The sequence below is a fragment of the Brevundimonas sp. T2-11 genome (assembly GCF_055397675.1).
On record NZ_AP027920.1, the window covers coordinates 772,080 to 882,212 of the forward strand.

The window sequence follows — 110,133 nt, forward strand, 5'->3', positions numbered from 1 at the left end:
CGCTGCGGTGACGACGGCCAGAGGCCAGAGCTTCATCCGATCAACGCCCTTCGACGGGGGCGATGTCGACGGTGAGGACGCCCTCTGCGCTCGGCAGATCCAGGTTGATGGGCAGGCGACGGGTCGCGCCCGACGGGATCAGGCCCAGTCCCATGCGGCGCTGGATCTCATCCGGCTCGAACGACTCGCGGAAGATGACGGCGCCGGCGGCGTCGCGCTGGGTGACGGTCAGGCGGCCGCGGCCCACATAGCCATAGGTGTCGCCGAGGTTGCTGACATGGATCACGGGGAAGGCGCGCCCGTCCTTGTCGGTCTCGATCGCGGCGGAGGCGACGCTGAGCGCCGAGCGGGCCCCGCTGGCGCCGACGCTGACCAGAACCTTGAAATTATAGAGGACCTGCACCGCATTTTCGTTCTCGGGCAGTTGCACGGGGAGCTGGGCCACCGAGACGTAGTAGTGGCGGCTGGCGGTTGGCGCGGGATCGCCGACCCACTGCACGCGGAAGGCCTGGGACTGGCCAGGTTCCACCGTGGCGGAGGCGGGGAAGACCATCAGATCTTCGCTCTCTTCATCCGTTTCACGGAACTCGCCATCGACCAGTTCGACAGGACGGGCCACCAGTTCGACGGGCACCGTCGTGGTGAAGGTGTTCTGCAGGGTGACGACGGCGGAGCTGCGTCGTCCCGATGACAGCAGGTCCAGAACCACCGGCTGCACGTTCAGCGCGGCGGCGGGAATGCCCGAGGCGAGAAGCGCGACACCGGCCAGACACAGGGCTTTTGCAGACCGCAACGCACGACCGAACATGGCATTCCTAATCATACTGAAGGCTAAAGAAGACGCCGGACCGACCAAGCCTGGCCGGTCCGGCGATATCCCGGTCATGTGAAACCGGGATTAACGGGCCTGGATCAGGCGCCCGGCGTCACGATCACTTCGACCGAGCCGGTGTAGGCGCCGGCGGCCAGACGACGGTCGGTCAGCGAGGACCAGTTCGTGGCGGTCGGGGTCGAGCCGTTCGACGAGGCGACCGGGGCGCCGTTGCTGGCGGCCTGGGCGAAGCGGACGTGCGTGTTGCTGTCCGACAGGCTGATGTGGCCGCCGAAGCGCGAAGCGACGGTCGAGGCGCCTTCGGTGCTGGTCGAGTCCAAGGCCACGCCGTTCAGCGAGGCGTCCAGGTTGTAGCGGATGAACTGGGCGAAGCCGCCGTCGGCCAGGCCGCTGCCGGTGGCGCCCGTGCGGGCCAGGACGGCGCGCTTCACTTCGACGCTGTTGTTCACGCCGTTGCAGAAGGCGACGATGCGGGCGCCGTTCAGGGCGTTGGCGATTTCGGTGGTGACGCCGCTGCGGACCTTGGCGTCAGCGTCGGTCAGGTCGGCGGCCAGGGTGACCGTGGTCTGCTGGGCCGAGACGCCGCACTTCGGAGCGACCGAAGCGTTGATGGCGACCGATTGCGAGTCCTGGGCCGAAGCGGCGCCGGCGACGAGGAGAGCGGCAGTCGAAGCTGCGACAAGAGCGATACGGTTCATAAGATCAGGTCCTGAACATGAAGGCCGGCCTTGACCGGCGGGATACTCGAACCAGGCGAAATGCCTGCCTCGAAGGGTTCGACTGGCGCCGCGGCGTCAGCACGAATGGGGAGGTCGCGTCGCCGTCATGAGCGCGCCGCGATGGTGATGGTGATGGTGTCGCTGTAGTCGCCGGCGGCCAGGCGTCGTCCCAGCGTGGTCTGGGACGGCCAGTCGACCGTCAGCGTGGCGTCGCGGCCGATGGCGACGCCGCCGCCCGAGGTCAGTCCGCCCGGGCGCGCCAGAACGCAGTCCCCGCCCTCGACCAGGGTGGTGGACAGGCAGCGGCCGCTGAGAATTCGTCCGACATCGGTGTCAAGGTTGAGGCTGAAGCCATAGACCTTGTCGAAGGCGTAGCCGGATTGGTCATCGGAAGCCGAGCGGTTCGTCAGACGCCCCGCTTCGGAGCGGGCGGACAGGGCGAAGGGCGTGTTGCAGTCCACGCTCAGCGCCAGGCTCTGGCTGTGCGCGTCTTCCAGATCGCCGGCCGCGTTGAGCACCGGCGCCGGTCCTGGCGCGAAGCCGCAACGCTCGGCGACCTGGGCGGTCACCTTGATCTCGACGCCGTCCGACGACTGGGCGTGGGCGGTCCCGGCGCAGGCAGGCATCGCGACGGCGATGCAGATCGTCGCCATTTTGTACAAGCGTGCGCGCAAGCTCGTGTCCCCCGGGATCTCTCGAACGCCCCCACGGCGATCATCTCGGAAGGCGACGCTTCAAAAGCTGGGCCATTCCAATTTGGGACATCTTTGTTCAGTTTAATCGTTAACAATCAAGTGAAATTAATATTTTATTAACCAATTCCACCAGCCGGGACGGTTGAGTCCGTGGGAGGGGGCAGGAGGCGTGTGTGCTGAAGCCGGAGCCTGGCTTTCGTTGTCAGACGGAATGTCCCGTTTTGGGGCAGGTCGCCCTGCTTCGCTGCAAAGACGTGCCTGCAAGCGGCCGTTGAGGAGTGTCTCAGAACGGCGGCGTCCGAACCGACCAGGCGACAGGCGGTTCCAGGGGGGCGGGCATGTGGGACGGGTGGCGGACAGAGAGTCCGCCATATGCCGTTTCAGGAGGTTTCAGCCTGTTTCAGGCGGTTTCACATTGCCAATATAATTAGTGAGTTAGTCATTTTTGGCTGTTCAGGGCGTTTCAGGCGGTTTCATTCAAGCGCAAACTTTTTGGTGGGTGCGATGGCGGGTGTGAATTCTCCAATCCCGATGAATGCGAACCGTCCGCCTAACTGAGCGCCGATCTGAAGAACCGCTCCTCGAGATGGTGGGTGTGTTGGCGGGTCCGATTTTTTGGCATTGAAAAGATTGATCAAAAATCATTCGGAAAGTGGAATTCGAACTCATCCCCGGTGAGGCGTCTTGGGCTTGGCCGGTCGGGGATTCGCGTTCGGCGGCTTTTGTGCGACCCTTCAGGGCATGATTTGCTGAAGCGGCGGAGGGCGTCGTGCCCAGGCTACCTGAGCCCTTGGGGCCTTTGGCGGTGTCGAGACTGAGCAAGCCGGGCCTGCATGCGGTCGGCGGCGTGCCGGGTCTTGCGCTTCAGGTGCTGCCCAGCGGCGGTCGGACCTGGATCCTTCGCATCGTCATCGGCCATCGTCGGCGTGAGATGGGTCTGGGCGGTTATCCCGGCGTGACCCTGGCCAACGCGAGGGAAGCGGCTCGCGTGGCGCGGGAACTCGTACGCCAGGGGATTGATCCCATCAAGGCGGCGAAGGAGGCGAGGGAAGCGCTCAAGGTCGAGCCTGAGGTGGCCTTCACCTTTCAGGCGGCGGCTGAGGCCTACATCGCCGCCCACGAGGCGAGCTGGAAAAACCCGAAGCATCGGGACCAGTGGACGACGACTCTCAAGAACTACGCCTATCCCGTCATGGGGAAGCTGGACGTCGCTGCCATCGACCTGCCGCATGTCATGCGCATCCTGGAGCCGATCTGGACCCGAAAGACCGAGACCGCCAAACGCCTGCGCGGGCGGATCGAGATGGTCCTGGACTGGGCCGCTGCGCGGAGCTTTCGATCCGGACCCAACCCTGCACGGTGGCGGGGGCATCTCGACAAGCTGCTAGCCAAGCCGTCCAAGGTGCATCGGGTGGTGCATCACCGGGCGCTGCCGCTCGACGACATCGCCGCCTTCATGGTGAGGTTACGCGCCGCCGAAGGCGTCGGCGCGAGGGCGCTCGAGTTCGCCATCCTGACGGCAGCCCGTTCAGGCGAGGTGCGGGGCGCGACCTGGCGAGAGATCGACCTTGAGGCCCGCGTGTGGATCATCAGCGCCGAGCGAATGAAGGCTGCGCGCGAGCATCGGGCTCCGCTTTCGGAGGCGGCGGTCGCCGTGCTGAAGTCGATGCCTTCAGGACGACCGGACGCCTATGTCTTTCCGGCTGGTCATGGCGGGCGACTGTCGGACATGACGATATCGGCCGTGCTTCGGCGACTGGAGGTGGATGCGGTGCCGCACGGCTTCCGGTCAACCTTCAGGGACTGGGCGGCCGAACGTACGTCCTATCCCAATGAGGTCGCGGAAATGGCGCTGGCGCATGCCGTAGGAAACAAGGTCGAGGCCGCCTATCGGCGAGGCGACCTGTTCGAGAAGCGTCTGGCCATGATGAACGACTGGGGTCGGTTCTGCTCGAAGAGCGACTAGACACAAGTCTTCAGGACCCGTGGCCAGCTTGCTGGACGTCCGGGGATGAGACATGGCGGTTCTGGCGGCCGCGACGACCGATTGCGACTGGCCAGGCCGACGCGCTGGCACCGGGGAAATCGTTACAGTATTCGAGCATGAGCCCGCCTTCCCCGCGCTCTGCTGCTGGCTCACGGCTGTTCAGCTTTTCTGGAACCCTTCCGCTTCAAGAGTGCCCAGGACGTTCATGAGCCTGATGCTCTGCTTTTCCGTCGGGAAGGAGCCTGGTCGAGATGCAACCCGGAAGAGCGAATGATCCGCCGGCGTCAGCAGTTTCCTGCCTGCTGCAAATTGTGCCGCCGCCGCCCAATGATCCGGACCAAGCTGCACCACGCGTGATTGTGCTTCGATGCCGTTGTCCATCTTCTGGGTCTTTCGGGCGTCGCTGACGGCGGCCTTTCGGCTCTGCGGGTCAAGCAGCATGGTTTCCATGGTCTCTGGGAGATCGAAGGCGACATCCTGCACTCGAGCCCAGCAGGCCTGCTTCTTCGCCCACTCGGTGACGTTTGCGACGCTGGACCCGGGTTGGGTGACAGCCGGACGAATGGTCTGGGCGATATCCAGGAGAACGGAAGCCAGGGAGGAGGGAATGGTCTGTGCTTTCCAGACATGGTCGAAATCGAGGGCCAGGCCGCGGGCTCTGATGAGCTGGTCCAGCTTGGCGATCGTGTAGGCGACGAGCTGGGCGCGATAGCCCCCTTCGTCCTTGTACCACTGCTGCTCGCTTATCCGTTTCTCCAGACCCCGGAAGATGATGGCCTTGGCCACGGCGCTTCGGAAGTAGAGCTCGCTGACGGTGTCGCTGTCCTTCTCCCAACGACGTCCGACCAGTCGCGCATATTCAGCGAAGGTGTGCTGAGCGCCCTTGCTGACGAGGAAGGGGCACGCCTCCCATGCCATCTCGAACTTCGCGAGGTCGGTCTTGGCGAAGCTCTGGGACTTGGGAAATTCCTCGTCGAACCGCTTCTTCTGTGTGGGAGTAAGGTAGGCGCGAGCATCGGCGTAGGAGCCTCGAGCCCGCTCATAGAACCATTTGGTCTGCCGAAAGGATCCGTCAGAGGCAGGCGCCCAGATCCGACGGGAGAATTCCTCGATCCGGATGTGGAAGGGATGGTTGGCGAAGAAGTCCGCAGCGTTCACGCGGTTCTGGCTGTTCGCATATTCGGAAATCTTCGGCACGACTTCTGTCGCGCGATCGGGGTCGACGACTGACAGCTTCATCTGGACGAAGATGCGCGAGAGGTCCGCCTTGTCCTTCTTGCGTGACGAGAAGATGGAGGCTGTCGTCTGCCCTCCGTTGACGATCTGCAGGTTTCTCAGGCGGCTTATGTAGGTCGTGCCGCTCTCGACGACCGTCTCCACTTCCTCGGCCGTGGCGGTGACCCCGTTGTTGTATGCAAAGAACATCGCGGGATCATTGAGGATGGTGTGGCGAATGCCCTTGTTGACGCCGCCTCTCGCCTGAAGGAAGGCGCGGACATTCTGCTCGAGGAGTCTGGCGCCCCACTGCTCGTAGATGCGTGACAGCAGATCGCCTGGCACGACCGAGAGGTAGGCTTCATAGCCATCGCCGCCGACATGCGCCGGCAGGCATGGCAGCAGTTCGCCGAACTGCTCGTCGAAGTCGATCTCGATGTCTTCCTTGCCGCGACCAGATGAAACAAGCCTATGCAGCCGGCTGATGTCCCAGACATTGTAGGAAATGGGAAGTTCGCCCAGCGTGCCGGCCTCCTGGCCGTCGTATCGGTCATTCAGCCGACGGTTGGTCAGCAGGAACAGGCGAGCTCTTCCGATCTGCGAACGCCGGGCATGGATGAGTTCGGCGAGCCCGTACCCGGGCGAGCTTTCCTCCAGTCGGTCCCTGAAATCTCCGGACAAGGCCATTTCGAGGAAGTTCTCGAGTCGCCTGAAGTGGGCAGGCACTGCAGATGCGCCCAGGGAGGCTATCGTGAGGTCCGGAGAGAAATCGACGACCACCAGCGAGAGCACGCCATCGGTTTCTGATGGATCTCCGCCGTACCCGTCGACGCGCATGCCTCGGGCGGCGCGATAGGGCGTCACGTCCAGGGTCTCCAGCTCGCCCGAATTCACCAGCCAGTCCCCGAACTGTTCGAGGAAGCTTGTTTCCATGAACCGGCCGGCGGCATCAGCCTGGGCGCGGACCTCGTTGAAGAAGTCCTCGTGAAACTGCTCGAGGGTCTCGGCCATCAGTCCTGGTCCATTTCCAGAAGCGCCGCTTCCGGCGTCTCGAACGCCGCACAGGCATCCAGTGCGATCCAGTAGCTCACGCTGGCAACACCGCTTGCAAGGCCGGCCGCTTCGATGCGGGGAAAGTCATCGCGAACTTCGAAGGCGGACGAAGATGTCCATGCCCACCAGCGGTCCCCATAGTCATGCTCGGTCGAATAGCCCGCAGCGAGGAGTCGCGCCTCGAAGCCCTCCTCGCTGGAGGGATCGCTCGCCACGAGGGTGTCCCTGACCCGCGTGACAAGCGTGTCTAGGGTGAAGGCCTGTCCGGCGTCCGCAGAAGTCGGGGTCAGTGCGTGAACAAGGAGGAACAGCTGCTGATCGACGACCGGCTGCAGCTGGTGTTCCGACGAGATCTTGATGGCGGCCTTGCCAGCGTGGCGGGCCTTTACCTCCACAGCACGAGTCCCGAACACGAAGTCCTTCGGTTCATCCAGCGGGCCCCGCCAGGCCTCCAGCGCAGGCTTTGGCAAGATCGTGCCCGCCAGCCTTTCCAGGAAGAGCAGCTCGCCGATCAGACCCTGCTGCTCCTCCGGTCCCAGCCTGCTGCGCCCGGCGCCCCGCAGCAGGCTGTGCCATTTCCAGGCTCGCCTGATGGCGGCTGCAAGAAACGCCCGATCGCCGTCGAGATGTCGACTGGCTTCGACAATGTCTTCGCAGAGGCGATGGAAGAGCTCGACATCCTCCTCCCGCCGGAGCGTCAGGATGAAGGCGTGCTGATCGTCCGTCTGCACCATCTCGACGATATCTATGCCGTTCAGGCGGGGACGGGACTCGTCGACCGTCGCATTGCCCGCAACCTGCAGCACCAGCGCGCATCGTCCATGGGCGTCACGCGCCCAGAAGAAATTCGCCGGATGCAGGGGATCGATCCGCCGAAGGGTCAGACCTTCCGACGGACGCCCGATCTGTTCCCAGGGATGTTCGGTCATTCTCCGTCAAGCTCCTCGTCGGACGTATCCTCGCCCATGTACTGCTGCCACCAGAGGCGGGCGACTGCGTACTCGACAGTGGGAGGGTTCCCCTCTGCAGGGGGGAAGCTGACGCCCCAGGTCACCAGAGGTTTCTCGGTCAGCGAGGCGTTGTCGTCGCCCTCTTTGGTCAGGTGGATCGGCTGAATGACGAGCAGCGGCCGTTTCCTCACCCTGCGATAGGCTCGATCAGGAATGTTCTGGGTTGAAGAGTCCGACGCCTTGCGTCCGGCGGTGAACTCGTCTTTGGCGATCTTGAGCTCTTCCTCGGAGAGTCCTATGGCCTCCACCCCGCGCGAGGAGACGCGGCTCTTCGTGCCGACAAGGATGAGGTCCTTGTGCTCCTTTTCGACGACGCCTGTGCGGCGCTGGCAATGCACATCCAGATCAGGATCACGGGGACTGCCGCTATCGGAGACGCCGACGATGGCCACATCCCATCGATCCTGTCCCTGCTTCGCCACTTCCCGGATGAAGGCGGCCACGGGTTCGGACTGGGTGGCGAGGCTGCGATCATTGTTGCGGAAAGACCTGATGAACTGCTCGACCAGGACGTGATCGACGTCCTGCCACACACGGTGGCGCCCGGACCATTGCCCTGATGAACCGTCGTGGCCCTTCGCCGTCCGGACCGCATCCACGAAATCGACGGCCGCCTTGCGGTTCGCTTCGGTTCTGACGGTGTCGGACCACAGGGCGTAGGTCTCGACGAAGCGATTGGACAGACCAATCACCATGGGGACCGATTGTGCTGTCCGCATCTTGTTGCGGGCGGTGACAATCAGGGTGTCCGGGTGAGCGCGGACGCGCAGGCCGAACTGCTCGGGCGTAAGCTTGAGTCGTTCCATCCTCCGAAGCTCGTCGCGCAGTTCCTCGATGGACTCGCTGATGTGCTCGTACCAGCCTCGGGTTTCTGGCGGCATCCAGATCCGGCAGAGATCCTCGTAACCCGGACGATAGCCGAACCACCGGCCCATCTGCAGGAGGGTGTCGTACATCATCGAGTTGCGAAGGAAGTAGCTGACGGTCAGGCCTTCGAGCGTAAGGCCGCGAGAAAGGCTGAAGCCGCCGACGGCTATCACCTGAAGGCCCGTCTCCTCATGAGCGTCATAGGCGAGGGTTCCCGCCGACCCGCTGTTCACCTCCACGACGCCAATCGGAGCGGCGCCTTCGAGCAGGGCCTCCTGCACGTCGGCCCAGGCATGTCCGAGGTGCTGATACTCCTTCACCCAGGTGTCATGCAGCGCTCTCAGGTGCTCGTTCGAAAGTGCATCGACTGCGGGGCGGGACGCCTCGTGTCGCACGGCGCGCACCAGTCGATTGAGATAGTCGTGGATGAGGTTCCGAAGCTGCTTCTGGACAGCGGTGAAACGCGATGCGTTCACAAGCATGCTCGTGTGGCGAGCGCCCTGTCCGCGCAGGACGCGCAGCGTGCGTGCGATCACGAAGGCCCGGACCGCCTCCTCGAGCGAGTCGGGCAAGCCGGTGACCACATGAGGCTGCTTGTGGCTCATCGGCAGGTGGGTTGCGTTGTCGGTGATGGGCCGGATGAACTCGCCGCCCGTCTCCTCCTGGAATATCCGCGACGCGCCGAAGTAATTCGACGGGGCATCAAGGGTGACGATGAAGTTGCGCGGGAAGAGGTCCGCCTTGAGCATCTCGTCGTTGGTGTCGGGGTCGATGAATATGTTGGCGAACGGCGTGGCCGTGTAGCCCACGTAGCACTTGCGATTGAAGAGGTTGAGAAGCTCCCGGATCTTCTGGTTGATCTTCGTGGCCTCGTCTGGGTTTGCCGAGGTGTTGATGGAGGCATTGTCGGCCTCGTCGTCGATCAGGAGCATGGGGTAGTCGACGAGCGATTTCGTCCAGCCGGTATTGTGAGCACGGAGCCACTCGGTCAGATTCCGCAGGGTATGCATGTTCTTCTTGATGACGAGCACCAGAGGAACGTTCAGCGATCCTATGTCCATGCCGGCGGCGTCGGCGATGCGCGAGTTGAAGTCGCTCGTGGCGTTGGTCAGGGTGATGGGGGTCCGGGTCGACGAGAATTTCGACACCCCGATGTAGGGCTTCTTCGCCTTGCCGCTGTCTCGACCCACGAACCCTTCGTCGATCCGCTGCTGCGTCTGGTTGCGGAGGTTGTTGTGGATGCCGGCGATGACCACGATGAGCTTGTAGCCGGCGTCTGCGGCCTTGCAGATGAGACCGGTGTAGTTCGCCGTCTTGCCTGACTGGACATGCCCGACCACCATTCCGCGCCTGTCCCATTCGCCCGGCTTGGCGGGATCCTCGAGCAGGCCGGCGATCCGGTCCGTCACGCCGTCCATGGTAGCGAGGACCTGCGGCGCGAAGTTCCTTTCCTCCATGAGCATGCGGTAGCGATCCCAGTAGTAGGGTTCGATCCGGGCCTTCGCGGCGGGGTACCATTCCGTGAAGCCTTCATCCTGGACCACGCCGCCGATGGTCATGTGGATGTCGAACTGGCTCTCGATCTCGCGGGCAAGCTGTTCGGCCTGGTCGTCGGAGACGCTGAAGCTGTCCAGCACACGGAACTGGCCGATCGCCGCGCGTATGGCCTCCGGCGTGGGGGCCCCCGCCCTGGCGATGAGCGGGCGGACCACGGTCCGGAGAAGATCGTAGGCGGTGTCAGACATTCTTCTTGTCCATGTCCTGGAAGGATTTGCGGATGAGGGGTTCGGCCGCCGCCCAGCTCGAACGGTAGGGCTCCAGACGGGCGAGATCGGCGAGTACGGCGTCGAGCGTGATGCCCATCTCCTTCAGGGCCGCGGTCGTTAGCCGGATCACGGCCTCGAGGTCCTCGGAGGGCAGGCTGGGAGATGAGACCGATTTCGGATCGGAGGCGGCGTCAGAGAAGATGGCGTCGATGGGGAAGGCCCGTTCGACGCTCTTCAGGAAGGCTTCCAGCTCACTGGCGTGACCGTCGGACAAGGCCTCGGTGATGTGGGCCAGCATCGGGTGGTCCCGATTGATCTCGTAGGACACCTGACCCTTGTTTGCTCTGCGGTGCCAGAGCGTGGCAGGGCTGCTCGTCGCCGATACATGGCCCTTTGACGTGTACACTCGCCGTGACGGGCCCGCGATTTCGTTGATCAGAGCCCGCAGCCTTTCCCTCACCACATAGGGCGGCTGGGCCGACGCCTTTCGCACGTCGATCTTCCAGAAGGCGTCGAGGCCGTTCGGCATGTCGATCCTGACGCGGGCCAGCTTGGTGAGCTCGCTCTGTCTCGCAAGGCGGAACCAGGTGCCGTGGATGATCAGGCGGCCGCCGCGATAGACGTAGAAACCCTGATTCTTGAGATATCCGCCTTCGCCTGCGTAGTGTTCCCAGTCCCTGGCGCTGACCTTGTTGTGATGGGGAAGGATGAAGCCCTCGATGTCCACCTTCTGTCCCGCAACCTGGATGGATTCCGCAGGGAGGCGCTGGGTGGCTGGCGATTTCAGGTGGAACGGATCGAAGGGCCGCAGGTCACGTCCGTTCATGCGGATGCGGATCTTTCGAAGGCCAGGCTCGCCCTGGAGGAAGCGGTGGAAGACCAGCTCGAGGTGACGGCGCGCGCTGTCCAGACGGTCCAGCAGGTGATCGGTCAGTGACGCGCCGCTGGTGGCGTCGGCCAGACGGTCGAGCTTTTGCCATATGACGGCCGTGCCGCTTGCGCCCAGGTCGGCCGCGCCGGGTGTCGTTTCAGGTTCGAAGGAAGGAGGAAGCTGAAGGACCCAGTCATCGCGCTCGACCACGAAGTCCAGATCCCAGCGCGCGGCCGAGGTTGCGCCTGCAGACCGGGTGATGACCGTCAGGCTTCGCGCCTGCGAGAAGGAAGCTGTCTTCAGGCCGAGACCGAAGCGACCGAGATCATTTCCATCACGCGAATCCGTGGGGCTTCGGCTGCCCGGGCGAAGGGCAGCGAGAAGGTCGCTGCGACTCATCCCGGCGCCGTCGTCGATCACGGCGAGCCAGGGCTCGCTGGCGCTCGTGTCGTAGCTGATCGAGACCGTGGAGGCTCCGGCGCTGATCGCGTTGTCGATGATGTCCGCCAATGCGGTCTCGAGCGTGTAGCCGATGTCGCGCATCGCCTCGATCAGCGATGCCGCGCTCGGGGGCGCGCGGTGTTCGCTCGCGCCCTCGTTGATGTCTTGCAAGTTGCAGCTCCTCCCCACACCCAACGCTTAGGTTGCGAAACCTACCTTCGTCTTAACCGGCGTTATCCCGAATGCCCTGGAGGTCGCCTGCGACGAAATCGGTCGCAGGCGCGTCAGGGCGATGTGAACGGTGTGCCGAACTCTGCGCCGGGTGCGCCGGACCGTATCCAGGCCGCGAGAGCGTCAAGGGTTTGCGCAGGCTCCCGACGCAGGGCGCATTCCCACACCGTGGCGACCCGCCATCCTTCTTCCTCGAGGGCGACCCGAACGGCAGCGTCTCGCTCCAGGTTGCGCTCGAACTTCTCTCTCCAGAAATCCGGACGAGTCGCTGGCGTGGTGGCGTATCGGCATCCCGGATGACGATGCCAGAAGCAGCCATGGACGAAGACGGCGGCCTTCCAGCGAGGCAGGACGAGATCGGGGCGGCCCCTCAGCGCTCGGGCGTGGAGCCTGAACCTGAATCCTGCCGCATGCAGATGTCGCCGGACCAGCAGCTCCGGACGCGTGTCGGCGCCGCGGATGCCTGACATCATCCTGGAACGGGTTGCAGGATCGACAATGTCTGCCATGCGTGACTTTGACGGTGGTGGTGAGGGCCGGTCCTGGTAGATAGGGGCTCGAATCGGTCGAGGACAGGGTGAGGCGCATGCCGCAGGCATTTCAGGTTGTGGACCTCTTTGCGGGCCCCGGTGGCCTGGCCGAAGGGTTTTCTGGCTTTGCGGATGAGAGTGGCCATCGTCCGTTCGACGTGACGGTGTCTGTCGAGAAGGAGAAGTCGGCTCACCGGACACTGCAGCTCCGGGCCTTCCTGCGGCAGTTCGATGAATTCCCGGACGAATATTATGCGGCTCTGAATGCCGGTGCGGGCATGCCCGACTGGTCGCAATCTCACGCCGGCGAGTGGGAGACGGCGCTCGGGGAAGCTCTCCGTCTGGAGCTGGGCACGGATCAGGCCAGAAGGGTTCTCGACCAGCGCATCGACGAACTTCTGCGGCTTGATGTGCCCACAGTCGTGATCGGAGGGCCTCCTTGTCAGGCCTACTCCCTGGTCGGTCGTTCCCGAAACATGGGCAAGGCTGACTATGTGCCCGCCGAGGATCACCGGCACTTTCTCTATCGCGAGTACATAAGGATCCTGAACCGCCTCCGGCCGGCCGCCTTCGTGATGGAAAACGTCAAGGGCATGCTGTCGTCGTCGATCGACGGTCAGAGGATCTTCGATCAGGTTCTCCTGGACCTGCGTGGTGCAGCCGGTGAAGGCTCCTATGTCCTGTTCGCCATCGGTCACGGACTATCGGGGGGGATGATTCTTCGCACGCCCGGGGAAGCAGCCGACTTCATCGTTCGCGCGGAGAGCTTCGGCGTGCCGCAGGCACGACACAGGGTTATCGTGATCGGTGTCAGGAGCGACCTGGCCGCTGGACTGCGCCCTTCGGGCGCAGTCGTCGGCGCGCCCGCTGCCGCCACGGTTCGCAGCGTTCTTGAAGGCATGCCCGCTCTCAGGAGCGGTCTCAGCCGCGCAGATGATCCCGCAGCATGGCGAGCAACGGCGCTCACGCAGATTTCCAGGGTGGCAGACGCCTTGTCCGATTGCACGGCGACTTCTCCTGACCTGCTGGAGAGCGCTCGTCGGCATCTTGCTGTATTCGAGGGACGCAACAGCACCCTGCCGCGCAGCAGCAGGGAGCGGCCGGCGGCGATGTCCGACGACCATCGGGCGCTTGCGGACTGGATCGAGGATGACCGCCTCGAGGTGCTGCTCAACCACGCCACGCGCGGTCACATGGACGAGGACCTGGCGCGGTACTTCTTCAGTGCTGTCTTCACGGGTGTCATGGGGCGTGCGCCCAAGGCGGCGGAGTTTCCTGTCGCGCTCGCGCCGGATCACGCCAACTGGTCGACGGGGAAGTTCGCGGACCGGTTCAGGACGCAGGCCTGGGATCGGGTGTCGACGACGGTCACAAGTCACATCTCCAAGGACGGCCACTACTTCATCCATCCTGATCCGGCGCAGTGCCGCTCGCTGACCGTAAGGGAGGCGGCAAGACTCCAGACCTTCCCGGACAACTATCTGTTCCTGGGAAACCGTACCGAGCAGTATGTTCAGGTCGGCAACGCCGTACCTCCCTTCCTTGCCCGTCAGATCGCGCAGGTTCTCTGGGGCGCTCTTGAAAGCTAGCCGCAATGCCATGTGGATGCCTCGCGAAGGGGGCGTTCCGGCTGTTGCCAGAGGAGTTCTCTGCCACCATACCGCTTCCCGTTCGCCTGCTGGGGATTCCATTCCGCTTCGCAATCGGACAAGGTGGAACATCCGGCGAACGACCTGTGCACGCCAAGGGGCCACGAAGGATCGAGATGACGTTCGAAGCCGACAGCGATGATCGCCTTTACATGCGGCGGGGCGTCAACGCGCCCTGGTACCGCGCGCGCGAGCTCAGCGCCGAGGAACGCGAGCGCTTCCGCCAGATCAGCGAGGCGTCGCGAACGGCGAAGGCGCTCGCCGTCTCAGGCGCCACGACGTCGGTCCATCCCATCCCGAAGGCCCGCCTCGATCCGTCCGAACTAATGCCCGTCATGCCGTCCAACGGTCTGAACGCGCTGAGTCTCTTTGCTGGCGGGGGAGGGCTCGACATCGGGTTCGAACGCGCCGGGTACGCTCACGTCGCTTCCTACGACATCCTCGAGATGGCGGGCGAGGTATTGCGGGCCGCGAGGCCGCATTGGGTGGTCCACTCCGGACTGGCGGGGGATGTCACCAAGGTCGACTGGAGCACCTATCGTGGAAAGGTCGACGTGCTTCACGGAGGCCCGCCCTGCCAGCCCTTCAGTCATGCCGGCCGACAGAAAGGTGCGGACGACGTTCGTGACATGGTGCCGGAGATGGTTCGTGCGGTGCTCGGCGTCAGACCGCGTGCGTTCGTTCTGGAGAACGTCGCCGGTCTGAGGTCAGCGAAGTTCTCCGACTACGTCGAAAACACGATCCTCCTGCCGCTTCGCAAGTTCTACACCGTGACCAGCTTCGTCCTCGAGGCGGCCGATTTCGGGGTGCCGCAGCGACGCAAGCGGGTCTTCTTTGTCGGTTTCGCCAGGGGAGACGAAGCGGCTCGTTTCCAGCAACCCGCCGCTACCCATGCCCTTCTCGGGGGAGAGAATCTGGGCAAGACACATGGCGCTCGTGCAGCATTGGGGCTTCCTGACACTGGCGTGGACGGTCTTGCTCCGACCCTGCGCAGCGGGCTGACGGGTCCCAGGCACACGACGAGCGTGGTGAACAGTGCGACTGCAGCGCGGCACTGGGCAGAGCTCGGGATCTGGCCCAATGGCGTTGCGAAGGACCGGGTCGCCGCCGCTCAGTTTCCGGCGCGTGACAATGCGTTCCGGCTTTCGGTGGCCGACTGCATGATCCTTCAGGGCTTCCCGGCTGACTGGCCGCTTGTGGGCGGGGCCGTTTACAAGTCTCTGGGCCTGATCGGAAATTCGGTCGCACCGCCCATGGGCTATGCCGTGGCGAACGCCGTGGCCGATGCGCTTACGTCGGATTGACCGCAATCCATGACCTGACGAGCTTTCGCAGTTCTTCCGCGTAGTTGGACGTGATGGTTGGCCATTGCGCCAGGTATGCCGGAGGAACGTGCGGATTGTTCAGTGTGGAGCCTCGCTCAACGACGTAGCGCAGGCGAGCCTTGAAGATCACCAGCATCCTCTCCGGAGAGAAGTGCGGCTCGCCGCCCAGCGCCTCGTCATATTGCGCCCTGGTGTACTGTTTCTTGTGAAGCTTCTGGGCGTCTGCCAGCGAGTAGGCGTCCTTCCTGCCTATCACCGCGTACATGTCTTCAAGCGTGAGGCGCTCCGACGCCAGCTTGGAGAGCTCGAAATCGGGCCGTATGTACTCCCACTTTTCGTCGATCCAGGGCTTCATGGCTTCCGGCGAGCCGTAGCGGCACAAGGTAAGCTCGCTTCCGGAGTGGAAACTGACGATCCAGTGCTTGCTCCGCCACTTCTCGATATGGTCGCGGCCGAAATCCCGAACAGTTGTAAGGCCGCCCTTGCCGGTTGTGACCGACTTGAGCTCGAATTCCAGTTCATGGCCGTCAATCTTCAGGATCGCATCGACACCATGACGGGTGCGATTTTCCGGCCTCTCCAGATTGAAGAGATCGATGAGCCGGTTTTCTCTAACGTCGTCCTGAGCCGCCAATTCTCGTCCCTCCAGTTACGCCTCTCCTAGCGTGGCGGTTGCCGGGGAGTCATTTGGAAAGTGCGGTCTGGCAGTGCGCGTCGTGAAAGCAGCCGGCCCTTGGTGCGGAGCTGGTCCGGACAGGGTCTCGCGCTGCGCGAGATCCGGGGGAACAGGATCCATCACGAGTAAACAGCAGGCCCGGTGACTGATTAAGAGGGCAAGATAAAAGAGGGTGTGTTCGCTTCGCTTTGTCCTTTGGTTTCCACTCTCTAGCGAGCGCGCCGACCGGTTCTGCGACTTGTGACGACTTGCGGCGGTCGACGACGTTCGTGCACTCCCTGGGAGGGGTCGTCATGACCGTCCGCAGCGCCATCGAAGACCGCATGTCCGCCCTGTCCGGCGCGGAGGGGGAGGGCCTTCATGTTCGACTGGCGATGAACCCGAAGCGGGACGGCTCGGTGCGCGCCTCCCTGCTGAAGCGGCTCTCGTCGTCGATGCGCTTCAGCTACGGCGGCAAGACAGGGGCGCTGAAGACGGCCGCCAGGCGATCTGGCAGCGCCTTCCGTGTGGACGTACGCCAGCGGGTCATCGTCAAGGCCCTGGTGTCGCGCCACATGGGCAAGGGGGCGGCGCGAGGCGCGGCGCTCGCCGCCCATGTCCGTTATCTCTGTCGTGAGGGCGCCGGCCACGAGGGGGAGGCGGGGACCTTCTTCGACCGGCAGGTCGATGTCGTGGACGGGGCGGAACGTACGAGAGGCTGGGCGGAGCATCGCCACCACTTCCGCTTCATCGTCTCGCCGGAACATGGCGACCGTATCGCTGACCTGCAGGATTATGTGCGCGACGTCATGGGGCGGGTATGCGCCGACCTCGGCGAGCCGGAGCTGCCGTGGATGGCGGTCTGTCACTTCGACACGGACCAGCCCCACGCCCATGTCCTGATGCCGGGCAGGCGCGCGGATGGGCGCGACCTGGTCATTCCCCGCGACTACGTTGCCTACGGCTTTCGGGCGCGGGCCCAGGAGACGGCGCAGGAGCGGCTGGGCGACCTGTCACGTATCGACGCCGAGCGCCGCGTCTGGCGCGAAACCCAGAGGGACGGCTTCACCGGCTTCGACCGGCGACTGCTGGTCTCAATGGACGGGGAGGGGATGGTCGGCGACGCCGTGGGCGGCCGGAACGCCTGGGCGGCGCTGACACGCGGCCGGCTGGCGCATCTGGAGGCCTTAAGCCTGGTCGAGCGTCAGGGGCGACGTTTCAAACTCGATGAAGACCTGGAGGGAAAGCTGCGGCGGCTGCAGATCTCGAAGGACATCATCCGCACCCTCAATGAGCGTCGGCTGGAGACCGGCCAGACCGCTGGGGTCCTCAGGGAGGGCAGGGTCAGCGGGCAGGTGATGAAGGCGGGCTTCCACGATGAGCTCGGCGTCTCGCCCTTCGTCGTGGTGATGGATGCACAGGGCCTGGAGCGCTACGCGCGCATGGCGGTCGGAGCGGCCCTGCCGTCGGTCGGCGCCCGGGCGACGCTGGGCATGGACGCGCGCGGCTTGGCGCAGGTCATCCCGGGCATGGGAAGAAGCGGAAGCGGCCTAGGGCTGTAGCTCGAACTCACGCCGCTCAGAGGCGGGCGTCATCTCTATGGCGCGGCGCTCCAGTCGCCGGCGCGCCGGGGCTGGCTTGAGGATGATCGCAGGGCGGACAACTGGCTGCGGGCCCAGTCATGGAGCTTCTGGCGCGGATAGTAGGGTGTGCGGCCCAGATGCATGCAGGGCGGGCCGTCGGATCGGGTGCTGAAAATCTTGGCCAGGGTGGCCGGAGAGCGACGGATGCCCATGCGCAGCAGTTCGGTGGACGCCTCCTTGCGGGTCAGCAGAAGGTCTTCAGTCTCTTCAAGGTAAAGGCCGGTCATTGCGGGCGCTCCTTTGTGAGGCGCTATCCGGCGATCATGATTCACGGGACGTCAATGACGCCTTTCGGCGCTGATCACGGAGCGGGCCCGTTTCAGGAATGTGCATGGAGCTTCAGCGCGTTTCACCTGCTCCGACGTCATCACGGCGACTCTCGCGAACGTGACCCCTGATCGGGGGCGAGAGGGAGGGAAGGCGAGGGCGATGAAGGCGAGCAGGGTGACGATCGGAGGTCAACTTCACCCGGCAATCAGGCTGCGCCCTTGTATGGCGTGGCCGTATCGGGGAGACTCTCGCCATGGCCAAGGCGCTCAAATCACTACCGGAAGCGAAACGCAGGGAGCTCGACCGCGCGGTCGAGATTCTGACGACCTCGTTTGCCGAGGCCGTCTCGACGCGCAAGGCCGACCGTCTGAAGAACGGCCGTATCCTCAAGATCATCCTGTTCGGCAGCTATGCGCGCGGCGACTGGGTTGAAGATCCGGTTGGACGTTACTTCTCCGACTTCGACCTTCTGGTCGTGGTCGATCATGAGGATCTGACGGACAGCGACTTCTGGCGTCAGGCCGAGCAGCGGCTGCTGTCGGCGACCGTGTCGGGCCAGAACCTGCGCACGCCGGTCAGCGTCATCGTTCACAGCCTGGACGACGTGAACCATCAGTTGGAGCGCGGGCGGTACTTCTTCATCGACATCGTGCGCGACGGTGTGGTGCTGCTGGACACGCCGGGCGTCGAGTTCGTGGAGCCGACGCCGCTGGCGCCGGAGACGGCGTTGGAGGAGGCGAGGACGCAATACGACGATTGGTTTCCGAGTGCTGAGCGGGCTTTGAAAGGCGCGCGCTTCTATATCGATGAAGGGGAGGGCGACTATAATGATGCAGCCTTCTTGCTCCATCAGGCGGCAGAACGACTCTACCACTGCGTCCTGATCGTTCTGACGCTCTACTCGCCTAAATCGCATAAGATCATCGCCTTGCGGCGACTGGCTGAGCCGCTTGTGCCGCAGTTGGCGGACGTGTGGCCAGGCGCGACCAAGTTCGAGCGGCGGGCCTTCGAGCTCCTGCGCGCCGCCTATGTGAAGGCGCGCTATTCGCGGCACTACAAGATTACGCGTGAAGAGCTGGATTGGCTGGCAGTGCGGATCGAGTTCCTGAAGGGCGTCGTGCGCGAGACGTGCGAGGCGCATCTCGCCAGTACGGCTGAGGCGGCCAAAACCTAGCTTAGTCTTGGTAAGGTCTGGGTGGCGCCAACAGCGGACGTTGACCCGCGGCCGAGAAGCGGACGTTCAGGGTCGGTTGAATTGAGGGTCGGCTCCCGACCCGTTGCGGACATTGCCAGCCTCAGTGAGACTGCCCCGATGAAACGTCTCATCATCACGGCAGCGGCCGTGCTATCGGGCTGTTCACCAGCGACGCATACCTACATTGTTCAAACCCAAAACGCTGACAGTCCGATTGTGTTTGCTGCGGTTTCAGTGTGCCGACAACCGACCTGGCTTCTGGAGCAATCAGGAACCCGCTTCACCGGGGCTAACCGCCACCCTTGTGAGGGAGTGGGGTTCATCCGGCTGACTCATCAGGACGGAACGATGACTGACTGCCAAGTGGGACACGTGACCATAACTGATCAAACCTTCGCTTATAAAATCAGCGGTCGGTCGTGCGAACCGCAACTCTGAAGGTCCGCTTCCCACCTTTAGCGGTCCTTCCGAGAGTCGGTCTCGGGACGAACTGCCCATTGGAATGGCCAGATGTCGTCTTTTCGCCGACCACATCCTACGCATGTTCTTGGTGTCGGAAGCCAAGCTGGTCGAGAAGGGCAAGGATCTCGCCCGCGAACACGCGGTCACCCTCCCGGTCAGCGCGGTCGCCGGCGGCGCCAAACACATCCCGAACTGCTCGGCGCCCTGATCGATGTCCTGCTCAAATGGCTGCAGCTGGCTGTGGGCCGCTTCTAACCGCTTGAAGGTTTTCGCATGATCCGCATCGGCGCCGCGCCGCCCCCAAAAATCCTGTCATCCCCCTTCGTGCGGCGACGCCGCAGGGAGATGCTGGAGTTTCTCCGCAGGCCCAGCACCGAGCGGCGCCAGCGACGACCTCCGGTCGCCGAGGAGCTCTTCTTCAAGGGCGAGCTTCACGACGCCGTCGCGGATCGGTGTCGCCACAAATGCGTCTTCTGTGAAACCGACGAAATCCAGCCCCATGTAGAGCACTTCAGGCCCGTTCGGGTCCGCGACCCCTTCGATAGGTCGGACGCCGCCCATGACCACTATGCCTGGCTGGCCTATGAGTGGGACAACCTCATCTATGTCTGCGACTACTGCCAGCGGGCGCGAGCTGATCGTCTGCCCCTGACGACTGAACGTGCGCCCTATATGGCGAGGCTCGCTGAGGTCCGTCGGGTCGAGAAAACCATCCTGATCGATCCTTATCGCGAGACGCCCGAGCGCCACTTTGAGTTTCTGTTCGACGGCCGATGCCAGCCTCTGACGGCAAGGGCGAACGAGACGATAACCCTGCTCGAGCTCGACAGCGCGCGCCTGGTCCATCTCAGAAGCGAAAGCCTGGCCGCCATGGCCGTCGATGTAAAACATTGGGCTGACACGGGCATGGCCAGTCACCTCTTCGACGCCTTCAGGCCCGAGACGCCCTTCCTCGGGGCCCGACTGAACGTCTTGAAGCGTGCGCTCCATGAACTGCCGATCGTCGCCCCCCTGCTTGAGAAGCCGCTGAGGACCCTCCCTGGCCGGATGATCGGCTATTTCGCCGGGCGTGGCGTCAGCCCGAGCGATCTGGTCCGCGAGTTCGGCAACCTCCGGAGCGAGGACGAATCCCGGACCATCGAGCGCGACCGCTGGCCCTCGCGAACACCTACCCAAGTGGCTCAGGCGGCACGTCGCCGCCAAGACAGGCCCTCGCCGCGATACATCGAGCAGATCACGCTCGACAATCTCAAGGGGGTCAGACACCTGAATATCAAACTGGGTCCGGCGAAACGAACTCGCCGCAGCGCACCCTGCCTGATGCTGCTGGGAGAGAACGCGACCGGAAAGTCGACGCTCCTCCAAGGCGTGGCCCTCGCCCTACTCGGTTCAGAACAGAGCCGCCGACTTCGGCTGGACTTCAGCGAATTCCTTCCGGACGACGCCTTGAGCCTCGATGGGTCAGGCGGGTCGCCCAGCGCGTTCGCGCGTGTTCGCTTCAGGTACGGCGACGGGGAGGCCGCCTTCGCCGTGGATGGCGGCACGGCCACCCTGTTCGGCGACATCTCCCCATCCGCTCTCGTGCTCGGCTACGGGCCCCGTCGGTTCTTCGATCGCAACAAGTCCGAGACCAGCCTTCACCCCTTCGCCGCCGTCAGGACGCTGTTCGATCCGCTCGCGACCCTTCCCTATCCCGGCGGCTGGCTGAACGGTTTGGAAGCCGAACGCTTCAATGCGATGGCGCGAGGCCTTCGCCCCATCCTTGCCCTCGCCGAGACCGATCAGCTGGTCAGAGACAGCGGCCTCGTCTCCGTGACCGTCGAAGATCGCGCAGTTCCCGTCGAGCAGCTCAGTGACGGCTACCGGTCGATGTTCGCCTTGGCGGCCGACATCTTCCGCCACCTGCTGGATCATTTCGACGATCTCGAAAGCGCGCACGCGATCGTGTTGATCGACGAGATCGAGACCCATCTTCACCCTCGCTGGAAGATGCAGGTGATGCGGGCCTTCCGACGCGCCCTACCCAATGTCCAGTTTATCGTCACCACCCACGATCCGTTGTGCCTGAGAGGCATGGAGGATGGGGAAGTTTTCGTGTTCCAACGCGACGAGCGAGGAGAAATCTCGGTGCTCGACGACCTGCCCAGCCTGAAGGGCATGCGCGCCGAACAGCTGCTGACGTCCGACTATTTCGGCCTCTCGAGCACCATCGACCCCGAGACGGAACTGGATATGGCGCGTCTTGCCGGTGCAGTGGCGGATCGGCCGGAAGACCCCGAAGTCGATGACATGGTCGCCAGGCTGACGCTTGGTGACAGCGCAGCGGAACAGGTCATTCACGAGGCCCTCAGGCGCTTTCTCGACACCCGCGAAAAGGCGTCTGGTCCCCTGAGAACAGACATCCGCAGGTCGACCGTTGAACAGATCTACCAAGCCCTTTCCCAACCGCTTCCGTTGGAACAGGACGACGACAGCGAGCCCGGGACGGCGCCGGCATGATCTACGCCAAACGTCCCAAAACAGCGCCGGCCTCCCTCAGCGCCGCTGCCGCCACCGACGAGATGAAGAAGGCGACGACCTACTATAAGGGGTGGAAAAAGGGCGCGACGGCCTACACATTCAAACAGTATCGCGCCTGGGACGTCTCGGATGCGCTGCGAAAGCTTTTCCACGGTAAGTGCGCCTATTGCGAACGGCGCATCGAGAAAGGCACCCGCGAGGTCGAGCACTACCGTCCCAAAGGCGGCAACGAGGATCCGAACCATCCCGGCTACTGGTGGCTGGCGCACAGCTGGACCAATCTGCTGCCGACCTGCGCCCCGTGCAACAAAGGCCTTCACCAGCATGTCGTGACGCTGAACATGACCGTGGCGGACGTCGAGGCCTTGCAGGCGATCAAGCCGTCGAAGCTCTGGGGCAAGGCCAACAGCTTCCCGGTCGGCGCCGCGCGACTTCAGGCGAGCTCGGAAGACCACGAACGCGAACAACCGCACCTCATTGACCCGACGCGGACGAAGCCTGACGCCCACCTCACATGGAATCACCATACCGACTACAGCATCGTGACCCCCAGATCGGAGGGCGGCCAGCCGTCGATCGAGGGTGCCGAAACCATTCGATGCCTGGCTCTGAACCGGGTCGGCTTGGTCGAAGGACGCACCGCCGCCCTTGATATCCTGAAAGGGCAACGCAAGCGTATAAGGGACAGTTTGAACGAAACCGTCGGCATGAGCGCTCGTGAACAAGCGCTCGCCGTCAAGTTCATCCTGGCCGGCCTGGAAGATATGCGTCTGCATTGCAGTGCGGACAAAGAATACGCCGCCATGGCGACGGCGTTCTTGATCGAGTTCCGGGAAGAGGTGAGCCAGTGGCTGGCCGTTCACCGAACGCCCGATCCTCGCTGAAACTTCGCCGCTCCAACAACTGCTGCCTGCCGTGAACCGTGGCGTTTCTGCTGTTCCGCCCTTGCCTGCCTTTGGGCCGGACCGGCAAGCCGGACGAGATCGGCGGCCTGGTCTCCTGGCTCGCCGGTCCCGACGCCGGCTACATGACAGGCGCCAGCCTGACGATCGACGGTGGCTGGACGGCCTAGGGATGAGCGCGCGATCGTCGATTCAAACTGGTCGACGATCGCGCCGCCCCTGGCCGTAGCGGATAGGCGAGGACTGTTCCGCGCCAGCAGCGGACATAGACTCGCATCCTGAAAGCGGACGCTAGCTCGGCGCTGCGAGCTGCTGTCCGAAGTCGTCTAGGAATGGCCATCGCGACAGCCTAGATTGCGCAACCTTGGGGGCCGGGGGCGACCGAAGCGACGGGCCGGTTTGAGAGAAGAATAGACCGCATGACGGACACGACTGAGCCTGGCTATGACGACGTTGAGGGCGTAGACGCATTCGATGGCGGGTGGGGTGACTATCCGCTCGATGCAGTGTTCGTTCGCACGGAACCCCGCAACGTCGGGGATGTGGTGGAGCGAATCGATCGTAAGCGGTTCATCCTCGATCCGGATTTTCAGCGTGATTTCGTTTGGCCAGTGCCGAAGCAGTCCAAGCTGATCGAGAGCGCAATCATGAGGATTCCGCTCCCGGTCTTCTACGTGGCCGAAGCACCTGATGGGCGTATCATTGTGGTCGACGGCCTGCAGCGTCTGACGACATTTTACCGCTTCATGCGCAATCAGTTTCGGCTCAGTGGCCTCGGCCAGCCTGGGAAGGAGCACCCCCTCGACGGAAAGCTGTTTAAGGATCTGTCCGTCGCCCTCCAGGAGCGGGTCGCTGACACCCCCCTGACAATGTATATCTTGGACGCTAAGGCTCCGGAGCGCGCCAAGCTCGACATCTTTGAACGCGTCAACAGCGGCGAACCGCTGACCCGACAGCAAATGAGGAACGCGCTCTACAACGGCGCGGCCACCACGTGGCTCAAGGATGCGGTGAACGGCCCCGAGTTTCGCAGGGCGACCGGCATGTCGCTGAATCCCAAGACGATGCGTGATCGCGAAGCGGTTAATCGATACGTCGCATTTCGGCTTCTGGGCGTCTCGCAATACCGGGGGGATATGGATGCCTTCTTAGCCATGGGGCTCTCAGCTCTCTCTGATGCGACGGAAGCGGAGCGACACTTACTCCGTACAGAATTCGATCGCGCGATGTCGCTGTGCTCGGACCTTTTCGGAGAGCACGCATTCCGCAAGTCTCTCACCAACGGACCTCACGCCACGCGAAGCGTCATTAACATCTCGCTGTTCGAGGTCTGCGCGGCGACGATGGCCGAGCTCGGCATCCTCGCCCAGAATCAGGAACAATACCTGCTCGAGACCATCACTGGGCTGATCGGAGATCTGAAGTTCTCCAATGCGATCACCTACTCCACCAACAGCACGAGCCAAGTCCGAACCCGGTTTGGCATCATGAACGAGGTCATCGAGGATATGCCGGAGGCTGAATGGTGAGCTCGCGTACACTCCAGTCCATTGGGGTCCAAGGCTTCAAATGCTTCGACGACCTACGCCTTGACCTAGGCGACCTGACTTTGATGACCGGCTTCAATGGAAGCGGCAAGTCTACCGCGCTGCAGAGCTTGCTGCTTATCGCACAAGCGTTGCGGGACGGGCGGGGAACCGCGCTGCCGCTTAACGGTCCCCTAGTCCGGCTGGGCACGGCCGGCGATGTCGTCCCGGCGATCTCCAGACGCCCAATGGCGTTCGAGGCGATCGGCCCCAACGGCGCAATCAGTCTGAGTCCATCAATCGTGGCTGGTGAACGCAATTTGCCGCTGGCGATCGAAGGCGCTCTGGCGGTGGATGGCGTGCTCGGAACTCTGCTAGCCCAGCTCACCTATCTAGCAGCGGTGCGGGTCGGCGCCGCGGACGCCTATCCGATACCGGAACAGACCGATTGGCCAGACATTGGCCACGACGGCCGGTTTGCGCCTTACTGGTTCGAGCGACGGGCCGACGAGGATGTCGATCCTCGCCGATGCTTCCCCGGTCTTGAAGGAAATTTCCGTAAGCAGGTGGACGCTTGGCTCAGCTATCTGTTCCCGGGAGCGGAGGCCAATGTCCAGAATGTCGCCGCCTTGTCCCAGATGAGCCTACAGTTCCGTCTCGAGTCTCTCGGATCGTGGAGGCGCCCCTCCAACATTGGATACGGCCTGTCCTACGCCTTTCCGTTGATCGTAGCCTTGCTGACGGTGCCGCACGGGGGGGTGGTGGTGATCGACAGTCCCGAAGCGCACCTCCATCCCTTTGGTCAGTCCCAGATGGGGCGGCTGCTGGCGAGGTTTGCGGCCGCCGGAGTACAGGTTATCGTCGAGACGCACAGCGATCACCTGCTGAACGGTGCCCGTCTCGCCGTGCGGGAATCTGTTCTTTCGTCAGAGGCGCTTCGGATTCACTTCTTCAACGGCGCGACCGAAGAGGGGCATGGCGTAAGCCAGCCGGCCGTTGGCGCAGGCGGGGAAATCTACGAATGGCCCAATGGGTTCTTCGACCAAGGTGAAAAGGACTTGTCGCGCCTAGCGGGTTGGGCGTGAGGGATGCGCTTTTACCTGAATGAGGCGTCCGTGAACGGTCAGTTCCGGAACGAGGACCACTTCAAGGAAGAGCTCGAGAACGTCATGAAGGCCCGCGCCCGGTCGCCCTCACTGGGGGCGATGCGGACTACGCCACGCCTCGCCGACCGGCTCGTGCTTGAAGGGCGCACCTTTCGCGAGGTGCTCCAGAGCTGGAAAGGGCAAGATCTGGCGCGCTCCGTGCTGGCTTGGGTCGGACGCAATGGCCCCTTTCTCGAAAGCGACCGTTTGGCCGAGGATCAAGACCTATTCCAGTGCCTCGGAGTCGAAGTGACGGATGGTGGTCTTGGAGAGGCGGCGCGTCGGCAGAAAGCTGCGGAAGCGGTGGCCTCGCTGAGCTTCGCCCGGGGCGAGCCTGAGTTCGCTGTTTCGCCCCTCTTCGTCGTGCACGGATTTGAAGATGAACCGCTCGCGGTTTATCCGATCGCGAACTTTTGGGACCCCGACAAAGCGGTGGCCGCCACCGTCGCCAGGGCTGCGCCGGCGACAAACTGGCGGGAGATGGTTGAGACGGCCCGCATAGCTTTTCCGGCGCTGCAGTTCCCGGACGCACTGCTCACGGACCGCCGCCTCGCGAGGGAGCCTTTCGACCCGATTGTTCGCGATCGTTTTTACGCCCTGATGCAGATCCTCGAAGCCTACATGCGCAGCCGCGATACGAAGGGCATTGAGACACCGGCGTCCCAAGCTCTGCTGGCGGAACATTTCCAGGGTGGACGGGCGCCGTTCTCGCCGGAATCTGGATCGAACCAGATTGCCTATCGTACCGACATGACGTTCGCCGATCCGGACGGGGAAGGCACGATCTTCGCGCACTGGCATGGAAAGATCAGCCACCGGTTCTACAGGGTTCACTTCCAATGGCCCGTGACGGCGGACACGAAGCACCTGAAGGTCCTCTACGTTGGGCCGAAGATCACTAAGTGACAGATTGAAAGTCGGCCCCTACCTGGATGATCTTACTCTCTTTTGGTCCGGCCTGCGCCATGAGAGGACTTTGGCTGCCTCCAGGATTTGGACTTTCAAACTCGGCCGCGTACTTCATCCAGCAGGGTTCAATATCCGGTAGGCTCAGCCTGCCCCAAAGGGAGTAAGACTACTAAGTGTCGGCCTTGGCAGAGCCCTTGGGCCGAGGCTGCAACTCGGCGTCCAGGCGGTTCCACGCAGGGACTTTCCGCAGGATTGCGAGCCAATAGCGCTTCTCCGTGCGGGTGTTTCCCCATCGGAGATATCCGCACTTTATATCAACAGTCTTCCGCGGCGTGTTGAGTAAGACAGCTTCGGCCAACATCCGCGCTGTCACAGCGTTGGGATCGTCAAACATCCATTTCATTATCGTCATGAGTTGGCGGCTGATTGTCGGCGGCTCCTTGCCCTTCATTGCATCGAGAATGTCGCCTTCGCGCCAAACGACAAGGACACCGTGATCAAGACGGCAACCTGACGTGAACTTAGGAAGCTTGGACTTAGCTGGCCGCGCGGCGTTGAGAAAGTCTCCGTCTATGTCTCGGATACGCAACGCGTCTTTGCCAATGCCGCCGGCCATAGTCTTGGCCATCTTCTTGAACTTCACCTCAAGAACCGCCCAATCTCCGGTTTTTGGATTGGCGAAAACAAAATCGATCCGCTTGGAATCCCCGCGCTGGCTTGGCCTTCGCGGAAACGGAAACTCTCGCTCTACGTGGTAACCGTTGGCTTCAGCAATCTCGCGGATCGGCTCGTAAAGGGTGCTTTCCTCATGATGCCGGACCTTGCGGCGCATGTCTTCATATGTGAGCCATCCAGCGAGGCCGGATGCTATAGTTGGAAGGATTTTCATGACGCCCGCTAACTGTGGCCATTAGTAGCGAAACTTAGCGTTGCGGAGCTTCGCTCACTACCCATTCCCCGACGGTCAATAGCGGCCGGCACCCACGCGCCACGAGTGGACATTCCATCAGGCTTGAAACACGACATTAAGCATGCCGCTCGAATCGCCCCGACCGCAACCGAGGTCAGGTTCGCAAGATCGTACCGGTCAGCATAGCGACGTTGCTCTGACGGACACCGTTGCTCGAAAGCTCAGAGACGAAATTAGTGTGCTGAATGCTGGCGCTCCGTAACATTTGGCACCTCATTCAAAGCACTCTGCGGAGCGCCGCTCCCGGGAGGTGAGCGAGGCATCGTTTGATCTCGCGTCACTCGGCGGCGATTTGGATCGACGCATGGTCCGATTTCGGTGCCAAGAACTCATGCGACTTGAGCCGATCGATAAACTTTTGCTCCCAACGAGGCGGAGGCGCCGCGGTGTCAAGAAACGCGTTTCCCACCGCCAGCAGGTAGTCTTCTTCGGGGATATTGAGCTGGGGGGAGGTTCGATACTGCTCGAACGGCGTGACAGGGCTCGAGGAGAGCTCCAGCAGCATGTCCAGGCTGCAGGCCCGTCCCTTCTTGCGCCATGGATCGAGCTCGTTTTCCGATTGGATGATTGTGAAGGCGACCGGGTGGAACCCCGCTGATTTGAGCGCCGCAAACAGATTGATCCAGGCGGCGGGCTCTCGATTGGCATAGCTGAACACCAGACGGCCATCGGCGGACAGCACACGTCGCAACTCGGAGAAGATGGACGTGAGGACCCGACGATAGCGCCGATGCTTAGCGATCGTCGACGCATGGGGAATGGCCACGGCAGAGCCGCCGAACCGGGCGGCGATCAGACGAGACCAGGCGCGGAAGGGAAGCGATAAATCCGAATACTGGACGTCGTCGTGATATGGCGGGTCCGTCAGGATGAGGTCCACCTCGCCATCGCCGAGGGCGAGTTTGTCCGAACTCCCGCAGACGACGGCGGCCCGTTGAGACGTGTCCGACATTCCCGCTGCGGCCAGCCAGCGCGCCGCCCGTTCGAAAGACGCCAGCCGTTGCAGGGTCGTGCCGCGGCCCACCCGCCCAACTCCGAGGACATGAGGCTCCACGGTGAGCGTCGTGAAGTTGAAACGATGTGACGCCATCGCCTCGAAGGCCTTGAGATAGAATCGGTCCCAACGCGACAGATGACCCGCCATCTCAACGGACCCGATAACGGCCATGACCACGGATTCACGGATGGATTTGTCGTTGAAGAGAGAGGAGCAGAGGGCCAGCAGCTTCTCAATGACCACTTGTTGGCGACGCGGGTAGAGATCGTTCCAGGTCTGGAAGCCGTGCCGGGTCAACACGCGGGTTTCAGGGCCGTTCGGGATGGCGCTCAACCGGCGGCGGGGCCGCCAGCGGTCATGGTCGGCTTGGGCCACCTCGGCGGCCGTCGGCTCATCCAACTCCCGGCGCAGGCCATCGCTCCGCTCGACCAAGACGACCTCCCAGCGATGGGGCTTGCCTTCGCAGCGGTCGGCCAGGGCCTCCACCGTGCCGCATTCTGGGCAGACAACCTCGCGCCCGACGAGATAGGCGTCGGTCGGATTGACCGTCTCTGCGCAAACGGGGCAGGCTTGGACACCCTCCGACGTCCCGGAGAAAAGGTGTCCGTTGCGGCAAGCTAGTCGCGCGGTTGCCCCGCCCCGATCCCGGCGCCGGTCAAGAGTCACCAGTGCAAAAGGAAAGAGGCGGTGATCGTGACCGCAATGGCCGCAACGGCTTCGCATGACCCGGATCGTTTGGCTGATCTGGGCCGGCTCTCCAGAGCTGAAGCAGGTCTGGTAAGCTTGGCGGCAAATATCCTTGGCCGCAGTAGCGAGCGCCGTCTTCGCCTCGGCCAAGGTGTTCGCCGGAGGCAGGTTCAGCATCGCCCCCAGGCCGCGGGCCGCCCACGGATCAAGATCCTGCGCGTAGATCCGGTGCCCGCGCTTGAGGACGCTTAGCGGGATCACGCCGCCGCCCGCGAAAGGGTCAAGCACGAGGAGCGGTCGCTCGCGGCGGAGCACCTTGGCCGCACTTTCGACGATCGCGCCATTTATCGCGTCGGTACGCCTCGCCCACCATCGGTAAATGCTCACCGGGGGTAGGACAGCTTCACGCTTGCGGGTCTCAGCGCGTGAGAGGCAGCCGATCTTCTCACGATCCAGCGATGCTAGAATACTAGGCTGGGCCATTTTCAAGGTCGGGAAAATCAGAGACCAGATCGTGGTCGTCGAGAAATACACGAGCGGTCGTCCACTCGCTTCTGCCCCCGAGATCGTCCGGGAGATGCGCCCTCAGCAGAGATCCATCGCACCAGCCGACGATTTGATTCTGGTTATTGACGTCCAGTTGGCAAACGATGGCCCCCCATCCCGATTTTCCGATCCCGATCCCGATATCGGTGCGTGTGATGTTCATTGCCAATCGCGACAGGCCTCGATGTCCAGCCAGCACCCGCAGGCGCCAGCATTCTCCCCGGATTGTCGGGCAGACGATATCGTAACCGAGTTGTTCCTCGCTGGCGACGCGAAGAATGCGGTCTCCGAGATCTGGACGTCCGAAGGTGATTAGACGCCGCCGACATTCTTCCAGAACAGAGGCCACTGCCGCTTCCACGACATCGATCCCGAAGTTTCCCATGAGCCGGCGGCCTACGCAGAGTATCATGGCCTCGCGTCTGTGGGGGTCGGCGATCGCGTCGCAGAGCGACTTCCAGTCGGCGTCCGGGATGACATCGACGTTTAAGGCGGCGCCGACGGTGGCGCCGGCGACCCATATAGGCGGCGCGCGGGAGAGAAGGAGAAAGGCCAGCGAGGCGATCCCCTCGTTGTTCGAGAGGGCGCCGACGCCTTTTAAGACTTCGACGGCTTGCCAGCGATCATCCTTGCGAGTCAGCAGGCCCCCGATCGTCAGAAGCTTGGTCGCTGCAGTGAGATGATCCACGCGCACAAGGCCTCCGCTGGCCATGTGCTCAAACGACACGATCAGGTCCTGATCATCGACGCCGTCAGCGCTCACGAGCCTCGCCACTTCCAGTGCTACGCTGAGTTCGAAGCGGCTCGGCATGCGTTCTAACGAACGGGCCGTCACCGCGCCTCGTCCCCGGCGTTCCTTAGATGCTCCAAGAGCGCGGCGATGTCGCCCTGATTGTCGAACGGCGAACCGTAGTCCTCTTCGTCTGGCAGCGCCATTTCCTCGACAGCCGGATCGTCGAGGATTTGTCCTAGTCGGGACGCCTTCTCCTTGATCCTGCGGTTCACCACCTCATCAACTGTGCCGACGGTCTCAAGGAAAGTCACAGTGGGCGATTGGTGGGGCTCTAGGCCGAGGCGGTGAATTCGATCAAGGCTCTGAAGGTACTGGCCAGCGTTGAACGTCCGATCCACATAAACCGCGTCCTGGCATTCGCGGTGTAGGCTGATGCCCTCGCTCATGGCGGCAGGGTTGGCGAGCAAGACCATGCAGCCGGACGCCCGGTCCCGGAACCGGGCGATCTCATCCTCACGGAGACGCCCGGCGTTCGGCGACGTCACCCGCGACGGCACGCCGCCGTGAACCGTCGCGGGCTTATAGCGCGAGAGCATCTTCTCGAGCGTCGAGATGTTCTTGACGAAGTTCGTCCAGACAAGGGTCTTGCGGCCTTGGTCGGCGTTGGCTCGAACGATGTTAGCGAGCGCGAGGAATTTCGGCGGCGTTTCATAGAGCGCGTAGCGGCTCACAAGTTCCCGGAGCCGGCTGTCAGCCTGAACCTCGATCGGCGGGTGTCGGAACTCCGGCGGATCGAATTCGGAGGAGCCGGCCGCAAGCAATTGGGGGTTGGACGCGGCCTCGAGAAGGTACATCACTACCTGGCCCATGCGGGCGAAGTCCATCTCTTCTCGTCTGGTGAGGTTCAACTCGCCTGCGTAGTCGTGGCAAAGCGCAGAGTAGATCTCCTTCTGGACCCCTGTCAGCGGTATCGGCTGAACTGAGAAGGTTACCTTAGGAAGGTTCAGATCGTGCTTGGTGGTGCGCACAAAAAGGGGCGCAATGGCGGCCGCGACCTTGTCGCCCGCCAGATCGGATTGGCCGCGAAGAAAGAGGTCATCCGGCAGGATCGTGCGCGCCTGACTGGGCCATGCGAAATCGAACAAGGCTTCGAGATCCTTGAACCCCTGAGGTGCCGGCGTGCCGGTGAGCACGTCCCGGCGCGCCGCTAGATAGGATAGGCTCAGGCAAGCGCGCCCCCACTCGCCGGACCAGCCGCGCTTGGCCCGGTGCGCCTCATCCAGGACAATGTGAGTCGGCTTGGACGTCACCCACTTGGCCAGCGCACTGTAACTCTCCGGACTGGCGAGCCGATGGTAGTTGGTCAGGACAATCTCGATCGCCGGCGAGATCGCGCCTCCGCTGTAGGCCTGGATGACGGGAGGCTCATCCTCGAAACACAGGGCGGCCTCGGTCGTCCACGCTTCGAATGCGGAGAGCGGCGCCACCACTAGCAGGCGTTGGACGCGTCCCGCATGCCTCTCAGCCTCATAGAGCGCGAGCGTGACCGTAGTCTTGCCGGCTCCAGGGACCGAAAAGTTGGCGGCGTTCGGCAGAGCCAGCAGCCGTGACAGATCGCGGCGCTGGAAATCACGGAGTTCGCGCGTGAAGCGCGTTCCCGACAGCCGGGCGGACACGTCTTCTCGCCGTTCCGGTTCGGCGGAGGCTTGGCCCAATGCGGCGCGTTCGCTGCCGCTCCGGGTTACTAGATCCCGGGTCACCTCATCGAGATCCAGGCCCACATGGTGCTGTATGCAGGCGCCGTGCACCCAGCTCAATCGCGACAGAAACCGGTCGACCGAGACCGTTACCTGCTCGCCTGAGCGCTGACCGGATGACCCCCATTCCACGAGCAGCCTGTCCCAGAAAACCTGCGGGACATTGCGTCTGCGCCGCACATTGACGGCCGAAAGATCGCGCCCCGTCCTGAGCTGAATTTCTCCAGGCTCCGTCATTCTCCGCTGGGGTCCATCGTCTGTTCCAGGGCCGCCATGGCACCCGCCAGTTCGATGCGGGCCAGATCGAACTGGTCCTGTTTGAACTCGCTGTGGTGCCGGACGTCCTGATAGGCTTCCGTCGCCCGTCGAATGTATTTGGCCGCCTGCTCGAGCAGCCGCCTAGGTCGGTCCTGGGCGGTTCCGTTCTGACGATCGACCCGAGCGTCTCCCGCCGCGACGCTGACCGCGTCCAGAAGTTCGGCGACGATAGGCCCCCGTTCCGCGACGACGTCGGCTCCGTCCGTCGCCTTCCATTGGATCGTATCCTGCGTGTGCGACTCGGCGAGCTTCACCATGAGCGGCTCCAGATCCAGCGCATGCGCCGGCGGAGTCGCCGCCACAGCCGCGAAGGCGTCGAGCCCCTTCAATTCGGGCGCGGGAGCGACGTCGGCCTGAAGCAATTGTTCCAGTCGGCCGGCGAAGTTGGGCTTCTCCTCGAGATAGGGCAGCAGGTATTTACGCGCGAAGGTCTGATCGACCTCTCGGAGATCCCGGTAGAATGCACCGACCAGCATGCCCAGAATGCGACTGTGTTTAAGGAGGTCGGCTGACGCGTCGTCCTTCTTGTTCAGTTTTTCTAGCTCCACGTCGAGATCGATCATGGACTGACGCTTGTCGTCGACCCATGTCAGCGGAAGCCGACTTGCGCTGACATCCTGCAACTGGCGAATGATCGCCAGGATTCGCACGTGGCGCTGGACGGTCTTCACCCCTTCCTTGAGCGAGCTGGCGTCACTGCTTGACGCCCAGTTCATGTCGAGCGCGACCCGCTCGTCGCTATGCCCGTATGTGCCCAAAAGTTCGGATATGAAGAGGAGTTGGTTGGAGAACGAATACGGCTGGCGGAAGTCTTCCTGCAGCTGAAGGCGAAGCTCAAGGGCATCGATTTCCTTCTGCTGGGCGTCTGAGGGCAGGATCGCAACGCGAATGTAGTCCATGCCGTTGTCGCGCAGGGCCACGCATCGCGTGTTGGCGTTCACCAGCAGACCGCGATGAGTCGCGATTCCGTATTCTCGTTGTTGAACCTCTTTCAGGTTTTCGCGAAGCACATCGAAGCCTTCAGTCGCTCGGAGAAGGTTCGCGATGATCGCCTGCGCCTCCTCTCCGTAGGGTTCGGCGAAGACAAGCTCGCGCTTGGCGTGAGACTCCAACTGAGAGCGGATGCGGTGGCTTCGCGGATTGAGCAGAACAGATTCCACAGGCAACTCCACCACTGGGGACGTGTGAAATCCAGTTTTCCAGGCAAAACGGGCTTGCTCGTTGCCCGGCTTGTCCGCAGCGGCAAGGTGCTGCGCGATCAGTTCCGCGCGCTCGTTATTGTCGGGCTGCGCCATGTCCGTCCCCAATGCGACGCCACGATTCGCTGGCGTCTCAACCCACCTTTACAAGACAGCAGGCTTAAGTTGAAATTACGGTGCGGCTTCCGCGACTCCGCGGCGCAGGCGATGAGGTAATGCAGTGGCGTCAGCCGGTTCAGACAGGTGGCTCGTCTTCATCGACACCAATATCTTTCTCGATTTTTATCGCCAGGGAGGCGAATCCGCAGCTCGGCAGCTAGCCGCGCTCGATCGACACAGTACGGCCCTCATCACCAACGCTCAGGTGAAGATGGAATTTCTGAAGAACCGGCAGAAGGTCATTGTCGATAGTCTGGGCAAGATGCAGAAGCCCAGCAAAATGTCGGTACCCCCTATTCTCGCCGACTTCGCGCCTTCTCGGAACCTTCAAGACAATCTGGACGCCGCCGGGAAAGCCTATGCCGAGGTTCGCGACAAGATCGAGGCCATCCTGAATGATCCTGAGCATCACGACCCTGTTTTCAAGGACCTCAGTCGCCTGTTCGACTCCGCAAGCCCGCTAAACCTCACCGCCGACCATGAGCGCAGCGGCGAAATACACAAACTGGCGCGCGACCGCTTCGCCCTCGGTCAACCGCCTCGAAAGTCATCGGACACTTCGTATGGCGACGGCGTTAACTGGGAATGGATCGTCGCTTGCGCCAAGCAGAACGCCGAGCGACCCGTGCTTATCGTCTCCCGCGACGGAGATTACGGCACCGCCACGAGCGATACATGGACACTCAACGACTATCTAAAGTTCGAGTTTGCGAGACGCGTCGGTCCGAAGCGCCAGATTGAGCTGTCTGCGCGGCTTACGACGGCGCTTAAGCGGCTGGACGAGCATGTCACCGCCGAAGATGAATATGAGGAAAACAGGCTCTTGGCTGAATCTCCGCGCTTTGGGCTGGATCGTGCCGGCCTGGAAACTCTACGCGCCGCCGCGCGAGATGGGAGCAACATTCCCAACTGGTTCAGCGATCTCGTTACAGAGGTGAACCACCTCCAGAGCGCCGGGGCAGTGAAAGATTGAAATGGAAACTCGCCGACCGTGAGACCCGACGGTCTAGTACGGACACTCGACCCCGGGGCGAGGCACCCCTTCCATCTCCACAAGCCCCTCGGCAGCTTCGCTGCCCCGGTTCGTCAATTTGACGACGATGAGAGTGTCGTGTCGGGTGAGAACGACGCCGCCTGCTCTTTCCAGGTGCTCAAGGTCGTCTCTCAGACTATCGCGCCCACTGTATAAGGCCACGTTGCGGAGCATGAGCGTGAATACCTGATCGTTGGCGGCATAACCGGGGCTCGCTGAAAGCCAGCGCAAAATCGCGAGCCGGCGCTGGCCCGTAACGATATCTTTTACGAAGGCGACTTCGTTGCCCATGCCGTTTAGTTCCGCAGAGATGTATTTACCGGTTGACCCAATAGCCTCACCGGAGATGGGTCATGCATCGGATCACCGAGCATCTTCTGTGCGTGCCCGTACATATTGCAAGCAATGTCCCACGGACCGGGGAAGCTACAGGTCCGGACTTGGCAGCACCCACTAAGAGCCGACAAGTAGGCCTTACCAACCGCCGCTTTGAGTCATTTTCAGTCATTCGCGTCATGGTGAGGCACCATGACCGTTTCTGACTCAAAGCTGACCTTCCGCAGGTCCGCTCGGCGCACGTTGAAGTGCTTACGGCATTTAGTCATTGACGTTCTCGGTGCAGTCGATGCGACCTTGACTCAAGGAGGCCCTGAGACCGGAGGCGAGCTTCGGCTTTAGTCCCGCATCATGTCCTGTCGGGCGCGCAGGTCGGAATCCTCGGCGTTGCTATCCCATCGCCTAGCGATGTTCTCGAGCAATGTGCTCGTCCGGGGCCAGGCCGCCGCCAGATCCTTCCACTCACGGTAGGTAGCGGCGAGATCACGCTCCTGGCCTCCGCCCTCGAACAGCGATTTCATGAAGACGCCGCGCATGTTGAAGCGCTCGGTCGCGATCCCGCGCTCGATGTCGGGGGGCACCAACTGTTCCAGGATGTCCCGAAGCGCGGTGTGGGGCCAGCCACCGTCTGGGTCCATGGGCGCGTGAGCGAGCGCTTGACCGATGAAGACGTCGTAGAGCGAGTTGCGGTCCGGATCGGTATTGGCTGCTCGCACCGCGGTAATCCAAGCCAAGGCCCTGTCCTTGTCCATGCCCCCGTTGTCGTCGGTTACCCCCGGCGCCGTCTTGAAGTCGTGAAGCAGGCGGAACCCGACTTCGGCACGTTTCTGTCGCGCCGGTTTCGCGGCTTCGTCGGCGATGTCGTCGGTCTTCGGCGGATAGACCTGCGCCAGGATCATGGCGAAGAAGGCACCCTCTTCAGCCATGAGCGCGTGCAGGGCCAGTGGGCGCTGGCCGTGGTAGAGAAGCGGGAAGATCTTCATTTCCCTGAGGGCGATGTCGGCCCGTGAGAAGGTGCCGCTCGCGTCGAGGAATTTGAAGAGCTGCTCCAGCCGGTAGCGACCCATGGTGTCGTCGACGCCTTTCCCGCCCGTCGCCAGGATTTCCTCGATATGGGCGTCGAGCAGTTCCATGACGCGAGGTGCGCCCAGTTCCTCCAGTCGGTCCGAGGCGGCGTCAAGCGCTGCCCCCGGTCGGCCGGCCTGGACGTAACTGTCGATGGTGCGACCGAGATCGGCATCCCCGGCCTTTAGCCTGTAGGCCCGTTTGGTCGACCAGAACCGGGTCTCGATCTCGGCACCCAAGGACGCCACGAAGTCCCACGTCGCATCGGTTTCAGGCCAAGGATAGATCAGATGGGCGGCCTGGTCCGGCGTGAGCTCGGCTTCCGCGATCAGCTTCGCCACGCGGGCCGTCCAGGCGTCGCCAAAGCGTTTATGGGCGCTGGCCGAGACCGACCCTGCGAACTCAACGCGCGCTGGCGCCGGGTCGACGAATGCGAGAGCGATCAGGCTTGCCAGTTCGTCGAAATCATCGATTTCGAAGGTTGCCGCCTGCCCGACAGACCAGGGCAGCTTGGACTGCAAGGCGAGGGTGATCAGCGCTTCTGGCGCATCGGACCGGCTGAGCATTTCCCTCAAGGCGGCGCGACGCGCGTTGAGGATTGTTTCCTCATCCGGGTTGGGGGTGTCCTTGATCGTGGGGAACCAGTCATCAAACAGGTCGCCGAACCGGGCCAGGGCATCAACCGGGGCGTAGCTGTCGACCAAGGTCTCGACCTGCCGCAGATAACCTTCTGAAATAGCCCATTCAGCTGCTGCGAAGCGACGATGTCGGTCCCGCAGCCGGACCAGGGCGTCCCAGACAGGACGCCGATCGGGACTGGTCGACGATTGCATGAACTGATCGACCAGGCCGATCGCCTGCTCCCAAGATGTCCCCCCGAAACGTTCGAGCAGGGGGATCAGGTCGGTAATCCTGTTTCCGTTTCCTCTCGCCAGATCGAACACTCGTCCGGCCAGCGCGATGTAGAATTCCGCAAGGCTTTCGTTGGTCGGCGCAACCGCCTCGTCCTGGCCAGCTTCCCGGAAGCGGGGCTTCACGGTCACCGTGCTGAAATCGTGGTCCCTGGGAAGGAGCGACAGGCACAGCCGCCAGCCGATATCAGGGTCGCGGCGCTCGACCGCCTCCAGCGCGATCAGGCGTAGGCTGTCCGGTGCATGGGTGTTCGGACTCCAGGGCAGCAGGATTTCGCGCAGGCTGTTGATGGGGCGGTTGGTCAGGCGTCCGCCTGGATCGATCATGGCCAGGCGGGCGAGGATGTCGCAGACCCGGACGAGATACGCCGGGTCCCAGGCGAGCATCTCGAGCGCCCACAGCACGCCTGTATGGCGGCTGTACGGACTCAAAGGTCCCTCAATCTCATCGAAGAGCGGCGCGATCAGGTTCCCCTCGAGCAACCGCTCGAGGGCCGCCAACAAAGGGCGGGGGGCCGCCTCCATGAGATAGGTCAACTGGCCGCGAAGGCTGGCGAACAGGCGATGGTCCTTGTCGAGCGGCAGATCATCGACGAGGGCGTCGACCCAGTCCTGCGAGGACGCGCCGTTCAGGTTCAGGCCCGCGGGGCGGGCAAGCATTGCGATCTGCAGGATCGTTGTGCAGACGCCGTTGCGCAGCCATTCGCTGAACTGCTCCTGCTTTTGCGCCGACGTTAGGATGAAGTCGTCGGGCTTCGGGTCGGGCTCGATCTCCGAAAGCACCTGAAGGGCGGCTGCCCGGAAGCGCTCAAGATCGTCCGGGCCGAGGCGGTGTGCGAGATGAACGAAGGCATCGACCGGCGCCTTCAGGCGCCAGACCGATCCCGTCTGCTCCAGCGGCGGATCTTCTGAACGCAGGAAAGGACGGAGGTCACGCTCAATGTCGCCGTAGTGCCCGGCACCGAGGGCTGCGACAACCGCGCAGTCCTTCTGGTGATGCGCATCCCAGCCGGTGGCAAGGAGCGGGGCGAGAAGTTTGTCCCCCTGGTCCCGCCAGCGCGGCGGATCGACCAAACCTGCCCCCGGGAAGGTGCGCTCCAGAACCGTAATCGACCGACCACAATCCCTGGCCGTTTTGGCGGCCTTGTCACCCTCCAGGCCCATGGCCTCGAAGGCTTTCGTCAGATCCTGGTAGGAGGGTTTGTCGAGGACCTCGGCCCCCTGGTCCGGACGATCATAACTCCCCGCCCTGAGTGTCGGGCCTCTTGAAGCCAGCATGGGAATGGTCGAGACGGCCTGTGCGCGGGGCAGGAAGACCGTCTGGCTTTCGCTTAGGAGGGCTTTGCCTGCCGTGTCTGTGTCCACGATCAGGGTCCGGGCCTCCAGAAACTCGCGCACCGACGGTTCGGCCTTGCGGATGGCGGCGACTGCAAACGCAACGACTTCCTCAGGAGAATCGGCGACGAAGGGAACGGCGCCGTTCGAGCCCAGCAGACCCTCGATCAGCCGGGCCGCACTCTTTTCGCGACCGCAAAGAACCACGTCCTCGCTCAGGGGCGTCTCGAACCTGTAGCCATACTCTTCCCAGTATTGGTCGGTTGATCGGACGTCTGCGGGCTTGGCACCGATCAAACGGGCCCAGCGCGCTGCAACACCAGTGCGCTGGCTGAGCCAGTCGATGATCTGGACGCCATCCAGAAGCCTGACATCCTTCCAGTCTTTGGCCGCCTTCTTTCCGTCGACCCAGTCGACAATCTTGAGTTGCGGGTCGTCCCAGGTGAAAGGCGTGACCAGGACGAGTGTCCGGTCCGCGCGGTCGGCTGCCGGCACCTCACTTGTGCGCTTGTCATAGTCCGCCGTCAGCTTAGTGTTCGTCGCCCCCGAGACCCCGAACTCCCAGATGGATTTGCCATCGGGGACATAGGGGGGGACACCCACGGCCTCAAGCCAGCCGTCGAAGCCGCGAACCTGTCCCTTGCTGCCGCTGGGGAAGCGAATATCCTTGATTGTCGAGGCCGAGGCGCGGATCAGATCCGCAACCAGCTCCGGCAATTCCGTGCGCGCCTGCAGGGTTCTGGCCCAGATATCCAGCTGGTCAATCGTGATCCATTTCATGCCGCTCGGTGTAGCGGACCTTGCCAAGCCTGACCATTGGAGATCAGCCGAGATTCCCTTCTGGGTTTAGTTGCGGAGTAGAAGCTCGATTACCGCGAATGTCAGAACCTCGTCAGCATGACAATGTCCGCTTCCGGCGCAAACCGGCTTCATCGCTTCCAAGATGAAATCAGGTGAAACCGATTGAAGCGCGCTGAACTGCCAAAACTAAGCGCAAACGCTCTGGCGGGTTAGATGGTGGGTGAGGGTGACGATTTTCTAAAAAATCGTTTTAAAACAAAGCGGGTGGCGGACAGAGAGGGATTCGAACCCTCGGTAGGCTTTCACCTACACACGCTTTCCAAGCGTGCGCGATCGACCACTCCGCCACCTGTCCGTTTCCACGACGTCGCCGTGCAGCCACTGGACGGTCGTTCCAGCGGAGGCGAGGCTGATAGAACAGCATGACCCCCTCGGCAAGCGCCCTGTGAGGCCCCATATGGGGGAAAGTCGATTTTGCCGCTGATTTCTGCGAGATTTTTCCGATGCTGTTCCAAAAGACCGCCGAACTGCCGACCGTTGAGACGGCCCTGCCGGGGCGCGAGGCGCCGCTGGCGACCGACGAGACCCATTTCGTCCTGGGTCATGCGCTGAAGGGACCGCATCCGGAGGGATTCGAGACGGCCGTTTTCGGCATGGGCTGTTTCTGGGGCGTGGAGCGGGTCTTCTGGCAACTGCCGGGCGTCTGGGTAACCTCGGCCGGCTATGCGGGCGGGATCACGCCCAACCCGACCTATGAGGAGGTCTGCTCGGGTCGGACCGGCCACACCGAGGTGGTGCAGGTGGTGTTCGATCCCAAGGTCATTTCCTACGGCGATTTGTTGAAGGCCTTCTGGGAGAACCATGACCCGACCCAGGGCATGCGCCAGGGCAATGACCAGGGCACGCAGTATCGCTCGGCCGTCTATACGCTGAACGATGCGCAGCAGGCGGAGGCGCAAGGCTCGCGCGACGCCTATCAGGCGGCGCTGACGGCGGCGGGTCGGGGGACGATCACGACCGAGATCGAGCCGGCCGGGCCCTATTACTTCGCCGAGGACTATCACCAGGGTTATCTGGCCAAGAACCCCGCCGGGTACTGCGGCATTGGGGGCACCGGCGTGGTCTGCCCGATCGGCCTGGGGGTCGACGCCTGATGGACCGGGAGGGGGTAGGCAAGGTCTGTCTGGCGCTGCCGGGCGCGACCTTGGACCATCCGTTCGGCGACGACCACGACGCCTACAAGGTCGGCGGCAAGATGTTCGTCATGGTGGGCGCGACCGGCGGGGTGTCGTTCAAGGTCTCGGACATCGCCTATGAGGTGCTGACCGAGAGCGGCCATGCTCGACCAGCGCCCTATATGGCGCGCGCCAAGTGGGTGAACCTGCCGCAGATCGACGACTGGGCGGACGAGGAGCTGGCGGACCATATCCGGTCCGCCCACGCGATCATCGTCGGCAAGCTGACGAAGAAGGCGCGGGCGGAGCTGGGGCTTTAAAGGCGGAGATGCTGTCCTCCCTGTCGCGGAGCGATGGGGAGGTGGCGCGGCGCACAGCGCCGTGACGGAGGGGCTGCTTTGACGTGCGAAGCCCCTCCACCGCGCAGCCTGTCCTTGGGCTTGCCGAAGGCAAGACCCGAGGGCGGTCCCCCTCCCCACGAGTGGGGAGGAAAAACGCTTCACTTCGCCTTCTGCTCGGCGATCCAGCGATCCATGCGGGCGTCGAGCAGGTCCAGCGGCAGGGGGCCGTCGACCAGAAGGGCGTCGTGGAAGGTGCGGACGTCGAAGCGGTAGCCCAGCTCGCGCTCGGCCTTCTGACGGATTTGGCGCAGGCGGATCTCGCCGATCTTGTAGGCCGTGGCCTGACCCGGCCAGCCGATATAGCGCTGCAGCTCGGTCTCGATGTTGTGGGGGGCCAGGGCTGAGTTGTCGCGGAAGCAGGCGCGGGCCTGTTCCTCGGTCCAGCCCAGCCAGTGCAGGCCGGTGTCGGCCACCAGACGGCAGGCGCGCCACATCTCGTAGCTGAGACGGCCGAAGCGTTCATAGGGGGTGCGATAGATGCCCATCTCCTCGCCCAGGAACTCGGAATAGAGGCCCCAGCCCTCGGTGAAGGCGGTCACGTCGGCGCCGCGGCGGTAGTAGGGCTGGTCCGCCGCCTCCTGCTGCAGGGCGATCTGCAGGTGGTGGCCGGGGACGGCTTCGTGGACCGTCAGGGCGGGCAGCTCATAAAGGGGCCGCTGATCCAGCCTGGACGTATTGACGATGTAGCCGCCGGCCACGCCGTTCTGCAAAGAACCGGGATTGTAGCGGCCGGTGGTGTAGCTGTCCTCGATCTCGCGCGGGACGGGCCGCACGCCGTAAGGCAGACGGGGCAGGGTCCCGAACAGGGCGGGCAGTCCGTCGTCGGCGCGCTTGGCGATCTCGGACGCCTTTTCCAGAAGCTGTTCGCGGCTAGTGGCGTAGAATTGCGGATCGGTGCGCAGGAAGTTGAGGAAGCCGGCGAAGTCGCCCGTCCAGCCGGCGGCGCGCATTTCGTCCTGCATCCGGGCGCGGATGCGGGCGACCTCCTCCAGGCCGATCTGATGCACCTGATCCGGGGTCAGGTCGGTGGTGGTGTAGCTGCGCACTGCGTTGGCGTAGAGTTCGCGACCGCCGGGACGGTGGGTCATGCCGGGCTCGACGGGCGCGCGCGGCCGATAGTCGTTCTTGAGCATGTCGCGCCAGGCGATTCGACGCTGGGCGACGGGGCCGTCGATCAGGGCCTGGGCCCGGGCGCGCAGAGCGGCCTGTTCGGCGGCGGGGATGGTCGCGGGCAGGACCTTGAACGGCTGCATCAGGATGTCGCCGCCCTCGCGCGGCTTGACGTCGGTTTCGGCCAGGGCCAGGGCGCTGTCGACGACCGAGCGGGCCTGGACCAGACCGGTGTCGAGGCCGCGCCGGGCGTCGGCGATGGCGGCGTCGTAGTATGAGGGAATGGCGCTCATCCGCGACAGCCAGGCCTCGGCGTCGGCGGTCGAGGTGATGCGGGTCGAGCTGGCCAGATAGGCCACGCCCTGGCCGGGGCCGCCTTCGGAACTGAAGGCCAGGCGCCCGCCGTCCAGCGGGATGGCGTCGAGGTTGCGGCGGATCAGATAGGCGACGAAGGACTGGTTCAGTTGCTCGTCCGCGTTGAGCGCAGACGGGCTGATCGCTTCGACACGGTTCAGCAGGGCGGTCAGCGGGGCGATGCGCGCCAGTTCGCCCGCGCGGGTGGGGTCGGGCAGGCGCGACAAGGCCTCGCGGTCGCCCTCCATGCCGGCGCTGATCGGGTCGATGTGGCGGAGGTAGGCCTCGTAGTCGGCCAGGACGCCGGCGAGCGCTTCGCTGGCGGCGTTGGCCGGGGCATGGGTTTCAGCCGGCGCAGGGACGCCCGACGCGGCATGCGCCAGGGCTGGCGGCGTGATGAAGGCGGCCAGAGCCGCTCCGAGCAGAAGTCGTTTCGCGAAGATTGGCTTGCCCATGTCGTCCTCCCTCAAGCGGGGAGAGCAGACAGGCGGCGAAGCCGACGGTCAAGCTGTGACGGAGGTCTTAGCCACAGAGAGCGAAGAAGCGGTCGATCTGTCGGACAGAGCCCGGTTGGGCCACGAAGGGGGTGCGGTAGTCGGGGCCGTAGGCCGCCAGCCAGCCCAGCTTGCGAAAGCGCAGGAAGACCGGATCGGCGGCCCGCGCATCGGCTGTCAGGTCGATCCCGTCGTGCAGGGCGGACGGCTCGGCCCTGGCGGGATAGGTTTCCGTGTCGCCGCCGGATTCGAGGGCGATGACGCGGGGGTGGCCTTCGGCGACGGTCTGCAAAATCTGCAGGGCGCCCGAGCCCGGACGGCATGACAGGTCCAGCGGCACGTCATCGGTTTCAGCCAGACCGAAGGTCAGGCTGGCCTCTTCGGCGTCTTCGTTCAGGTGCCAGTCGTAGCCGGCGGTCGGGACAGGCGCGCCGCCGTCGGCGCCGACAAGCCCGGATTTCACCGTGGGCGCACAGGCCGTGAGCGCAAGCGCCGCGAGGGCGGGGGCGATCCAGACGACGGGGCGCATGAGAAATCCTAGCCAGTGCAGAGTTCAGCGAACCGGCGCAGCTTGGGCAGATTCGTCCGATCAATCTCTACCGGCGACGTCTGTTCGCCGACGACGACATCAAGCTGTCCGTTGGCGAGGAAGGCGGCGAAGACAGGGTGATCGGCGCGCAGCATGGTCTGGAGGCGGCCATGGCGGGGGCGGGCCTCGGCGTTGGCGGCGGCCCCCCCGGAAGTGATGACGGCGATGCCTTCGACAGGACGCGCATCATAGAGCGTCAGCCGAACGATGCTGGAGCCGGGCGCGCATTCCAGCGTGGAGCGCAGGCGCGGCGTGTCAGGAATCTCATTGGCCAGGACCAGGGGACGGCTGTCTCCATAGAGAGTCCAGGTCCAGGCTTCGGTCGTCGACGGCGCGCTCTGAAGCGTCATGGCCAAGGCTGTCGCCTGGGCAAGCCCGATCAAGGCGGTCATGGGTCAGCCCCCGCTGATGGAATATGGGCGGACTGTGATCAGGCGTGGCTGGAAGCGCAATAGCTGAGGAAGCCTTGCACCATGCGGCGTTCGGCCCGACTGGCGCGAATCTGCTGGTCGCCGGCCTCGGTCTGGACGGCGATGCGGCCGCCGCGCGCCAGGCCGGTCAGGGCCGCGTCGCTCAGGGGCAGGCGGGTCTCGAAGGCCTCGCCGTCAGACAGGGGGTCGATCGGCTGCGGCCCCATCGAGGCGAGGGTCAGGGCCGGGCTTTGCGGCTGGGCGTCGCCGTAGACGACGGCGGTCTGGTCGCCGGGCGAGCAGGTCAGCATCAGGGCCACCTGGTCGGAATCGGGCAGGCCGTAAGCCAGCTTGGCCATCGGGCCTTCGTGCAGCAGATGCCACCCCGCCGCCCCCTGACCCGGGGCGGTCGGAGCAGTGGTCAGGGCCTGCCCGGCCAAGGCGATGAAACCCAGGGCGGCGACGGCGGGAACAATGGACTTCAGCATCACAAATCACTCGCGTTCGACAGAGCAAACGCGGGTCGCTTGTTAAGAGTTCACCGCTCCGCTTGATCGCGCGCGATTCCGTGACCGCGAGTCACCGGAACAACACGTTTGCCGAACGTTGGTCAGAAGGGGCTGAAGCGCTCCACCAGGGCCTGGGCCGCGGGGGTGGCCTGAATCCGGCTGATGTCGCCGCGACCGCCGTAGCTGATGCGCGCCTCGGCGATCTGGGTATGGGCGATGGTGTTGGCCGAGGAGATGTCCTCGGGGCGCACGATGCCCGCGACGGTCAGTTCGCGCACCTCGCGGTTGGTGCGCACTTCCTGCCGACCCTGGATGACCATGTTGCCGTTGGGCATGACGGCGGTGACCACGGCGGCGACCGTGAGATTGACTCGCTCCGAGCGGTTGACGCTGCCCGAGCCCGAGGCGTTGGACTCGCCTTCGGTGCCGACCATCTTGGCGGGGTCGAAGCCGCCGGGGAAGGCGCGGCCCAGGCTGTTCTCCAGGCCGAAGAAGTTGGTCACGCCGCCGGAAACGCTGTTGTTGCGGGCGCGCTGGGTCGAGTTCTGGGTCTGGGCGCGGTCGTTGATGTCGATGTTGACCGTCAGGATGTCGCCGACGCGGCGGGCGCGCTGATCGCCGAAGAAGCTGCGAGCGCCGGTGCGCCACAGGCTGTTGGCCGAGGCGGGCGTCGGGGTCGGCATGTAGGCCTGTTCGACGGGAACCAGGGCGGCGGGATAGCCGATGGGGGCCAGTTCCGGTCCCTTCACCGTCTCGGTGATGGTGGAGCAGGCGCCCAGGCTGAGGGCGGAAGAAGCGGCGGCGAGGATCAGGATTTTACGCATGACGGGATCTCTCAGCGAGCGGCGAACTGTTGGGGATTGGCGCGGGCCGTCTGGGCGGCGGGACCGGCGACGGCCCGACCCGGGCCGATGGCGACGGCGTCTATGGTGCGGCCGGACTGGGTGTTCAGGACGGGCAGGGCCTCGCCCGCCGAGGCGTTGCGGGTCGCCTTGCCGGTGATGGTCAGCTCGACGCCGCCGGCGATGTAGGCGACCTCGACCATGTCGTTGCGGGCGATGACCTGGGGCGAGGCCAGGTCGCGGCTGGTCACAGGGGCGCCGGCGCGCAGGGCGCGTTTGGCCGACAGGCCGACGACCTGGTCGGCGTCCTGGGGACCGCCGGCCGGGGCCTGATGGGCCTGAACCGTGGACCAGATCACGTCGGAGGGCTGGACGATGTCGCCAGCGGCCAGGCTGCGGGCGTAGGTCAGGACCTCGACCGTGGCGCCGGGGCGTGAGGCCACGGTCGCGGCGGCGGGGCGGGCCGAGGCTTCGGCCGGGAGGGCGCCGCCTTCACGCACGACGATGCGACGCAGGCCCTGGGGATTGGCCCAGTCCAGACCGGCGCGGCGGGCGGCGGCCTGGATCTGGCTGGCCTCGAAGACGGCGGTGGCGCCCAGGCGCTGGCCGACCACGACGCCGGCGGCGGCGCCCGCGTCGTCGAACAGCTCGCCCAGGGTGACGCGGCCGTCGTCGTCGACGGGGTCGGCCAGCAGGCTGACCGGGCCGGCGAGGGCCGGGGCGGCGAAGGCGGTGAGGGCGGCGGCGAGGATCAGGGTGCGCTTCATGGCTCAGCTCTTTCCCTAGCTCTTCACCTGGGCCGAGACGGACAGCATCTCGTCGGCGGTGGTGATGACCTTGGAGTTCATTTCATAGGCGCGCTGGGCCACGATCAGGGCGGTGATTTCGCTGACCGCATCGACGTTGGAGGCTTCGGTGTAGCCCTGGATCAGATGGCCGAAGCCGACCTCGTTCGGGGCGCCGATGGTGGCCGCGCCCGAGGCGGCGGTCTCCAGCAGCAGGTTGTCGCCGATGGCTTCCAGACCCGCCTCGTTGAAGAAGGTCGCCAGTTCCAGCTGACCGACGACTTGCGGCGCCGCCTGCCCCTGGGTCGTGACCTGGACCTGGCCCGACTTGGAGATGGAGACGTCGATGGCGTCCTGGGGGATGGTGATGGCGGGCTCGACCGCATAGCCGTCTTCGGTGACCAGCTGGCCCTCGCCGTTCACCGCGAAGTTGCCGGCGCGGGTGTAGGCGATCTCGCCCGAGGGCATGGTGATCTGGAAGTAGCCCTTGCCGTCGATCGCGATGTCGTAGGGGTTGCCGGTGCGGGTGGGGCTGCCCTGTTCGGTGATGCGATAGACGCTGCCGGCCTTCACACCGGCGCCGATCTGGATGCCGGTGGGGACGACGGTGCCCTGGGTCGAGGACTGCGCGCCCATGCGCTCGACGTTCTGGTACAGCAGGTCCTGGAACTCGGCCCGCTGACGCTTGAAGCCGACCGTGTTCATGTTGGCGATGTTGTTGGAGATGACCTCGACGTTCAGCTGCTGGGCCAGCATGCCGGAGGTGGCGGTTCTGAGAGCGCGCATCGTTCAGGCGTCCTGTTAGCTGACCCGGCCCAGCCGCTCGACCGAGCGGCGTGACAGGTCGTTGGCGTTTTCGATCATCTTGGTGACGCGCTCGTAGGCGCGGTTGATCTCGATCAGGTTGGTGATTTCCTGAAGCGTGTTGACGTTCGAGCCTTCCAGCATGCCCTGGCGGATCTGCACGTCCGGGGCGTCGAGGGGCTGGGCGTTCGAGGTGTTGCGGTACAGGCCGTCGCCGCTCTTTTGCAGCACAGACAGGGCGTCGAAGCGGACGGCGTTCAGGCGACCGACGGGCTGGCCTTCCTGGCTGATGGTGCCGTCGGGGCCGACAGTGACGGGGCCCAGTTCGGGGTCCAGGGTGATGGGGCCGCCGTCGCCCAGGACCGGCAGGCCCTGCTGGGTCATCAGCACGCCCTCGGCGTTGGTCGTGAAGGCGCCGTCGCGGGTATAGGCCTCGCCTGTCGCGGTCTGGACGCGGAAGAAGGCGCCTTCGCCCTCGATGCCGAAGTCCAGCGACCGGCCGGTCTGCTTCATCGAGCCCTGGCCGAAGTCGCGGCCCACGCCCTTGTCCAGCACGAAGCTGGCCGAGGGGCGGATGTTGTCGTTGCGGGCGCGCTGACCGACCTCGGTCCCGACCATCAGCTGTTCGACCTTGAACCCGGTGGTGTCGGCGTTGGCGACATTGTTCGCCACGATGTCGAGCTCGCGGCGAAGCGTCATCTGACGGGACAATCCGATGTAGGCGGCGTTTTCCACGAGTGCGGCTCCTTCGCCGATCTCGTCGCAACGACCGTGCCAACAGGGTTAATTCAGGCGCAGCGGGCGTTTGAGCCGAATTGACCTCCAGGGAGCCCGGCAGGATTTGCCGATCGTAAACGCCTCGTTAACCAAAATCGCCCCATCAGGAAGTCTGTAAGGATCGGGGCGACGTGCGGATGCTGAAGCTGAAGCTGGGCAAGAAGAAAGACGCGGCGCCGCAAGGCGACGACGCCAACCTGCCTGTGGTGGCGGACGGCGAAGGCGGCGAGGGCGCGCCCGCCAAGAAGAAGTTGCCCCTGCTGTTCATCATCATCCCTGCGGCCCTGGTCGTGCTGGGCGGCGGCGGGGCCGCAGCCTTCTTCCTGATGAAGCCCAAGCCGGCCGAGGCGGCGGGAGAGCACGGCGCCGAAAAGGCCGAAGATCACGGCAAGAAGGCGGAGAAGAAGGGCGGGGATCACGGCGGCGGCAAGGACGGCGAGGCCGACCCCGCGGCGGGCACGATCGCGGCCGGTCCCGACGGCGTGACCTTCTACACCCTGCCCGACATGATCGTGAACATTCAGTCGCCGGACGGTCGTCCGACCTATCTGAAGCTGAAGCTGACGCTGGAGATGAAGGACGCCGACCTGGCGTCGCACCTGCAGGGCGAGGCCCCGCGGATGCAGGACATGTTCCAGGGCTTCCTGCGCGAACTGCGTCCCGAGGACCTGGCCGGTTCGGCCGGTTCCTATCAGCTGCGCGCCGAGATCCTGCGTCGTGTCAACCTGATCGCCGCTCCGGGCAAGGTTGACGCCGTGCTGATCGAAGAAATGCTGGTGCAGTAGGCATGACCGACACCCTGGCGGCCGAAAACGAACTGGATCCCTTCGGCGGCGCCGCCGACATGGGCGCGGACATGGGCGCGGCCCTGTCCGAACGCGTGCTGAACCAGGACGAGATCGACAGCCTGCTGGGCTTCGACATGGGCGACGGCGACGACTCCGAACGGAGCGGCATCCGCGCCATCATCAACTCGGCCCTGGTCTCCTACGAGCGCCTGCCGATGCTCGAGATCGTCTTCGACCGTCTGGTGCGGTTGATGACGACCAGCCTTCGCAACTTCACCTCGGACAATGTCGAGGTCAGCCTCGACACCATCAGCTCGATCCGTTTCGGGGATTATCTGAACTCGATCCCCCTGCCGGCCATCCTGGCGGTGTTCCGGGCCGAGGAGCTGGACAACTACGGCCTGCTGACGGTCGACAGCAATCTGATCTATTCGATCGTCGACGTCCTGCTGGGCGGACGTCGCGGCACGGCGGCCCTGCGTATCGAGGGGCGGCCCTACACCACCATCGAGCGGGTGCTGGTGCAGCGGATGGTCGAGGTTATCCTGAACGACGCGCGTCAGGCCTTCGAACCGCTGACCCCCGTGCATTTCACCCTGGACCGGCTGGAGACGAACCCGCGCTTCGCCGCCATCGCGCGTCCGGCCAACGCCGCCATCCTGGTCAAGCTGCGCATCGACATGGAAGATCGGGGCGGCCGGGTCGAGCTGCTGCTGCCCTATTCGACGCTGGAGCCCATCCGCAAGATGCTGCTGCAGCAGTTCATGGGCGAGAAGTTCGGTCGCGACAACATCTGGGAAGGCCACCTGGCCACCGAGCTCTGGACTACGGAAACCGAGGTCCGCTGCGTGCTGGACGAGCAGCAGATCCCGCTGTCCCAGGCGCTGAATTTCAAGGTCGGGGACACCCTGATGCTGAATGTCTCGCCGGATTCCGAAGTGTCGGTGCGGGCGGGCTCCATTCCGCTGACGACCGGCAAGATGGGCCGCAAGGGCCAGCATATCGCCGTGCGGGTCGAAGGCCCGATCAACCCTGACATCGCCGCCAATCTGGGCCGAGGGAAACGCTGACATGACCGGCATCATTCTCGATTCCATTCTCATGCTGCTGCTGGTCGCGGCCATCGGCTACGGCATCAAGCTGGAGAAGAAGCTGAAGGCCCTGCGCGACGGCCAACTGGCCTTCGCCGGCGCCGTGACCGAGCTGAACGCGGCCGCAGGGCGCGCCGAGCAGGCCTTGGCCACGCTGCGCGCCTCGGGCCACGAGACCGACCTGCTGCACGACCGCATCATCAAGGCCCGCGCCGTGAAGCAGGAGCTGGAGGTGCTGATCGCCCGCGCCCCGGCTGGTCTCCCCTCCCGGTCGGCGCCTTCGCCCCAGCCTCAGGTCGAGGAGCCGGTGCTGGAGTTGAATACGCCCACGTCGCAGGTGTCGCCCCTTCTGGACGACGAGTCGCGCGCGCGACGCATGGCCTCGCTGATGGAGCGGATCGAGGGCGCGCGCGCCGTGATGAAGGCGCCCGCCGCGCGTCCCGCCGCCGCGCCGGCCGCGACCCCGACCGAGGCCTTCGCCCCTGTGCGTCAGGCCCTGGCCGCTAACCATGCTGCGCAACAGAGCCTAAACCGCGCCCGTCGTAGCCTGGACGAAGATCTTTTCGCCGCATGATGCTTGCCCCTATGCCTGACGCGCGGCGTCAGGCGGCTTGAGGGGCAAAAAGTCTGAACCGCCTTACCGAGTGCCACCGATGAGCAAGCTGCCCCGCCTTCTGCCCCTGATCGCCATCGCCATCGGCGGGGTCGTGGCCGTGCGCGCGGCGGGCGTGGCGCCGGAGCTGTTTCAAGGCGCGACCGCCTGGGCGCAGGAAGCCGTGACCGGCGAGACGCCGGGCGAGGGCGGCGGCGCCGCCAAGCCTGCGCCCGCGCCCGCCGTCTGCGCCCTGACGCCGGAACAACTGGCCCAGCAGGCAGGGATTTCGCCGGCAGAGCTGCGGATCATCCAGTCCCTGTCCAAGCGCCGCGACGCCCTGGACGCGCGTGACGCTGACTTCGCCACCACCCTGCCGCTGATGGTCGCCGCCGAGCAGAAGCTGGACGCCAAGCTGCAGGCGCTGGAAGCTCTCAAGGGCGAGATTTCCGCCCTGGTCGGTCAGGTCGACGAGAAGGAAAAGGCCGAAACCGACCGTCTGGTCGCTGTTTATTCCGCCATGCGGCCCAAGGAGGCGGCGGCCGTGTTCAACACCCTGGACGACAGCGTGCGCCTGCCCGTTGCCGCCGCCATGCGGCCCCGGACCCTGGCCGCCATCATGGCCCAGATGCCGCCCGCCGGCGCCCGCGAGCTGACCGAGAAGCTGGCCAAGCGCTTCCAGGCCCAGCAGTTCGCCGCCCGCGCCGCCGCCGCCACGGCCGGGACCGCGCCCGCCGCGACCCCCGCTGCGACGCCGGCCCCGGTGGCTGCGCCCGCGCCGACGCGGACGGCGGCCCCTGCGGCGACGACCCCGGCGACCACGCCTGCTGCTCAACCGGCGGCGCAGCCCGCCCGCCGGCCGACGCCGCGTCCCGCCGCCCAACGCCCGGCCCAGCGCCCGGCGACCCGCCCCGCTGCCGCGACGACGGCCCCGGCCGAAGCCGGTCCGCGTCCCTACGCCCCGGCGGGCGAGGCGGCCGCGGCCCCGGCGCGTCAATCGGTCCAGTAAGGGCGGCGGTCAACGCGCGGTTGGCATAGCGGCCTTGCGCCGCTATTCAGCGCGCTTCGATTTTCGCGAGACCATTCCATGTCCGACGCCCTGCCTGACCGCCTTTCGGTCGATCCCGACAGCCCTTTCCACGACGCCGACCTGCTGATGCGCGGCGTGGGCATCCGCTTCAAGGGCGAGGAAAAGACCAACGTCGAGGAATACTGCGTCTCGGAAGGTTGGGTCCGCCTGGCCGTCGGCAACCGCGTCGACCGTCGCGGCAAGGCCCTGACCGTCAAGCTGCAAGGCCCGGTCGAGCCCTTCCTCAAGGGCGAGTGATATTGGCGGGGACCTGAGGCTTTCGGTCGCAGGTCCCAACCGCTAGGGTCCCGCCTCATTCAGTGAGTCCGGGAGGCGCTTCATGTCATTCAACACCCGTATGATGGCCGTCAGCGCGATGGCGCTGGGCCTGATCGCCACGCCGGTTCTGGCCCAGGACGCCGCGACCATTCGCGCCGCCGAACAGGTGCGCGACACGGCGCTGCAGGGCAATATCGCCCTCGACTACGTCACCCAGATCACGACCCGCTTCGGCGCCCGCCCGGCGGGCTCGCGCTCGGAACAGGCCGCCGCCGACTGGGCCGCCGACTACATGCGCGCCCACGGCTTCCAGAACGTCCGCATCGAACAATTCCCTCTGGTGGGCTGGGAGCGGGGCGAGGAGAGCGCCGAACTGCTGGGCGCGCGTCCGCAGAAACTGGTCGCGGCCGCCCTGGGTCACTCGATCGCCACGCCCGCGAACGGCATCGAGGCCGACATCGTCTTCTTCGACGGTCTGGACGCCCTGCTGGCCGCGCCGGTCGGTTCGCTGAACGGCAAGATTGCGGTTGTGGACGGCGGTCAGATGGTGCGGATGCAGGACGGCTCGGGCTACGGCCCCCTGTCGCGCATTCGCGGGCAGGGCCCGACCGAGGCGGCCAAGCGCGGCGCCGTGGCCTTCGTCATGCGCTCGGCCGGTTCGGACGAACACCGCATGCCGCACACCGGCACCACCCGCTATGTCGAGGGCAAGGTGCCGCTGCCGGCCTTTGCGCTCAGTGCGCCTGACGCCGATCAGATCGCGCGGCTGGTCAAGATGGGCGAGCCGGTGCGGCTGCGTCTGAAATCCACCGCCCACACCTATCAGACCCGCAGCCAGAACGTGATCGGCGACATCGTCGGCGCGACGCGTCCGGACGAGATCATCGTCCTGGGCTCGCACATGGACAGCTGGGATCTGGGCACGGGCGCCATCGACGACGCGGCGGGCGGCGCCATCACCCTGGCCGCGGCCAAGCTGATCGCCGAGCAGGGCCGACCGGGCCGCACCGTGCGCGTGGTCCTGTACGGCTCGGAAGAGGTGGCCCAGCCGACTGACACCGGCAACGGCGGCGGCGCCTATCTGCGCAACATCGGCGCGGCGGGCGTGGAGAAGCACATCATCGCGGGCGAAAGCGACTTCGGCGCCGACCGCATCTACGCCCTGGGCCTGCCGCCGGGCGCGCAAGGCTCGGACTTCGCCAGGATCGCCGCGCGCGTGCTGCGCCCGATCGGCGTCCTGCCGTCGAACGAGCCGGAACTGCACGGCGGTGTGGACATCGGCCCGCTGGCCGGGGCGGGCGTGCCGGTCTTCGGCCTGGCGCAGGACGGGACGCGCTACTTCGACCTGCACCACACGGCTGACGACACCCTGGACAAGATCGACCCGGTGCAGATGACCCAGAACGTCGCCGCCTGGGCCGCCCTGGTGCGTCTGATCGCCGATTCAGACGTGGACTTCCGCGCCCTGCGATCGGCCGCTACACAAGCCAAGCCTTAAGGCCAGGCCTTAAGGCTTGGCGCCGCGAGCGTGGCGAAACTGGTAGACGCAGCAGACTTAAAATCTGCCGACTTCGGTCTTGCGGGTTCGACCCCCGCCGCTCGCACCAACTATCTGTCTGGCTATCTGGGCCGTTGTCTTGGCGCCGTTACGCTGGGGGGGTAGTCACCCTGCATCCTCAGCGTTTTCGGTGTTCAAGATGATCCTCAGCCGCGTTCTGGCCCCGACCCTGGCGCTCGCCCTGATGGCGGGCACGGCCCTTCCGGCCATGGCGCAGCAGGCGGCCCAACCCGCCGTGGCGACCGCAAGCGCCGAACGTGCGGCCCCGGCCCTGATCGTGACCCTGGTGATCGACCAGTTCAGCGCCAACCTGTTCAACCAGTATCGCAGCCAGTTCACCGGCGGGTTGAAGACCCTAGCCGATCAGGGCATGGTCTCGATCAACGGCTATCAGACCCACGGCGTCACCGTGACCTGCGCGGGGCATTCGACCGTCCTGACCGGGGTCCATCCGACGCACAGCGGCATCCCCGCCAATGACTGGATCGACACCACGACGGGCGAGGAGACCTATTGCCTGGCCGCGCCGCAGAACACCCTGGCGCACGGCAAGAACACGGACAACGGTCCGGTCGGCCCCGATCAACTGAAGGCCTCGACCCTGGGCGACTGGCTGAAAGCTGTCAGCCCGCAGAGCCGCGTCTTCGGCATTTCCGGCAAGGATCGCGGCGCCATCAATCTGGCGGGCCACAAGGCGGACGGCGCCTTCTGGCTGACCGAGGGTTTCGGCTTCACCACCTATGTCGAGCCGGGCCAGTCGGCTGAGGCCAGGCTGGCGCCGGTCGCGGCCGTCAACGCCCGGATGATCGACCGCTTCACGCGTCAGATGCCGACCTGGACCTATACCCACGACGCCTGCCGCCGTCTGGAAGGCCAATGGGAGATCGGCGGACAGACCTTCAACTCGACCCTGCCGCCGGCGAACGACACCATCGACGGCTCGCCGGTGCTGGACGAGTTGACGCTGGAGGGCGCCGCCGAGCTGCTGGACAATCAGCAACTGGGCCGTCGCGGCGTCACCGACATGCTGGGCGTCAGCCTGTCAGCCACGGACCGCATTGGTCACGGCTATGGGACCCAGGGGCCGGAGATGTGCGAGCAGATGCTGCGCCTCGACGCGGCCCTGGGCGTCTTCCTCGACAAGCTGTCGACCATCCCCGGCGGTGTGATCGTCACCCTGACCGCCGACCACGGCGGGTCGGACTTCCCCGAGCGTTCCTCGGTCGAGGGCTATCCGGCGGCGGGCCGCGTGGATCGCGCCCTGACGTCGCGCGTCAATGATGCGCTGAAGGCGCGGTTCAATCTGGACGCCAATCCTCTGGTTTCTTCGGCGGGCGGGCTGATCGTGGTCGATGCCGACAAGAAGTCTCTGGCCGAACCGCTGCGCAGCCAGGTTCTGGCCGCCGCTGTGGAACTGCTGAACCAGGAGCCGCAGGTGGCCCTGGCCGTGTCGCGCGATGAACTGCTGGCCGAGCCGGCGCCGGCCTCGGACAATCCCGAGGAACTGAGCGTGCGTGAACGTCTGCGTCTGTCGGCGGTGGCCGGTCGTTCGCCCGATATCATGCGGGCCTATCAGCCCGGCCTGACGGGATCGGGCCGGGTCGGCGGCGCCATTTCCAGCCACGGCTCGCCCTGGGACTATGACCGTCGCGTGCCGATCATCTTCTGGTGGCCGGGCGCGAGCGGTCAGGAGCGCTTCCTGCCGATGCGCACCATCGACATTGCGCCGACCCTAGCCCACCTGATCGGGGTCAAGCCGACGGACGAGGTGGACGGCCGCTGCATGGACCTGCCGCAGTTCGCCACGGGGCGTTGCGAGGCGCAAAAGCCGTAAAGTCGTGTTTCAGGGCTCATAAACTCATGTTTCCGCGCCGGGTGGCGGCCTTACGTCCCCGGCGTTTCATTGGCAAAAGGATTTGAAGGCCTCTGAGGGGAGGCCATGGCCGTCAGAGCCGCCTTGAGGAAACATTATGAACAGAGCCCGCCGCGCGCGCATCGTCGCGACCCTTGGACCCGCGAGCCGAGCGCCCGCGACCGTCAAGGCGCTGGCCCAGGCGGGAGTGGACGTCTTCCGTCTGAACTTCAGCCACGGCTCGCATGAGGATCACGCCGCCGCCCTGAAGGCCGTGCGCGGCGCCGAGATGGCGCTGAAGCGCCCGCTGGGCGTGCTGGCCGACCTGCAAGGACCCAAGCTGCGGCTGGGCCGCTTCGCCGACGTCGAGATCGCCATCAAGCCCGGCCACAGGATGCGCTTCGATCTGAACCCGGAACTGGGCGACGAGACGCGGGTGCAGATGCCGCACCCCGAAATCTTCAAGGCCCTGCGCACCGGCATGCTGCTGCTGATCGACGACGGGCGCATCCGCCTGCGGGTCGGCGAGCGCACCGACGAATGGGCCGAGGTGACGGTCGAGAGCGGCTCCAAGCTGTCGGACCGCAAGGGCGTGGCTGTGCCGGAAGCCGTCATCCCTGTGTCCGCCCTGACGCCCAAGGACCGCGAGGACCTGGCCTTCGCGCTTCGCCTCGGCGTCGACTGGGTGGCCCTCAGCTTCGTGCAGAAGGCCGAGGACATGGCCGAGTTGAAGCGCATCGTGAACGGCCAGGCGGCCTGTCTGGCCAAGATCGAGAAGCCCCAGGCCCTGAACGACCTGGAGAGCATCCTCGACTACTGCGACGGCGTCATGGTCGCGCGCGGCGACCTCGGCGTCGAGATGGACCCCGAAGAAGTGCCGGTGGCGCAGAAGAAGATCCTGCGCGCCGCCCGCCAGCGCGGCGTGCCGGCCATCGTGGCGACGCAGATGCTGGAGTCGATGACCAGCGCGCCCGCCCCGACGCGGGCCGAGGCGTCTGACGTGGCCAACGCCGTCTATGAAGGCGCCGACGCCCTGATGCTGTCGGCCGAGACGGCCTCGGGCGACTATCCGCTGGAAGCCGTGCAGATCATGAACCGCATCATGGAGCGGGTGGAGCGCGACCCCCTGTGGCCGGGCCTGATGGACGCCGAGCACGCGGGCATGGACATCCACGACGTCGACGCCCTGGTGGCGGCGGCGAGGAAAGCCGCCGAGGCCGCCTCGACCGCCTGCATGGTGGTGTTCACGACGCTCGGCGGCACGGCGCGGCGCATGTCGCGCGAGCGCCCCTTGCAGCCCGTGCTGGCCCTGACGCCCAAGCCCGAGACGGCGCGCCGTCTGGCCCTGGTCTGGGGGCTGGAGCCGCGTCTGGGCGACCAGCCGACCTCGCTGGAAGGCTTGACCGACGACGCGGTTGCAAGCGCCATGACCTATGGCCTGGCCGAGGCTGGCCAGCGCATCCTGATCCTGGCGGGAACGCCTTTCGGCGCGCCGGGCGCCGCGAATCTGTTGCGTCTGGCCCATGCTCCGGCCCATGTTCCGCAAGGGGCGAAGCGCGCCCGGAAGACCTGACGGGACGGAATGATCAAGTACATCGGCTCAAAGCGCGCGCTTCTGGGCCATGTCACGGGTGCGGTGCGCGCCGCCCTGCCGGACGGCGGGACGGTCTGCGACCTGTTTTCCGGCTCGGCCCGCGTCGGCCACGCCCTGAAGGGGCAGGGGTTTCGCGTCTGGTCCAATGATCACAACGCCTACGCCCACACCCTCGCCACGGCCTATGTCCAGGCGGACCGCGAACGCTGGGCGGACAGGGCCGAGGTCGTTCTGGCCGAGCTGCGAACGCTGACGCCCGAGGCCGGCTGGTTCACCAAGGCCTTCTGCGAGGACGCCCGCTTCTTCCATCCCGACAACGGCGCCCGCATCGACGCCATGCGCACCCGCATCGAGGCCATGGGGCTGGAGCCGGAACTGAAGGCCGTGGTTCTGGTCGCCCTGATGGAGGCGGCGGACAGGGTGGACTCCACCGCCGGCCTGCAGATGGCCTATATGAAGCGCTGGGCGCCGCGGGCGCTGAAGCCGCTGGAGCTGCGGCTGCCGGACCTGTTGCCGGGCGTGGCCGCCGGGCCGTGCAGGGCCACCCAGGGCGACGCGGTCGAGATCGCCGATCAGGTCGAGGCCGATCTGGTCTATCTGGACCCGCCCTATAACCAGCACTCCTATCTGGCCAACTACCACTGCTGGGAGAGCCTGGTGCTGTGGGACAAGCCCGAGACCTATGGCGTGGCCAACAAGCGGGTGGACGTGAAGACCCGCAAGAGCCCGTTCAACAGCCGCCCCGGCATCGGTCCGGCCCTGCAGTCCGTGGTCGAGCGGCTGAAGGCGCCCAACCTGATCGTCAGCTTCAACGACGAGGGCTATCTGAGCCGTGACGACCTGACGGCCATGCTGTCAGCGCGCGGCCATGTCCAGGTGGTCGAGATCCCGCGCCCCCGCTACGTCGGCGCCCGCATCGGCATCCACAACCTGAAGGGCGAGAAGGTCGGGGCCGTCGGGCGGCTGCGCAATGTCGAGCATCTGTTCGTCGTGACCGAAAAGCCACTGAGCCTGCCGGTCGCCGCCTGAGGCGGAACCAAGACGCGGGGATGCGGTTACAGGCGGCATGAGTGCCTCGACCGATCGTACGCCTGACAAGTCTTCCGAGCCGCGCCGTCGGTCGCCTGGCGGATTGCCGAACTGGTTGTTTATCGTGCTGGTCGCGGCGGTGGTCGTGATCCTGGGGCTGCTGGTCGCGGGCGCGACCGGCGGCTAGGCCGCGTCCAGAAGGGCCTTGATCGGCGCCCAGCTGCGGCGGTGGGCCGGGCAGGGGCCGAGGGTGTTGAGGGCCTGCTGGTGGATCGGGGCGTTGTAGCCCTTGTGACTGGCGAAGCCGTAGCCGGGATAGACCGTATCCATCTCGATCATCAGCCGATCGCGCGCGGTCTTGGCCAGGATGGAGGCGGCTGCGATGGACAGGGAGCGGCTGTCGCCCTTGACCACGGGCGTCACGGCGCAGGGCAGTTTGAAGCGATAGTTGCCGTCCACCAGGGCGTGAACCGGGGGATGGGCCAGGGCCTCGACCGCGCGGCGCATGGCCAGGCCCGTGGCGTGCAGGATGTTCAGTTCGTCGATCTCCTCGACCGAGGCGAAGCCGACGCCCCAGGCCAGGGCGCGGGCCTTGATCTCTGGCTCCAGGGCGGCGCGGCGCTTTTCCGTCAGGGCCTTGGAGTCGTCGATGCCGGGCGGCAGGTCGTCGGGATTGAGGATCACCGCCGCCGCCGACACAGGCCCGGCCCAGGGCCCACGCCCGGCCTCGTCCACGCCGCAGACATGACCGTTCCACGCCGCGCGCGCCTCAAGCTCCAGCATCAGGGTGGGGAAGGGGCGGTCGATCCTGGCGGCGGCTTTGGGCGGCTTCATCGCGCGTCAGTGCCACGAACGGGCGCGGGGCGGAAGGTGGTCGTCCGGTCGCAGCTCGGCGAACCTATTCCCTCCAAGGAGGTGGGCGAGGGTTGCCTCTGCATCTTACAGGCAGGCCGATTTGGCGGCACAGGCATAGGTCAATCCGACAAAGAACACCGCCACAGGATTTACGACGAGAAGTCCGAGGAAGGCCCAGGCTGCGCGCGCTCCAAACTTGGAATATGCCCAGCAGACCAATGCCAACCAAGCGACCAAGGCCGCGCCGCCTGCCCATGGGAACCCTTCGATCCACGTAATTGAAATCAGGATCGTGGCCGCAACTGCCAATGCGTAACTGGATAGGAGGACGGCAGCGAATGACGGGCGACGAGGTTTGGACAGACCGATTGTCATAGCTTCCCCCACAAGCTGTACCGTTAGCACTGCACATTGCAGATGAACCCGTCTAGGGGCGGCGGAGTCCAAATCAGGCCTTGGCGACGACGCCCGCCTCGCCCACTTCCCCATGCCGGAAACACGTCGTCTGGTGGTCGTTGACCATGCCGACCGCCTGCATGAAGGCGTAGGTGATCACCGGGCCGCAGAATTTGAAACCGCGGGCCTTCAGGGCTTTGGCCATGGCGACGCTTTCGGCGGTCTGGGTCGGGGCCTCGCGGAAGTGGCTCCACTGGTTCACCAGAGGCTGTCCGCCGACGAAGGACCAGAGCCAGGCCGAGAAGTCCTCTCCGTTGTCCCTCATCTCCAGCCAGATCCGGGCGCCGGTGATGGCGGCCTCGATCTTGGCGCGTGAGCGGATGATGCGCGGGTCGGCCAGCAACCGGGCGCGGTCGGCGTCGTCATAGCGGGCGATGATCTCGGGATCGAAGCCGTGGAAGGCCTCGCGCATGCCCTCGCGCTTTCTCAGGATGGTGATCCAGGCCAGCCCGGCCTGAAACCCGTCCAGCACCAGCTTTTCCCACAGGGCGCGGGGATCATACTCGGGCACGCCCCACTCGGTGTCGTGATAGGCGATGTAGAGCGGGTCGGTGGTCCCGCACCAGCCGCAGCGGCCTTCAGCCTTTTCGGATTCGGTCATGGAGCGATGTTGCTGGAATGTTCTGGGGGCGCAAGGGGTAAAGATTGCGGTGAAAACGCCCCCGCCGTCACCCCCACCCAACCCTCCCCCATCAAGGGGGAGGGCTTTATGATGAAGCCGAAGCCTACAGCCGCTCGACCGTGAAGCCCTTCGCCTTCAGCATGTCGATGACGCTGTCCTGATCGGCCAGGTGGGCGGCGCCGATGGCGACGAAGGCGGTTCCCGAACCCTTCATCATCGTCTCGATCTGGTCGGTCCAGTCGGCGTTGCGCACGATCAGGGCGGCGCGGTGGACGTCCGGATGGATGTCGCGGGTGTCGAGGCGGTTCAGGCGGCCGACCTCGGCGGCGTCACCCTTGAGCCAGGCGGCGACGGTCTGATCCAGCTTGGGCACGATCTGGTCGCCGTGACGGACATAGTTGTTCAGATAGGCGATCTGGGCCTCCTCGCTCATCCCCGCGATCAGGCGCAGCTGGATGTCGGCGGTCTCGAAGCCGCGGATGGTCTTACCCTCGGCGCGGGCCCGGTCCATCAGGGTCTTGTCGACACCGGCGTCGGGGCGATAACCGGCCTGGAGCGGCGTGGTTCCGGCGACCATGAAGGCGGCCAGCCAGGGGCGGTAGGCGTCCATGGCCGCGCCGCTGGCGCCGACGCCCTGGGCGGCCTTGTCGAAGGCGGCGAAGTCCTCGGCCGACAGGATCGACGACAGGGGGCGGTCGGGGGTGACGCCGTGCTGCTGGGCCACCCGGGCGGCGACGCTCGGGTCGTCCTGATCGGCCACCTCGACCCAGAACTGGTCGGCGCTGGCGAAGGCGGCGTCCACCTTGTCGGAACCCCAGGCCGTGCCGGGGCGCAAATAGTGGATGGTGCCGAACAGATAGACGGTCGAGTCCGCGTCCCTGACCACCCACAGCGGCGGACCGGCGCCCTCGGCGCGGGGGATGGCGGGGGCGGCGATGGCGGCTGCCGGGGCGGTCTGCTGGGCGTGTGCGGCGCCGGGGAAGGCGGCGAGCACAGCGCTGGCGGCCAGTGCGGCGCAGGCGCCGAGGGCCAGGGGCGAGACATGGTTGGCCGTACGGCCCATGCGGTTGGCGAGGGTCATTGGATCGTCCTTGGATTGTCGGGGTGTGGGAAAGGGCGCCGATCAGGTCGGCGAAGGCGTCGGCCCGGCGGGCCGGAAGATCAGTGCGTGGTCGAGGCGGAGGCGATGACAGCGGCGGGCTGGCTATGGCCGAAGGTGGGGACGGCCTCGATGGCCGTGGCGATCAGGAAGGCGCCGCAGACGCCCAGGGCGAAGCCCGAGAAGCGGTCGACGATGACGGAGTAGAGGTTGAACATGGGTCTGATCCTGAAAATGAGCTGAGGGGCCTAGCGGGCGGCGATGGAGGCGGCGGGGGCGGCGGGGGCGTCGAACCAGGCGGCGGCCTGGCCGGGGCTGGGGATCAGCATGACGGCGATGCAGATCAGCAGGGCGCCGCAGACGCCCAGGGCGAGGTTGGAGACGTGTTCGGCCGCTTGGCCCATGCGGTTGGCGCAGGTCATTATTTAGTCCTTTGAATGTCGGTGTGTTTTTGAGGGTTGGCGGGCGCGAGGCTCGCCGAAATCACTGAACGAAGATGGCTTCGATCGGTCGGCCGAAGAGGCGCGAGATGCGGAAGGCCAGAGGCAGGGAGGGGTCGTAGCGGCCCTTTTCCAGCGCCTGGACGGTTTGACGGGAGACGCCGAGTTGTTCGGCGAGATCGGCCTGGGTCCAGTTGCGCTCGGCGCGGAAGACCTTGAGGCGGTTGACGAACTCGCTGGTCATCGGCGCGCCATCCACCAGCCGCACCAGGCGACGCCGTAGCCGACGGCCTGGGCGGCGAAGACGCCGAGGACGCCTGCGGCGACCAGGGCCGCGTCCGAGCGCTGCACGAAGGCCGGCAGCAGGTTCACGTCCATCAGCGTGGCGGCCACGACGCCGGCGCCGCCGACGACTCCAGACCCAGGTTGCCGCCCCACCACCAGGCCCACTTGTGGGCTTCCTGGGCGGCTTCATCGAGAGCGCGCCACCAGTAGAGGCTGTGGATGGCGGAGAAGACGGCGACGGCGGCGGCCAGCAGGACCACGCCCAGTTGCGGGGCGCTGCCCAGTTGGGCGGGCCAGAAGGGCGTGGCGACGGTCAGGCCGGAGGAGACCACCACCAGAGCGCACAGGCCCACGGTCAGGTCGTCCATCTTCTTCTTGTTGGCGGCGGCGGTCTTGGTTGCGGTGTTCATGACAAGCTCCCCTGTCGTTGTGACAAGTGAACTTTACCAACGCCGCGTTCTGCGTCAAGCGACTTTTACATCATGATAAGCAGATTTTCCGTCTTTCTGAAATTAGCCTTGAAAATCAGGGATCCAGCGGGGCTTTTCGGCGCGCACGGGGCGGCCGTCGACGCTCAGATCGCCCTCCAGTCGGTCCAGACGCATCAGGGCGATGGCGCGGCCGTCGGCCCCGGTCATGACCTCGCCGGCGCGAAGTTCGCCATTCAGCACCTCGGCGCCGCGTTCGGGGGCGGGGCCGTCGAAGGCGATGGCCATCATGCGGTTCTTGATCGTGCCGCGCCGCTTCATGCGCGAGGTGGTCTCCTGACCGATGAAGCAGCCCTTGTGGAAGTCGATGCCGTTCAACAGGTCGAAGTCCGCCTCGATGGGATAGGTCTTGTCGGTGAGGGTGTCCGCCGTCGGGTCCGGCACGCCGAGGGCCAGACGGTGCGCCTGCCAGTCGGCCTCGGTCGCATCGGTCTCGCACTGGTCGCCCCAACGGCGACCGCCGAGTTCGGGCAGGCGGGGATCGGGGACGAAGCCTTGGGGCGTCTCGTTCCAGGCGACGAAGACGGCGTCGGGGATGGGCATGACCTCGACGCTGGAGCGCAGCTTGTACATCGACAAACGCTGGACCAGGGCGTCGCGGCGATCGGCGGCGACATCCAGCACCACGCCGTTCTCCTCGCCCCACAAGAAGAGGTCGAACAGCAGCCGGCCGGGCGGGGACAGAAGGGCGCTGAAGCGCAGGCCCCCGGGTTCCAGGGTCTCCACGTCCTGCGTCAGCAGGTTGTGCAGGAAGGGGCGGGCGTCAGGGCCGGTGACGCGGATCAGGGCGCGGCTGTCGAGGCGGGCGATGGACATGCGGCCAAGATAGGGAGGGGCGGGGCCCTATACCACCGCATACCTTGCCGTGACCCCGTCGGGCTGGAAGTCATGCTCGGCCAGTCGGTCCAGCGAGGCGAGGACGCGGGCGAGGAAGTCCTCGAGATCGCCGTCCTCGATGGCGGGGCGCAGCCAGTCGGTGACGACGGCGCGGGCCGGATAGGTCCCGACCGGGCCGGGGACGCTGAGCGCCACCTCGACCCCCTCGGCGATCCAGCCGGCGACTGTGGCGAAGAAGTCCAGGCCCGCCAGGAAGTCCGAGCGGCGCACGACATAGAGGGTGATCTCGCCCCGTTCGACGCCGTCGGGACGGATGATGACGCCGCTGTGGTCGGGCCGCCAGTCGTCGGACAGCTCGACCGCCCGCCACAGGCAGAACCAGACGCGGCAGGTCTGGGGCCTGATCTCATGCACAGAACAGCCCGCCCCGTCGACGCAATAGCCGCACAGCTCGCCCGTCGGCTTGGCCAGCTCGGGCAGGTTCAGCGGGATCACGCGGCAGCACTCGACGCAGCCGCCGCAGGTCCGATCGGGGAGGAGGGGCAGGGACATGGGCGGCGTTTAGCGCAAGGTGAGCGGGAAAGCGCGGGGCTCGGTCATCACCGCTGAATTCCGTGGAGAATCCCTCTAGGCTCGCCGCCATGCATGGGCGGTTTCCGATCCTCTATATCGCCGAGGCGGACGCAGAAGACGCGGTCCTCTCGTCGGGGACGCTCGCCCATCTGGTCGAGGCCATCCCGCAGGCCACCTTCACCGTCGTCGGATCGCCGGCCAGCGCCCCACTGTTCGCGGACACTCCAAGGCTGGAGCGGCTGATCGTTCTGGACCGCGACGGTCGCTGGGACTGGATCGCCCTGTGGAACCAGGTGCGTGAGACCAACTGGGGGCTGGTGGTCGACATGCGCGGCTCGACCCTGTCGGGCAAGCTGCGGCGTCAGAAGCGGGCGGTGAAGGGCAAGATCCTGCCCGACGTCCATCTGGTCGAACAGGCGGCGCGGGTGCTGCAACTGGACGAGATTCCGGCGCCGAAGCTGTTCGTCGGGCGCGATACGCAGGAAGCCGCCGACGCCCTGATCCCTCCGGGCGAAGGTCCGATCCTGGCGATTGGTCCCGGTGTGGACTGGATCGGCAAGCGCTGGCCCGCCGACCGTTACGCCAAGGTGGCCCTGTCGCTGTTGGGCGAAGACGGGCCTCTGGCCGGCGGGCGGCTGATGATCGTCGGCGAGGAGGCCGATCGCGACGCGGCTCACTCGATCCGTTTCGCCGTCAAGCGCGAGCGGGTGATCGAACTGCAGGGGCGGCTGACGCGGCTGCAGACGGTCGCGGCCCTGTCGCGAGCCGACTTCTATATCGGCGGGGACTCGCTGTGGACCCAGCTGGCGGTGGCGGCGGGCGTGCCGGCGGTGGGCGTGTTCGGCCCCTCGGACGAGACCCTGCGTCGCCCCTGGACCGGGGTGGCGGTGCGCGGTCCGCGCAGCCTGCAGGAGTTCGTCGACCTGGATCCACGCCTGAACCAGCACATCCAGCACATGATGGACCTGCCCTATGAGCGGGTGCTGAAGGCGTCGAAGAAGCTGCTGGCGCAACTGGCCGACTGAGCCGTCGGGGGTTCCCCCTGAGGCCTCAGGCGCGCATAAGCGCTCGACCTCAGGAGATGCGCCCATGACCCAGACCTATGACCTGATCGTGCGGGGCGGCGAAGTCGCCAACCACGCCGGACGCGGCAAGGCGGACGTCGGCGTCATCGATGGCCGGATCGCCTTCATCGGCGACCTGTCGCAAGCCTCGGCGGGTGAGGTGTTCGACGCCACGGGCCTGACGGTCCTGCCCGGCGTCATCGACACCCAGGTCCACTTCCGTGAGCCGGGTCTGGAGTGGAAGGAAGACCTCGAGACCGGCAGCCGCGCGGCGGCTCTGGGCGGCGTCGTCGCCGTGTTCGAGATGCCGAACACCAATCCCAACACCACCGATCCCGACACCATGGCCGACAAGCTGGTGCGGGCCAACAACCGGATGTGGACCGACCACGCCTTCTATGTGGGCGGCACGCACGAGAACGCCGAGCATCTGGCTGATCTGGAGCGCTTGCCGGGCTGCTGTGGGGTCAAGGTCTTCATGGGCGCCTCGACCGGCGACCTGCTGATCGCCGACGACGAGGGGGTGCGCAAGGTCCTGTCCAACGTGCGCCGCCGCGCCACCTTCCACTCCGAGGACGAATACCGACTGGTCGAGCGCCGCAGTCTGGCCCGCACCGGCGACTGGACGAGCCATCCCGAGGTCCGCGACGCCGAGAGCGCCATCATGTCCACCCGCCGTCTGGTCGGGCTGGCGAAGGAGACCGGCGCCCGTATCCACGTCCTGCACGTCACGACCAGGGACGAGATGGAGTTCCTGCGCTTCCACAAGGACGTCGCCACGGTCGAGATCACGCCCCAGCACCTGACGCTGGTCGCGCCGGAAGCCTATCAGCGCCTCGGCGCCTACGCCCAGATGAATCCGCCGATCCGCTCGCAGGAGCACGTCGACGCTCTGTGGCTGTGGGGGATGCAGCAGGGGGTGGCCGACGTCCTGGGCTCGGACCACGCGCCGCACACCAAGGAAGAAAAGTCCAAGCCCTATCCGGCCTCGCCGTCGGGCATGCCGGGGGTGCAGACCCTGGTGCCGCTGATGCTGACCCATGTGGCGAACGGGCGGCTGTCGCTGGAACGCTTCATCGACCTGACCTCGGGCGGGGCGCAGCGGGTGTTCGGCACGGCGAACAAGGGGCGGATGGCGGTCAGCTATGACGCCGACCTGACCATCGTCGATCTGAAGGCCAAGAAGACCATCACCCACGATCAGCAGGCGACGCGCTGCGGCTGGACCCCCTTCGACGGCTTCGAGACGACGGGCTGGCCGGTGGCCACCATCGTGCGCGGCCGGGTAGTGATGAAGGACGGCGAACTGATCGGTACGGCGCACGGCCAGCCGGTCCGGTTCCAGGAGACGCTGGCCGGGTGAGCAGCCCCAAACCCCAACTCGGCCTGATCGGCTTCGGCGCCTTCGGGCGGCTGACGGCCAGGCATCTGTCGCGCTGGTTCGACATTCTCGCCCATGACCCGGCGGCGACGGATGGCGAGGGGGTGGCGCGGCTGACGACGCTGGAAGAAGCCGCAGCCTGTCCCGTGGTGGTGCTGGCCGTGCCGGTCGGGGTTCTGGCCGAGACGGTGGCGGCCATCGCGCCGCACGTGACGCCCGGCGCCCTGATCCTCGACGTCGGATCAGTGAAGGTGAAGCCGGCGCAGGTCATGCTGGAGGGTCTGCCGGAGGGCGTTGAGATCGTCGGCGCCCACCCCCTGTTCGGTCCTCAGAGCGGCAAGGACGGCATCGCCGGTCTGCGCATCGCCGTCTGCCCGGTGCGGGGCGGCAAGGCGGCGTGGCGCGTCGCCGCCTTCTGCCGCAAGGCGCTGGCGCTCAAGGTCTTCGTCGTCACGCCCGAGGATCACGACCGCGAGGCGGCGACGGTCCAGGGCCTGACCCATCTGATCGCCAAGGTTCTGCTGGCTATGGAGCCCCTGCCGACGCGCATGACCACGACCAGCTTCGAGCGCGTCATGCAGGGCGTCGATATGGTCCGCCACGACAGCGCGGCGGTGTTCCGCGCCATCGAACACGACAACCCCTACGCCGCCGAGGTCCGCCGCCGCTTCTTCGATCTGGCCGAGCAGGCGCGCGCAGAACTGGACGGGTAGGGCGCCTCAGCGCTGCGCCAGGATGAAGTCGGCCACGGCAGGAGCGACCTCTGCGCCCAGAGGTATGGAGGCGTCGCCATAGGTGGCGGCGTTGCCCGCTGGGTCAGCAGGGGCCGGGCGCAGGACGTGGTTCAGACCCTCGAAGACAATTCGTTTGGCCTTGGGTTGCGCCGCCAGAAGGGTCTCGCTGTTGGCCGGAACCACCTGGATGTCGGTCGAACCATGGCCCAGCAGGACCGGACGATCATAGGCGGCGATCAGGGCCTGGGGGTCCACCACGAAGTAGGAGATCAGATAGGGCTGGATCGACGGGCGAAACAGCACGGCCAGGTAGGGCGGAATCTCTGCGATGGTGCGACCGGCTTCCAGCTCGGTCATGATTTGATCGACTTCGGGTTTGACGGCGGGCGGCAGTTTGGGGTCGAGCTGGCGACGCAGTTCGACATTGGCGCGCACGCCGACCGGCGACAGAAGGACCAGTCCGCAGACGTGCGGATTGTCCACCGCCGCCGCCTGGGCGATCAGGGCGCCTTCCGAATGACCGATCAGCCAGACGCAGGGCGCGTCTGTCTTCTGTGCGGTGAGAGACGCCCAGGCCTTGGCGTCGTCGATATAGGTGTCGAAGGTGAGGTCAGCCTCGCTGGTCGCGGCGGGGGCGCTGGCGGCGATGGCGCGCTTGTCGAACCGGACGGTGGCGATGCCGCGCTCGGCCAGGCCCTCGGCCAGTTGGCGATAGACGCCGCCGGTGACGCCGATGGGGCTGTTGCCGTCGCGGTCGGTGGGGCCGGAACCGGCGATGATGACGGCGGCGGCGCGCGTCGGGCCGTCCGGCGTCAGCAGGGTTCCGTGCAGGGCGGCGGGCGTGGAGGCCAGCTCGACGGGCGTCGAAACCGGCGAGAACAGCAGGGCGGCGGCGAGGGTCAGCATGCTTGTCTCCGTCTTGAAGGGGGTGAGATCAGAAGGGTTGCCGGTCAGGGTCGGCGCGCCAGACGCGCCAGCTCTCGAAGACCGACCAGGCGGCGGCGATCAGAACCCCGGCGATCAGCAGGCTGAAGCCCAGCGGCTGGGGCAGGACAGGGGCGGTGATCAGGCCGAGCAGACCCAGCCAGAACAAGAGGCGGCCCGCCAGCCGGTTGGAACGGTCCCAGGCCAGGCGGCTCTTGTAGTTCCAGGGGGTGCGGACGCCGATGACGGGGTTGGGCGCGATCCGTCCCATGAAGGCGCCCAGGACGGCGAACAGCAGGCTCATCAGGGCGGCCGTCATGGCCATGGACAGGCCCGGTTGCGAAGCGCCGCGTCCCAGGATCATCCACACCATGAAGCCGCTGGTCCCGACGATGGCCAAGAGGGAGACCAGTTGCCCGATCTCGAGACCGCGACGTCGCGCGGCGTCCGGGGTACGCTTGGCGTACCAGCTCATCGGTCCGGCGGTGATCGCCGCCATGAAGGCCATGAAGCCGATCAGGCCCGACAGTTCGCTGCGGTCGCCCCAACGGTCGGGTTGGCCGTGAATGTCGAAATGCATGGGGATGGCGCCTGTCGGGCCGGCGATCTGGACGCCGATGGCGACTGCGATCAGGCCGACGACGGTCAGACCGGTCAGGGCGTCCAGCAAGGTAAAGCGGGGAATGGTCATGTCGGCGTCTCCTCCTCATTCGTCCTGCCTGTTCCGCTCAGGTCCATGAGGAAGGCCAGAGCTTCTTCAACCGCCGATATCTCCAGCCGGTAGCGGATCGACTGGCCGTCGCGTTCGGGGCTGACCAGACCAGCCTCCTTCAGCGCATTGAGGTGGCCGGTGATCGTCGGCCAGCTCATGTCGAAGACGGCGGCGATGTCGCCGGACGCCAGCGGTCCCGCCCTCAGCATGGCGATGATGCGTCGTCGCACCGGATGGGACAGGGCCTTGAACAGGCTGTTCATGAGGGAGAATCCTAATTAGGAATTTAGCTAAATGCAACCCGTGTTCGGTCAGGCGCGGCTGGCCTTCGGCGGTCGCCCGGCCTATGGCTGAGGTCGTTTCCCCTGCTGCGAGTCGTTCTCATGGAAATCCGCGATCAGATTGTTCTCATCACCGGCGGCGCGCGCGGCGTGGGCGCGGCGGCGGCGCGGGCCTTCGCCGGTCAGGGCGCGCGGGTGGTCATCAACTGGCGCGCCAGCGGCGAACAAGCCGAGGCTCTGGCCGCTGAGTTGGGCGAGCGCGCCGTCGCCATCAAGGCCGACGTGACGGACCGCGCAGCGGTGGAGGCCATGGTGACGAAGGCGCAGGCCCATTTCGGCGCGCCGATCAGCACCGTGGTCAACAACGCGCTCGACTACAGCTTCAACGGCGACGCGCGCGCCCAGATGGCCGACATTCCGTGGGAGGACATGGACCGCCAATTCTCGATTGTGATCCGCGGCGCCCTGAACGTCATCCAGGCGACGACGCCGGGCATGAGCGCGCAGGGCTTCGGCCGGGTGGTGAACATCGGCACCAACCTGTTCCAGAATCCGGTGGTGCCCTATCACGACTACACCGCCGCCAAGGCGGCCCTGCTCAGCCTGACGCGGACGGCGGCGGGTGATCTGGGCCCGTCGGGCATTACGGTCAACATGGTCTCGGGCGGGCTGCTGCGGACCACGGACGCCAGCGCGGCGACGCCGGACGCGGTGTTCGACCTGATCGCCGGAATGACGCCGCTGCGCTCGGTGACGACGCCGCAGGAGTTCGCCGACGCGGTGCTGTTCTTCGCCTCGCCGTGGAGCCGGGCGGTGACAGGCCAGAACCTGGTCGTTGACGGCGGGCTGGTCAGGGACTGAAGACGAAAAGGCCCCGCTGGCGAACCGGCGGGGCCTTTGTCTTTAGCGGCGAACCGGGGTCGCGCCCTCGAAGGTCATGAAGCGGGCGGGGGCGCCGCCGCCGAAGCGCATGACGTCATAGCGTTCGGGGGCGTAGCCCGGGGCCTCCATGCCGGGCGAGCCGGTCGGCATGCCGCCCACGCCGATCCCGCGCGCGGCGCCCGGGGATTTCAGGAAGGCGTCGACGGCGGCGGCGGGGACGTGGCCCTCGATCACCTTGCCATCGACGACGGCGGTGTGGCAGCTCCAGAGGGATTCCGGCACGCCGAGGCGGACCTTGACCGGGGCCAGGTCGTCGGTCGAGACGACGCGGATGGCGTAGCCGGCCTTGCGCATATGCTCGACCCAGCCGCCGCAGCAGCCGCAGGAATCGCTCTTGTAGACGGTCATGTCTGAGGCCTGGGCCACGGTGGGCAGGCCGTTCAGCAGGAAGCCCGCGCCGCCCAGGAGGACGGCGCCGAAGGCGAGGGTGGCGATCTTCATCCGGTTCATGATCAGGCCGCCTCGGCCGGATAGCCGGCGTCGTTCAGAGCGGTCATCAGGGACTGACGGTCGGCGCTGGTGGCGACCTCGACGCGACGGGCCTCGATGTCGGCCTTGATTGCAGCCGAGGCGTCGACGCCGTGGATGGCTTTCTCGACGCTGGCCACGCAGCCGCCGCAGCGGATCCTGGGGATGGTCAGGGCGATCATTGGGGAACTCCTTGGGAAACAGCGGCGGGCGATCCCGCCAGGTCGGACAGGATGGGGCAGTCGGGGCGGTCGTCCCCGGCGCAGCAATGCGACAGGGTGCGCAGGGCGTCGGCCATGGCCTGCATCTCCTTGATGCGGGCGTCGAGGTCGGCGACGTGCTTTTCGGCCATGGCCTTGACCTCGCGGCTGGGCCGGTTGTGGTCGCGCCACAGGGACAGCAGGCGGCTGATCTCCTCGACCGAGAAGCCCAGACTGCGAGCGCGGCGGATGAAGCGCAGATCGTTCAGGTCGCGTTCGCCGAAGTCGCGATAATTGCTCTCGGTCCGCTCCGAGGGCCGGATCAGGCCGACGGACTCGTAGTAGCGGATCATCTTGGCCGAGACGCCGGTGGCCTGGGACGCCTTGCCGATGTTCATTGAGCGGCTCCGTGGATCTGGGGTTTGAAGGCGCGCAGGCGCAGGGCGTTCAGCACCACGCTGACGCTGGACAGGGCCATGGCGCCCGCCGCCAGCATGGGCGACAGCAGATAGCCGAAGGCCGGATAGAGGACGCCCGCCGCGACCGGGATCAGCAGGACGTTGTAACCAAAGGCCCAGGCCAGGTTCTGGCGGATGTTGCTCATGGTCGCCCGCGACAGGCCGACCGCGCTGACGGCGCCGCGCAGGTCGCCGCCGGTCAGGACCACGTCGGCGCTTTCGATGGCCACGTCGGCGCCGCCGCCGACCGCCAGGCCGACATCGGCCGAGGCCAGGGCCGGGGCGTCGTTAACCCCGTCGCCGACGAAGGCGATGCGGCGTCCGCCGGCCTTCAGGGCGGTGATGGCGGCGACCTTGCCGTCGGGCATGACCTCGGCGTGGACCTCGTCGATGCCTAGACGACGCGCGACGGCTTCGGCGGTGCGGCGGTTGTCGCCGCTGATCATGGCTGTCTTCAGCCCCATCTCGTGCAGGGCGGCGATGGCGGCGGGGGTGGTCGGCTTGATCGGGTCGGCCACGGCGATGACGGCCGCCAGCTGACCGTCGATGGCGGCGTAGAGGGGCGTCTTGCCCTCGTCGCCCAGACGGGCGGCGGCCTCGGCGAAGGCGCCGACGTCGTGGCCCAGATCAGCCATGTAGCGGTCGGCGCCGACCTCGATGCGGCGACCCGCGACCAGACCCGCCACGCCCTTGCCGGGCACGGAGGCGAAGTCTTCCGGGCGGACGACGCTCAGGCCGCGCGCGCCGGCGGCCTCGACCAGGGCGCGGGCGACGGGGTGTTCGGACTGGCCCTCGACGGCGGCGACCAGGGCCAGAACCTCGTCCTCGGCGAAGCCCTCGGCCAGGCTCAGGTCGGTCAGCTCGGGACGGCCGGCCGTCAGGGTGCCGGTCTTGTCGAAGGCGATCAGGTCGACGCCTTGCAGGGCTTGCAGCGCCTCGCCCTTGCGGAACAGGACGCCCAGTTCGGCGGCCCGGCCCACGCCGACCATGATCGAGGTCGGGGTGGCCAGGCCCATGGCGCAGGGGCAGGCGATGATCAGCACCGCCACGGCGGCGACCAGGGCCATGCCCAGCGCCGGATCGGGGCCCAGCAGATACCAGATGGCGAAGGTCAGGACGGCCACGGCCATGACGACCGGCACGAACCAGCCGGTGACGCGGTCGACCAGGGCCTGAATGGGCAGCTTGGCGCCCTGGGCGGTTTCGACCATGCGGACGATCTGGGCCAGCACGGTCTCGGCGCCGACCTGCTGCGCCTCGAAGCGGAAGGCGCCCGTGGTGTTCAGGGTGCCGCCGACGACCTTGGCGCCCGCGCTCTTCTCGACCGGGATGGGCTCGCCGGTCAGCATGGATTCGTCGAGCCAGGACGACCCCTCGATCACCACGCCGTCGACGGGGACGCGCTCGCCGGGGCGGACCACGACGATGTCGCCGGGCTGGACGCTGTCGATGGCCACGTCCTGCTCAAGCCCGTCGCGCACCACGCGGGCGGTCTTGGCCTGCATCGACATCAGGCGGCGGATGGCCTGACTGGTCTGGCCCTTGGCGCGGGCCTCGATCCAGCGCCCGACCAGGATCAGGGTGACGATGACGGCCGCCGCCTCGAAATAGACGTTGGCCGTGCCCTCGGGCAGCAGGGCGGGGGCGAAGGTCGCCACGCTTGAGAAGGCCCAGGCCGCGCTGGCACCCAGCACCACCAGGGAGTTCATGTCCGGGGCGCGGCGCAACAGGGCGGGCGCCCCCTTGCGGAAGAAGATCAGGCCCGGTCCGAACAGGACGAAGGTGGCCAGGACGAAGCTGATTAACCGCCAGTTCTGCACGCCGATGGTCTCGGCCAGCCAGTGGTGCATGCCGGGAATGAAGTGCGAGCCCATCTCCAGCACGAAGAGGGGCAGGGTGGCGACCCCGGCGATCAGGACGGCGCGGCCCAGGTTGCGGATCTCGGCGGCGCGGGCGGCCTGTTCGCGATCACCGGCCTCTGCGTCGCCCTGTTCAGGTTGCTCCAGCACATAGCCGGCCTGCTGCACGGCGGCGGCCAGATCGCGGAAGGCGACGGTTCCTGACAGGAAGCGCACCGTGGCCCGTTCGGTGGCCAGATTGACGCTGGCGCTGAGGACGCCGGGCACGGCGGCCAGGGCTTTCTCGACGCGACCGACGCAGCTGGCGCAGGTCATTTCCCGCACACGATAGACGACTTCTTCTTCCAGCGGTTCATAGCCGGCGGCGCGGATGGCGTCGGCGACGGCGGCGGGTGAACCGCCTGCGTCCAGCACCACGTGGGCGCGTTCGGCGGCCAGGTTGACGCTGGCCTCGGTCACGCCGGGCACGGCGCGCACCGCCTTCTCGACCCGGCCGACGCAGCTGGCGCAGGTCATGCCGAGGACAGGCAGATCAAGGGCTTTCAGGGAGGCGTCGGACATGGGCGGGTGCCTTTCGTCATTTACAGCCTCGACCTTCTAAACCTTCCCGTCATGGTAAGGTCAACACCCCTCGGCGAGGGCGTGAAGGGGCCGACGCGTAAGGGTCAGGAGAGCTGATTTTCCAAAGGAGCGCCCAATGTCCCTGTTTCGTCTTCTGCCCGTCGCCGCGGTCGCTGCGGCCCTGATGTCGCCGTCCGCCGCCGCTGCCCATGCCCGTCTGGTCAGTTCGACCCCGGCGGCGGGATCGACGGTCGCCTCGCCGCGCGCCATCAGCCTGACCTTCAGCGAGAAGATGGCTCCGGCCTTCTCGACCTTTGAGGTGGTCAGTGCGGCGGGCGTGAAGACGCCGGTACGCACGACCGTCAGCGAGGACGGTAAGACCTTGAGCGCCTCCGTGGCCCGGCCTCTGGCGGCGGGAGGTTATGTCATCAACTGGCGGCTGGCCTCCAGCGACGGCCACCGCATGACCGGCTCCGTGCCCTTCACCGTGCGCTGAGCATGGAGGCCTGGCTGATGGGGCTGCGCGCGGCTCAGTATGCGGCGGCGTCCGTGGTGTTGGGCCTGCCGGCCTTCATGCTTTACGCCGGTGGGGTCTTCGGCGGGCAGCCGCCGCGCTGGACGCGTCCGGTCCTGGGGGCTGGCGCGGCGGCTCTGACGCTGCTGGCGCTGGCGGCGCTGACCTTGCAGACCGGGCTGATGGCTGGGACGCCGGATCAGGCGTTGAACCCCGAGGCCCTCGGCTTCGTCGTCGGCGCCACCGCGCTGGGCGCGGCCTATGCCGTGCGGGCGGGGGCGGCCCTGCTGCTGGTCTTGACGGTTCTGGTCCTGCCTCCGGGGCGGGGGCTGTGGTGTGTGGCTCTGGGGCTGGGCCTGATCGTCGCCGCCAACTTCGCCTGGACCGGACATGGGGCGGCGACCGAGGGAGCGGGGCGCTGGCTTCATCTGACCGCCGACATCCTGCACGCCGTGGCGGCCCTGATCTGGCTCGGCGCGGTCTTCGCTTTCCTGGTCCTAGCGACGCGGCGGATCGAGGGGGACGCGGCGTCGCAGACAGCCCTGGCGTCGGCGCTGAGCGGTTTCGCCAGGGTGGGGACGCTCTGCGTCGCTGTCCTTCTGGTGACCGGCCTGATCAACAGCGCCTTTCTGGTCAGTTTCGCGCGCGCCCTGACCCTGGGCGAGACGCCCTATGGCCGTCTTCTGGCGCTCAAGCTGGTGGCCTTTGCGGCCATGCTGGGGCTGGCGGCGCTGCACCGGTTCCGTTCGACCCCGGCTCTGGAGCGAGGCGAGGGCGGACTTTCGGGGCTGAGGCTCAGTCTGGGCGCGGAGCTGGCCCTGGGTCTGCTGATCCTGGCTCTGGTCGGGGCTATGGGGATGCTGGCGCCGCCGGTATCCCTGTGATCTCCTAGACCTTCTGCGCCAGCTTGCGGCGGGCGGCCTGATGCACTGTCCAGTCGCGCGCCAGCTTGATCCACAGCAGGATGAAGCCGCTGATCACCATGCTGAGCGTCAGGATGGTGATGACGATCAGGGTCGGATGGTTGAAGTTCTCGCCGTTCTTGAAGTCGAGAATGTGCAGCCGCCAGAAGAAGTCATAGAAGCGCCAGACGCCCGAGCGGCGCGTGACGACCTCGCCCGTCTCGGGCGACAGATAGAAGCTGGTGTGTTCAAAATCATTGAAGTCGACGCGCCACAGCGGGCCCTCGCGGCCCGTCTCGCGCGGGGCCTTGTCGAACAGGGTGGCCTTTTCGGCCTGGGCCTCGCCGCGATAGGCGGCCTGGGCCAGGCGCAGGGCTTCGGCGCGCGGCAAGGCGGCGAAGGGCTCGCCGTCCAGAGCTGACAGAATGACCGGCTCGCCGCTCTTGGGCGTGAAGACCCAGGCCGGGCCGCGCGGGGTGTGGCGCAGTTCGGCCTTGTCGACGGGCGCCGACAGACGGGCCGCCGCCGTCTGCATCGGGATCAGGGCGTCGATGGCGAAGGCGGGATAGTCCGGCTTCTGGAAGCGATGCTCGCTGCGGACGGTCTCGATGGGGATGGCGGTCATCACCAGGCCGCCGCCGACCCAGAAAAGCACCTGGATGCCGATCACGAGCGCGACCCACTTGTGGATCTGGGTGGATAGTCGAAGCAGTTTCATGGCGATGAGCCCCTCTCGCGCGCCATTTCGTGTTCTGGAGCGCGTCCCTGCATGATCCTACGCACCGACGGCGGTCATCCCTCGCGGCGGGCGTGATCGTTCTGGACGCTCTGTGGCGTCCTGTCGCAAGGGGCGGCGGGTCGGGCCGCGTAATAGCCAGTGAAACCCGCGTCGCGTTCGTCTGGTGCGGGATGGTGCAAGAAGGATGACGCCCTCCATGTCGAGCATGGCTCTTGATCGCAGGTCTCTGTTGCGCGGCGCGGCTGCGGGCGGTGGACTGCTTGGTCTTTCGGGGCTGCTGCCCGCCTGGGCGCAGACGGGGTCTGCGGGCCTGCGCGCCGACCTGCCGACCCTGACGGGGCCGAACATCGACCTGACGGTGGGCCATTCCGACTTCACAGTCGGCGGTCGCACCGGTCACGCCTTCACCGTCAACGGCCTGTTGCCCGCGCCCCTGCTGCGGATGCGGGAGGGCCAGAACGTACGCCTGTCGGTGACCAACACCCTGGACGAGGACACCTCTATCCACTGGCACGGCCTGCTGTTGCCCTTCCAGATGGACGGGGTGCCGGGCATCAGCTTCCCCGGCATCAAGCCGCGCGAGACCTTCGTCTATGAGTTCCCGATCAGGCAGTCGGGCACCTACTGGTATCACAGCCATTCGGGGATGCAGGAGGCCATGGGCCACTACGGCCCCATCGTCATCGACCCGGCGGGCGCCGATCCGGTCGGCTATGACCGCGAGCACGTCCTGGTCCTGTCGGACTGGAGCTTCCTGCATCCGCACGAGATCCTGGCCAGGTTGAAGAAGAGCCCCGGCTATTTCAATCAGCAGAAGACCACCCTGGCGGGCCTGCTGGACGGGTCGGACGGCATGAGCCTGGCCGAGCGGCGGATGTGGGGCGGGATGCGTATGGACCCGCGCGACATCCTGGACGTCAACGGCACGACCTATACCTATCTGATCAACGGCCACGGCCCGCAGGAGAACTGGACCGGCCTGTTCCGGCCCGGCGAGCGGGTGCGTCTGCGCGTCATCAACGCCTCGGCCATGTCGATCTTCAACGTCCGTATTCCGGGTCTGGCCATGACCGTGGTTCAGGCCGACGGCGAGCACGTCCGCCCGGTCGAGGTGGACGAGTTCCAGATCTCGGTCGCCGAGACCTATGACGTCATCGTCCGCCCGCTTGAGGACCGCGCCTACACCATCGTGTCGGAAGCCATCGACCGTTCCGGCATGGGCCGCGCCACCCTGGCGCCGCGCCTGGGCATGACGGCCGAGGTCCCGCCGCTGCGCAAGGTTCCCAATCTGACCATGGCCGACATGGGCATGGGCGGGATGGATCACGGCTCCATGGCGGGCATGGACCATTCAGCCCACGGCGCCGCCGGAGCCGCTTCCGCCGCGCCGATGGACCACAGCGGGATGAGCATGCGCGACCCGAACAACGCCCCCGCCGACATGGCGGTCGGCGTCGGCGTGGACGCCATCGCGCCCGCGCCCGCCAACCGTCTGGGCGAGCGCCCGCAGGGCCTTCAGGACGTGGATCACCGGGTGCTGGTCTACACCGACCTGCGCTCGCTCACGCCGAACAGGGACACGCGTCCGCCGTCGCGTTCGATGGAGATCCATCTGACCGGCAATATGGAACGCTTCATGTGGGGCTTCGACGGGCGCAAGTTCTCGGAGCTGGTCGAGCCGATCCGGTTCGAGCTGAACGAGCGGGTGCGCGTGACCCTGGTCAACGACACCATGATGGCCCACCCGATCCACCTGCATGGCCACTTCTTCGAGCTGGTCAACGGTCACGACGGGCATCAGCCGCTGAAGCACACGGTCAATGTGGCGCCGGGGTCCAAGGTGACCTTCGACCTGACCGCCGACGCGCCGGGCGACTGGGCCTTCCACTGTCACCTGCTGATGCACATGCACGCGGGGATGTTCAACGTCGTCACGGTTCGTCCGCTGGAAGGAGCCGCCCGATGAGCCGCGCCCTGTTCGCCGCCGTCGCGGTTCTGCCCCTGATGCTGGCCGCCGGTTCCGCCGTCGCCCAGAGCCACGGGAGCCATTCAGGTCACGGCGCCCACGCCGCGCCCACCCGTCCGCCGCAAGCCCGGCCGACGCCCAAGCCCAGGCCGCGCGCTGCTGCGCCTCAGCCGCGCCGAGTCGCGCCTCCGGCCGCAGCCCCGGCGCCTGCCGCCGACCCGCATGCCGGCCATGACATGAGCGGGATGCAGACGGCTCCGGTCCAGGCGCCTGCTACTGACCCTCATGCCGGGCACAACATGGGCGCGGCTCCGGCGGCTGCGGCAGACCCGCACGCTGGTCATGACATGAGCGGGATGCAGATGGCTCCGGCTCAAACGCCTGCCGCTGACCCTCATGCGGGTCACGACATGGGCGCGGCTCCTGCCGCTGCGGCTGATCCTCATGCCGGTCACGACATGAACGGGATGCAGACGGCGCCGGCCGATCCTCATGCGGGTCACAACATGGGCCAAACGCCCGCCGCCGATCCCCATGCGGGGCATGACATGTCGGCCATGACCGGCGGCGCGCCCGATATCCCGACCAGCGTGGACGCCGTCGGCGGACGGATGGTCGAGACGCCGCCGCCCGCCGCCGCCCGCGCCGCGCCCGCCCATGCGGCGGACCTGCTGTTTGATCCCGCCGCCATGGCGGCCGCACGCAAGCAACTGCTGGCCGAGAACGGCGATGTGCGCATCACCGCCGTCCTGATCGACTCCATCGAGGCGAGCTTCGGCGACGGGGAGAAGGGCTACAGCTGGAACGCCCAGGGCTATACGGGCGGCGACATCAACCGCTTCTGGTGGAAGACCGAGGGCGAGGGCGATTTTGACGGCAGGCTGCACGACGCCGAGGTCCAGGCCCTCTACAGCCGCGCTGTCGCTCCCTTCTGGGACGTGCAGGCGGGCGTCCGGCAAGACTTCCGTCCCGACGGCGACGACACGACCCATCTGACCGTCGGGGTTCAGGGCGTGGCGCCCTACTGGTTCGAGATGAGCGCCGCCGCCTTCGTGTCGACCGAGGGCGACCTCACCGCCCGCGCCGAGGCGGAATACGATCAGCGCATCACCCAGAAATGGATCCTGCAACCCGCCGTCGAAGTGGCCTTTTCGGCCAGCGACATTCCCGAGCTGGAGATCGGTTCGGGCCTGACCTCGGTCACGGCGGGGCTGCGTCTGCGCTATGAGATCCGCAAGGAGTTCGCCCCCTATGTCGGCGTCGAATGGAGCCGGTCGTTCGGCGACACGGCCGACTACGCCAGGGCGCGCGGCGACGACGTGGACGCCACGCGTTTCGTGGTCGGGGTCAAGGCCTGGTTCTGACCTTGAAGGGGCCGCATTCGCGCTGCGGGAAGGTTTGGCCTATATAGCCGGCCTTCCCGCCGCCAATCCGCGCCGCCTGACTTCCCGAGTGATGACGCCACACCCGCCGCACAGACTGTCCGTCGCCCCCATGATGGACTGGACCGACCGCAACTGCCGGGCGTTTCACCGCGCCCTGAGCAGCCGGGCGCTGCTCTATACCGAGATGGTCACGGCGCCGGCGGTGATCCACGGCGACCGTGAGCGGCTGCTGGGCTTTGACGCGGTCGAGCATCCGGTGGCGCTGCAGCTGGGCGGTTCGGACCCGGCGCAGCTGGCCGAGGCGGCGCGGATCGGCGAGGCCTATGGCTACGACGAGATCAACCTGAACGTCGGTTGCCCGTCGGACCGGGTGCAGTCGGGCAAGTTCGGCGCCTGTCTGATGCGCGAGCCGGAACTGGTGGCCGACTGCATGGCGGCGATCAGGGAGGCGGTCAGCGTCCCGGCCACCGTCAAATGCCGCATCGGCGTCGATGATCAGGACCCCTTGGTCAGCCTGTTCGCCACGGTCGACGCCTCGGCGACGGCGGGCGTCACCAGCTTCATCGTCCATGCGCGCAAGGCCTGGCTGAAGGGCCTGTCGCCCAAGGAAAACCGCGACGTGCCGCCGCTGGACTATGAGCTGGTGCGTCGTCTCAAGCGCGAGCGGCCGGACCTGACCATCTGCATCAACGGCGGCATCGGCGATCTGGATCAGGCCGAGGCGCATCTGGACGACGCCGACGGCGTGCAGCTGGACGGCGTCATGCTCGGTCGCGCCGCCTATCACGAGCCGGCCCTGCTGGGGCAGGTGGATCGCCGCATCTTCGGCATGGATGTCGAGGACGTCGATCCGTTCGCCGCCATCGAACGCTATCGTCCCTATATGGCCGGGCGGCTGGCCGAGGGGGCGCATCTGGCGAGCATGGCGCGGCACATGCTGGGTCTGATGCATGGCCGGGCCGGGGCGCGGGCCTTCCGTCGCATCCTGACCGTCGAGGGCGTGAAGGCCGGGGCCGGCCTCGATGTGGTGGACCGCGCGGTCGAGGCCGTGCGCGAAGCCGAGGCGCGCCAGGCCCGTCTGGGCGAGGCAGCCTGAGTATCTTTCTCCTCCCCATGCAATGGGGAGGTGGATCGGCGGCGAAGCCGACGAGACGGAGGGGCTGCTTGGTTCCGCCGCCCTAGCCCCTCCACCGCTACGCGGTCCCCCTCCCCATTGCATGGGGAGGAAAGGGATCGGGGCTGACGGAGCGACAGCAGACGGCTAAGCCAGTGATCATGACCCTGCCCCTGTCCGAACTTCTGATGATGTTCGCCGCCCTTATCGCGGCGGGCGCCGTGGCGGGGGTGATCGGCGGCCTGTTCGGGGTCGGCGGCGGGACGGTGCTGGTGCCGGCGCTGTTTTACGCCTTTTCGGTGCTGGGCGTCGGCGGCGAGAGCAACCTGCACGTCGCGATCGGCACCTCTCTGCTGACCATTGTCGCCACCTCGCTGCGGTCGCTGGCGACGCACCGGGCGCATGGGGCGGTGGACGAGGTGGTGCTGAAGACCTGGACGCCCTGGGTGGCGTTCGGGGGACTGGTCGGGGCGGCGATCGCGGGCTTCACCTCCATGGAGGGGCTGGCGGTGGTCTATGGCGTCTGCCTGCTGCTGATCGCCATGCAGATGGGGCTGCTGCCCGAGCATGTGACCTTGCGCAAGGACCTGCCGACGGGCTGGGGGCGGCGCGGCGTGGGGACAGGCATCGGCCTGTTGTCGGCCATGATGGGCGTCGGCGGCGGCAGTTTCGGCGGCATGATGATGACCCTGTGCGGGCGGCCCATCCACCAGGCGGTGGCCACGGCCAGCGGTTTCGGTTTGGCCATCGGGGCGACGGCGGCCCTGGGCTTTGCGGTCTTTGGCTGGGACGCGCCCGGGCGTCCGCCGCTGTCGCTGGGTTACGTCAACGTCCCGGCAGCGGTGATCATGGGGGTGTTGACGGCCCTGACCGCCCCCTATGGCGCGCGGCTGGCGCACCGGCTGGATCGCAGGATGCTGCGTCGGGCCTTTGCGGTCTATCTGCTGCTGACCGCCCTGTCCGTGGTGCTGAAGGCGCTTTAGCGGCGACTACGTAGATTTCCGCTGTCGGACGATAAGGCTTTGTCGAACAGCATGAGTCTAGGGAGCAGGCTCAGTCCTCCCCCCCGAGCGTAGAAATGCTGCAGAACCTGTCCGTTCCCAAGAAGCTGATGCTGTCCTTCGTCGCCGTGATCGCGGCCTGCGGGGTGGCGACCATGGTGGTCCTGTGGGCCGTGACGGTGCTGCAGAAGGCTGACGCCGCCAACGCCGCCTCGGCCGAGATGTTCAAGGCCTCGGACCTGGTCCTGGCCGCCGCGGTCGAACAGCAGAACGCTATGCGCGCCTTTGTGGCGACGCGGGATGCGGATTTCATCCCCAAATATGAGGAGCCGGGCAGGGTTCTGGTTGCGCGCCTGGCTGATCTGGCCGCCGCCGATGTCAACGCGGCCTATGGGCAGGAACAGACGGCGCTGAAGGCTGCTGTCGACGCCTTTCATCAGAGCGCGGACGGTCTGATCGCCCTGGCGCGCGATCCCGCGACCCAGCCGCAGGCCGTCGCCGGTCTGGAGGCCGGCGCGCGTCTGTCGGATATCCGCGCCGCCATCACCTCCATTCAGGAAAAGGAGGCGGTGGTCGCCGCCGCCAACGCCGAGGCCAAGGCCTTCGCCTACAAGGGGGCCTACTGGAGCTTCGCCATCGGCGGGGTCGTGGCCCTGCTTATCGCCCTGGGCGCCATCGCCTGGCTGATCGGGGCGCTGAGCCGTCCGGTCGAGGCCATGACGCGCGCCATGGGGCGGCTGGCGGCCGGCGATCTGAACGTCGCCATCCCCGCCGTGGGCCGCCGCGACGAGATCGGCCACATGGCCGCCGCCGTCCTGACCTTCAAGCAGAACGCCGAGGAGAAGGTGCGGCTGGAAGCCGAGGCCGAGGTGCAGCGCGCGGCCGCCGAACAGGCCCGCATCGCCCAGGCCGAACGCGACGCCGAGGCGGCCCGTCAGCAGGCCCAGGTCGTGGAAGGCATCGCTTCAGGCCTCGACCGTCTGTCGAACGGTCAGCTGGCCTATCGCCTGAACACCGCCTTCGCGCCCGAGTATGAAAAGCTGCGCGCCGATTTCAACGGGGCCATGGCCAGGCTGCAAAGCACCATGAGCGTCATCGTCGACCGCTCCAGCGCCATCGGCGCCAGCGCTCACGAGATTTCACAGGCCTCCAACGACCTGTCGCGCCGCACCGAACAGCAGGCCGCCGCCCTGGAAGAAACCGCCGCCGCTCTGGAACAGATCACCGCCACCGTGACGCGCTCGGCCGAGAACGCCGTCGAGGCGGGCGGCGTGGTCCAGGCTGCTCGCAGCGAGGCCGTCGAGGGCCAGGCCGTCGTCGGTCGCGCCGTCACCGCCATGGGCGAGATCGAACGCTCGTCCAACGAGATCGGCAATATCATCGGCGTCATCGACGAGATCGCCTTCCAGACCAATCTTCTGGCCCTGAACGCCGGGGTCGAGGCCGCCCGCGCGGGCGACGCCGGTCGCGGTTTCGCGGTCGTGGCCTCGGAAGTGCGAGCCCTGGCCCAGCGTTCGGCCGAGGCCGCCAAGGAGATCAAGACCCTGATCTCGGCCTCCAGTCGTCAGGTCGGGGAGGGCGTGCAATTGGTCGGCGACACCGGCGAGGCCCTGAAGCGGATCGGCGGTCAGATCGAGCGCGTCACCGCCATCACCGGCGAGATCGTCGCCTCGTCGCAGGAACAGTCCAGCGGCCTGCAACAGGTCAACACCGCCGTGGCCCAGATGGATCAGGTCACGCAGCAGAACGCGGCTATGGTCGAGGAAGCCACCGCCGCCAGCCACTCCCTGGCCCAGGACGCGCGCGAACTGGATCGGATGATGGGGCAGTTCTCGCTGGAAGACGCGGCGATGGACGCGCGCGGTCAGCAGCGGATGCTGGAACGCGCGGTGGCCTGACGGCCCGGCGCAAATGAAACATGAGGGCCTCTCCGGCGAACCGGAGAGGCCCTTTTCGCATCAGGCCGCCTGTTGCAGCACCAGGGCGTCCAGCGCCTGAATCAGGTCGGCCAGGATGTCGTCCTGGTGCTCCAGACCGACCGACAGGCGGATCAGGCCGTCGGTGATGCCGGCGGTGACGCGCGCGTCGGGCGTCATGGCGGCGTGGGTCATGGTGGCGGGGTGGGCGATCAGGCTTTCAACCCCGCCCAGCGACTCGGCCAGGGTGAAGATGTCGAGGGCCTCGATCAGGTCGCGCACGGCGTCGGTCCCGCCGTTCAGTTCGAAGCTGAGCATGGCGCCCGGTCCCGACTGCTGGCGCGTCGCCAGGGCGTGGCCGGGGTGGGACTTCAGGCCCGGGTAGTGGACGGCCTTGACCGCCGGGTGCTGTTCCAGAGCGGCGGCGACCAGACCCGTGGTCGTCTGCTGGCGCTCGATGCGGGTGAACAGGGTCCGCAGCCCGCGCAGGGTCTGATAGGCGTCGAAGGGCGAGCCGGTGACGCCCAGACAGTTGGCCCACCAGGCCAGTTCCGCATGATCGGCCGGATCGGCCGCGATCACGGCGCCGCCGACCACGTCGGAGTGGCCGTTGATGTATTTGGTGGTCGAGTGGACGACGATGTCGGCGCCCAGTTCCAGCGGGCGTTGCAGGGCGGGCGACAGGAAGGTGTTGTCGGCCACCACCTTGGCGCCCACGGCATGGGCGCGGCGACAGGCGTCGGCCACATCCACCACGCGCAGCAGGGGGTTGGACGGGGTCTCGATCAGCACCAGCTTGCAGCCGTCGGCCAGGGCGGCGTCGAGCGCCTCTGCATCATTCTGATCGACGAAGGCGACGCGGAAGTGGCCCTTTTTCGCGCGGGCGGTCAGCAGGCGATGGGTCCCGCCGTAGCAGTCGTGCGGCGCGATCAGCAACTCGCCGGGGTTGAGCAAGGACAGGGGCAGATCGACCGCGGCCATGCCGGTGGCGGTGATGACGGCGCCGGCGCCGCCTTCCAGCTCGGCCAGGGTCTCGGCCAGGACGTCGCGGGTCGGATTGCCCGAGCGCGAGTAGTCGTATTTCCGCTTCTGGTCGAAGCCGGCGAAGGAATAGTTGGACGACAGATAGAGCGGCGGCATGACCGCGCCGTGGGCCGTGTCCGTATCGACGCCCAAGCGGGCGGCGATGGTGCGGGGATCGGCGGGGCGGGCGGCGCGGCTCATTGGTCGATGTCCTTCAGTACGGAAGTCAGGATGTCCGCGACCAGGGCGTCTTCCTTCAGGAAGGCGTCGTGGCCGTAGAGGGAGGGGTGTTGTTCGAAGCGCCAGAGGTTGGGCAGGCGCGCGGCCAGTTCCCTCATGTCGTCGATGGGGCAGAGGCGATCGGTGGTGAAACCGACCAGGGTGACCGGGGCGGTGATGGCCTCGGGTTCGACCCGGTGGCGGTCGATGGAGTCCGACAGGCTCAGCCAGCGCGAGGGGGTGGTGCGGTCGCGATAGGCCCGGCCGCGCGCCGTCAGATAGTCGCAGACCGGGTAGGCCTGGCCGGCATGGCTGGGGGCCTCGGAATCGAAGCGGTCGCCGAACTCTTCGTGCGTGCGATAGGTGGTCATGGCCAGTTCGCGCGCCAGACCGACGGCCTGATCCACGCGGCCGGTCTCGAGACCCAATTGCAGGATACGGCGCTGGATCCCGCGCCAGGCGGTGGCCAGCGGATGGGGGCGGTGGGCGGCGGACACCACCACCAGCTGCTCGGCCCAGTCGGGGAAGAGCTCGCCGAAGGCCAGGGCGATCATGCCGCCGTAGGAGCAGCCGATGAAGGCGGCGACCTTCTCGACGCCCAGGTGGTCCAGCAGCAGGGCCAGCAGCCGCGCCTGATCCTGGGTGGTGATGGTCAGCGGGGTCTTGGCGTCCTTGACGCCCTCGCCGAATTCCGGCGCGAAATCAAAGGCCAGGACGCGGAAGCGGGTCAAGTCGATGGGGGCGCGCACGCCGACGGCCCCTGACCACCAGCCCAGGCCCTTGGTTTCGGTGCGGTGGACGTAGCGGTCGGCCGAGATGCCGCCGGCCACGACGATCACGGGGGCGCCGGCCTTGCCGTGCAGGCGGCCGACGATCTGCTTCTGGTTCAGGGTTCCGCCGAAATCGAGCTCGAAACCGTCAGGGATGGGGACGACGACGTCGTGGGCCCCGTCGCGCGACAGCAACTCGGACGGACGGCGCGCGGACGCAGGCCGACAGGCGGGCTCTTCGGCGGGGGCGACGGGATCGATCAGGGCCAGGGTCATGGGTCTCGGTCACTCAGCAAAACGGCTCACCAGGGAACCCATGCAGTGACAGACCGTGGAGCGTCGCCTCGTCGATGCTCCACCCATCTCTCGCGGTTTTCAGGTCGCCCTGAAAACCCCGCAGGAGTTGGCACCGTTTCGGGCGGAACCCGATGGTTGCCCCGGCGTCAAAGGGCCTAATCCCTCAGCCGGTCTTGATGAGTGAGCTTACGTTGCGGATGCGAAGGGCGCCGGTCAAGCGAAATAATTCACCTCATTTCGGGCTGATTGCGTAATTCGTCGGTGAAATCACGCCTATTCGCTCAGCTTGAGAAAAATTTGTTCTTTTCGGGGTTGACGCGGTGCGGGGTCGTGGAACACCTTGAGGCACGATCTTCAACCGGACGCCGCCTGTGCTCGACCACTTCGCCAGCATGATGATGACCCTGATCGCCGTCGCGGCGACGGGTCTCTTCGCGTCCATGATTACGACCACCGGTACCACCACCATGCCCTCGCGGGCGGGGACCGGATGATGCGCGCCGACTAGGCGAGAAACGCAAAAACCGAACACCCCGCCCGGACCCCCGGGCGGGTTTTTTTATGGCCCGAACCGACCTCCGCCTCCCCACCAGACCCCGCCTTCAGGATCACCCCGATGCCCGCTTCCGCCCTCGCTCTCGTCGCCGATAAACAGAAACCCCAGGTCGCCCCGGACGCCGAGGTGGTGGTGCTGAAATTCGGCTCGTCCGTTCTGCGCAACGCCGCCGAAGCGCCGGCCGTGGCCTCGGAAATCTACGGCCACGTTCGCGCCGGGCGTAAGGTGGTGGCGGTGGTGTCGGCCCTTTCGGGTCACACGGACAGGCTGCTGGCCGACGCCCGCGCCCTGGGTCTGGATCACGAGAACGAACTGCTGCCCGCCTATGTGGTGCTGGGCGAGGAGAAGGCGGCGGCCCTGGTCGCCATCGCCTGTGACCGGGTGGGGCTGGACGCGGTGGGTCTGTCGGTGCGGGAACTGGGCATCGTGGTCGAGGGGCCGGCCCAGCACGCCCGCCCGGTCAGCCTGAAGGGCGAACGCCTGGCGCACGCCCTGTCCGAGCATGAGGTGGTGGTGGTGCCCGGTTTCGGCGGGGTGCGCGCGAATGGGCGGGTGGCCCTGCTGGGGCGCGGCGGATCGGACCTGACGGCGGTGGTGCTGGCGGCTGAGCTGGGTCTGGATCGGGTGCGTCTGGTCAAGGATGTGGACGGTCTCTACGACCGCGATCCGGCCTCGGAAACGGGCACGCCGCTGCGTTATCGCCGGGCCAGCTGGGAGACGGCGCGCCAGCTGGGCGGCGCCCTTGTCCAGCACGACGCCATCGATCTGGGCATGAAGCACGGGGTCGAGATCGAGGTGGCGGCGCTCGGCCGCGCCGAGGGCACGGTGGTCGGCGAGCGCGGGGCGCCTCCCGGTCCGGTCCAGCCGGAGGCGCCGCTGCGGGTGGCCGTGGCCGGCTGCGGCGTGGTCGGCGGCGGTCTGCTGAACCGGCTGTTGTCGGACAAGCACTATGAAGTGGTGGGGGTTCTGGTCCGCAATCCCGGCAAGAAGCGCGACGTGGCGGCCTCCGCCGACCTGTTCACCAATGACGCCGAGGCCCTGTTGGCCAAGAAGCCGGACCTGGTGCTGGAGGCCCTGTCCGAGGGCGAGGCCGGGCACGCCCTGATCCGCCGCGCGCTGGAAGCGGGCTGCGACGTGGTCAGCGCCAACAAGCAGGCGGTGGCCCGCGATCCGGCGGGCTTGCAGGCCCTGGCCGCCGCCAACGGCTGTCGCGTCGCCTGGTCGGCCTCGGTCGGCGGCGGGGCGCCGATGATCGAGACGCTGCGGGCCGCCCGCGCCGCCGGTCCCGTCGCCGGGTTCGAGGCGGTGCTGAACGGCACGGTCAACTTCATGCTGCAACGTCTGGGCGAGGGCGCGGCCTTCGCCGACGCCCTGGCTGACGCCCGCGTGGCCGGTTTCGCCGAGGAAGATCCGTCCTCGGATCTGGAGGGTCACGACGCCGCCGCCAAGGTCAAGCTGCTGTCCTTCGAGGCTTTCGGCCGCGCCCCCGCCGACCTGCCGCGCGACGAGCTGTCGGCCGAGACGCCGCTGGGCGACAGGCCGGTGCGTCAGATCGGCGCCTGCCATGATCGGAACGGCGAACTGGACGCCTCGGTCCGGCTTGACGGCGATCTGAAAGACGCGCTGTTTCAGTCGCTGAACGGAGAGCGCAACGCCTTGAAGGTCTATGGTCGGGACGGTCGCGTCTGGACGTGCAAGGGGCGCGGCGCCGGGCGCTGGGCCACGACCGAGAGCGTTCTGGCCGATGTGGCCGATGTGGTGCGCGCCCGTCGCGCCGCGGCGGAGCTGGTTTAGAGATGGCTGTCTTCACGCCCGTCACGCCGGATCAGGCCGCTGACTACCTCATGCGTTACCCCCTGGGCGATCTGGTCGCGCTGACGCCGATCGCCGAGGGGGTCGAGAACACCAACTACAAGCTGGAGACCACGTCCGGCGCCTATGTCCTGACCCTGTTCGAGGGGCGGACGGACGCGGCTTCGCTGCCCTTCTGCCTGGGTCTGACCCGGCATCTGTCGGCGCGCGGTTTCCCCACGCCGTCGCCGGTGGCGGACCGTCAGGGCGAGATCATCGGTCATCTGAACGGCCGCGCCGCCGCCGTCCTGCACTGGGCGCCCGGCGGCTGGAAACGCCAGCCGTCCGACAAGGAACAGTATCGCGCCGGTCAGGTGCTGGCCCTGTTGCATCTCGACGCCGCTGACTTCGAGCTGGAGCGTCAGAACCCGGTCGGACCCGAGGCCTGGGCCGCCCTGGCCGCGCGCTGCGACGGCCCCGCCAAGGGCGTCGACCGCAAGATGCTGGACCAGATCAAGGCCCTGTTGCCGCGTCTGGCCGAGCCGTGGAGCGATCCCGCCCTGCCGCGCGGACCGATCCACGCCGACTACTTCCCCGACAATGTCCTGTTCGCGACCAACGAACATGGCCAGTGCGACGTCGGCGGGGTGATCGACTTCTATTTCGGCTGCACCGACGTCCTGGCCTATGACCTGGCCATCGCGCTCAGCGCCTGGGGCTTCGACGTCGAAGGACGACCGATGCACTCGGCCCTGCGCGCCTTCCAGAAGGGCTATGAATCCGTGAGGCCCCTGACGCCTGCCGAGGCCGCGGCCCTGCCGGGGCTGGGCGCGGCGGCGGCGGTGCGCTTCACCCTGACCCGCCTGCACGACCGCCTGTTCCACGACCCCGCCAACCTGGTCACCCCCAAGGACCCGGCGCCCTTCTTCCGGCGGCTGGACTACTGGAAGGCGGCGGAGGTGGTTTAGGGGAGGGCTCTCGGCCTGCTGTCCGGACACGATTTTCACGTGTCCGGACAGGCGTCTGATTGCTGGCGGGCGCGCTTTCATTCTGACTTGCGCCATGAGCCATTCAACTAGACCCCTTCCTGCCGCTCTCTCTGCAGCGCCATCCGAAACCGTCGCGTCGCGCGGGTCTGGTGGAATAGCCAGCACCGTCCTTGTCACGTTGTTGATCGCCTTGATCGTGCGAACTCTGGCGTTCCAGCCCTTCACCATTCCCTCGTCGTCGATGGAGCCAGGCCTGGTGATCGGGGACTACATTGTCGTGTCGAAATTTCCCTATGGATGGAGCAGGGCGTCTGCGCCGCTGAACTTGCCGCTCTTCAAGGGAAGGTTGTTCTCGCGCTCGCCTGCGCGTGGAGACGTGGTGGTGTTTCGTCATCCAGCCCGTCCGAAAGAGACATTGGTGAAGCGAGTGATCGGTCTGCCGGGGGATCAGGTTGAGATTCGCCGCGGCGCGGTCTTCATCAATGGCCTACCGATCCGCCAAACGCCCTTGGATCGGGTCCGTGACCACGACGAGCCGGAGCGGATTGTTCAACAGGTCAGCGAGACCCAACCCGAGGGCGCCGCCTATTTGACCTATGATCGGGGCGAGGGAGGGCCGGGCGATGACACAGGCGTTCATGTCTTGCCACCTGGCCATTACTTCGTGATGGGAGACAATCGCGACAACTCGCTGGATAGCCGTTGGTCGCGACCGGAAGGCGTCGGGCTTCTGCCCGAGGAGAATGTCGTTGGTCGGGTGGAGATTGTGCTGGCGTCTTGGCGTCCGGGCGCGTCCCTGTTCAAGCCGTGGACTTGGCTAGCCCTTCAGCCCGAGCGGTTCCTGAAGCGGGTAGGCTAATTTCGGCGGAACTCGGCGAAGCTCAATACGCCATCGTGGTTTCTGTCCAACTGGATGAAGGCGGCCTCGGAAGGGAGGCGGGGCTCGGCCAGAGATGGCGCCGCCGCTGCGCCCAGCGCCAGTCCGGCGGTCGCGGCCGCCAGTATTGACCACCCCCGCAGTCGGCTCGCCTTCGCAGGAAGGGATTGGGCCAGATCACGGTCGATGAAGCCCCGGACGGCGTCGCTGACCGTCCGGCCCTCGATGCGGCATCGGGCAGTGAAGGCGGTCTTGGTTGCATAGGGCAGACGAATCTCAATCGTCTCGCTTTTCTTGGGCGATCTTTGGCGGGTCATGGTCAGCCTCGTTTCCGGTTCGCGGGGGCAGGCTAGCGCAACACTGCGCGCGTGCAAGTCAGCTGAGCTATGCGGTCGATCCCGTGTCGAGCCCGGCGCCTTTCTGGAAAGCACCTATCCGGCCGCCGCTGATCTGGCGGCCTGGGACCGAGCTGCGCTGGAGTGTCCGCGCGGGACGCCTCGCCACCCGCGTCGGGTGCTGAGTCCTTAGTTGGCGAAGCCCTTCACCGCCGCCAGGGCGGCTTCGGCGGTGTTGTCGATGATGGTCAGGCGCTCGGGCTGGTCGCCCAGGGCGCGGATGACGGGGGCCGGTTCCGGCTCGAAGTCCAGGACGTCGGAGACAAAGGCGCCGAACTTGGATGGGTGGGCGGTCGACAGGGCGACGACGGGGCCGTTGGCGCGGTCCAGCCGACGCGCGGCGGCGAGGGCCACGGCGGTGTGCGGGCAGACGACGCGACCCCAGGCGGCGTGGGCGTGAGCGATCTCGGCCTGGGTCGTGGCCTCGTCGATGGAGACGGCGGAGACCTCGGCCTTCAGCGCGGCCAGTAAGGCGGGCGACAGGGTGACGGAACCGTCGCGGGCGAAGGTCTCGAACACGGCGCGCGTCGCCTCGGCGTCGCGGCCGGAGGCTTCATAGACCAGACGTTCGAAGTTGGACGGCGCCTGCACGTCCATCGACACGCTGCCGCTCTCGACAGCGGGGCGGCGGGCGTAGACGCCCTCGTTGATGGCGCGGGCCAGGGCGTCGTTCTGGTTGACGGCGGCGACGAAGCCCTGGACCGGCAGGCCCATCTTCTTCGCCGCGATGCCGGCGAAGGCGTCGCCGAAATTGCCGGTCGGGACCACAAAGGTCGCGGCCTGACCCAGCTGGGCCGTGGCCGAGACATAGTAGGGAATCTGGCCCGCCAGCCGGCCCCAGTTGATCGAGTTGACCGACGACAGGCGGCGGCCTTCGCGCAGGCTTTCTTCGGCGAGCAGGCCCTTCACCAGACGCTGGCAGTCGTCGAAATCGCCGCGCACGGCCAGGTTCAGGACGTTGTCGGCCTGCACTGTCGTCATCTGCTTGCGCTGCACCGGCGAGACACGGTCCAGCGGGTGCAGCACCACCAGATTGATACGCTCGGCGCCCGCGAAGGCGCGCACGGCGGCGGCGCCCGTGTCGCCGCTGGTGGCGGTCAGCAGGGTCAGCTTCTGGCCGGTCGCGGCCAGGGCCTCGTCCGACAGGGCGGCGACCAGCTGCATCGCCAGATCCTTGAAGGCGGCGGTCGGACCGTGGAACAGCTCCAGCACGAACAGGCCGGGCTCCAGCTCGACCAGAGGCGTCACCGCCGGATGATCGAAGCCGCGCGTCAGGCGGTCCAGCGCCCGGTCGAGCGCGCCGGCGGGCAGGGCGTCGCCGATGAACGGCGAAATCGCCTCCTTCGCCATCTCCGCATAGGTCCGGCCCGGACGCGCCGCGTCGGCGGGCAGGACCGGCCAGGCCTGCGGCATGTAGAGGCCGCCGTCGGGCGCGATGCCGCGCAGCAGGGCGTCGGCGAAACTGGTCGGGGCGGCGTCGCCGCGCGTCGAAAGATAGCGGTCAGGGGAGGCGGTCATGTCGGGTCGTTTCTAGCTGTCAGTCTGTGCTTCGTCATGATTATTTTGCGTTTGCGAAGGGATTTTCGCGATTTTGCGCAACAAGATGGCGATCGCGGCCGTGCGTCGTCGTCGGGACTGGCGCATCGCCGCCGTCCGGTCCATGTCAGAGACGATGAGACGCCGTTCCTTTCTGATCCGCGCGGGTGCGGCCGCAGCCGCTGTCGGCGGCGGCCTGTGGCTCAAGGACCATGTGATCTGGCGTCGGCCAAGGCTGGCCTTCGCCGACGGCGGGACCAGCGGCTGGCTGCCCTTCGTCGTCCATGACGCCGCCACGCCGACCGTGCGCGTGCGCATCGCCGGACGCGAGGTCACGGCCCTGATCGACAGCGGGGCCCAGTATTCGGTGATCGACAGGGCCCTGGTCGAAACCCTGGGGCTGACGACCTTTTTCGACATGCCCATGGTGGCCTACGGCGTGGGCGGCCAGCCGCAGGTGGGGCGCGGAGTGACGCTGGACATGAAGCTGGGGACGCTGGACGTCGGCGGTCTGCGCGCCGCCATCCTCGACCTGGGCCCCTTGGCCGAGGCGGCGGGACTGGGCGCGCCCCTGGTGCTGGGGCAGGACGTCCTGGGCGAGGCCGTGCTGGAACTGGACCTGAAGCGCCGCCGCGCCCGTCTGGTCGATCCCGAGAGCCATGTCGTTTCACCCGCCCTGCGGCCTGTTCCGGTCAAACGCAGCGGCACGGCTCTGACCGCCGAGGTCACGGTCGAGGGCGCGGTGGTTCGGGCCGTGGTGGACACGGGCTTTTCGTCCTTGATCGCGCTGAGTCAGGGCGCGGCGACGACGGCGGGTCTGCTGGATGGACGCGCCGAAAGCGCCGGGTCCAGCATAGTCCTGGGCGGGGTGGCCCGGGCGCGGGTGATCGAGGTGAAGACCGTCACATTCGGCGACGATCTCTGGCGCCGGGTTCAGACGCCGGTTTTCGCCGACTCGCCCCTGCCCAACTATCCCGACGCCCTGTTGGGCGTGGCGGCCTTCGAGGACCGCGAGGCGGTGCTGGACCTGGGGCGAGGGCGGCTGCACGTCTCGTCCCAGATGGATCTGACGATCGGCTGACTGGTAGGATATGTTACAATCTCGGGCTTTGCCGCCCGGATGATCGGCGCTAGGCGTGGAGCATGATTGATGCGCCCGCGCGCGCGCCCCTCGCGGCGCCCCAAAGGCTCGAGAGCCTGGACCTGCTGCGAGGGTTCGCCCTGTGCGGCATCCTGCTGGTCAACATCATTTCCATGGGCGGCATCTGGGAGGCCTATGTCCCGCAGACGGCGCCGAGTCTGGATAATCCGGACTGGGTCGCCTGGCTGGTCCAGCATGTCTTTCTGCAGGGCTCGATGCGCGGCCTGTTCACCCTGCTGTTCGGCGCGGGGATGCTGTTGATCACCCTGAGGGGCGATAGCGGCAAGGGCACGATCGAGGCGGCGGACGTCTACTTCCGGCGCTGCATGACCCTGCTGGTGCTGGGGATCGGCAATGTGACGATCCTGCTGTTTCCGGGGGATATTCTTTATGTCTACGGTCTGTCGGGCTTCTTCCTCTTCGCCTTCCGGGCGGCGCGGCCGCGCAGCCTGATCCTGGTCTCGGTGCTGCTGATCGCCGTGCTGACGGGGACGCAGGGCGCGAGCGCCTACAAACGGGCCGTCGAGACGCGCGAAGGCCGCGCCGTGGCCGAAAGTCATGTTCCTGTTGAACGCCTGAACCCCAAACAGCGTGAGACGCTGGACGCCTATCAGGCGGCGGTCGCGGCGCGCCAGCCGTCGCGCGAAGCCCGCGCCGAGCAGGCTGAGCTCCGCACCGGCGGGCCGGTCGGCCTGCTGAAGTGGAGCGTCCACACCTGGATCGACTACGCCGCCTCCAGCTACACCATCATCCTGGTCATGGAATGCGTGGCCTTCATGCTGCTGGGCATGGCCTTGTTCAAGCTGGGCGTGCTGACGGGCGCGCGTTCGCTGCGCTTTTATCTGCTGCTGGCGGCGGCGGGGTATGCGGTGGGGCTGGCCATCAACGGCGCCCAGGCGGCCGCCCTGTGGCGTAATGATTTCTCGCCCGAGCTGTGGCTGACGCGCGGCAGCTATGAACTGGGTCGGCTGGGCATGACCCTGGGCCACGTGGGTCTGATATTGACCCTGTGGAAGCTGAACGCCTTTGGCCTCGTCGGCACGGGGCTGAAGGCTATGGGGCGGATGGCGCTGAGCAGCTATCTGGCGCAATCGGCCATCACGTCCCTGCTCTTCTATGGCCTGCACCTGTGGGGGCGGTTCGACTGGTGGACCCTGTGGGGGATCGCCGCCGCAATCTGGGTGGTTCTGGCCATCGGCAGCCTGTTGTGGCTGCGCGTCTTCGCTTTCGGGCCGATGGAATGGGCGCTGCGGCTGGTGGCCTATGGCAAGGCGCCGCCGATCCGCCGCGCCCGAACCGTCACAGCCCCCTGAAGGTGTCGCAGGCCGCCGGGTCGCCGGTCTGATAGCCCCGCTGCAGCCACTCGACCCGCTGGGCCGAGGAGCCGTGGGTGAAGCTTTCGGGCGAGACGCGACCGCCGCCGCGGCGTTGCAGCGCATCGTCGCCGATGGCCTGGGCGGTCTTCATGCCTTCTTCCAGATCGCCAGGCTCCAGCGCCACCTGGCCGTTCGACACGGCGGCGGCGTTGCGGGCCCAGACGCCGGCGTAACAGTCGGCCTGGAGCTCCAGAGCGACGGAATATTTATTGCCCTCGGCCTGCGAGCGCGCCGCCTGCTGGGCGCGCTGCACCTGTTCGCTGGCGCCGGTCAGGGTCTGGACGTGGTGGCCGAACTCGTGGGCGATGACATAGGCCTTGGCGAAGTCGGCGCCCGAGGCCCCCAGCTTGGTCTCCATCTCGCGCCAGAAGCCGAGGTCGAGATAGACCTTCTGATCGGCGGGGCAGTAGAAGGGCCCCATAGCAGACTGGCCGAAGCCGCAGCCGGTCTGCGTGCCCTGTTCATAGAGGACGGTGGTCGGCGGCGTGTAGCCGCGCAGCTTGGTCTTCCAGACGTCGTTGATGTTGGTGCCGACAACCTCGACGAACTGGCCCGCCTGATCCTCGGGCGTGCCGGACTTGCCGGCCTGCTGGCCCTGACTGGCGCCGCCGAACTGGCTGGCGACCTGCTGGGTGGTGTTGGGGTCGATGCCGAAGACGAAATAGCCGATCGCGGCCAGCACCAAAATGCCGATGCCGCCGCCGGTCGCGACGCCGCCGCCCATGCCGCGCCGGTCTTCGATGCCGCCGCCGCGCCGTCCGCCCTGCCAACGCATGATGTCGTCTCCACCCTGAATTCTCGCCCGAAGCTAGGCGAAAACGCGGGGGGCAGGGAAGGGATGCAATTGTAACGGGCGGTCAGTCCGGGCGGCGGTCCAGCCAGGCGTCGATCTCGGTAGCGCCGCGCACCATCTCTTCGCGCCGGGCGGTCTGGGCCTCGCGGGCCCGCCGTTCTTCTTCGGGCGAGCGGACATAGGCGGTCGGCGGCGGTAGAGGCGGGGTCGGCTGGCGCGCGGCCTCAAGCTGCTGGATCGTCAACCGGGTCTGGAGCCGCTGCTGCCGGGCAAAGGCCTCGCGCTCTGCGGCCTGACCACGCAGCCGGTCCATCTCGATCCGGTGCTGGTCCGCGATGGCCGAGCCGGGGTCGTAGCCGGGCGGCGGCGGACCCGGCCAGCCGGGCCAGGTCTGGGCGTTCGCGGCCAAAGGCGCGGCGGCCATCAACAGGAACATGAAGATCAGGCGGCGCATGAAACCAAGATGGGCGCTCGTCCGCCCTGCGCCAAGCGTGGCCCTAGATGGCGAAACTGACGCCGCAGCCGCAACTGGACGACGCGTTGGGGTTGCGCACCACGAACTGCGCGCCGGCCAGTTCGTCGACGAAGGCGATCTCGGAGCCCTTGAGGAAGGGGATGGAGACCGGGTCGATCACCGCCGCCTGACCGTCGCGGCGGACGACCAGATCATCGGCCTCGGGCGCATCGACCAGTTCCAGCCGGTACTGGAAGCCCGAGCAGCCGCCGCCGTCGACGGCGACGCGCAGCATGACCGGCTTGCCCTCGACCTCGGCCAGTCTGGCCAGACGTTTCGCCGCGCTTTCGGCCAAGACGATGCCTTCCGGGGCGCGGGGGGAAACCGAAAGCGACAGGTCGCGGACTGATTCTGTGGATTGGACGGTGCTCACGGCTCTCTATATGAGGAGCTGACAGGCGTTCGCAAAGGCCTGTGTCGCAATAGAAGTGCTGTCCGCCTTGAGCCAGACCCGCGCGTCCTTCGCCGAAGACCCCGCCGCCAGCCGCGGCCGCCATGTTTTCGAGCCCGCCAGCCGCACTCGAACCCCCTTCGCCCGCGACCGCGACCGCATCATTCACGCTACGGCGTTTCGTCGTCTGAAAGAGAAGACCCAGGTCTTCGTGGCGCATGAGGGCGACCACTATCGCACCCGCCTGACCCACAGTCTGGAAGTGGCCCAGATCGCCCGATCGCTGGCTCACGCCCTGCGGCTGGACGACGATCTGGCCGAGACCATCGCCCTGGCCCACGACCTGGGCCACCCGCCCTTCGCCCATGCGGGCGAGGACGAACTGCAGGCCCAGATGGCCGACTACGGCGGCTTTGATCACAACGTCCAGAGCTTCCGCGTCATCACCGAGCTGGAAGTCCGTTACCCGAAATTCCCAGGCCTGAACCTCAGCTGGGAAACGGTCGAGGGCGTCATCAAGCACAACGGCCCGGTCCTGCATCACCTGGACGACCCGGCGTGGAAGACGGTGGCGGCCTATGCGCCCGGCGGTGCGGCGAACTGGGACCTGCGCCTCGACACCTTCGCCTCGCTGGAGGCCCAGTGCGCGGCCATCGCCGACGACATCGCCTACAACAACCACGACGTGGACGACGGGGTGCAGGCGGGCCTGTTCACCCTGGCCGATCTGGCCGAGGTGCCGCTGATCGGCCCGTGTCTGGCTGAGGTGCGCCGCGACTGGCCCGCGCTGGACGACCGTATGGTGCGGCTGGAAGCCGTGCGCCGCATGATCGGCATCATGGTCGACGATGTTCTGGCCGAAACCGAGCGGCGCCTCGCCGAGCACCGCATCGTCACCGTCGAGGACGTGCGTCTGGCCCCGCAGATGATGGTGCAGTTCTCGCCCGGCATGATGGCCGACCTGGGCGTGCTGCGCCGCTTCCTGTTCGAACGGATGTATCGCCACTACCGGGTCAACCGCACCCGCAGCCAGGCGCGCCGCGTCCTGTCGCAGTTGTTCCACCTCTTCATGGAAGAGCCCGAGGTCATGCCCCCCGAATGGTCGGCCCCGGCGATGTCGGATGATCCGGTCAAGCGGGCGCGGGCGGTATGCGACTATATCGCCGGCATGACCGACCGCTACGCCATCGAGGTGCACGGCAAGCTGTTCAGCCTCGACCTGGCGCTTGATCTGTGATTCGAAAGCGGCCACGGGCGGGTTAGACTGATGCTTCCCGGCGCCGATTCGCGCTGGGCCGATCCAGAAAGCGCGACCCATGTCCTACGACGACGATCACCGAGGCAACCCCAACGCCGGCCGCGAGCGGGGAGCCTATACGCCGCCCACCGACGACGACCTGCCGTTCGAGCGTCGCAGCTATGATCCCCGTCGTGCGCCTGCCGCCAAGTCGCCGCCGATCACCCTGATCATCAGCGCCATCGTCCTGCTGCTGCTGATCGTGGCCGTGGTGGTCTTCTATCGCTCGGGCGTGCGCTCCTCGACCGACGCCCCGCCCGCCGTCGGCACGCCGGTTGAAAGCATGAAGGTCGAGGCGCCGCTGGACGCCCAGCCGATCGACCCGGAAGCTGGCGTGCGCGTCTATCGCGACGGCGGCGAGGCGGCGGACGCCGTTCCCACCTTCACGCCCGGACCGGAAGCCGTCGAGCCGCGCCCTGCGCCCCAGCCGCTGCCCGCCGCTCCGGTCGCCACCGGCGCCCTGCCGCCGGCCGCCCCGGCTGCGGTCGCGCCGACGCCTGTCGCTCCGGCCAAACCCGCCCCCGTGACCCCGGCCCCCGCGCCCAAGGCGACGCCTGCTCCGGCGTCCACCCCCGCCGCCGGCGGTTCGTCGGGCGTGCAGATCGGCGCCTTCTCCTCGACGGCCATCGCCGACCGCGAATACGCCGCCGTCGCCGCCCGCTTCGGCCAGTACGCCTCGGGCGCCGAAAAGCGCGTGCAGGAAGTCACCGCCGCCAACGGCTCGACCGTCTATCGCACCACCTTCACCGGCATGAGCCGCGAGCGCGCCGTCGCCTTCTGCAATGCGTTGAAGGCCGCAGGCCGCGACTGCATCGTCCGCTAGGACCGGCGGGAAAGACGACGCATGACCTCCGCCGCCATCTACGGCTGTTCCGGCCACAGGCTGACGGCGGAGGAGCGCGCCTTCTTCGCCGAGACCAGGCCCTGGGGCTTCATCCTGTTCCGCCGCAACGTGGACAGCCCCGCTCAGGTCAAGGCCCTGGTTGACGAACTGCGTGACAGCGTGGGCCGCGCCGACGCCCCGGTCCTGATCGATCAGGAAGGCGGCCGGGTGCAGCGCCTCGGCCCGCCGCACTGGCCCAAGTATCCGCCCGGCTCGGCCTATCTGAAGGCGGTCAATGATCCGATGGCGGCGCGCGAGCTGGTGCGCCTGGGCGCGCGTCTGATCGCGCATGACCTGCGCGAGTTGGGCATCACCGTGGACTGCGTGCCGGTGCTGGACGTGCCCGTGCCGGGCGCCCACGACATCATCGGCGACCGCGCCTATGCCCAGGACCCCGCCACCGTGACCCAACTGGGCCGAGCGGCGGCCGAGGGCCTGCTGGCGGGCGGCGTCCTGCCCATCATCAAGCATATCCCCGGCCACGGTCGCGCCTTTGCCGACAGCCACCACGACCTGCCGGTGGTCGAGACCGATCTGGCGACGCTGGACGCCTGGGACTTCGCCCCGTTCAAGGCCCTGTCGGACATGCCCATGGCCATGACGGCCCATGTCGTCTTCACCGCCGTCGACGCCAAGCGTCCGGCCACGACGTCGAAGAAGGGCATCCGCCTGATGCGCGAGCATCTGGGCTTCTCGGGCCTCATCATGTCCGACGACCTGTCGATGCAGGCCCTGACGGGAAGCCTGACCGAGCGCGCCGAGCAGTCGTTGAAGGCGGGCTGCGACGTCATCCTGCACTGCAACGGCGATCTCGGCGAAATGCGTCAGGTGGCCGAGGGGACCGGCAAGCTGAAGGGCGAGGCCAAACGCCGCGCCGAAGCCGCGTTGAACCGCATCGTCCACGCCGTCGAACCACTGGACGTGGCCGAGGCCCGCGCCCGGCTGGAGGCGGCCTTGTCAGGCCGTTTCGATGCGGCCAGGGGGCCGGACGTCGGCGAGGCGCAAGCTTAAATGATGGATCAGGCGTTCCAGCCCAATCTGGACTTCGCCGCCGTCGATGATGCTGACGCCGCAGAGGCCTTCGTCGTCGATCTGGAAGGCTATGAAGGTCCCCTGCACGTCCTGCTGGCCCTGGCGCGCACGCAGAAGGTGGACCTGCTGAAGCTGTCGATCACGAAGCTGGCGGAACAGTATCTGGCCTTCGTTCACGAGGCGCGACGGCGCAACTTCGCCATGGCGGCGGACTATCTCGTCATGGCGTCCTGGCTGGCCTATCTGAAGTCGCGTCTGCTGCTGCCCCGCAACGAAAAGGGCAAGGCCGAGGAGCCGCCGGCGGAAGAAATGGCCGCCGCTCTGGCGTTCCGCCTTCAAAAGCTGGAGGCCATGCGCCGCTCGGTCGAGGCCATCACCAGCCGTCCGCAGCTGAAGCGCGACGTCTTCACGCGCGGCGACCCGGAAGCCACCGTCATCATCCCGTCGGACCGCGTGGACGCCAGCCTCTATGAGCTGATGGCGGCCTATGTCGCCCAGCGTCGGCGCGAGCAGCGTCGCAACTATGCCCCCGGCCAACGCGTCGAGGCTTTCCAGCTGGAGGCCGCGCGCGACTGGCTGCGCTCCATGATGCCGCGTCTGGCCGACTGGACCCCGCTGGACCAGGTGGCGCCCGCGCGTGAGGACGAGGACGGAGAGGGGCCCAGCCAGGCCAGCTATACCGCCTCGACCCTCTCGGCCAGTCTGGAGCTGGTGAAGGAGGGGGCCATGGACGTGCGTCAGGCCGAGGCCTTCGCCGACCTCTTCCTGAAACGTCGCGGCTTCGGCCAACCGCTGGAGCTGACGCCGTGAGCCTGACCTTCACCCCTGACGACACCGAGATCGAACGCCGGGTCGAGGCCCTGCTGTTCGCCGCCGCCGCGCCTCTGTCGGCGGCCGAGATCGCGCGTCGTTTGCCGGAAGGCGTCGACACGGGCCGGGCCATCGCCGCTCTGCGCCAGCGCTATCAGGGCCGGGGCGTTGAACTGGAGTGCGTGGCCGACCGCTGGCGGTTCCGCACCGCCGCCGACCTCGGCTTCCTGATGACCGAGGAGCGCGAGGAACCGCGCCGCCTGTCCAAGGCCGCGCTCGAGACCCTGGCCATCATCGCCTATCACCAGCCCTGCACCCGCGCCGAAATCGAGAGCGTACGCGGCGTCTCCCTGTCCAAGGGGACGCTGGACCTGTTGCTGGAGATGGACTTCGTTCGGCTGCGCGGGCGTCGCCGCACGCCGGGGCGGCCCGTCACCTACGCCACGACCGACCGCTTCCTGGAGCATTTCAGCCTGGCCAGCCTCTATGACCTGCCCGGCGTGCAGGAGATGAAGGCGGCCGGCCTGCTGGACCTGTCGATCCCGGTAGGCTTCGAAGTGCCCGATCCGACTCGGAGCGGCGATGCGGAAGGCGAGGACCTGCTGACCGGTCTGGACGAGGGATCGCCCGAGTTCGCCCAGGATTTCGTCAGCGAGGACTAGATTTTCTTCGCCTGCGACGCCGTGGCGCGGACGCAAGCGGGCCCGCGGCAGCGACGCATCGCCACGCTCACGCTGGAGCGGGAAAGAAGGTGATACATTCCAAGGCCTTGCGACGCTTCTTCCGCGCCTTGACCTTCGGCCCCCTCGGCTATAGGTTCCGCGCCGAATTCAGACCTGCCTCGGCCTCCCGCCGGGGCGCTGAGCGCACAGGCCATGTCCCCAACGATGGAATCGCGCGAAGAGGCGATCAAACGCCTCAACGAGCAGGCCGATGCGCTTAAAGCCCGGGCCGTGCCGACGCCTCCCGACTATGGGGCGAACGCAGCGGGCTACGGCTATCGCCTGATGGGCGAGATGATCGCCGGCCTGGCTGTCGGTCTGGGGCTTGGGTGGGGTTTCGATCTTCTGGTCGGGACCATGCCCTGGGGAATTATCGCCGGAACCCTGATCGGTTTCGGCATGTCGATCTGGCTGGCGCTTCGTTCGGCCCGAAAGATGAGTGCGATCGCGTTGAAGGAAATGGGGCCTCCCCAGGATCTTCCCGACGACGAGGTCGAGGACGAGCGGAATTTCTGACCAAACCGTCGTACGGCGGTTTGGCCTTTTGACTTAGGAGACCGGGCGGCATGGCCGATCCGATGCACCAGTTCCAGATCGCTCCGGTGATCGAGCTTCCGACGGTCGAGCTGCCGCTGGTCGGCGCTGTGAACCTGTCGATCACCAACTCGGTGCTGGCCATGATGGTCGCCGCCGTGCTGATCACCCTGTTCTTCACCGCTGTGACGGCCAAGCCCAAGCTGGTGCCGGGGCGGTTGCAGGTGGTGGGCGAGGGGGCTTTCGCCTTCATCGACGACCTGGCCACCTCGATCATGGGTGAGCAGGGCCGCGCCTTCTTCCCCTTCATCCTGACGCTGTTCGTCTTCATCTTGGCGCTGAACCTGCTGGGCATGTTCACCGTCTTCACCGCCACCTCGCAGGTCGCCGTCACCGGCACCTTCGCCGCCCTGACCATCCTGCTGGTCATCGGCGTGGGCTTCGCCAAGAACGGCATCGGCTTCTTCAAGCTGTTCGCCCCCTCGGGCGTGCCGTGGTACCTGCTGCTCCTGGTGACGCCGATCGAGTTCATCTCCTTCCTGCTGCGTCCCGTGTCGCTGGCCCTGCGTCTGTTCGGCAACATGCTGGGCGGTCACGTGGCGATGAAGGTCTTCGCCGGCTTCGTGGTTTCGCTGGGCGCCTTCGGCCTGGTCGGCATTCCCGGCGCGGTTCTGGCCATGGGCGGCGTGGTCGCCATCACGGCCCTGGAGTTCCTCGTCGCCTTCCTTCAAGCCTTCGTTTTCGCCGTTCTGACCACGGTCTATCTGAACGACGTCGTGCATCTGGATCAGCACTAAAGCTGGCCCAGCCCGCCAACCCCTTCTTTCAAACCATCCCAACCAGGAACTACTCTCATGGAAGCTGAAGCAGCAAAATACATCGGCGCTGGTCTCGCCACCCTCGGCATGATCGGTTCGGCCCTCGGCGTCGGCCTGATCTTCTCGGGCTTCCTGCAAGGCGCCACGCGCAACCCTTCGGCTGCTCCCGGCCAGTTCACCAACCTGATCCTGGGCGCCGCCCTGGCTGAAGCACTGGGCATCTTCGCCTTCGTGATCGGCCTGCTCTGCCTGTTCGCCTAAGTCGAACTGAATATCTGGGCGGCGGCGCGGTCTCGACGACCGTTCCGCCGCTCGCGTCTTTCTGAGATCACCGGATAGAGCCCATGGCCGCCCCTATCGCGAGCGCCGTCTCGCAAGACCCGACCCAGCCTGCGCCGACCGTCGCCGTCCAGAACGGTGAGATCGCGCCCGTGGCCGCCGCCGAGGCGACCCATCAGGCCGAAGTCGCCCATGGCGACGCCCATGCTTCCGGCGGTCTGCCGCAGCTGGAGATGCAGCACTGGGCTGGTCAGATCGTCTGGCTGCTGCTGATCTTCGTCGTTCTCTACATTCTGCTGTCGAAGGTCTTCCTGCCTCGCCTGCGCGCTGTTCGTGACGAACGCGCCGGGACGATCGCGGGCGCCGTCGACGCCGCCCGTCAGGTTCAGGCCGAGGCCGCCACGCAGGCTGACGCCGCCAAGGCCGAGGTCGCCAAGGCCCGCGCCGACGCTCGCGCCACCGCCGCCGCCGCCAAGGCTCGCGTGACCGAAGAGGCCAACGCGCGTCAGGCCGCCGAGGAAGCCGTGGTCAACGCCCGAATCGCCGAGGCCGAAGCCGCCATCGGTCAGACCCGTGACGCCGCCATGGCCAATGTCTCGACCATCGCCTCCGACACCGCCCGCGCCATGGTCGAGCGTCTGACCGGCAAGGCCGCCACGGCCGCCGAAGCCGACGCCGCCGTCAAGGGAGCCGCCTGATATGCCCGCCTTCTTCCATCCCGAGTTCTGGAGCCTGTCGAACGCAGAGTTCTGGGTCGCCGTCGGTCTGGTGATCTTCCTGGGCATCCTGGTTCTGGCCAAGGTGCCGGGCGCCATGGCCCAGGCTCTGGACGCCCAGGGCGCCAAGATCCAGTCGGAACTGGACGAGGCCGCCCGTCTGCGCGCCGAAGCCGAAGCCATGCTGGCCCAGATCCGTCAGGAGAAGGCCGAGGCCGAAGCCCAGGCCGCAGAAATGCTGGCCGCCGCCGAAGCCGATGCTCGCCGTCTGGAAGCTGAAGCCAAGGCCAAGCTGGAAGAGAGCCTGGCTCGTCGTCAGGCCCTGGCCGAGCGTCGCATCGCCCAGGCTGAGGCCCAGGCCACGACCGAGGTCAAGGCTGTGGCCGCCGACCTGGCCGCCAAGGCGGCTCAGGACATCCTGACCGCCCGTCTGGCCGCCGCCAAGTCGGACCCGCTGATCGACGCCGCCATCAAGCAGATCGGCGACAAGCTGAACTGATCACGGTTTCAGCGACAAGCACATCAGGCCCCGCCGGCGACGGCGGGGCCTTTTGCGTTTCAGGGGCGCCGGGCCGCTAGTGGGCGGGCGCACCGTGGATGAAGCCGCCGGCGCGTTTCTCGCGGGCCAGAAGCCGGGCGAAGACATTGCCCATCACCCCGCCGAAGATCATGTGGGTGATCAGCATCCAGGCGAAGGTGCCGAAGCCGGCGCTGCCCGAGAAGGTGCGCGGGTCGCCCATCATGCTGATGATCAGCATCATCGCCACCCAGGCCGCCACAGCGAACAGGATGCCCTTGGTTTCGGGCGTATTGGTCGGCAGGCGGGGGTAGATGAAGGCGAACAGCGGCCCCATGATCAGGGAGCCGATGACGAAGTGGATCGCCCATCCCGCCACCAGATTGTCCCCGAGTTGGAACATGCGGGCGACGATTTCGGGGAACGGGTCGAAGACCTTGGCGAACAAGAGGTTCGCCGCCTCAAGAATGGAAACCGCGACGGTCGCAATGAAGCCGGCGGCGATTCCCTGTTTTACGCGTGACATCATGAGAAAAGCGCCTCCCAACGCCATCTGCTTTTGACTACGCGAGGGAAGCATACGCCGTTCGGCGCGAACGCGAGCGTCGCGCCTTTCACATTACCGTGTGCGACGAAGCGTGGCGGTTAGCGGAAGGCGCGGCGCAGGATGCGGCGGGCGCGCTTGCGGACCCGGATCAGCTGGCGCGAGGGGCGCTTGCGCAGCACGACTTTTTCGGCGCGCAGGGCCTGCTGCCAGAAGACGGGGGCGATCTCGGGCTTCTTTCGCATCAGGCGACGGAAGGGATAGACCCACTTGGGCCGGGCGTGCTGGGCGCGAATGAACTGGCGCTTGGCCCACCAGGAGCTGCGCAGGACCAGGACCAGTCCCAGGGCGATGACCGGGATGCCGCCCGGGCCGGGCAGGGGGGCGATCAGGACGCCCAGGCCGATGATCAGGAAGCCCAGGGCCATCATGCCTAGGCGCTTCGCACGACGCAGCAGTCCGGGCCTCGAACGAGGCCGGCTGTCGGCGCGGAAGGGGATCAGGGCGAGGGTCACGGGCGTCACGGTCGGGGGGAGGGAAAGCGACGGCCTTGGGAGAAAGCTGTCAGCCTATCCTAGACACGGACGACAAGGCCGAACCGTGGCGCGCCCATGAAGCTTTCGTAAGAGGCTTCTGAAATGCAAAACGCCGTGTCCCGAAAGACACGGCGCTTCACTTCAGGTCGGGTTCGCAGCCTTACTCGGCGGCGATGTTGGAGCCTTCCGGGGCCGACCAGCGCAGGCGCGGCGAACGCGCGGCGCGGGTCTCGTCCAGACGCCGCAGGGGCGCATGGAAGGGCGCGCCCTTGAAGCGTTCGACCTCACCGGCCTTGGCGGCTTCGGCCAGCAGACGCATGGCGTGGATGAAGCGATCCAGCTCGGCCTTGGACTCGGTCTCCGTCGGCTCGATCAGCATGGCCCCGTGGACGACCAGCGGGAAGTACATGGTCATCGGGTGGAAGCCCTCGTCGATCATCGCCTTGGCGAAGTCGAGCGTGGTGATGTCCGTGCCCTTCAGCCATTCGTCGTCGAACAGGGCTTCGTGCATGCAGGAGCCTTCCGGGAAGGCCGGGCTCATCAGGTCCTCGAGGCGGGCCTTGATGTAGTTGGCGTTCAGGACGGCGTCCTCGGCCACCTGACGCAGACCGTCGGAGCCGTGGCTCATCATGTAGGACAGGGCGCGCACATACATGCCCATCTGGCCCTGGAAGGCGCACAGACGGCCAAAGGCCTGCGCGGCCTCGTCTTCCTCACGCTCGACCAGTTTGTAGCCGTCGCCCGTGTTCACGACCCAAGGGGCGGGAGCGAACGGGGCCAGGGCCTCCGACAGCACGACCGGACCCGCGCCCGGCCCGCCGCCGCCGTGCGGCGTCGAGAAGGTCTTGTGCAGGTTGATGTGCATGGCGTCGACGCCCAGGTCGCCCGGGCGCACCCGGCCGACGATGGCGTTGAAGTTGGCGCCGTCGCAGTAGAAGTAGGCGCCCGCTTCGTGGGTCAGGCGGCTGATCTCCAGGATGTCGCGCTCGAACAGGCCGCAGGTGTTCGGGTTGGTGACCATGATGGCCGCCACGTCCGGGCCCAGCTTGGCGGCCAGATCGGCCACGTCCACGCGACCGTCGTCGGTCTGGGCGACCTCGACGACCGAATAGCCGACGAAGGCGGCCGTGGCCGGGTTGGTGCCGTGGGCTGAGGTCGGGACCAGCACCTTGCGGCGCTGCTCATGCTCGCCCTTGGCTTCGTGGGCGGCGCGGATGGCCATCAGGCCGCACAGTTCACCGTGGGCGCCGGCCTTGGGCGACAGGGCCACAGCGGGCATGCCCGTCAGCGTCGTCAGCCAGTGGGCCAGTTGGTCCATCAGCTCCAGCGCGCCCTGAACCGTCGACTGCGGTTGCAGCGGGTGGATGTCCGAGAAGCCGGGCAGACGCGCCATCTTCTCGTTCAGGCGCGGGTTGTGCTTCATCGTGCACGAACCCAGCGGATAGATGGCCAGATCGATGGCGTGGTTCTTCTGGCTCAGACGCACATAGTGGCGCATGGCCTCGGGCTCCGACAGGCCGGGCAGGCCGATCGGGTCCTTGCGGACCAGGTCGCCCAGGTCCGAGCCGTCGGTGGCGGGCTTGGGCAGGTCGACGCCGGTCTTGTTCCAGCCGTGGCCTTCGAAGATCAGGGCTTCGTCCTGCAGCAGGCCGCGCGCGCCCGTCAGGGTCGGGTGCTTGTAGTCGTTGTCCGGCAGGGCGTTCGGGGTGGTCGGACGGCCGACAGTGTTCATCGTGCTCATGGTTCCAAACTCCCTTTAGGCGGCCAGGACCTTGGCGAGCGCACCCGCCAGGATCTTGATGTCGGCGTCCAGCGTGGTCTCGGTCGCGGCGACCAGCAGGACGTCGTCGAGACCGGCTTCCGGGGCCAGACGGCTGTAGGGCACGCCGGCCAGGATGCCGTTGTCGGCCAGGGTCTGCACCACGTCAGCGGCGTTCTTCGGCAGCTTGACCGCGAACTCGTTGAAGAAGCGCGGGGTCAGGACCTCGACGCCCGGAATGGCGGCCAGGGCGTCGCGCGTGGCCAGCGCCTTCTCGTGGTTGAGCAGGGCCATCTGGCGCAGGCCGGTCTCGCCCAGCAGGCTCATGTGGATGGTGAAGGCCAGGCAGCAGAGGCCCGAGTTGGTGCAGATGTTCGACGTGGCCTTGTCGCGGCGGATGTGCTGCTCGCGCGTGGACAGGGTCAGGACGAAGCCGCGGCGGCCGTCGGCGTCGACGGTTTCACCGCAGTAGCGGCCGGGCGTCTGGCGCAGCAGCTTCTCGCGGGTGGCGAACAGGCCGATGTAGGGACCGCCGAAGTTCAGGGCGTTGCCGATTGACTGGCCCTCGGCCGCGACGATGTCGGCGCCCATTTCGCCGGGCGACTTCAGCAGGCCCATCGACACGGCTTCGGTCACGACGACGATCAGCAGGGCGCCGGCGGCGTGAGCGGCCTCGGCGATCTTGGTCACGTCGGTGGCGGTGCCGAAGACGTTCGGGGTCTGGACGACGACGCAGGCCGTGTCTTTGTCGATGGCGGCGATGACGGCGTCTTCGGCGTCAACGGCGGCGGTCAGGGCCTGGGTTTCGACGCCGACAGCGTGAACCACGGTCTCGGTCGCCTTGACGTAGTGGGGATGCACGCCGCCCGAGATGACGGCCTTGTTGCGGCGGGTCACGCGGGTGGCCATCAGCACGCCCTCGGCCATGGCGGTCGAGCCGTCATAGAGCGAGGCGTTGGCGACTTCCATGCCGGTCAGGTTCGCGACCTGGGTCTGGAACTCGTACAGGTACTGCAGCGTGCCCTGGGCGATTTCCGGCTGATAGGGGGTGTAGCTGGTCAGGAACTCCGACCGCTGGATCACGTGGTCGACCGTGGCCGGGACGTGGTGCTTGTAGGCGCCGGCACCGCAGAAGAAGGGCACGGTTCCCGCCGTGGCGTTCTTGCCCGCCATAGCCGAGAGGGCGCGTTCGACCTCCAGCTCGCCCGCCACGCGGGGCAGGTCGACAAAGCCGTCGCGGCGCGCGGCCTGCGGCACGTCGATGAACAGGTCGTCGATGGATTTCGCGCCGATGGCGGCCAGCATGGCCTCACGGTCGTCGGGCGTCAGGGGGAGGTAGCGCATTACAGGTCCTCGGCGGCATCCCGGAGGTCGCGGGACGCGACGCTCCGGGAGCGCTTCAAGCGGCGGGGAATCCGGCGATCCCGGATCGGCGCGCCGCGCCGTCCGGGGACGACGGCGGGTCTTAGAGGGTGGTCAGGTAGGCGTCGTAGGCGGCCTGATCCATCAGGGCTTCGACGGCCGAGGCGTCGGAGACCTTGATCTTGGCGAACCAGCCTTCGCCTTCCGGGTCGGCGTTGACGGTTTCCGGGGCCGAGGCCAGGGCGGCGTTGCCCTCGACCACTTCGCCGGCGACGGGGGCGTAGACGTCCGAGGCGGCCTTGACCGATTCAACGACGGCGAAGCTGTCGCCGACCGAGACGGTCTTGCCGGCTTCCGGCGTCTCGACGAACACCACGTCGCCCAGGGCGTCAGCAGCGTGCTTGGAAATGCCGACGGTGGCGACGTCGCCCTCGAGGCGAACCCACTCGTGATCTTTGGTGAAGCGCATGTGTCTGATCTCTCAGGCTTTGGGTTTGCGATAATAGCGGGTGGCCACGAAGGGTGTGGCGACGACTTCGGCGGCGGCGGGTTTGCCGCGCACGATGACTTTCAGGTCCGAGCCCAGTGCGGCGAAGGCCGGCGGGACGTAGCCCATGGCGATGTTGTGCCCCAGGGTCGGCGAGGGGCCGCCCGAGGTGATCTTGCCGATGAGATTGCCGTCCATGTCCGCGATCTCGGCGCCTTCACGGGCCGGGGCGCCTTCCTTGACGTGCAGGCCGATGCGGACGCGCGCCGGGCCCTCGGCCAGTTCCTTCAGGATGCGTTCGGCGCCGTTGAAGTCGGCGGCTTCCTTGCGCGACTTGGACAGGGCGAAGGTCAGGGCGCCCTCGACCGGGCTGGTCGTGGCGTCGATGTCGTGGCCGTGCAGCGGCAGGCCGGCTTCGAGGCGCAGGGAGTCGCGGGCGCCCAGACCGATCGGCTTCACGCGGGCGTCTTCCAGAATCGTATTCCAGATGCGCTCGGCGTCGGCGTTCGGCACCGAAATCTCATAGCCGTCCTCGCCCGTGTAGCCCGAGCGCGAGACGTAGCAGTCGACGCCGAACAGCATCAGACGCGCCGAATCCATGAAGCCCATCTCGGCCAGGGCGGGTTCGTGCTTGACCATGACCTCGACGGCTTCCGGCCCCTGGATGGCCAGCAGGGCGCGGTCGTCCAGGATGGTCAGCTTGGCGTCGCCGGCCAGGTTGGCGTTCAGGAAGGCGAAGTCGGCGTCCTTGTTGCCGGCGTTGACCACGACATAGAGGCCGTCATGGTCGGGCTTGCCCGCCATCAGATCGTCCATGATGCCGCCCTCGGCGTTCAGCAGCAGGGAATACTTCTGTTTGCCGTCCTTCAGGATCTGATAGTCGCCCGGCACGAAGCGCTGGAACTGTGCAATGGCGTCGTCGCCGGTGATGCGGGCCTGACCCATGTGCGAGACGTCGAACAGGCCGGCGTGCTCGCGGGTCCAGCGGTGCTCGGCCAGAACGCCTTCGTACTGGACCGGCATGTCATAGCCGCCGAAGCCGACCATGCGGGCGCCGAGCGCGCGGTGCGCAGCGTTGAGGGGGGTGGTCTTCAGGGCCTGGTCGCTCATCGAGCATCCTCCGGTCGCGGGTTGCGGCGATAGCTTCGCCGTCGTCGCGCCCCCGCTGTCCTGAAGCCTGAGAGATTCCGACCGTCGCCCGGGGGACGAACAGCCTTGCTCCGTCGGCGCGCCTTACGGCGACTTTCCAGCGTCCGTGCGCCTTCGCGGTCCTTTTGCCTGAGCGTTTCCGGGGCGGTTGCGCCTTCGGCCCCGACGGCCGCTGCGCGACCGCCGATCTCTCCCGCGAGAGCGTGTGACCTAAGGCCCCGACTCCGGGCCGAAGTCAAGCGGCGCCGGGCTTGCCGCGAGCGATACGACAGGCCATGAGGGGCGCGAACTCCTCTCGTGACAGGATTGAAGGCCGCCATGACCGCCCGCACCGACCTCGCCGCCCATCTGGCCTCCCTCGATCTGCCTCAAGGCCTGGCCCAGACCCTGACGGTCGCCGCCGCCGCCTGCGTCGAGATCCGCAAGATCGTGTCCGGCGGGGCCCTGGTCGGCGCATTGGGCGCATCCGGCGCCGTCAACGTGCAGGACGAGGAGCAGAAGAAGCTCGACGTCATCTCCAACGACGTCCTGACCGACCGGCTGCTGGCCTGCCCGGCCGTGGCGGGCGTGGCGTCGGAAGAAATGGACACGGTTCAGCCCGCGACCAACCCGGCGGGCGAATACCTGGTCCTGTTCGACCCGCTGGACGGCTCGTCCAACATCGACATCAACGCCCCCGTCGGCACCATCGTCTCGGTGCTGAAGTCGCCGTCGGCCACGCCGGTCGAGGCCGACTTCCTGCAACAGGGCCGCCAGCAGGTCGCGGCCCTCTATGCCGTCTATGGCGGCCAGACCATGCTGGTGCTGACCACGGGCAAGGGCGTGGCGGGCTTCACCCTGTCGCACGACGGCCAGTGGCTGATGACGCATGAGCGGATCACGGTCCCCGCCGACACGAAGGAGTTCGCCATCAACATGTCGAACCGGCGCCACTGGGCCGAGAGCGTCCAGCGCTACATCGACGGTTGCCTGGCGGGCGCTGACGGCCCGCGCGGCAAGAATTTCAACATGCGCTGGGTCGCCGCCATGGTGGCCGACGTCCACCGCATCCTGATGCGCGGCGGGGTCTTCCTCTATCCGTGGGACAAGCGCGAGCCGAACAAGCCGGGCAAGCTACGTCTCATGTACGAGGGCAACCCCATGGCCTTCCTGATCGAACAGGCGGGCGGCAAGGCGACCACGGACGGCGTTCAGGCCATTCTGGACGTGGCTCCGAGCGAACTGCACCAGCGTATCCCGGTGGCGCTCGGCTCGGCCAGCGAGGTCGATCAGATCGCGGCGGCCTGAGCCATGAAGATCACCGCTTCAGACGCCCTTCTGGTCATCGACGCCCAGAACGACTTCTGCGAGGGCGGCGCCCTGGCGGTTCAGGGCGGGGCGGGCATCATGCCCCTGATCAACCGCCTGGCCGAACGCTTCGACACGGTGATCGCCACCCAGGACTGGCATACGCCGGATCAGATCAGCTTCGCCTCCAACCACGAGGGCGCGGCGCCCTTCACGCAGATCGAGGTCGCCTACGGCCGCCAGATGCTGTGGCCGGATCATTGCCTGCAAGGCACGCACGGCGCGGCCTTCCACCCCGAGGTCGCCCCCGCCGTGACCAAGGCGCTGGCCGTGGTTCGCAAGGGCTACAATCCGGCGCTCGACAGCTATTCCGGCTTCTATGAGAACGACCACAGGACGGCGACGGGCCTGGCAGGTCTGTTGCGCGACCGGGGCGTGAAGCGGGTTTTCCTGTGCGGCCTGGCCTATGACTATTGCGTCCGCTTCACCGCCGAGGACGCGGTGAACGAGGGCTTTGAGACCGTGGTCATCGAGGACGCCTGCCGCGCCATCGCCCCGGACACGGCGGCGGCGGCCAAGGCCAGCTTCGC

Annotated in this window: 109 protein-coding genes, 2 tRNA genes, 1 pseudogene and 2 riboswitches (2 of these 114 running past the window's edge); of the genes and pseudogenes, 54 read left to right on the forward strand and 58 right to left on the reverse strand. The window is 66.6% G+C overall.

The window, feature by feature from the left end; all coding sequences use genetic code 11:
• The 4 genes from ACZ5XO_RS03795 to ACZ5XO_RS03810 all read right to left on the reverse strand — a co-directional run.
• A protein-coding gene (locus tag ACZ5XO_RS03795) for a fimbria/pilus outer membrane usher protein (RefSeq protein ID WP_464163992.1) crosses the window boundary here: on the reverse strand, nt 1-36 show its 5' portion. It extends 2,421 nt beyond the left edge of the window; the window shows 36 of its 2,457 coding nt (coding positions 1-36); it begins with the start codon at nt 34-36; its stop codon lies off the left edge, out of view.
• A gap of 4 nt (nt 37-40) precedes the next feature.
• Complete coding sequence (locus ACZ5XO_RS03800) at nt 41-808, reverse strand: fimbrial biogenesis chaperone (protein ID WP_464163993.1); 768 nt, start codon at nt 806-808, stop codon at nt 41-43.
• A gap of 104 nt (nt 809-912) precedes the next feature.
• Entirely contained in the window at nt 913-1,530 is a 618-nt protein-coding gene (locus ACZ5XO_RS03805) for a hypothetical protein (RefSeq protein ID WP_464163994.1), read from the reverse strand.
• Between the two features lie 125 nt (nt 1,531-1,655).
• Nucleotides 1,656-2,204, reverse strand: coding sequence for a hypothetical protein (locus ACZ5XO_RS03810; RefSeq protein WP_464163995.1), 549 nt, complete (start codon nt 2,202-2,204; stop codon nt 1,656-1,658).
• 811 nt (nt 2,205-3,015) lie between these two features.
• Between ACZ5XO_RS03810 and ACZ5XO_RS03815 the strand changes: the two genes are divergently transcribed.
• A complete protein-coding gene (locus ACZ5XO_RS03815) occupies nt 3,016-4,212 on the forward strand; it encodes a site-specific integrase (protein WP_191002009.1) in 1,197 nt (398 codons plus the stop codon).
• Nucleotides 4,213-4,392: 180 nt separating this feature from the next.
• Here the strand turns inward: ACZ5XO_RS03815 and ACZ5XO_RS03820 are convergent, their stop codons facing one another.
• From ACZ5XO_RS03820 to ACZ5XO_RS03840, 5 genes are all read right to left on the reverse strand, one after another.
• Complete coding sequence (locus ACZ5XO_RS03820; RefSeq protein WP_464163996.1) at nt 4,393-6,459, reverse strand: AIPR family protein; 2,067 nt, start codon at nt 6,457-6,459, stop codon at nt 4,393-4,395.
• Nucleotides 6,459-7,430, reverse strand: coding sequence for a PD-(D/E)XK motif protein (locus tag ACZ5XO_RS03825; RefSeq protein ID WP_464163997.1), 972 nt, complete (start codon nt 7,428-7,430; stop codon nt 6,459-6,461). The genes ACZ5XO_RS03820 and ACZ5XO_RS03825 overlap by 1 nt, the downstream gene beginning before the upstream one ends.
• Complete coding sequence (locus tag ACZ5XO_RS03830) at nt 7,427-10,123, reverse strand: Z1 domain-containing protein (RefSeq protein ID WP_464163998.1); 2,697 nt, start codon at nt 10,121-10,123, stop codon at nt 7,427-7,429. Before ACZ5XO_RS03830 ends, ACZ5XO_RS03825 begins: the two co-directional genes overlap by 4 nt.
• The gene (locus ACZ5XO_RS03835) at nt 10,116-11,627 is read right to left on the reverse strand and encodes an ATP-binding protein (RefSeq protein WP_464163999.1); all 1,512 of its coding nucleotides are present in this window, start codon (nt 11,625-11,627) and stop codon (nt 10,116-10,118) included. The genes ACZ5XO_RS03830 and ACZ5XO_RS03835 overlap by 8 nt, the downstream gene beginning before the upstream one ends.
• Nucleotides 11,628-11,740: 113 nt before the next feature.
• Nucleotides 11,741-12,286 carry a very short patch repair endonuclease gene (locus tag ACZ5XO_RS03840; protein WP_464164000.1) on the reverse strand — a complete coding sequence of 182 codons (546 nt, stop codon included), beginning with the start codon at nt 12,284-12,286 and terminating at the stop codon, nt 11,741-11,743.
• On the opposite strand from ACZ5XO_RS03840, the gene ACZ5XO_RS03845 reads away from it, so the two are divergent.
• On the forward strand, nt 12,274-13,806 hold the full coding sequence (locus ACZ5XO_RS03845; RefSeq protein WP_464164001.1) for a DNA cytosine methyltransferase: 1,533 nt from the start codon (nt 12,274-12,276) through the stop codon (nt 13,804-13,806). The genes ACZ5XO_RS03840 and ACZ5XO_RS03845 overlap by 13 nt on opposite strands.
• 176 nt (nt 13,807-13,982) lie before the next feature.
• Nucleotides 13,983-15,170, forward strand: coding sequence for a DNA cytosine methyltransferase (locus ACZ5XO_RS03850; protein ID WP_223850950.1), 1,188 nt, complete (start codon nt 13,983-13,985; stop codon nt 15,168-15,170).
• Here ACZ5XO_RS03850 and ACZ5XO_RS03855 read toward each other — a convergent pair.
• Nucleotides 15,157-15,825 carry a PDDEXK family nuclease gene (locus ACZ5XO_RS03855; RefSeq protein ID WP_464164002.1) on the reverse strand — a complete coding sequence of 223 codons (669 nt, stop codon included), beginning with the start codon at nt 15,823-15,825 and terminating at the stop codon, nt 15,157-15,159. The genes ACZ5XO_RS03850 and ACZ5XO_RS03855 overlap by 14 nt on opposite strands.
• Before the next feature lie 335 nt (nt 15,826-16,160).
• Between ACZ5XO_RS03855 and ACZ5XO_RS03860 the strand changes: the two genes are divergently transcribed.
• Nucleotides 16,161-17,408 carry a DUF3363 domain-containing protein gene (locus tag ACZ5XO_RS03860; RefSeq protein ID WP_464164003.1) on the forward strand — a complete coding sequence of 416 codons (1,248 nt, stop codon included), beginning with the start codon at nt 16,161-16,163 and terminating at the stop codon, nt 17,406-17,408.
• Between the two features lie 35 nt (nt 17,409-17,443).
• On the opposite strand, the gene ACZ5XO_RS03865 is transcribed toward ACZ5XO_RS03860, so the two are convergent.
• Nucleotides 17,444-17,716 (reverse strand): hypothetical protein, encoded by a 273-nt coding sequence (locus tag ACZ5XO_RS03865; protein ID WP_464164004.1) that lies wholly within the window; start codon nt 17,714-17,716, stop codon nt 17,444-17,446.
• 296 nt (nt 17,717-18,012) lie between these two features.
• On the opposite strand from ACZ5XO_RS03865, the gene ACZ5XO_RS03870 reads away from it, so the two are divergent.
• The 8 genes and pseudogenes from ACZ5XO_RS03870 (at nt 18,013) to ACZ5XO_RS03905 (ending at nt 26,415) form a co-directional block, all read left to right on the forward strand.
• Entirely contained in the window at nt 18,013-18,933 is a 921-nt protein-coding gene (locus ACZ5XO_RS03870; protein ID WP_464164005.1) for a HEPN domain-containing protein, read from the forward strand.
• A gap of 756 nt (nt 18,934-19,689) precedes the next feature.
• Complete coding sequence (locus ACZ5XO_RS03875; protein ID WP_464164006.1) at nt 19,690-21,915, forward strand: AAA family ATPase; 2,226 nt, start codon at nt 19,690-19,692, stop codon at nt 21,913-21,915.
• Nucleotides 21,912-22,820 carry an HNH endonuclease family protein gene (locus tag ACZ5XO_RS03880; protein WP_464164007.1) on the forward strand — a complete coding sequence of 303 codons (909 nt, stop codon included), beginning with the start codon at nt 21,912-21,914 and terminating at the stop codon, nt 22,818-22,820. The genes ACZ5XO_RS03875 and ACZ5XO_RS03880 overlap by 4 nt, the downstream gene beginning before the upstream one ends.
• Before the next feature lie 38 nt (nt 22,821-22,858).
• The gene (locus tag ACZ5XO_RS03885; RefSeq protein ID WP_464164008.1) at nt 22,859-23,008 is read left to right on the forward strand and encodes an SDR family oxidoreductase; all 150 of its coding nucleotides are present in this window, start codon (nt 22,859-22,861) and stop codon (nt 23,006-23,008) included.
• 249 nt (nt 23,009-23,257) lie between these two features.
• Nucleotides 23,258-24,367: a DUF262 domain-containing protein gene (locus ACZ5XO_RS03890; protein ID WP_464164009.1), complete on the forward strand. Its 1,110-nt coding sequence runs from the start codon at nt 23,258-23,260 to the stop codon at nt 24,365-24,367.
• Nucleotides 24,361-24,450 (forward strand): annotated as a pseudogene (locus tag ACZ5XO_RS03895) (hypothetical protein); the annotation flags it as partial. The gene ACZ5XO_RS03890 and the pseudogene ACZ5XO_RS03895, both read left to right, overlap by 7 nt.
• Nucleotides 24,451-25,449, forward strand: coding sequence for an AAA family ATPase (locus ACZ5XO_RS03900; RefSeq protein WP_464164852.1), 999 nt, complete (start codon nt 24,451-24,453; stop codon nt 25,447-25,449). It begins immediately after the preceding pseudogene.
• A 30-nt stretch (nt 25,450-25,479) separates the two neighbouring features.
• A complete protein-coding gene (locus ACZ5XO_RS03905) occupies nt 25,480-26,415 on the forward strand; it encodes a hypothetical protein (protein ID WP_464164010.1) in 936 nt (311 codons plus the stop codon).
• 172 nt (nt 26,416-26,587) lie between these two features.
• Here the strand turns inward: ACZ5XO_RS03905 and ACZ5XO_RS03910 are convergent, their stop codons facing one another.
• From ACZ5XO_RS03910 to ACZ5XO_RS03930, 5 genes are all read right to left on the reverse strand, one after another.
• Nucleotides 26,588-27,250 carry a hypothetical protein gene (locus ACZ5XO_RS03910; protein ID WP_464164011.1) on the reverse strand — a complete coding sequence of 221 codons (663 nt, stop codon included), beginning with the start codon at nt 27,248-27,250 and terminating at the stop codon, nt 26,588-26,590.
• Nucleotides 27,251-27,665: 415 nt separating this feature from the next.
• Nucleotides 27,666-29,606, reverse strand: a complete 1,941-nt coding sequence (locus tag ACZ5XO_RS03915; RefSeq protein ID WP_464164012.1) for a hypothetical protein — start codon at nt 29,604-29,606, stop codon at nt 27,666-27,668.
• Nucleotides 29,542-30,453, reverse strand: coding sequence for a hypothetical protein (locus ACZ5XO_RS03920; RefSeq protein WP_464164013.1), 912 nt, complete (start codon nt 30,451-30,453; stop codon nt 29,542-29,544). Before ACZ5XO_RS03920 ends, ACZ5XO_RS03915 begins: the two co-directional genes overlap by 65 nt.
• Nucleotides 30,450-32,345, reverse strand: coding sequence for a DEAD/DEAH box helicase (locus tag ACZ5XO_RS03925; RefSeq protein ID WP_464164014.1), 1,896 nt, complete (start codon nt 32,343-32,345; stop codon nt 30,450-30,452). Before ACZ5XO_RS03925 ends, ACZ5XO_RS03920 begins: the two co-directional genes overlap by 4 nt.
• A complete protein-coding gene (locus ACZ5XO_RS03930) occupies nt 32,342-33,721 on the reverse strand; it encodes a hypothetical protein (protein WP_464164015.1) in 1,380 nt (459 codons plus the stop codon). The genes ACZ5XO_RS03925 and ACZ5XO_RS03930 overlap by 4 nt, the downstream gene beginning before the upstream one ends.
• Before the next feature lie 124 nt (nt 33,722-33,845).
• Between ACZ5XO_RS03930 and ACZ5XO_RS03935 the strand changes: the two genes are divergently transcribed.
• Nucleotides 33,846-34,757, forward strand: a complete 912-nt coding sequence (locus tag ACZ5XO_RS03935) for a PIN domain-containing protein (protein WP_464164016.1) — start codon at nt 33,846-33,848, stop codon at nt 34,755-34,757.
• Nucleotides 34,758-34,790: 33 nt separating this feature from the next.
• On the opposite strand, the gene ACZ5XO_RS03940 is transcribed toward ACZ5XO_RS03935, so the two are convergent.
• The 3 genes from ACZ5XO_RS03940 to ACZ5XO_RS03950 all read right to left on the reverse strand — a co-directional run bounded on the left by ACZ5XO_RS03940 (nt 34,791) and on the right by ACZ5XO_RS03950 (nt 39,620).
• On the reverse strand, nt 34,791-35,108 hold the full coding sequence (locus tag ACZ5XO_RS03940) for a VpaChn25_0724 family phage protein (protein ID WP_464164017.1): 318 nt from the start codon (nt 35,106-35,108) through the stop codon (nt 34,791-34,793).
• Between the two features lie 383 nt (nt 35,109-35,491).
• Nucleotides 35,492-39,244 (reverse strand): hypothetical protein, encoded by a 3,753-nt coding sequence (locus ACZ5XO_RS03945; protein WP_464164018.1) that lies wholly within the window; start codon nt 39,242-39,244, stop codon nt 35,492-35,494.
• 286 nt (nt 39,245-39,530) lie between these two features.
• Nucleotides 39,531-39,620 (reverse strand) — tRNA-Ser (locus ACZ5XO_RS03950).
• A gap of 148 nt (nt 39,621-39,768) precedes the next feature.
• On the opposite strand from ACZ5XO_RS03950, the gene msrA reads away from it, so the two are divergent.
• Entirely contained in the window at nt 39,769-40,419 is a 651-nt protein-coding gene (gene msrA / locus ACZ5XO_RS03955) for a peptide-methionine (S)-S-oxide reductase MsrA (RefSeq protein WP_464164019.1), read from the forward strand.
• Nucleotides 40,419-40,760, forward strand: a complete 342-nt coding sequence (locus ACZ5XO_RS03960) for an MmcQ/YjbR family DNA-binding protein (RefSeq protein ID WP_404622005.1) — start codon at nt 40,419-40,421, stop codon at nt 40,758-40,760. Before msrA ends, ACZ5XO_RS03960 begins: the two co-directional genes overlap by 1 nt.
• Before the next feature lie 179 nt (nt 40,761-40,939).
• Here ACZ5XO_RS03960 and ACZ5XO_RS03965 read toward each other — a convergent pair whose 3' ends face one another.
• The 8 genes from ACZ5XO_RS03965 to flgF form a co-directional block, all read right to left on the reverse strand.
• On the reverse strand, nt 40,940-42,760 hold the full coding sequence (locus ACZ5XO_RS03965; RefSeq protein WP_464164020.1) for a DUF885 domain-containing protein: 1,821 nt from the start codon (nt 42,758-42,760) through the stop codon (nt 40,940-40,942).
• Between the two features lie 67 nt (nt 42,761-42,827).
• Nucleotides 42,828-43,328 (reverse strand): hypothetical protein, encoded by a 501-nt coding sequence (locus tag ACZ5XO_RS03970; protein ID WP_464164021.1) that lies wholly within the window; start codon nt 43,326-43,328, stop codon nt 42,828-42,830.
• Nucleotides 43,329-43,336: 8 nt separating this feature from the next.
• Nucleotides 43,337-43,780: a hypothetical protein gene (locus tag ACZ5XO_RS03975; RefSeq protein WP_464164022.1), complete on the reverse strand. Its 444-nt coding sequence runs from the start codon at nt 43,778-43,780 to the stop codon at nt 43,337-43,339.
• 38 nt (nt 43,781-43,818) lie between these two features.
• A complete protein-coding gene (locus ACZ5XO_RS03980) occupies nt 43,819-44,286 on the reverse strand; it encodes a hypothetical protein (RefSeq protein WP_464164023.1) in 468 nt (155 codons plus the stop codon).
• Between the two features lie 122 nt (nt 44,287-44,408).
• Nucleotides 44,409-45,131 carry a flagellar basal body L-ring protein FlgH gene (gene flgH / locus ACZ5XO_RS03985; RefSeq protein ID WP_464164024.1) on the reverse strand — a complete coding sequence of 241 codons (723 nt, stop codon included), beginning with the start codon at nt 45,129-45,131 and terminating at the stop codon, nt 44,409-44,411.
• Between the two features lie 11 nt (nt 45,132-45,142).
• Nucleotides 45,143-45,916, reverse strand: a complete 774-nt coding sequence (gene flgA / locus ACZ5XO_RS03990) for a flagellar basal body P-ring formation chaperone FlgA (RefSeq protein ID WP_464164025.1) — start codon at nt 45,914-45,916, stop codon at nt 45,143-45,145.
• 15 nt (nt 45,917-45,931) lie between these two features.
• Nucleotides 45,932-46,720 carry a flagellar basal-body rod protein FlgG gene (flgG, locus tag ACZ5XO_RS03995; RefSeq protein WP_464164026.1) on the reverse strand — a complete coding sequence of 263 codons (789 nt, stop codon included), beginning with the start codon at nt 46,718-46,720 and terminating at the stop codon, nt 45,932-45,934.
• Nucleotides 46,721-46,735: 15 nt separating this feature from the next.
• Complete coding sequence (flgF, locus tag ACZ5XO_RS04000; protein WP_464164027.1) at nt 46,736-47,473, reverse strand: flagellar basal-body rod protein FlgF; 738 nt, start codon at nt 47,471-47,473, stop codon at nt 46,736-46,738.
• A 179-nt stretch (nt 47,474-47,652) separates the two neighbouring features.
• On the opposite strand from flgF, the gene ACZ5XO_RS04005 reads away from it, so the two are divergent.
• The 11 genes from ACZ5XO_RS04005 (at nt 47,653) to ACZ5XO_RS04055 (ending at nt 57,554) form a co-directional block, all read left to right on the forward strand.
• Nucleotides 47,653-48,300 (forward strand): flagellar basal body-associated FliL family protein, encoded by a 648-nt coding sequence (locus ACZ5XO_RS04005; protein WP_464164028.1) that lies wholly within the window; start codon nt 47,653-47,655, stop codon nt 48,298-48,300.
• A 2-nt stretch (nt 48,301-48,302) separates the two neighbouring features.
• A complete protein-coding gene (fliM, locus tag ACZ5XO_RS04010; protein ID WP_464164029.1) occupies nt 48,303-49,373 on the forward strand; it encodes a flagellar motor switch protein FliM in 1,071 nt (356 codons plus the stop codon).
• A 1-nt stretch (nt 49,374) separates the two neighbouring features.
• Nucleotides 49,375-49,968, forward strand: a complete 594-nt coding sequence (locus tag ACZ5XO_RS04015) for a DUF6468 domain-containing protein (RefSeq protein WP_464164030.1) — start codon at nt 49,375-49,377, stop codon at nt 49,966-49,968.
• 79 nt (nt 49,969-50,047) lie between these two features.
• Nucleotides 50,048-50,995 (forward strand): MotE family protein, encoded by a 948-nt coding sequence (locus ACZ5XO_RS04020; RefSeq protein ID WP_464164031.1) that lies wholly within the window; start codon nt 50,048-50,050, stop codon nt 50,993-50,995.
• A 78-nt stretch (nt 50,996-51,073) separates the two neighbouring features.
• On the forward strand, nt 51,074-51,313 hold the full coding sequence (locus ACZ5XO_RS04025; protein WP_312063422.1) for a DUF3297 family protein: 240 nt from the start codon (nt 51,074-51,076) through the stop codon (nt 51,311-51,313).
• 82 nt (nt 51,314-51,395) lie between these two features.
• Nucleotides 51,396-52,832, forward strand: coding sequence for a M28 family peptidase (locus ACZ5XO_RS04030; RefSeq protein WP_464164032.1), 1,437 nt, complete (start codon nt 51,396-51,398; stop codon nt 52,830-52,832).
• Nucleotides 52,833-52,856: 24 nt separating this feature from the next.
• Nucleotides 52,857-52,941 (forward strand) — tRNA-Leu (locus tag ACZ5XO_RS04035).
• A gap of 90 nt (nt 52,942-53,031) precedes the next feature.
• On the forward strand, nt 53,032-54,726 hold the full coding sequence (locus tag ACZ5XO_RS04040; RefSeq protein ID WP_464164033.1) for an alkaline phosphatase family protein: 1,695 nt from the start codon (nt 53,032-53,034) through the stop codon (nt 54,724-54,726).
• Between the two features lie 136 nt (nt 54,727-54,862).
• Nucleotides 54,863-56,317 carry a pyruvate kinase gene (pyk, locus tag ACZ5XO_RS04045; RefSeq protein WP_464164034.1) on the forward strand — a complete coding sequence of 485 codons (1,455 nt, stop codon included), beginning with the start codon at nt 54,863-54,865 and terminating at the stop codon, nt 56,315-56,317.
• 9 nt (nt 56,318-56,326) lie between these two features.
• On the forward strand, nt 56,327-57,367 hold the full coding sequence (locus ACZ5XO_RS04050) for a DNA adenine methylase (protein WP_464164035.1): 1,041 nt from the start codon (nt 56,327-56,329) through the stop codon (nt 57,365-57,367).
• Between the two features lie 37 nt (nt 57,368-57,404).
• Entirely contained in the window at nt 57,405-57,554 is a 150-nt protein-coding gene (locus ACZ5XO_RS04055; RefSeq protein WP_464164036.1) for a hypothetical protein, read from the forward strand.
• Here the strand turns inward: ACZ5XO_RS04055 and ACZ5XO_RS04060 are convergent.
• The 10 genes from ACZ5XO_RS04060 to ACZ5XO_RS04105 all read right to left on the reverse strand — a co-directional run bounded on the left by ACZ5XO_RS04060 (nt 57,551) and on the right by ACZ5XO_RS04105 (nt 63,001).
• Nucleotides 57,551-58,201: a ribonuclease HII gene (locus ACZ5XO_RS04060; protein ID WP_464164037.1), complete on the reverse strand. Its 651-nt coding sequence runs from the start codon at nt 58,199-58,201 to the stop codon at nt 57,551-57,553. The two genes, ACZ5XO_RS04055 and ACZ5XO_RS04060, sit on opposite strands and share 4 nt — an antisense overlap.
• Before the next feature lie 469 nt (nt 58,202-58,670).
• Nucleotides 58,671-59,279 (reverse strand): DNA-3-methyladenine glycosylase I, encoded by a 609-nt coding sequence (locus tag ACZ5XO_RS04065; protein ID WP_464164038.1) that lies wholly within the window; start codon nt 59,277-59,279, stop codon nt 58,671-58,673.
• A gap of 124 nt (nt 59,280-59,403) precedes the next feature.
• On the reverse strand, nt 59,404-60,381 hold the full coding sequence (locus tag ACZ5XO_RS04070) for a TraB/GumN family protein (protein ID WP_464164039.1): 978 nt from the start codon (nt 60,379-60,381) through the stop codon (nt 59,404-59,406).
• An 80-nt stretch (nt 60,382-60,461) separates the two neighbouring features.
• The gene (locus ACZ5XO_RS04075) at nt 60,462-60,617 is read right to left on the reverse strand and encodes a hypothetical protein (protein WP_464164040.1); all 156 of its coding nucleotides are present in this window, start codon (nt 60,615-60,617) and stop codon (nt 60,462-60,464) included.
• Between the two features lie 30 nt (nt 60,618-60,647).
• Nucleotides 60,648-60,821, reverse strand: coding sequence for a hypothetical protein (locus ACZ5XO_RS04080; protein WP_464164041.1), 174 nt, complete (start codon nt 60,819-60,821; stop codon nt 60,648-60,650).
• 61 nt (nt 60,822-60,882) lie between these two features.
• Nucleotides 60,883-61,083: a helix-turn-helix transcriptional regulator gene (locus ACZ5XO_RS04085; protein WP_292033751.1), complete on the reverse strand. Its 201-nt coding sequence runs from the start codon at nt 61,081-61,083 to the stop codon at nt 60,883-60,885.
• Nucleotides 61,080-61,232 carry a hypothetical protein gene (locus ACZ5XO_RS04090; RefSeq protein ID WP_464164042.1) on the reverse strand — a complete coding sequence of 51 codons (153 nt, stop codon included), beginning with the start codon at nt 61,230-61,232 and terminating at the stop codon, nt 61,080-61,082. The genes ACZ5XO_RS04085 and ACZ5XO_RS04090 overlap by 4 nt, the downstream gene beginning before the upstream one ends.
• Nucleotides 61,217-61,534 (reverse strand): hypothetical protein, encoded by a 318-nt coding sequence (locus ACZ5XO_RS04095; protein ID WP_464164043.1) that lies wholly within the window; start codon nt 61,532-61,534, stop codon nt 61,217-61,219. The genes ACZ5XO_RS04090 and ACZ5XO_RS04095 overlap by 16 nt, the downstream gene beginning before the upstream one ends.
• 102 nt (nt 61,535-61,636) lie before the next feature.
• A complete protein-coding gene (ygfZ, locus tag ACZ5XO_RS04100) occupies nt 61,637-62,428 on the reverse strand; it encodes a CAF17-like 4Fe-4S cluster assembly/insertion protein YgfZ (RefSeq protein WP_464164044.1) in 792 nt (263 codons plus the stop codon).
• Nucleotides 62,429-62,455: 27 nt separating this feature from the next.
• Complete coding sequence (locus ACZ5XO_RS04105) at nt 62,456-63,001, reverse strand: hypothetical protein (protein ID WP_464164045.1); 546 nt, start codon at nt 62,999-63,001, stop codon at nt 62,456-62,458.
• A gap of 89 nt (nt 63,002-63,090) precedes the next feature.
• Here ACZ5XO_RS04105 and ACZ5XO_RS04110 point away from each other — a divergent pair, with 89 nt between their 5' ends.
• From ACZ5XO_RS04110 to ACZ5XO_RS04120, 3 genes are all read left to right on the forward strand, one after another.
• Complete coding sequence (locus ACZ5XO_RS04110) at nt 63,091-64,047, forward strand: glycosyltransferase family 9 protein (protein WP_464164046.1); 957 nt, start codon at nt 63,091-63,093, stop codon at nt 64,045-64,047.
• Between the two features lie 64 nt (nt 64,048-64,111).
• Nucleotides 64,112-65,449: a dihydroorotase gene (locus tag ACZ5XO_RS04115; protein WP_464164047.1), complete on the forward strand. Its 1,338-nt coding sequence runs from the start codon at nt 64,112-64,114 to the stop codon at nt 65,447-65,449.
• Nucleotides 65,446-66,180 carry a prephenate dehydrogenase/arogenate dehydrogenase family protein gene (locus ACZ5XO_RS04120; RefSeq protein WP_464164048.1) on the forward strand — a complete coding sequence of 245 codons (735 nt, stop codon included), beginning with the start codon at nt 65,446-65,448 and terminating at the stop codon, nt 66,178-66,180. Before ACZ5XO_RS04115 ends, ACZ5XO_RS04120 begins: the two co-directional genes overlap by 4 nt.
• 6 nt (nt 66,181-66,186) lie before the next feature.
• On the opposite strand, the gene ACZ5XO_RS04125 is transcribed toward ACZ5XO_RS04120, so the two are convergent.
• Genes ACZ5XO_RS04125 through ACZ5XO_RS04135 form a run of 3 tightly spaced genes read right to left on the reverse strand, consistent with a single transcriptional unit; the run spans nt 66,187 to nt 68,100 of the window.
• The gene (locus tag ACZ5XO_RS04125; RefSeq protein ID WP_464164049.1) at nt 66,187-67,107 is read right to left on the reverse strand and encodes an alpha/beta hydrolase; all 921 of its coding nucleotides are present in this window, start codon (nt 67,105-67,107) and stop codon (nt 66,187-66,189) included.
• A 28-nt stretch (nt 67,108-67,135) separates the two neighbouring features.
• Nucleotides 67,136-67,816: an SdpI family protein gene (locus ACZ5XO_RS04130; protein ID WP_464164050.1), complete on the reverse strand. Its 681-nt coding sequence runs from the start codon at nt 67,814-67,816 to the stop codon at nt 67,136-67,138.
• A complete protein-coding gene (locus tag ACZ5XO_RS04135) occupies nt 67,813-68,100 on the reverse strand; it encodes a metalloregulator ArsR/SmtB family transcription factor (protein WP_464164051.1) in 288 nt (95 codons plus the stop codon). Before ACZ5XO_RS04135 ends, ACZ5XO_RS04130 begins: the two co-directional genes overlap by 4 nt.
• Nucleotides 68,101-68,220: 120 nt before the next feature.
• Between ACZ5XO_RS04135 and ACZ5XO_RS04140 the strand changes: the two genes are divergently transcribed.
• On the forward strand, nt 68,221-68,979 hold the full coding sequence (locus ACZ5XO_RS04140) for a 3-oxoacyl-ACP reductase (RefSeq protein ID WP_464164052.1): 759 nt from the start codon (nt 68,221-68,223) through the stop codon (nt 68,977-68,979).
• 42 nt (nt 68,980-69,021) lie between these two features.
• Here ACZ5XO_RS04140 and ACZ5XO_RS04145 read toward each other — a convergent pair whose 3' ends face one another.
• The 4 genes from ACZ5XO_RS04145 to ACZ5XO_RS04160 are packed head-to-tail and all read right to left on the reverse strand — an operon-like array spanning nt 69,022 to nt 72,606.
• A complete protein-coding gene (locus tag ACZ5XO_RS04145; protein ID WP_464164053.1) occupies nt 69,022-69,510 on the reverse strand; it encodes a DUF411 domain-containing protein in 489 nt (162 codons plus the stop codon).
• Nucleotides 69,511-69,512: 2 nt separating this feature from the next.
• Nucleotides 69,513-69,710 carry a heavy-metal-associated domain-containing protein gene (locus tag ACZ5XO_RS04150; protein WP_464164054.1) on the reverse strand — a complete coding sequence of 66 codons (198 nt, stop codon included), beginning with the start codon at nt 69,708-69,710 and terminating at the stop codon, nt 69,513-69,515.
• Complete coding sequence (cueR, locus tag ACZ5XO_RS04155; protein ID WP_464164055.1) at nt 69,707-70,126, reverse strand: Cu(I)-responsive transcriptional regulator; 420 nt, start codon at nt 70,124-70,126, stop codon at nt 69,707-69,709. The genes ACZ5XO_RS04150 and cueR overlap by 4 nt, the downstream gene beginning before the upstream one ends.
• The gene (locus ACZ5XO_RS04160) at nt 70,123-72,606 is read right to left on the reverse strand and encodes a heavy metal translocating P-type ATPase (RefSeq protein ID WP_464164056.1); all 2,484 of its coding nucleotides are present in this window, start codon (nt 72,604-72,606) and stop codon (nt 70,123-70,125) included. Before ACZ5XO_RS04160 ends, cueR begins: the two co-directional genes overlap by 4 nt.
• A 136-nt stretch (nt 72,607-72,742) precedes the next feature.
• Here ACZ5XO_RS04160 and copC point away from each other — a divergent pair, with 136 nt between their 5' ends.
• The gene (copC, locus tag ACZ5XO_RS04165) at nt 72,743-73,102 is read left to right on the forward strand and encodes a copper homeostasis periplasmic binding protein CopC (protein ID WP_464164057.1); all 360 of its coding nucleotides are present in this window, start codon (nt 72,743-72,745) and stop codon (nt 73,100-73,102) included.
• Between the two features lie 2 nt (nt 73,103-73,104).
• Nucleotides 73,105-74,004, forward strand: a complete 900-nt coding sequence (gene copD, locus ACZ5XO_RS04170) for a copper homeostasis membrane protein CopD (RefSeq protein ID WP_464164058.1) — start codon at nt 73,105-73,107, stop codon at nt 74,002-74,004.
• 4 nt (nt 74,005-74,008) lie between these two features.
• On the opposite strand, the gene ACZ5XO_RS04175 is transcribed toward copD, so the two are convergent.
• Nucleotides 74,009-74,740, reverse strand: a complete 732-nt coding sequence (locus ACZ5XO_RS04175; RefSeq protein ID WP_464164059.1) for a PepSY domain-containing protein — start codon at nt 74,738-74,740, stop codon at nt 74,009-74,011.
• A gap of 217 nt (nt 74,741-74,957) precedes the next feature.
• Here ACZ5XO_RS04175 and ACZ5XO_RS04180 point away from each other — a divergent pair, with 217 nt between their 5' ends.
• The 5 genes from ACZ5XO_RS04180 to ACZ5XO_RS04200 all read left to right on the forward strand — a co-directional run bounded on the left by ACZ5XO_RS04180 (nt 74,958) and on the right by ACZ5XO_RS04200 (nt 82,125).
• The gene (locus ACZ5XO_RS04180; protein WP_464164060.1) at nt 74,958-76,727 is read left to right on the forward strand and encodes a copper resistance system multicopper oxidase; all 1,770 of its coding nucleotides are present in this window, start codon (nt 74,958-74,960) and stop codon (nt 76,725-76,727) included.
• Nucleotides 76,724-78,091 carry a copper resistance protein B gene (locus ACZ5XO_RS04185; protein ID WP_464164061.1) on the forward strand — a complete coding sequence of 456 codons (1,368 nt, stop codon included), beginning with the start codon at nt 76,724-76,726 and terminating at the stop codon, nt 78,089-78,091. The genes ACZ5XO_RS04180 and ACZ5XO_RS04185 overlap by 4 nt, the downstream gene beginning before the upstream one ends.
• 91 nt (nt 78,092-78,182) lie before the next feature.
• Nucleotides 78,183-79,208, forward strand: a complete 1,026-nt coding sequence (dusA, locus tag ACZ5XO_RS04190; RefSeq protein ID WP_464164062.1) for a tRNA dihydrouridine(20/20a) synthase DusA — start codon at nt 78,183-78,185, stop codon at nt 79,206-79,208.
• Between the two features lie 179 nt (nt 79,209-79,387).
• Nucleotides 79,388-80,209 (forward strand): sulfite exporter TauE/SafE family protein, encoded by an 822-nt coding sequence (locus ACZ5XO_RS04195; protein WP_464164063.1) that lies wholly within the window; start codon nt 79,388-79,390, stop codon nt 80,207-80,209.
• A 95-nt stretch (nt 80,210-80,304) separates the two neighbouring features.
• Entirely contained in the window at nt 80,305-82,125 is a 1,821-nt protein-coding gene (locus ACZ5XO_RS04200) for a methyl-accepting chemotaxis protein (protein ID WP_464164064.1), read from the forward strand.
• A 60-nt stretch (nt 82,126-82,185) separates the two neighbouring features.
• Here ACZ5XO_RS04200 and metB read toward each other — a convergent pair whose 3' ends face one another.
• Together metB and metX are read right to left on the reverse strand one after the other, a co-directional pair.
• Nucleotides 82,186-83,367 (reverse strand): cystathionine gamma-synthase, encoded by a 1,182-nt coding sequence (metB, locus tag ACZ5XO_RS04205; protein ID WP_464164065.1) that lies wholly within the window; start codon nt 83,365-83,367, stop codon nt 82,186-82,188.
• Nucleotides 83,364-84,431, reverse strand: coding sequence for a homoserine O-succinyltransferase MetX (metX, locus tag ACZ5XO_RS04210; protein ID WP_464164066.1), 1,068 nt, complete (start codon nt 84,429-84,431; stop codon nt 83,364-83,366). The genes metB and metX overlap by 4 nt, the downstream gene beginning before the upstream one ends.
• Nucleotides 84,432-84,511: 80 nt before the next feature.
• A riboswitch (SAM riboswitch) is annotated at nt 84,512-84,635 on the reverse strand.
• 433 nt (nt 84,636-85,068) lie between these two features.
• On the opposite strand from metX, the gene ACZ5XO_RS04215 reads away from it, so the two are divergent.
• From ACZ5XO_RS04215 to lepB, 3 genes are all read left to right on the forward strand, one after another.
• On the forward strand, nt 85,069-86,802 hold the full coding sequence (locus ACZ5XO_RS04215; protein ID WP_464164067.1) for an amino acid kinase family protein: 1,734 nt from the start codon (nt 85,069-85,071) through the stop codon (nt 86,800-86,802).
• A gap of 2 nt (nt 86,803-86,804) precedes the next feature.
• A complete protein-coding gene (locus ACZ5XO_RS04220) occupies nt 86,805-87,767 on the forward strand; it encodes a homoserine kinase (RefSeq protein ID WP_464164068.1) in 963 nt (320 codons plus the stop codon).
• Between the two features lie 202 nt (nt 87,768-87,969).
• Entirely contained in the window at nt 87,970-88,647 is a 678-nt protein-coding gene (gene lepB, locus ACZ5XO_RS04225) for a signal peptidase I (protein ID WP_464164069.1), read from the forward strand.
• Here lepB and ACZ5XO_RS04230 read toward each other — a convergent pair.
• Both ACZ5XO_RS04230 and thrC read right to left on the reverse strand, forming a co-directional pair.
• Nucleotides 88,644-88,982 (reverse strand): EF-hand domain-containing protein, encoded by a 339-nt coding sequence (locus tag ACZ5XO_RS04230; RefSeq protein WP_464164070.1) that lies wholly within the window; start codon nt 88,980-88,982, stop codon nt 88,644-88,646. The two genes, lepB and ACZ5XO_RS04230, sit on opposite strands and share 4 nt — an antisense overlap.
• Before the next feature lie 207 nt (nt 88,983-89,189).
• Nucleotides 89,190-90,578 (reverse strand): threonine synthase, encoded by a 1,389-nt coding sequence (gene thrC, locus ACZ5XO_RS04235; protein WP_464164071.1) that lies wholly within the window; start codon nt 90,576-90,578, stop codon nt 89,190-89,192.
• 154 nt (nt 90,579-90,732) lie between these two features.
• On the opposite strand from thrC, the gene ACZ5XO_RS04240 reads away from it, so the two are divergent.
• Both ACZ5XO_RS04240 and ACZ5XO_RS04245 read left to right on the forward strand, forming a co-directional pair.
• Nucleotides 90,733-91,677 (forward strand): retropepsin-like aspartic protease, encoded by a 945-nt coding sequence (locus tag ACZ5XO_RS04240; RefSeq protein ID WP_464164072.1) that lies wholly within the window; start codon nt 90,733-90,735, stop codon nt 91,675-91,677.
• Nucleotides 91,678-91,739: 62 nt separating this feature from the next.
• Nucleotides 91,740-93,050 (forward strand): DUF418 domain-containing protein, encoded by a 1,311-nt coding sequence (locus tag ACZ5XO_RS04245; protein WP_464164073.1) that lies wholly within the window; start codon nt 91,740-91,742, stop codon nt 93,048-93,050.
• Here the strand turns inward: ACZ5XO_RS04245 and ypfJ are convergent.
• From ypfJ to ACZ5XO_RS04260, 3 genes are all read right to left on the reverse strand, one after another.
• A complete protein-coding gene (gene ypfJ, locus ACZ5XO_RS04250; protein ID WP_464164074.1) occupies nt 93,037-93,888 on the reverse strand; it encodes a KPN_02809 family neutral zinc metallopeptidase in 852 nt (283 codons plus the stop codon). The two genes, ACZ5XO_RS04245 and ypfJ, sit on opposite strands and share 14 nt — an antisense overlap.
• Nucleotides 93,889-93,970: 82 nt before the next feature.
• Entirely contained in the window at nt 93,971-94,360 is a 390-nt protein-coding gene (locus ACZ5XO_RS04255) for a hypothetical protein (RefSeq protein ID WP_464164075.1), read from the reverse strand.
• Between the two features lie 43 nt (nt 94,361-94,403).
• Nucleotides 94,404-94,757 (reverse strand): HesB/IscA family protein, encoded by a 354-nt coding sequence (locus tag ACZ5XO_RS04260; protein WP_464164853.1) that lies wholly within the window; start codon nt 94,755-94,757, stop codon nt 94,404-94,406.
• A gap of 103 nt (nt 94,758-94,860) precedes the next feature.
• Between ACZ5XO_RS04260 and ACZ5XO_RS04265 the strand changes: the two genes are divergently transcribed.
• The 10 genes from ACZ5XO_RS04265 (at nt 94,861) to ACZ5XO_RS04310 (ending at nt 102,401) form a co-directional block, all read left to right on the forward strand.
• Nucleotides 94,861-96,048, forward strand: a complete 1,188-nt coding sequence (locus ACZ5XO_RS04265) for a deoxyguanosinetriphosphate triphosphohydrolase (protein ID WP_464164076.1) — start codon at nt 94,861-94,863, stop codon at nt 96,046-96,048.
• Between the two features lie 79 nt (nt 96,049-96,127).
• Nucleotides 96,128-96,931 carry an SPOR domain-containing protein gene (locus tag ACZ5XO_RS04270; RefSeq protein WP_464164077.1) on the forward strand — a complete coding sequence of 268 codons (804 nt, stop codon included), beginning with the start codon at nt 96,128-96,130 and terminating at the stop codon, nt 96,929-96,931.
• Nucleotides 96,932-96,952: 21 nt separating this feature from the next.
• Nucleotides 96,953-98,002 carry a beta-N-acetylhexosaminidase gene (nagZ, locus tag ACZ5XO_RS04275; RefSeq protein ID WP_464164079.1) on the forward strand — a complete coding sequence of 350 codons (1,050 nt, stop codon included), beginning with the start codon at nt 96,953-96,955 and terminating at the stop codon, nt 98,000-98,002.
• Nucleotides 98,003-98,005: 3 nt separating this feature from the next.
• A complete protein-coding gene (locus ACZ5XO_RS04280; RefSeq protein ID WP_312781752.1) occupies nt 98,006-98,833 on the forward strand; it encodes a segregation and condensation protein A in 828 nt (275 codons plus the stop codon).
• Nucleotides 98,830-99,495, forward strand: coding sequence for an SMC-Scp complex subunit ScpB (gene scpB, locus ACZ5XO_RS04285; RefSeq protein ID WP_464164080.1), 666 nt, complete (start codon nt 98,830-98,832; stop codon nt 99,493-99,495). The genes ACZ5XO_RS04280 and scpB overlap by 4 nt, the downstream gene beginning before the upstream one ends.
• 213 nt (nt 99,496-99,708) lie before the next feature.
• Complete coding sequence (locus ACZ5XO_RS04290; protein WP_464164081.1) at nt 99,709-100,071, forward strand: AtpZ/AtpI family protein; 363 nt, start codon at nt 99,709-99,711, stop codon at nt 100,069-100,071.
• 50 nt (nt 100,072-100,121) lie between these two features.
• Nucleotides 100,122-100,886 (forward strand): F0F1 ATP synthase subunit A, encoded by a 765-nt coding sequence (locus ACZ5XO_RS04295; protein WP_464164082.1) that lies wholly within the window; start codon nt 100,122-100,124, stop codon nt 100,884-100,886.
• A gap of 57 nt (nt 100,887-100,943) precedes the next feature.
• Entirely contained in the window at nt 100,944-101,168 is a 225-nt protein-coding gene (locus tag ACZ5XO_RS04300; RefSeq protein WP_105562970.1) for a F0F1 ATP synthase subunit C, read from the forward strand.
• An 83-nt stretch (nt 101,169-101,251) separates the two neighbouring features.
• The gene (locus tag ACZ5XO_RS04305; protein ID WP_464164083.1) at nt 101,252-101,884 is read left to right on the forward strand and encodes a F0F1 ATP synthase subunit B family protein; all 633 of its coding nucleotides are present in this window, start codon (nt 101,252-101,254) and stop codon (nt 101,882-101,884) included.
• A 1-nt stretch (nt 101,885) separates the two neighbouring features.
• Nucleotides 101,886-102,401, forward strand: coding sequence for a F0F1 ATP synthase subunit B (locus tag ACZ5XO_RS04310; protein ID WP_464164084.1), 516 nt, complete (start codon nt 101,886-101,888; stop codon nt 102,399-102,401).
• A 76-nt stretch (nt 102,402-102,477) separates the two neighbouring features.
• Here the strand turns inward: ACZ5XO_RS04310 and ACZ5XO_RS04315 are convergent, their stop codons facing one another.
• The 6 genes from ACZ5XO_RS04315 to gcvT all read right to left on the reverse strand — a co-directional run bounded on the left by ACZ5XO_RS04315 (nt 102,478) and on the right by gcvT (nt 108,217).
• Nucleotides 102,478-102,948, reverse strand: a complete 471-nt coding sequence (locus tag ACZ5XO_RS04315) for a DUF6789 family protein (RefSeq protein WP_207822902.1) — start codon at nt 102,946-102,948, stop codon at nt 102,478-102,480.
• Between the two features lie 116 nt (nt 102,949-103,064).
• Nucleotides 103,065-103,478, reverse strand: coding sequence for a hypothetical protein (locus tag ACZ5XO_RS04320; RefSeq protein WP_464164086.1), 414 nt, complete (start codon nt 103,476-103,478; stop codon nt 103,065-103,067).
• Between the two features lie 181 nt (nt 103,479-103,659).
• Entirely contained in the window at nt 103,660-105,240 is a 1,581-nt protein-coding gene (gene gcvPB / locus ACZ5XO_RS04325) for an aminomethyl-transferring glycine dehydrogenase subunit GcvPB (RefSeq protein ID WP_464164087.1), read from the reverse strand.
• Nucleotides 105,241-105,255: 15 nt separating this feature from the next.
• Nucleotides 105,256-106,602, reverse strand: coding sequence for an aminomethyl-transferring glycine dehydrogenase subunit GcvPA (gene gcvPA / locus ACZ5XO_RS04330; protein WP_464164088.1), 1,347 nt, complete (start codon nt 106,600-106,602; stop codon nt 105,256-105,258).
• 121 nt (nt 106,603-106,723) lie between these two features.
• The gene (gene gcvH / locus ACZ5XO_RS04335) at nt 106,724-107,089 is read right to left on the reverse strand and encodes a glycine cleavage system protein GcvH (protein WP_184271400.1); all 366 of its coding nucleotides are present in this window, start codon (nt 107,087-107,089) and stop codon (nt 106,724-106,726) included.
• 12 nt (nt 107,090-107,101) lie between these two features.
• Nucleotides 107,102-108,217, reverse strand: a complete 1,116-nt coding sequence (gcvT, locus tag ACZ5XO_RS04340; protein WP_464164089.1) for a glycine cleavage system aminomethyltransferase GcvT — start codon at nt 108,215-108,217, stop codon at nt 107,102-107,104.
• Between the two features lie 146 nt (nt 108,218-108,363).
• Nucleotides 108,364-108,462, reverse strand: a riboswitch (glycine riboswitch).
• Between the two features lie 112 nt (nt 108,463-108,574).
• On the opposite strand from gcvT, the gene ACZ5XO_RS04345 reads away from it, so the two are divergent.
• Nucleotides 108,575-109,543 (forward strand): class 1 fructose-bisphosphatase, encoded by a 969-nt coding sequence (locus ACZ5XO_RS04345; RefSeq protein ID WP_464164090.1) that lies wholly within the window; start codon nt 108,575-108,577, stop codon nt 109,541-109,543.
• A 3-nt stretch (nt 109,544-109,546) separates the two neighbouring features.
• On the forward strand, nt 109,547-110,133 hold the 5' portion of the coding sequence (gene pncA, locus ACZ5XO_RS04350) for a bifunctional nicotinamidase/pyrazinamidase (RefSeq protein WP_464164091.1). It continues 46 nt past the right edge of the window; 587 of the gene's 633 nt are visible here — the first part of the coding sequence; its start codon is at nt 109,547-109,549; its stop codon lies beyond the right edge, outside the window.

Bases quoted from the DNA above. Each gene is read 5' to 3' on its own strand.
- ACZ5XO_RS03800 (WP_464163993.1), bottom strand. From the start codon at position 808: ATGTTCGGTCGTGCGTTGCGGTCTGCAAAAGCCCTGTGTCTGGCCGGT.
- ACZ5XO_RS03805 (WP_464163994.1), bottom strand. From the start codon at position 1,530: ATGAACCGTATCGCTCTTGTCGCAGCTTCGACTGCCGCTCTCCTCGTC.
- ACZ5XO_RS03810 (WP_464163995.1), bottom strand. From the start codon at position 2,204: ATGGCGACGATCTGCATCGCCGTCGCGATGCCTGCCTGCGCCGGGACC.
- ACZ5XO_RS03820 (WP_464163996.1), bottom strand. From the start codon at position 6,459: ATGGCCGAGACCCTCGAGCAGTTTCACGAGGACTTCTTCAACGAGGTC.
- ACZ5XO_RS03825 (WP_464163997.1), bottom strand. From the start codon at position 7,430: ATGACCGAACATCCCTGGGAACAGATCGGGCGTCCGTCGGAAGGTCTG.
- ACZ5XO_RS03830 (WP_464163998.1), bottom strand. From the start codon at position 10,123: ATGTCTGACACCGCCTACGATCTTCTCCGGACCGTGGTCCGCCCGCTC.
- ACZ5XO_RS03845 (WP_464164001.1), top strand. From the start codon at position 12,274: ATGCCGCAGGCATTTCAGGTTGTGGACCTCTTTGCGGGCCCCGGTGGC.
- ACZ5XO_RS03840 (WP_464164000.1), bottom strand. From the start codon at position 12,286: ATGCCTGCGGCATGCGCCTCACCCTGTCCTCGACCGATTCGAGCCCCT.
- ACZ5XO_RS03850 (WP_223850950.1), top strand. From the start codon at position 13,983: ATGACGTTCGAAGCCGACAGCGATGATCGCCTTTACATGCGGCGGGGC.
- ACZ5XO_RS03860 (WP_464164003.1), top strand. From the start codon at position 16,161: ATGACCGTCCGCAGCGCCATCGAAGACCGCATGTCCGCCCTGTCCGGC.
- ACZ5XO_RS03865 (WP_464164004.1), bottom strand. From the start codon at position 17,716: ATGACCGGCCTTTACCTTGAAGAGACTGAAGACCTTCTGCTGACCCGC.
- ACZ5XO_RS03870 (WP_464164005.1), top strand. From the start codon at position 18,013: ATGGCCAAGGCGCTCAAATCACTACCGGAAGCGAAACGCAGGGAGCTC.
- ACZ5XO_RS03875 (WP_464164006.1), top strand. From the start codon at position 19,690: ATGATCCGCATCGGCGCCGCGCCGCCCCCAAAAATCCTGTCATCCCCC.
- ACZ5XO_RS03880 (WP_464164007.1), top strand. From the start codon at position 21,912: ATGATCTACGCCAAACGTCCCAAAACAGCGCCGGCCTCCCTCAGCGCC.
- ACZ5XO_RS03890 (WP_464164009.1), top strand. From the start codon at position 23,258: ATGACGGACACGACTGAGCCTGGCTATGACGACGTTGAGGGCGTAGAC.
- ACZ5XO_RS03900 (WP_464164852.1), top strand. From the start codon at position 24,451: ATGACCGGCTTCAATGGAAGCGGCAAGTCTACCGCGCTGCAGAGCTTG.
- ACZ5XO_RS03910 (WP_464164011.1), bottom strand. From the start codon at position 27,250: ATGCGCCGCAAGGTCCGGCATCATGAGGAAAGCACCCTTTACGAGCCG.
- ACZ5XO_RS03925 (WP_464164014.1), bottom strand. From the start codon at position 32,345: ATGACGGAGCCTGGAGAAATTCAGCTCAGGACGGGGCGCGATCTTTCG.
- ACZ5XO_RS03930 (WP_464164015.1), bottom strand. From the start codon at position 33,721: ATGGCGCAGCCCGACAATAACGAGCGCGCGGAACTGATCGCGCAGCAC.
- ACZ5XO_RS03940 (WP_464164017.1), bottom strand. From the start codon at position 35,108: ATGGGCAACGAAGTCGCCTTCGTAAAAGATATCGTTACGGGCCAGCGC.
- ACZ5XO_RS03945 (WP_464164018.1), bottom strand. From the start codon at position 39,244: ATGAAATGGATCACGATTGACCAGCTGGATATCTGGGCCAGAACCCTG.
- msrA (WP_464164019.1), top strand. From the start codon at position 39,769: ATGCTGTTCCAAAAGACCGCCGAACTGCCGACCGTTGAGACGGCCCTG.
- ACZ5XO_RS03960 (WP_404622005.1), top strand. From the start codon at position 40,419: ATGGACCGGGAGGGGGTAGGCAAGGTCTGTCTGGCGCTGCCGGGCGCG.
- ACZ5XO_RS03965 (WP_464164020.1), bottom strand. From the start codon at position 42,760: ATGGGCAAGCCAATCTTCGCGAAACGACTTCTGCTCGGAGCGGCTCTG.
- ACZ5XO_RS03970 (WP_464164021.1), bottom strand. From the start codon at position 43,328: ATGCGCCCCGTCGTCTGGATCGCCCCCGCCCTCGCGGCGCTTGCGCTC.
- ACZ5XO_RS03975 (WP_464164022.1), bottom strand. From the start codon at position 43,780: ATGACCGCCTTGATCGGGCTTGCCCAGGCGACAGCCTTGGCCATGACG.
- ACZ5XO_RS03980 (WP_464164023.1), bottom strand. From the start codon at position 44,286: ATGCTGAAGTCCATTGTTCCCGCCGTCGCCGCCCTGGGTTTCATCGCC.
- flgH (WP_464164024.1), bottom strand. From the start codon at position 45,131: ATGCGTAAAATCCTGATCCTCGCCGCCGCTTCTTCCGCCCTCAGCCTG.
- flgA (WP_464164025.1), bottom strand. From the start codon at position 45,916: ATGAAGCGCACCCTGATCCTCGCCGCCGCCCTCACCGCCTTCGCCGCC.
- flgG (WP_464164026.1), bottom strand. From the start codon at position 46,720: ATGCGCGCTCTCAGAACCGCCACCTCCGGCATGCTGGCCCAGCAGCTG.
- ACZ5XO_RS04005 (WP_464164028.1), top strand. From the start codon at position 47,653: ATGCTGAAGCTGAAGCTGGGCAAGAAGAAAGACGCGGCGCCGCAAGGC.
- fliM (WP_464164029.1), top strand. From the start codon at position 48,303: ATGACCGACACCCTGGCGGCCGAAAACGAACTGGATCCCTTCGGCGGC.
- ACZ5XO_RS04015 (WP_464164030.1), top strand. From the start codon at position 49,375: ATGACCGGCATCATTCTCGATTCCATTCTCATGCTGCTGCTGGTCGCG.
- ACZ5XO_RS04020 (WP_464164031.1), top strand. From the start codon at position 50,048: ATGAGCAAGCTGCCCCGCCTTCTGCCCCTGATCGCCATCGCCATCGGC.
- ACZ5XO_RS04025 (WP_312063422.1), top strand. From the start codon at position 51,074: ATGTCCGACGCCCTGCCTGACCGCCTTTCGGTCGATCCCGACAGCCCT.
- ACZ5XO_RS04030 (WP_464164032.1), top strand. From the start codon at position 51,396: ATGTCATTCAACACCCGTATGATGGCCGTCAGCGCGATGGCGCTGGGC.
- ACZ5XO_RS04040 (WP_464164033.1), top strand. From the start codon at position 53,032: ATGATCCTCAGCCGCGTTCTGGCCCCGACCCTGGCGCTCGCCCTGATG.
- pyk (WP_464164034.1), top strand. From the start codon at position 54,863: ATGAACAGAGCCCGCCGCGCGCGCATCGTCGCGACCCTTGGACCCGCG.
- ACZ5XO_RS04050 (WP_464164035.1), top strand. From the start codon at position 56,327: ATGATCAAGTACATCGGCTCAAAGCGCGCGCTTCTGGGCCATGTCACG.
- ACZ5XO_RS04055 (WP_464164036.1), top strand. From the start codon at position 57,405: ATGAGTGCCTCGACCGATCGTACGCCTGACAAGTCTTCCGAGCCGCGC.
- ACZ5XO_RS04060 (WP_464164037.1), bottom strand. From the start codon at position 58,201: ATGAAGCCGCCCAAAGCCGCCGCCAGGATCGACCGCCCCTTCCCCACC.
- ACZ5XO_RS04065 (WP_464164038.1), bottom strand. From the start codon at position 59,279: ATGACCGAATCCGAAAAGGCTGAAGGCCGCTGCGGCTGGTGCGGGACC.
- ACZ5XO_RS04070 (WP_464164039.1), bottom strand. From the start codon at position 60,381: ATGACCCTCGCCAACCGCATGGGCCGTACGGCCAACCATGTCTCGCCC.
- ACZ5XO_RS04075 (WP_464164040.1), bottom strand. From the start codon at position 60,617: ATGTTCAACCTCTACTCCGTCATCGTCGACCGCTTCTCGGGCTTCGCC.
- ACZ5XO_RS04080 (WP_464164041.1), bottom strand. From the start codon at position 60,821: ATGACCTGCGCCAACCGCATGGGCCAAGCGGCCGAACACGTCTCCAAC.
- ACZ5XO_RS04085 (WP_292033751.1), bottom strand. From the start codon at position 61,083: ATGACCAGCGAGTTCGTCAACCGCCTCAAGGTCTTCCGCGCCGAGCGC.
- ACZ5XO_RS04095 (WP_464164043.1), bottom strand. From the start codon at position 61,534: ATGAACACCGCAACCAAGACCGCCGCCGCCAACAAGAAGAAGATGGAC.
- ygfZ (WP_464164044.1), bottom strand. From the start codon at position 62,428: ATGTCCATCGCCCGCCTCGACAGCCGCGCCCTGATCCGCGTCACCGGC.
- ACZ5XO_RS04105 (WP_464164045.1), bottom strand. From the start codon at position 63,001: ATGTCCCTGCCCCTCCTCCCCGATCGGACCTGCGGCGGCTGCGTCGAG.
- ACZ5XO_RS04110 (WP_464164046.1), top strand. From the start codon at position 63,091: ATGCATGGGCGGTTTCCGATCCTCTATATCGCCGAGGCGGACGCAGAA.
- ACZ5XO_RS04115 (WP_464164047.1), top strand. From the start codon at position 64,112: ATGACCCAGACCTATGACCTGATCGTGCGGGGCGGCGAAGTCGCCAAC.
- ACZ5XO_RS04125 (WP_464164049.1), bottom strand. From the start codon at position 67,107: ATGCTGACCCTCGCCGCCGCCCTGCTGTTCTCGCCGGTTTCGACGCCC.
- ACZ5XO_RS04130 (WP_464164050.1), bottom strand. From the start codon at position 67,816: ATGACCATTCCCCGCTTTACCTTGCTGGACGCCCTGACCGGTCTGACC.
- ACZ5XO_RS04135 (WP_464164051.1), bottom strand. From the start codon at position 68,100: ATGAACAGCCTGTTCAAGGCCCTGTCCCATCCGGTGCGACGACGCATC.
- ACZ5XO_RS04140 (WP_464164052.1), top strand. From the start codon at position 68,221: ATGGAAATCCGCGATCAGATTGTTCTCATCACCGGCGGCGCGCGCGGC.
- ACZ5XO_RS04145 (WP_464164053.1), bottom strand. From the start codon at position 69,510: ATGAACCGGATGAAGATCGCCACCCTCGCCTTCGGCGCCGTCCTCCTG.
- ACZ5XO_RS04150 (WP_464164054.1), bottom strand. From the start codon at position 69,710: ATGATCGCCCTGACCATCCCCAGGATCCGCTGCGGCGGCTGCGTGGCC.
- cueR (WP_464164055.1), bottom strand. From the start codon at position 70,126: ATGAACATCGGCAAGGCGTCCCAGGCCACCGGCGTCTCGGCCAAGATG.
- ACZ5XO_RS04160 (WP_464164056.1), bottom strand. From the start codon at position 72,606: ATGTCCGACGCCTCCCTGAAAGCCCTTGATCTGCCTGTCCTCGGCATG.
- copC (WP_464164057.1), top strand. From the start codon at position 72,743: ATGTCCCTGTTTCGTCTTCTGCCCGTCGCCGCGGTCGCTGCGGCCCTG.
- copD (WP_464164058.1), top strand. From the start codon at position 73,105: ATGGAGGCCTGGCTGATGGGGCTGCGCGCGGCTCAGTATGCGGCGGCG.
- ACZ5XO_RS04175 (WP_464164059.1), bottom strand. From the start codon at position 74,740: ATGAAACTGCTTCGACTATCCACCCAGATCCACAAGTGGGTCGCGCTC.
- ACZ5XO_RS04180 (WP_464164060.1), top strand. From the start codon at position 74,958: ATGTCGAGCATGGCTCTTGATCGCAGGTCTCTGTTGCGCGGCGCGGCT.
- ACZ5XO_RS04185 (WP_464164061.1), top strand. From the start codon at position 76,724: ATGAGCCGCGCCCTGTTCGCCGCCGTCGCGGTTCTGCCCCTGATGCTG.
- dusA (WP_464164062.1), top strand. From the start codon at position 78,183: ATGACGCCACACCCGCCGCACAGACTGTCCGTCGCCCCCATGATGGAC.
- ACZ5XO_RS04195 (WP_464164063.1), top strand. From the start codon at position 79,388: ATGACCCTGCCCCTGTCCGAACTTCTGATGATGTTCGCCGCCCTTATC.
- ACZ5XO_RS04200 (WP_464164064.1), top strand. From the start codon at position 80,305: ATGCTGCAGAACCTGTCCGTTCCCAAGAAGCTGATGCTGTCCTTCGTC.
- metB (WP_464164065.1), bottom strand. From the start codon at position 83,367: ATGAGCCGCGCCGCCCGCCCCGCCGATCCCCGCACCATCGCCGCCCGC.
- metX (WP_464164066.1), bottom strand. From the start codon at position 84,431: ATGACCCTGGCCCTGATCGATCCCGTCGCCCCCGCCGAAGAGCCCGCC.
- ACZ5XO_RS04215 (WP_464164067.1), top strand. From the start codon at position 85,069: ATGCCCGCTTCCGCCCTCGCTCTCGTCGCCGATAAACAGAAACCCCAG.
- ACZ5XO_RS04220 (WP_464164068.1), top strand. From the start codon at position 86,805: ATGGCTGTCTTCACGCCCGTCACGCCGGATCAGGCCGCTGACTACCTC.
- ACZ5XO_RS04230 (WP_464164070.1), bottom strand. From the start codon at position 88,982: ATGACCCGCCAAAGATCGCCCAAGAAAAGCGAGACGATTGAGATTCGT.
- thrC (WP_464164071.1), bottom strand. From the start codon at position 90,578: ATGACCGCCTCCCCTGACCGCTATCTTTCGACGCGCGGCGACGCCGCC.
- ACZ5XO_RS04240 (WP_464164072.1), top strand. From the start codon at position 90,733: ATGAGACGCCGTTCCTTTCTGATCCGCGCGGGTGCGGCCGCAGCCGCT.
- ACZ5XO_RS04245 (WP_464164073.1), top strand. From the start codon at position 91,740: ATGATTGATGCGCCCGCGCGCGCGCCCCTCGCGGCGCCCCAAAGGCTC.
- ypfJ (WP_464164074.1), bottom strand. From the start codon at position 93,888: ATGCGTTGGCAGGGCGGACGGCGCGGCGGCGGCATCGAAGACCGGCGC.
- ACZ5XO_RS04255 (WP_464164075.1), bottom strand. From the start codon at position 94,360: ATGCGCCGCCTGATCTTCATGTTCCTGTTGATGGCCGCCGCGCCTTTG.
- ACZ5XO_RS04270 (WP_464164077.1), top strand. From the start codon at position 96,128: ATGTCCTACGACGACGATCACCGAGGCAACCCCAACGCCGGCCGCGAG.
- nagZ (WP_464164079.1), top strand. From the start codon at position 96,953: ATGACCTCCGCCGCCATCTACGGCTGTTCCGGCCACAGGCTGACGGCG.
- ACZ5XO_RS04280 (WP_312781752.1), top strand. From the start codon at position 98,006: ATGGATCAGGCGTTCCAGCCCAATCTGGACTTCGCCGCCGTCGATGAT.
- ACZ5XO_RS04290 (WP_464164081.1), top strand. From the start codon at position 99,709: ATGTCCCCAACGATGGAATCGCGCGAAGAGGCGATCAAACGCCTCAAC.
- ACZ5XO_RS04295 (WP_464164082.1), top strand. From the start codon at position 100,122: ATGGCCGATCCGATGCACCAGTTCCAGATCGCTCCGGTGATCGAGCTT.
- ACZ5XO_RS04300 (WP_105562970.1), top strand. From the start codon at position 100,944: ATGGAAGCTGAAGCAGCAAAATACATCGGCGCTGGTCTCGCCACCCTC.
- ACZ5XO_RS04305 (WP_464164083.1), top strand. From the start codon at position 101,252: ATGGCCGCCCCTATCGCGAGCGCCGTCTCGCAAGACCCGACCCAGCCT.
- ACZ5XO_RS04310 (WP_464164084.1), top strand. From the start codon at position 101,886: ATGCCCGCCTTCTTCCATCCCGAGTTCTGGAGCCTGTCGAACGCAGAG.
- ACZ5XO_RS04315 (WP_207822902.1), bottom strand. From the start codon at position 102,948: ATGATGTCACGCGTAAAACAGGGAATCGCCGCCGGCTTCATTGCGACC.
- gcvPB (WP_464164087.1), bottom strand. From the start codon at position 105,240: ATGAGCACGATGAACACTGTCGGCCGTCCGACCACCCCGAACGCCCTG.
- gcvPA (WP_464164088.1), bottom strand. From the start codon at position 106,602: ATGCGCTACCTCCCCCTGACGCCCGACGACCGTGAGGCCATGCTGGCC.
- gcvH (WP_184271400.1), bottom strand. From the start codon at position 107,089: ATGCGCTTCACCAAAGATCACGAGTGGGTTCGCCTCGAGGGCGACGTC.
- gcvT (WP_464164089.1), bottom strand. From the start codon at position 108,217: ATGAGCGACCAGGCCCTGAAGACCACCCCCCTCAACGCTGCGCACCGC.
- ACZ5XO_RS04345 (WP_464164090.1), top strand. From the start codon at position 108,575: ATGACCGCCCGCACCGACCTCGCCGCCCATCTGGCCTCCCTCGATCTG.